We start from the raw sequence: 115,343 nt of genomic DNA on the forward strand, positions 1-115,343 counted from the left end.
ACTGGTACTACAGATAATCTGGGAAGTCTCAATAAATCAAACTCTGCAAACTTCCCGATTTGCTTAATCTGGGATAGAGTTACAGGCTGACTAACTCTTTGCAATGGTCGCACATCCACAACTACCCGCTTGAGATCATCTAACGTTGGGTCTGGATAAGGTTGACTAGTTATCTCAGCTACACCCATAATTTGCCGTTCTTTACCAGTGTGATAAATTAATGCCAAATCCCTAAGCTGCATTGTTCGTAGATGTTTGAGTGCTAGGGCATTGTTAACACCATCCCAAACTGTACTGCCATCTCGTTCTAAATCAAAGTATGAGTAATTGTCTGGTTCAGTTTTAAGCAGCCAATATGCCATATAAAATATGCCTGTAAACTTTATATCTCCCTCTCAGAAATTGGTTTGAAGCAGGAGATAACGAATTTTGATCCTGCCCTGTGCTATAGAAATACACGTAGGCTTTGCCTACCCTACATTACTTCAGTACCCGTTATAAAAATTTTTGGTGTAATTTTTAGTTTCCGAAAATGTAACCGTTCTAGAGTTTGACAATAAAACTGTCAAAGTAGAAACATCTGTACAAATTTTTAGAGGAGTGTAAATCTTATGTCTAGAGCTGCTTTATTTTCTTCTCAGTGGCGTGCTGGAAAATTTTGGCAACCTCTACCGTTAGTTTTGCTGGTATTTGTGACTTTTGGACAACCTGGAATGGCGCAAGAAAAAGAAAAATTATTGCGGACGCTGACTGTCACAGGTAGAGGCGAAGAATCAATCCCCACAACTATTTCCGAAGTGAGCTTGGGGGTAGAGATTCAGGGAAAAACTGCTCAAGAGGTACAACAAGAAGCGGCGCGGAGGTCATCGGCGGTAGTGGCTTTCCTCAAAAGTCGCAATGTGGATAAATTACAGACTACGGGGATTCGTCTAAATCCAGTTTATAGTTACACGAATAATGTGCAGCGAATTACTGGATATGCTGCTAATAACACCGTCAGCTTTCGTATTTCTACGGAAAAAGCTGGAACATTGTTAGATGAAGCTGTAAAAGCTGGGGCGACCCAAATTAATAGCATTAGGTTTGTGGCTACTGATGAAGCGATCGCAGTTGCTAGACAACAAGCTTTAAAGGAAGCTACCCAAGAAGCTCAAAAACAAGCTGAAGCTGTGTTTAACGCTCTCGGCTTCCAGTCGAAAGAGGTAGTAAGTATTCAAATTAATGGTGCAAGCGCACCTCCACCACCCATGTTATATCGTGCTGAGGCTGCTAAGTTAGCTAGTGCCGACGCTTCCACCCCTGTAATTGGTGGCGAACAACAAGTTGAAGCCTCTGTGACGTTGCAAATTAGTTATTAGTCAAGAGTTAAGAGTCAATAGTCTACAGTAATGACTATTGACTCTTAAATTCCAGTTAAAAATGTTCTGAGGGGAAGTCTCCGCCTCCATCTCTATCTTGCTTAGAACCTAGTAGTTCTAGTTGGTCTACTTGTATAACTGGCGTAGACCTTAGCATCCCTGTTTGAGCATCATTCCAAGTATTAAATTTTAAAGTACCTTTGACAGCAATTTGCTTACCTTTTTTGACATAATTACCTGCTATCTCTGCTGTTTTCCCCCATAGTTCTAAATTAAACCAGTCAGGTTCATCACTGTTACGTGATCTACGGTCAACAGCTAGTGTTAATCTACACTTAACGCTACCAGACTCGAAATATTTAATATCTGGATCACCACCTACCCGACCAACTAAAGTGACAATATTGATACTCATTTGCTTCACCTTTTAGTACAGAAGTACTTATATATTTTGACTCCTATAATAGCCAATTGTGAACCTATTGAAAATCTCTGAACAACTTCACTATAGGGTTCAGTATAAAAATGAGCAGAATTACCTGAAGAATCTGAAAAAATATACGGATATAGTGAACTAGTCCAAGAATATCAGATAGTTAGAGGTGAAAAACTAGGTAAGAATTACCGTCATTTACCACAAAATAATTTATTGGGCTAGACTCTAGAGCAAAAAAATAATAGAATCCAGCACGATTCTCTTTAACAGTTGTAGTCTAGAATTATCGCAAAGTAGGGGGCGTGAGACGAGTGGGTCTGTTCAGGAACTTTCGCACATCGTGGGATATGGGTATCGACCTCGGTACTGCCAATACCCTCGTTTATGTGTCTGGTAAAGGTATTGTACTCCAAGAACCTTCTGTAGTTGCTATCGATCAAAACGAAAAAGTAGCTCTAGCAGTAGGGGAAGAAGCTAAAAGAATGCTCGGCCGCACACCGGGAAATGTCATCGCCTTGCGACCTTTGCGCGATGGTGTCATTGCTGACTTTGACACGGCAGAGTTGATGCTGAAAAGCTTTATTCAGCGCGTTAATGAAGGTAGGTCTTTGATATTACCTCGGATTGTTATTGGTATACCAAGTGGTGTCACTGGCGTAGAAAGAAGAGCTGTCATGGATGCAGCAGCTCAAGCAGGAGCAAGAGAAGTTTATTTAATTGATGAACCAATAGCAGCCGCCATTGGTGCAGGACTCCCAGTAGCTGAACCAACTGGTAATATGATTATTGATATTGGTGGCGGTACAACAGAAGTTGCTGTGCTGAGTCTCCAAGGTACTGTGATTAGCGAATCAGTACGCATTGCTGGTGATGAATTAACGGAAGCCATCATCATGTACTTGAAAAAAGTGCATAACTTGGTGATTGGGGAACGGACTGCGGAAGATATCAAAATTCGGATTGGTTCTGCCTATCCTACCCATGATGATAATGAGGCAATGATGGAAGTGCGGGGTTTACACCTGCTTTCTGGTCTACCCAGAACTGTGACTATTAAAAGCCCAGAAATTCGTGAAAGTATGATAGAACCGCTATCTGTGATCATCGAAGCGGTGAAGCGCACCTTGGAACGTACACCCCCAGAACTAGCCTCAGACATTATTGACAGAGGCATTATGTTGGCTGGTGGAGGTGCTTTGCTCAAGGGGATAGATACCCTAATTAGCCATGAAACAGGTATTGTTACCCATATTGCGGCTGATCCTCTCAGCTGTGTTGTGTTAGGAACAGGGCGGGTGCTAGAAAACTTTAAACAGCTAGAACGGGTGTTTAGCGGGCGTTCTCGAAATATGTAATCAAAAATTTTTAGATATTGGGTTCTATTTGGTTGTAATTTGGGTTTTATATAAATAGAATCCAGTATTTTTTGAATTTATAGAAATAGGTTATCGATGGTTAGTCTACGTCGTTGGTGGGATCGCAAAGCCTTACAAGTGGGTTTAGTTGCTTTAGCTTTGGGTGGTGCTTGGGTATTACGCCAGACCCAAGGGGAATTTTTATTGGAAGTATACGAGCTAATCACCCGTCCTATGCAAATGTTGCAAACGGGGACAACTCCAGAAGAACGTCAAGAAGAACTGCTCAAGAATGCTCAGTTTTTGGAGTTACAAACACGAATTACTGAATTGGAAAGCCAGAATCAAAAACTCCAAAATTTACTAGGCTACGCTGAAAAAGAGCCACTTGCATCCCGACCAATTCCCGCTAGAGTGATAGGACGCAGTGCTGATCATTGGTGGCAACAAGTGACCATCAACCGTGGCTCAAATGTAGGTATTCAGGAAGGTTATGTTGTCAAGGCTGAAGGTGGATTAGTTGGTCTAGTAGAAAGTGTCACACCCAACACCAGCCGTATATTGTTAATCAGTGATCTCAAAAGTCAAGTTGGTGTCACCATTAGCCGCACTTCCGCCAAAGGTGTATTGCGGGGAGATTCTTCTGCGGAAGCTGTATTAGAGTTTTATGAAAAAGTCCCAAATGTGAAGGTGGGAGACTTCGTTTCTACATCTATGTACAGTCAAAGATTCCCCACTGGTTTGGCGGTGGGAAAGATCAAGTCGCTTGATTTGAAAAAACTCCCGGCTTCCATCGCTAAAGTTGAACTTTTTCCCCCTATTAGTACCCTAGATTGGGTCGCTGTTTATCCCAAACCCAAAAACCCAGAGTTGGAAAATCAGCAATCAGTAACCCCAAAAACAGAAAAATCTAATTAAAGTAAGTCTCTCAAAATGGTGAAGATACCTTCATTTAGTGGCAAGTCAAAACCGCCAGAGCGAAAAAAATTCCGAACCAGACAAAAATCTTTGGCAGATTGGCATCCAGGTTGGTTACGTGTAGCAGATTGGAGCATCATAGTTGGGTCTGTGTTCTTATGTTTGCTATTATTACCAACACGCTTTCCCGGCACGGAATTATTGCGAATTGGGCCAAATTGGTTATTAATTTGGGTGGTTGCTTGGAGTGTGAAGCGGTCTGTATGGTCGGGAACATTAGCCGGCATTATTTTAGGTCTACTTCAGGATGCTATGACTTCCCCTGAACCATCTCATGCCATCACTTTGGGTTTTGTGGGATTTTTGACTGCACTAATTCAGAAGCCGCGTTTTATCCAGGAAGATTTTATTTCCATTGCCTTAATTGTCTTTGTGATGGCAATTGTGGCAGAGACTGGATTTGGGTTGTTATTAAAATTATCAGGCGATCGCTCCACAGATTTCATCTGGGCATACTATCAGCGCGTCACCCTCGCTTCTGCCATTCTCAGCAGTCTCTGGGCCCCAGTTCTCTATTATCCCCTCAATGTTTGGTGGGAGAAGATGAAATTAGTCAATAGTCATTAGTCATTGGGTCAGAAAAATCTACCTTGTCTCTTTTGTCCTCATCCCCCAGAATTTATTTAATTTTGAATTTTGAATTTTGAATTGGATATTACTGTGTAAGTATCGCTATTAAAGCCGTTAGCGTGCAGAATATTTACAGTATTGCCCAAGATTATGGATAACTTGCCAGTGGTTGCTCAAGCGGGTGCATCCCAACCAAATAACAATCAGGATAAGGAATTTTTAGTGCGATCGCCAGTTGATTCTCATTCTCAAATGCCACAACCTGTAGGTAGTGAGTTTGATCGGGCGATGATGCAACGCTGTTTGGAACTTGCCCGCCGTGCTTTGGGACGCACTTCACCTAATCCGTTAGTGGGGGCAGTAATTGTTAAAAATGGGCAGATTGTCGGGGAAGGGTTTCATCCTCGTGCTGGTGAACCTCATGCAGAAGTTTTTGCCCTGAGAGCCGCCGGAGAACTAGCGCGTGGTGCTACAGCCTATGTGAGTCTTGAACCTTGTAATCACTACGGACGTACTCCACCCTGTTCAGAAGCTTTAGTGGCGGCTGGTGTGGCTAGGGTAGTGGTGGGGATGGTTGATCCAAACCCCTTGGTAGCAGGTGGTGGGATTAATACCTTACGTGCGGCGGGAATTGAGGTATTAGTGGGTGTAGAAACAGAAGCTTGTCAGCAACTCAATGAAGCTTTTGTTTATCGCATTCTTCACAAACGACCTTTAGGTATTTTGAAATATGCTATGACCTTAGATGGTAAAATCGCCACTAATTCCGGTCATAGTGCTTGGGTAACAAACCAAGCAGCGCGTAGCGAAGTTCATCAATTACGGGCTGGGTGCGATGCGGTGATTGTTGGTGGTAATACTGTTCGTCAAGATAATCCTTATCTGACTAGCCATCAATTAGAGGCACACAATCCCCTACGGGTAGTGATGAGTCGCTCTCTCAATTTACCTACAGATGCCCATCTGTGGCAAACAGCAGAAGCACCAACTTTGGTATTGACAGAAGTTGGTGCTAACCCAGATTTCCAAAAATTTTTACTGGAACAAGGAGTGGAGGTATTAGAGTTACCATCTCTCACACCACAAGCAGCAATAGATCATTTATATACGCGGGGTTTTTGTAGTGTGTTGTGGGAATGTGGCGGAACTTTAGCAGCCAAAGCAATATCTGAAGGTGCAGTGCAGAAAATCTTAGCCTTTATCGCCCCCAAAATCATCGGTGGTAATCATGCACCGACACCTGTAGGTGATTTAGGTTTAAATACTATGACAGAGGCCTTGATTTTAGAACGCGTTCGTTGGCGTGTTGTTGGTGGCGATTGTTTGCTAGAAGGTTATTTGCCACAAAAGAATTAATAGCCAGTAGTTCATAGTCAATAGCAGTAACTATTGGCTATGGGCTAGTAAGTTGTAGATAGGTTACTATGAACACTGTCTATCATAAGCAATATCACGTATTAAAGATAGCCGAGATTGGATATAGTCAGTCAGGAAGTCAGTTTCATTTGGCTCTAAAAATGCTTGCGTTGTTGTTTGGTGTGCTAACCATTGCACCAAGCTAGCATCATCCATCTGCAAGAGGGTTTTAGTTTGGGAGTTTTCCACCACAGCCCAGAGTTGACGCAGAATTTTAGGAGTCATCAGACCTCAATTTAATCATTTAGCTTAGTTGTTTTCACATTACACAATTACAGCAGCAGATCACGACGTTACCCTACAAGCTGAGACAAGTATTATTAAAAACTTAATATAGGGTTTTAAAACTTGATTAAGTTTAATAATGTAACCACTACATTAAATAATTAACAAAAGTTAAAATTCAGTCAATTTCTGAGGCTGAGAATTGGATTCTAAAGTGCTTATTTATGAGTAGATAAAATTTTTTAAATCCCTTAGAGATGAAGATTTAAAATCTCAAGTCAATATTTTAGAAAGTGTGTTTCGCCACCCCCTAACTCAAGCTATTCATCGAGAGCTAAACATTTTGCGCCGTAATGGTTTAACAGGGCAGAATTTATTTAATCAACTAGTGCAGATTTACCGACAACATAATATGCAGGAATGGAATAATAATAATCTGCCAGTATTATCTCAGCCAATTCCGATGATTGTTTGTAGTCAAGCACTTTTATAGCGGTTCTCGCTTTAGTGAGGTACAAGAACCCCACCCCGCACGCAAGGAGGGGGTTATGATGTACCTCATGTGATTAGGAAACGCTATATCTTAGCTCGACTTTAGCCAAAATTAATAACTCGGTTTTTTTTATCCGGCAAAAACCCTGACTGTTTGGCAAATACTTTTTCCAGATCACAGAGTATCGATAAAGTTAAAAAAATAACCCTACTGTTGCACAAAGGTTTTACCCGCATTTCTCACAAATAGTAGGGGCTGGTTCATAGATATGCTCGAATCATTCACGAATATTTCGCTCAAAGAGCCCCTACAGACTCTGGACTGAGGTTGCAATAATTGGTGAGAAATCCGGGTTTAGCGATCGCATTCACGGTGCGAAAAAATGGATAAAGTTGAGCTAAGGGTTTGAGCAAATCTCACGCAATGCCCATACTACAAAAATTGGTATTAAATCCTTCTGAGACGCTTTCTTGTTAGAAAACCAATGACTCCAAATGCGGCAACTCCAAAACCAGAGAGTGGTGTTGGCTCTGGAACTTGAGTCAAGGTTGCTAAAGTTGGTACAGCAAAAACGAAATCATCGGTGGCAACTAGATCGATACCATTTGCTAAATCTTCACTACCAAATGATTGGATAGTCGTGCCATCAAAGCTAAATAGTGCTTTACTCCCAACAGTTAATTCTACTTCGGTCACAACAGGGTTGTCGAAGAGAACTCCCAAAAACTGAGTCTCTCCTGATGCCCCAACGGGGACGAAAAACTTACCAAGACTGACCTTCTTGCCACTGCGCGTAGTGCCGAAGTATTCGATACTGCTGCTTCTGGGATCTTCTACATCAACGAAGATCGCACCAAAACCTCGTGTCCCAGCCGCAATATTTGTGCCAGGCAATACGAAGGTTTGGTCAATGGAACGATCATCGAACTCGCCGGAGTTGAAATCGAACATCACAAAGGTATTGTTCGGACTGAAGGCGGGAAACTGCCCGGCTGTATCTGGATTGACACTAGCAAATCCATCGCCACTTACTGCATAAGGCTCTGAAAACAGCGCACCCGCCCCTTGGAAGCGATCAACCGGAATTGCAACTGTTTTTCCCAAATCAATTATTTGAGTGTTAGGGTTAACATCAGTTCCATCAAGACGGACACCATCCCAATTAATGCGACTGCCACCGCCGATCGCTGTGCGAAAATCATTGAAGGCAGTATTTGTTGTAGCTCCTGATCCACTAAAGACAAGAGTAGATGCCTGTGCTGATTCGGCAGCAGTCGTTAGAAGGCTTAATATTATGCCGCCTGCAACTGAAGCTAAAACTCCATGTTTAAACATAGTCTGTGTTCCTAGCTGTGAGTGATTATTTGGGAAGAATTCAAAATCCGGCTTTTAGATTTATCTGAGGATAATGAGGAAAATATGCAATCTTAAAGTCACAAAATTATTTCAGTGGCTGAGAGTATGTTTGAAAAGTTTTAGCCATATACTGAGATGCTACCCTACGGGAAGGCTTTGCCTACGTTCCTCAGCATGACATATAAGGGGAATTTTCAAACATCCTTTTAGCCACATTCAGAAATGAAGACTGGTGAATTAAAAGTCCTTCCTGTCACCTGTCACCTGTCACCTGTCACCTGTTCCCTATCCCCTGTCCCTATTCCCAATTTCCCGTTACTGTTGTTTTATCATGGTGTCATTTAAACAATAGTTGCTTAATTATCAATGGCGAACACTAACCCCATTGCCACACTCTATGTCAACCCTGTCACGGGGAACGATGCTAACTCTGGTTCACGGACAAGCCCGTTTAAAACCCTGACTCGTGCTTTAAAAGTGACTTCCCCGGCGATTATTCAGTTGGCGGCGGGGACTTATAACACTGTGAATAAGGAAGTGTTTCCCCTAGTCATCCCGGAAAGGTTGACGGTGCTTGGTAATGAAGCTAACAAAGGTGCGGGGATTTTAATTTCTGGGAGTGGAGAATATCAAAGCCCTAGCTTTGGGGTGCAGAATGTCACCTTAGTTTTATTGAATAAAACTACTCTCAGGGGTGTGACTGTGACTAATCCCGCCGCTAAAGGAACTGGGGTTTGGCTGGAATCAACAGCACCTTATATAGTGAACAATACTTTTACTAACTGCGGTCGAGAGGGTGTATTTACTAGCGGTACGGCTAAACCATATATTCTCGATAATGTGTTTGTGCAGAATGCCGCCAGTGGTGTGTTTATGGCACGTAATAGTAAAGGCGAAGTCTTGCGGAATGTCTTACAAAAGAATCCCTTGGGTATTGTTATTAGTGACTTTGCTGCACCTTTAATTGCCAATAATAAATTATCTGATAATCGGACTGCGATCGCACTTTCTCGCAATGCTAGGCCTGTACTGCGTGACAACCTGATTATTAAAAATACCCAAGGTGGGCTACTCGTCAACGAAAACGCCGTCCCGGATTTGGGCAACACTCAAGATATAGCCGGGAATATTTTTAGTGACAATGGTGGATTTGATATTCAAAATTCCTCAGTCCAGCCATTGATTTCTGTGGGTAACAAGTTAAATCCTACCCAAGTGAAGGGTCAGGTGAATTTTCTCGCCGCTACCATAGATAATCCCATGCAGTCGGCTAACACCAGTTTAATTGACCTAGCCGGACATTGGGCTACTCCTTTTGTGGAAGCTTTGGTAGGTAAGGGCTTTATTAGTGGCTTTCCTGATGGCACTTTTGCCCCCGATGCGCCCATTACCCGCGCCCAGTATGCGGCGGTGATTGCCAAAACCTTTAATTTGCCTACTAACAATCCCCAAAGTCAATTTAAAGATGTCAAATCTGACTTTTGGGCAGCATCAGCAATTACCAAAGCAGCCCAAATGGGTTTTATTAGTGGCTTCCCTGATGGTACATTTCGACCAGGGCAGAATTTAACTAAGGTGCAGGCGATAGTTTCCGTCGTTAATGGCTTAAAGCTGAGTGGTGGTAGTCCCAATGTGTTAAGTGTATATGGCGATCGCGCCCAAATTCCCAGTTATGCCACCAATCCCATTGCTACCGCCACCGAAAAACAATTAGTGGTGAATTATCCCCAAACTGACCAACTCAACCCACTGCGAGATATCACCCGCGCCGAAGTTGCCACTTTAATTTATCAAGCTTTAGTGACAAATGGACAAGAACAGGCGATCGCTTCACCTTATATTGTCAGGGTCGATATTGCCCTTCCCACCTTCACCGACCTCGGCGGACACTGGGCGGAAGCATTTATTCGCGGCTTGGCAGATATGGGGATCACTCATGGTTTTGCTGATGGTAGCTACCAGCCCAATAAACCTATGACCCGCGCCCAATATGCGGCTTTAGTAGCGGGTGCGTTCAACCCTACACCCCGCAGACCAGCCACAGACTTTATTGATGTACCCAAAGATTTTTGGGCTTATCAGGCTTTACAAATCGCCGCTAGTGGTGGTTTTGTCAGTGGTTTTAGCGATCGCACTTTCCGCCCCCACCAAAATGTACAAAGGCTACAGGTAATTGTCTCCTTAGTTAACGGACTTGCCCTATCAACAACCAATAATAATAGTTTCACTTATACTGACAGTAATACAATTCCTGAATATGCCCGTAAAGCTGTAATTACTGCCACCCAAGAAAGAATCATTGTTAACCACCCCGACCCTAAACTACTAGCACCCACGAAGGAAGCAACCAGGGCAGAAGTCGCCGCAATGGTCTATCAAGCCTTAGTTGCAATTCAACGTGCGCCAAGTATTAATTCAGCCTATATAATTTCGACAGTTGACAATTGACCAAGTAGAATGAGAAACACTGCTTATCAGCTTGGAAACTCTTGGTAACAAATCCTACAGTTCCCTACAGATTAGCTTCCCAAATATACCGGGTAGATAATCTACACCTCTTGCCAGCGGCCAAAAGTCCCATGTCACAATCAGTACCAATCACTTGTGCCAACTTGGCGATCGCCCTCTTAATTCACTATAGTTTTGACCTCAGTGGTTACAGTGCTAGTGAGTTAATTCATCGTTGGCGGAAACAATACCCACCAGATTGGTTGCATTTGGCAGTCATTGAAGCCTTATATCAAGGTCGCTACAAAGGAATTTCCGTGCAGCAAATATTGGCATTTTGGCTGCGCCGGGGGCAGGTGATCTATCATTTCAATATGGAATTTGAACGCCTGATTTGTAGTCAATTTCCCGCGAGTTTAACGGCTACTACCACCACAGCGTTAAATTTTCACCAACAACCAACGGTGTCTGAGAGAGTCACCCATGATCCTGATCCAGTGTTAGTTGCATCCCCGCCAGTAGAAAATGGTCATGGTAGTCAGCAAACATCGTCCATTCAGTTGATGAATGTCAAACAGCTAGAAACTGTTAGTCAAGAAGCAACTCAACCAACACCAAAAGTTTTAGCCGCGTCGAGGGTGGGTGTGATGACAGCTGCTGTTCAACCAAGGTTAAAGCCAGCAGAAATCCCCAGTCAAGAGATAAATGATCCACCCATAACGCTGAATCATCCACCTATTGGGCAGTTTACCCCAGCCAAGAGCGATCGCTCGGAATCATTCACCTCTAAACTCAAAGCGATGTCCGAGGATCAAATATATAGTATGTAGAGTGGGTGATACCTGCGGTAAGCTGCCTGAATAAAACCTTGAGAAATAACTGGAGCGATCGCACTTATAAACTAACTTTTTTTTTGACACTCCCCTGGCTAAAGCCGTTCGCGCAAGCGTCTCGCTAGAGAGGGGATTCTACTTTCACCCTAGCCACTTGCTCAACCAGGGTTTCCCCAAGTAGAGTAGAGGTTGCTAGTCCAGTAGCGTTACTTTGGGATTGCCCATCCCTAGCTTTTGCATCGCGTAGCGTGCCGTAGGCAAGATTCAGAATATTTTTTGCAGCGTTGACATCTCTTTGTAGCTCACATCCACAATTACATTTATGAGTACGAGTTGAAAGAGATTTTTTAACAATTGCGCCACAATCACTACATTTTTGTGATGTCATTTTTGGGTTGACAGCAATAGTTTTTGTGTTGAATTTAGCCGAAAAATATTCTAACCAATGACGAAACAATCCCCAGCTAACATCATTAATTGATTTAGCAAGACAATGATTTTTCACCATGTTCTTAACCCTTAAATCTTCGTAGACTACTAAGGCGTTAGCCTTGCATACGTTACGCGCTATTCTCTTAGCGTGTTCACTCCGTTGTCTACTTACTTTTAAGTGTTTTCGAGCATATCTTTGTCTAGCTTTCCGTCGTTCGGTTTTACCTTTTTCTTTTTTGTAAATCTGACGCCCGGCGTGTTTAATTGATTTTTCTGCTTTTCTCAAGAACCTGGGATTAGGTTCATGATGTCCATTGGAATCAGAGTAGAAAAATTCTAAACCAACATCTAAACCCACTTCACCATTAGCAATTCTTGACTCACTTAATGGTTCGGTTTTAATTGAAAATTGGCAATAGTACCCATCAGCTTTTTTGACTAACCTTACCCGTTTAATTAACTTGACTGGGTAAGTGTGAATATCCCATTTACCAAGTAACTTTACTTCACCAATACCTTTTTTATCGGTAAAAGTAATACGTCGTTTAGTGGGATGTAGTGACCATCCAGAAGTCTTATATTCAACGGAACGATTGTCTTTCTGAAAACGTGGATATCCTTTTTTGCCTGGGGTCTTTGATTTGCAATTACTGTAGAACCTATCAATAGATGACCATGCTCTCTCTGTTGCAGATTGGCAAGCCATTGAATTTAGTTCTTCTACAAACTTAAATTCCTTCCGTAGTGCTGTTGAGTAATTATTGAGAGCAACCTTATTAATATTGTCTTCTCTTGGCGCATCCATCCAGTATTTAATGGCTTTATTTCTAATGAACTGTGTAGTTCTAATAGCTTCATTTATTGCTTGATACTGTAATTTTGTACCCTTGATTTTATACTCTAATACCAGCACTAATTAATCACCTCCTTACGTTGCTTTATTTTTAAAGATGATACCATGAATAGGTAGCCAATGGGAGACAAATGAAAACAAAAAGATTAAATGTAAGACTAACTGACCGCAGGTATCACAAGTTGACTCTATTAGCTGCTCAGTCAGACAAGACTATCAGTAGTCTTGTTGATGATTGGATTGATTCTTTACCAGAGCCTAAAAAACTAAATCTCGCTGAAGGCTAAAGCCTTACTCGTGGTTTTCATCCCCTGTCTAAAGCACGAAATACGCAACTGCGTTGCTGTTTCTCAGGGGTTTTCAACCTACCCCTTATAAACATCTTTTCGGTGTTTGCACTGTAAAATTTGTACAAGTTGACTTTCATCATCAATCTCATAACGAACTCTATAATCACCCACCCTGATACGATACTCGTTATCAAAACCTTTTAACTTGACAATTCCATCGGGACGCGGTTCTGAAGTAAGATTTTGGATTTTCTCAATCACACGCGCCATCGCATCATTTGGTAAGTTGTCAATCTGCTTTTGTACCGACTTTGAAATAACAACCGTATAACTCATTATCTGTGATCTGAGCGGTGAGCAAGATATTCATCTATAGTTATTGACTCACCATTTCTATACTCAGCGCGAACTGCTTGAATTTCTGCCTGTGTTTCTGCATCATCTTCATACAATGCTTCTTCGTCTGCAAAAATTTGTTGCTCAATTAGCTCTTGCAATTGGAGTTTTTCTTTTAAATCCAGAGAAGATATTGCTGCTGCTAAAGCTTCTAAGGAGAGTTGTACTTTAACAATGGCTGGCATTTTTCTCCTCTTAGGTGTATTTTTTCGCCCTTTGACAAGTTATTGTAGTTCTTGTAGGTTGCTTTGGGCATAACCCAACCATTATCATAACTCAAGTTTTAATGCGATCGCCTAACATACCCTTGGGAAATAACTGGAGCGATCGCAGCTAATTTTCTTTATGATAAGCTAGGCAATGACTGTTTTACCTTTTCAAATGAAGTCACCTCAAGGAAATTTGAGAACTAGAATCAGCTGACAGAATTAGCATAGATGTGTAGAGTAGTTGAGGAATGTTTACCATCTCTCAAATTTGACGCATCCATCTATGGATAGAAAAACTAAACGCCTGTTGTTGCTTGTGGCTTCTTGTAGTGTAGCTGGTGTAATTTTAGGGGGGACTGCTAGTTGGGCGGAAAGCAATATGTGCTTGCAAGCCGAAGAGGTTACAAGCGATTGCTTAACTCAAAACCCCATGCAAAAAACTATAGCAGGCATGAGTACAGGATTGTTAGCGGGAGCAGGAGCAGCTTTTGGTGTAGCCTGGAATGTGCGCCATGAAGATTAAAAAGTGTAATTGCGATCGCGCACCCAGAGACTAACCGGTACAGCATTACCTTGGGGGTCTACTTTAACTTTGACAGTGATTGGTCGTAGCCGTCTAGTTCTATTTTGACTAGCAGAACGGCGGATATCTTCATTGATTAACTGGCGTTGTTCATCAGCGATATTGAATGTTTCTACACCGTAGTTAACAAAACCATTCTCATACACACCTCTGAGGGCTACTTGATTGTTGGGGAGAGAATTGGGTAAGGTACTAGTTACACGCACAGGTCGCCAAGACCTAGGTACACCACGACTAAAGGATTGTTGTTCGCGCAAAATCACATATAAATTAGTACCTGAAAGTAACCGTCCGTTCCTCCCCCCATTACTCCTGACAACATTATTCCAGCCAGGTAATCTTCTCAAATTAGAGATCCGCGCTATGTTGTAATCAAGATTGAGAGTATTTCCTTGCAATACATTTTCGAGAGATGAAGCCACAGTTTGCAAAATCACCTCTTTACCTGTGAGGTTAGTATATGCAGCTTGGGTAGGGACTGCCAAAATTATCCCTGTTTGCAGCATTAAGGGAACTAATAACCGCCAAAAAGGTAAAGGCTGATTAGACTTTTGTTCCGTCGCAGTCAGGTAATCTTTAAAAGTCAGCTTTTTTGAGAACTCCGCTTCGGGAGACAAAGTTTTACTTTTGCTAGATTCAGAGGATTTATCTGACATGGTTGTAGTCCTAAAAGTAATGGGTTGTTGGGGAAATTAAATCAGGACTTACGCAGATTGGGGACTGGGGATTGGGGACTGGGGACACTTCTCTGCGAGACGCTCCGCGAACGACAAGTGATACAGTGAGCCTGTCGAACTGCTCAGTGCATCGCTGGGGACTGGGGATTAGATAAATTATCCACTCAGCACTCAGCACTCCTAACTCAGCACTAATCTTTACTCTTACTCCCTGATGAACTAGAACCACCAGTGACACGACGTTCAAACCACAATCCCGCGCTAATTAATGTCGAACCGCACATTACGAAAACCATCGATTTAAACAGTAAATCGGTGTCGTACTCTAGCATTCGACTAATAACTAATAGGGTTAACAATAGCATCCCGCCCCAAAATGAGCGTCTATTGTTGAGTTTTAACCCTTCTTGAATGAATCCCCAAGAAAGTACCACCAACAGCACACTGAAAATGAAACTACCTAGGTCGCCAATGCGATTAACAGCTTGATGCCAAAAAGGTACTACTACTATAAAACCTAGAAAAGTAGCAATCAGACCAGTCTTAAATACCACTTCCCGCCGGGATGGGTTATTTGTTTGACGTAAGAGAAACAGCCATTGCAATACGGCTAGACCACTGAGAATCCCCAAATCGATGATTGGGAGAGACATTAAACCGTTGTTTCTTGATGTAAAAGAATTAAAAGCAAGTCCTTGCCATGGCCATCGAAAAGAAAGAGCATAAAAGACTAAACCAAAAGCAATTAAAGATAAATTGCGCGCTAGGGGTTGAAATAACCTGTAATTGATGGAGGGAAACAGTAGGTCGTCATAACTCCAGAATAATGCCGGTGGCAGTGCTAAGGCAAAGGATGCCACCCAAGGGGCCATATTAGAGAAGTTCTGTAATGGTAGGGGGTTGAGGTTAAATTGTAGAGAACTGGCAAAAAAGAAGGCGGCGAAGAAGAAAATCCACCGGGAACGACAGGAGTAGGCTAAGGGTACAAACAATAGCCATGAGATTAAAGGCATATGTCGGACTGCTAGCCTAGCCCAATTCCAGTCAGCCGACCCTGAAGAATTCCATAAATCGCCTAATCCAAACCAATAACCAATCTGCACGAGGATAATAGCCAGAATCCCTAGAGAATTGAGGGAGAGACTATAGGCCATGAACGACACACCAAATCCCCAGGCGAGAAATAGTTGTGTAGTCGAACCACTGATATTAAAAATCTGCGCCATCAGCATGATATTCACGCCGAGGATCAAAGCCGCTAAGATTAAGAGTGCTTCTCCTAAAATGCGGTTGCTGCGTTGTTTCTTTTTCCCTTCACTTTTACCTGATTTCGGTTCTTGCCAGGTGTAAAAACCTACGATGCTAACGGAGATAAACAAACTCATCATCATGATAAATTTGACATCTCTCGCCCAGGAAAACCAGTTAGCAGCTACGAAGGTGGTTACACCCAAGATTAACAGGATACCACCGACAGCGATCGCAATCATCATAAAGCGATCGCGCGCAGCTGCTTCTAAATTCTTAAATTGATGGCGATCGGCAATTTGTTGATATTGGGAAGCACTAATGATTCCTTCATCACGCCATATTTGTGCTTCCCGCCGCAATCTCTTCTGAAAATTATCAAACATCGTGACCCTCTCTAGTGCGTTTGGGCAGCTTGGCAATCATTCGTCCAGGATTTACGCAAAGAGATAGTCTTATACCAATTCGCAATTCGCAATTAAGAAAGTCAGATACCATCTGGATTTCAAGCTTTGCATCTGTTGCTTAATTTTGGAGAATTGGTATTAAATGGGGCATGGGGCAGAAAAAAGTCAAAAGTTTTTCCCCTACTCCCCTGCTTCTTACCCAGTCCCCAGTCCCTCATTTAATAAATGGTGGTCATTATATTCTAAAGTATGAGGCTAAACCACTGATAAGCATTGTTCTTCTGTAACAGTTTTACTAATGGAAAAACCATCAAATTTATTGCTGAAACTTGCGCGGCGTTTGTCTGAAAACCTTGATAATCAAGAGAAATTTATTGAATCATTAATTTCTCCTCAGTCCTTTCATCCCTGTATCCTTTGGTGTCAAAATAAGCCAGATAGCTTACCTTTTTCAGTAGAATCTCCATTGAATTGGCAACCACAGTTTATAGATCGTTTAGAGTTAGGACAAAAACCAGGTAAACACCCCTTACATCATCAAGGATATTTTTATTGTTTAGATTTTTCTTCTGTATTTGCAGCTTCTATTTTATTAGCAATTCCTCAATCAGTGCAGTTAATTTTTGATATGTGTGCTGCACCAGGAGGTAAAAGCATATTTGCTTCGCAAGCTTTGCAACCAAATTTAATTATTTGTAATGAAGTAATTGGCAAACGTCTAGGAATGCTGATATCTAATTTAAAGCGTTGCCATATTAGCCCTAGTATTATAGTCAATAGAGATTCTAGTATCTTTGCAGAAAGTATCCCCCTGACCTGTGATTTAGTATTAGTTGATGCCCCTTGTACTGGACAATCTCTATTAGCCAAAGGCGAAAAAGCCCCAGGATGTTTTCACCCAACAGCTATTAATAAAAGTGCCAATCGTCAAAAAAGAATCATTGCTAACTCCGCGCAACTAGTTGCACCACAAGGTTATTTAGCTTATATGACTTGCACCTATTCCCCAGAAGAGAATGAGCAGGTTTGTGAGTGGTTTTTATCACGTTTTCCGCAGTTTCAACCAGTAAAAGTTACCCACTTAGAAAATTATCAATCACATCTCACAAGCATTCCCTGTTATCGTCTATTTCCTGAAGATAGATTAGGTGCTGGTGCTTTTACCGTGCTGTTTCAAAACACTGATGTAGGAGAACGACAAGAGTTAGATATGGAAGTTCTAAATGATTTAGGTATTATCCAAAAGCTTTGAAAAACCTCGCTCCCCTCTCGTAGAGACGCGATTTATCTTAGAGGTTGTTTGAAAAGTCGGAAGGGGTATCAAAATGTCATTCTGACTTGAGCGGAGCGTAAGGAAGAATCTAGGCTTTGTGGCACATACACCAGATGTTACCCTGCGGGAACGCTTTCAGCGAACATTCCGCTACGCTGCATACTCCTGCGGAGAAGCAAGCTACAACATGACAAAGAAACAGACTTTTAATTACGAATTACGAATTACGAATTACGAATTACGAATTAAAAAATGAATCATCCCTGAGACAGACAAGTAAATAAAGCATCACACGTCATTAGTCGGAGGAGAGTTAACTTATTACTTTCTTAGGATGGCTGTAGGAATTTAAAAGCTTTGTGATATTGAGCTTTATTTTCACTATTGCTGTTAGTACAAATAGTAAAACATAGGGGCTAAAAGTATGACAATGACAGGATTAGATATTTTTGATACCACCTTGCAGAATACTATCCCTTGGGTGAATGAATTATGTAATAAGCTGGGATGGGACAACAAACACAAAGTATTCCAGGGATTGCGGGCGACCTTGCACGCTTTGCGCGATCGCCTGACAATAGAAGAAGCTGCTCATTTAGGCGCACAATTGCCCATCTTACTAGGGGGATTTTACTACGAAAACTGGCGACCTGGGGCAACTCCCATTAAAGATAGAACCAAGGAAGCGTTTCTACAACATATCCGTGATTACTTCCGCACCTCTGACCCCGATATTGATGCGGAGATGGTGGTGCGTGCTGTATTCAAACTCCTGGCTGAGAGGGTGACTAGAGGTGAAATTGCAGATGTCATTAATATGATGCCATCTCAGTTGCGAGAACTTTGGCCAGAAGAAATTCGTGCTTAAGATATCATATGACCTATGTGATAGCCCCCTCCTCGCTGGCGGGGAGGGTTGGGGGTGGGGTTCTTGTTGGAAAAGCCGAAAGGGTATAATTTTGTCATTCTGACCGAAGGGAAGAATCCAGAGTTTCCTGGATTTAACGATGTTTTTGATACCGTCCAATTAATTCTGCTGTTGCTAAAACATGACCTGACATAGCCGCTTCTACTTGGTCTTTAGTAGCACCAAAATCTAGTCCTAAAGACCCATCAAGAGCATAAAGTTTGAAAAAATAACGATGGATTCCTTTTGGCGGACAGGGTGGAAAATAACCGAATTTGTCAGCATCATTTTTACCCTGAATTCCCCTACCATCTAGTATAGGTGTAGTAGGAATTGCATCTGGTAAGTGGTTAGTATGGGAAGGTAAATCATAGATAACCCAGTGAACAAAGGTTCTATTTGGTGCATCTGGGTCATCGACAATCAGGGCAAAACTTTGCGTTTCTATCGGTGCATCTTCCCACTTTAATGCAGGAGAAATTCCTTCACCTTCGCAAGAAAATTTGAGTGGAATCATGCCATTTGCAGAAAAACTATCACTTAGCAGTTTCATAGTGTATTTGTAATCAGTGATATTAAAAAATGATCATTGTCTGCAATCATCCTAATACTTCAAAATTTATTTATCCTCTTTCTCAAGTGGCAATTCCACATCGTAGTAATAATACTGAAGCGGTAGTATAAATACTTGAATAAAATATACTGAAAATATCATAGGTTCTTGTATGTCATACCTGCCTTTTCAGTGTCATAATTTAAAAGATCAAGTTGACTCTATATTGCAACTTTTGCAGCAAGAAAAATCTTTGCGATCGCAAGACATTATCCCTGTCCAAACTTCTTTAGGTAAAGCGATTTCTCCCAGATTTGAAATTGTGTTTGCTGGCGCATTTAGTGCAGGTAAATCGATGTTGATTAATGCACTGTTAGAACGGGAGTTACTATACAGTGCAGAAGGACACGCCACAGGTACAGAATGTAAAATTGAGTATGCAGAATTAGACCAAGAACGGGTAGTTTTAACCTTTTTAAGTGAAGCACAAATTAGGGAACAAGCTACTTCTTTATGTCAACAATTAGGCTTTAAAACAGCAGCTAATCTCAATCAATCTGAATTAGTTAGCTTATTGTATCAAGGATGCGAAGCAATTATTCAGCAAGAGGGTGGAGAGAGTAAATCAGAACGTGCTAAACAAGCCAAAGCATTAATATTATTGTTGCAAGGATATGAGGCGAACCGTCAACATATTCATACTATCAATAATGCGACATATTCGATGGAGCAATTTAACTTTTCTAATCTCAAAGAAGCGGCTGAATATGCGCGGCGTGGTAGTAATAGCTCGGTTTTAAAGCAGATTGAATATTATTGCAACCATCCCTTACTGCAAGATGGTAACGTAATTATTGATACACCTGGTATTGATGCACCAGTAGAGAAGGATGCACAGTTAACTTACACTAAAATTCAAGATTCCGAGACATCGGCGGTGGTGTGTGTGCTAAAACCGGCTTCGGCTGGTGACATGACGAAGGAAGAAACGGAACTGTTGGAGAAAATGCGGCAAAATGGAGGAATACGCGATCGCGTGTTTTATATTTTCAACCGCATCGATGAAACTTGGTATAATACCCAATTAAGGCAACGACTAGATAACTTAATTAATGGACAGTTCCGTGATACCAGCCGAGTTTATAAAACCAGTGGGTTACTCGGATTTTACGGCAGTCAAATTAAACAGACAGCAAAACAAGATAGATTCGGTTTAGACTCTATTTTTGCAGATAGTGTTAAAGGTGTAAATGGTGTAGAAGAAACGCCACAGTTTGTTTACGCCTTTAATAACTATTGTGTCAGTTCTGGAAAACTTGCGTCTACTAGTTTTCGGATTTCTCTTAATGGTTTTGAATCACCCAACACCAACTATGTACGCATTTTAGCTGAACAGGGAACACCTTTAATTAATCAGCTAATTCAAGATAGTGGTATTGAAGAATTTCGCACGGCTATCACTCGTTATCTAACTGAAGAAAAGCGTCCCCAGCTTTTTCAAACTCTCGCTGACGACTTAGAAGATATTTGTATTAAGCTGAAAAAACACTATCAATCTTTACATCGAGATTTAGATAGTCAGCCACAAGAAATTGAGACGATGAAAAAATATGAATTACAACGTCTCAATCAACAATTGCAACAAGTGGGTAGAGATTTTAGTCAGCAGATGACAGAAGAAGTTAACCAGGTAATTAATAATTCCTGTGATGTGTTTGAAACTGATTTCAAGCAATTACAATCTCGGATGATTCGCCGTTTAGATGAATTGTTAGATACCTTCTCTGTGGCTGATGCTTATCGCCGTGCAACTCTCAGTCATCCGCGCAATGCTACCGCACCATTATTAGCAATTTTAGTAGAGGCTTTTTATTATCTAGCCAATCAATTAGAAGATATTTTAGTTGAATCATGTCAACAAGTGGTTGCTAATCTCTTCCAAAGGTTAATGGAGACAGTGCGTAAATCAGAATATTATCGCCAATTGTATCGTTTATTGGGTAATGATGCGGGAATTGAACAACAGATAAAAGCACTAGAAAAGCGTGTGTCTCAATCTTTAGTAGATGCAGCCAGTATAGAGTGCGATCGCTTTGTGCGCGAAAGTCATTTATTCTATGATGAAGGCACTTTTTCTATCTATCAATTTCGGCAAACTTTACTACAAACTTCCCAAGGTTACGACTGTGAAAGCATGGTAGAAGCAGAACCAGCTATTAGACAATTATTAAAGTTAGATTTTGAGCCAAAGGTTTCTCAAACCATCCGTAAAACCTTCCGCCAAACGATTAACCAAATCCTCAAAACTCACTTATTACCAATGGCTGAAAGCCAAGCAGAAGAAATTTTGCAACAGTATCCCCAAGCACGGGTTTATTTAGAACAAACTCTGCAACAAGAAGTAGAGGAAAAGATTGCTAATAATAGGCGTTTGCTCAGTGCTTTAGAACAAAAAATGGAGGCTTATAATTTGGCAGTTACTAATATTAATGATTGCTTACAAGGAATGCAGTTATATGATCATCTCTTACCTGTGATTAATATGAGCGAATCAGAAATTGAAAAGATAGCTACTAGTAATGGAGTGATTATTTCCGATGGTTTATTAGATGGAATAGCACAGGTTTAGCATCTGTATTATAGCGGTTCTCGCTTTAGTGAGGTACAAGAACCCCACCCCCAACCCCCTCCCCGCACGCAAGGAGGGGGCTATGATATACCTCATGTGATTAGGAAACGCTATATTTTAAAATACAGTTCTCTTAAGCATAATTGTAGGTTGGGTTGAGCAATAGCGAAACCCAACAAAAAGGATAATATCAGGATTTTTATGAATAAAACTCCACGTATTCATATACCACAAACAGTTAGACAATACGTATTCCACCGCGATAAATACCAATGTCAAAGTTGTGGTAAAATAGCCGCAGAAATTGACCTCACTATCGACCATATTATCCCTTTGGCGCGTGGTGGTGAAAATGATATTAGCAACTTGCATACACTTTGTTTCACCTGCAATCAGCGTAAAACTGATAAAATTGATCATCGCTTCCGACGGCAGTTTAAAATTTAGCTAATAAGCAAGTTTGTAGTAAGGACTTTAGTCCTTAGAGGTTGTTTGAAAAGTTGCAAGGATTATAAAAATGTCATTCTGACTGGAGTCCTGAGCGAAGGGTTCGCGCCAGCGTTCCCGTAGGGTAGGAACTGTAAGGAAGAATCTAGTCCTTGTGGTATATACCAAGATGTTACCCTGCGGGAACGCTTTCAGCGTTGGCGAAGCCTGCACTTTGCGCTTACATTCCGCTACGCTGCATACTCCTGCGGAGAAGCAAGCTACAACATGACAAAGAAGTAGACTTTTAAAACATCCTCTTAGAAAAATCAGGACTAAAGTCCTTACTACGAACCGTCAAAACTAACTAAGAATTGCGTTAGCGGAGCGGGACGTTAGTCCATTGCGAATTGGTTTAACTTTTGGGTAGTGGTAGCCTAAACGTAAAAGTTGCACCCTGTCCTAAACCGGGACTTTCGGCTTGGACTGTACCCCCGTGTAGTTCAACAAAATGACGGACAATTGCCAGTCCCAGTCCCAGTCCACCCTCGGCTCTAGTGGTCTTAGAATCGGCTTGGCGGAAGTATTCAAAGACGTGGGGTAAAAATTCGGGTGTAATGCCTTTACCTGTATCCATCACCTGAATTTGTGCTTCAACTCCCACCTGTTCTAACCGCACCTCTACTTGTCCGCCTGGGGGTGTAAACTTGACGGCATTTGAGAGTAAATTCCAGACTACCTGCTGCAAGCGATCGCTATCACCCATCACTTGGCTGATATGATCATCTAGTAATGTGTGTATGTGAATTGATTTAGCATCTGCGGCTAAACGCACTGTCTCTAGTGCGGCTGTAATTGTGGCGCGTAAATCCACTCGGCGAATATTGAGATTGAGCTTACCCCGTAAAATTCGCGACACATCCAGCAAATCATCAATTAATTGTGTTTGTAATTTAGCGTTGCGTTCAATTGTTTCTAAGGCTTGGGTGATGGTAGCTTCATCATACTTGCGGGTGCGGAGTAACTTAGCCCATCCTAAAATCGGATTGAGGGGAGTCCTGAGTTCATGGGAAAGGACGGTGAGGAATTCATCCTTGATGCGGTTGGCTGATTCAGCAGATGCACGGGCATTTTTTTCGGCTTCGTAAAGTTGAGCGCGGGCGATCGCCTGGGCGCACTGTTGTGCTAACGTCAACATATATCTTTGGTCTTCTGCTGCAAATATTTGCTCTGTAGCAAAGCTCAAAGCTAACACCCCAATTGTATGCTGTTCCACTACCAGAGGAATACAAGCAAAGGCACAATTGCCGGTAAGGGATGGCACATCAGCAATGATAGGATATTGACTAACGAAGGCGGCGATGTTTTCTAAAAAAATCGGTTCTCCAGTTCTGGCTGCTACCGCTATGGGAACATGAGCTGTGATGGGGAAACTAGACCAATTTTCTCTGACAGATGCAGGATAGCCAATGGCTTCTACTATCTTCAGGGATTTACCACCCTCCCCTAATAAGACAACAGAACCACCTGAAGCCCCCAAGGCCGCAATTCCTTGATTAACTACCACATCAGCCACTTGTTGGGGTGTGAGGGCTTCTGAAAAAGCAGCCGTGATACTTTGTAACCTAGCTATGCGACTTGCAGCAATTTCTGCGGCTTGTTTTGCCTGTTGAGTTTCTTGGTAGAGTCTGGCATTATCAATGGCTATAGCCGCACGGTGGGCAATATCTTCTGCTAATGCTAAGTCTGGTGGTTGATAATATCGGATTGATTCGCCGATGACAAAAGAAATCACGCCAAATAATTGTCCGTGTGAGTAGAAGGGAATCACCATCAAAGAACGTATTCCCAAACTTTGCAGTAGTTGCAAATGTGCTTCATCTCTAGCCATCTCTACTAATAGAGAATCTGGGAATTCAGCATAAAAAACAGACTCTCCTTGTAGTAGCTTTTCGTAGAATGGATGTTTACCCTCACTACTAACTGGATAGCGGCGTTGAATTTCCTCCAGGATTTGACGTTTTTGGGGATTGTTAGAAGCGATCGCTACCCGTTTAATTGACCAGTCTGGTTGTAAAATATCTACTGTACACCAGTCAGCTAGGGTAGGCACTGCCAAGTTAGCTACGTTATTCAGTGTCACTTCATAATCTAAGGAAGCCGCTAATGTGGTGCTGGCTGCGACTAAAAAATTTTGTGCTGCTTGTGCTTGTTTGCGATCGGTAATATCTTCTACAATGCCTAAAGCATATTGTACTTCTCCTTCATCATTCCATACCGCCGATGAAGTCAGATTGACCCAAACAATAGAACCATTTTTGTGGATGTATCGCTTCTCTAGAGAATAACTATTAATCTCCTGTGCTAACACTCGTTGAACTTGATGACAATCAGTTTCCAAGTCATCAGGATGGGTAATGTCCTGAAAGTTCATCTGCATTAACTCGTCATGAGTATAACCAGTAAGTTGACATAGTGCCGGATTGACTTGTAGGAATTTACCATCTACAGTGATGAGGGCTATACCCAAAGCTGCCTGGCTGAATATAGCTCGAAATCTAGCTTCGCTTTCTCGTAATGCTTGCTCAGTTCGCTTCTTTTGCGTAATATCAAGGCTAGTTACACCTACTCCCAACAATTGCCCATCTGGTAAACAGACTGGATAGTAACTGACAAGCCCACAACGATAAACCCCGGATGGATAGGTTTCTCCCATCACTTCTTGATTCAGTAATGGTTCTTTAGTTTCCATGACTCCATACAGAATCGGTTCTATTTGATTCGCCCAATCTGGTAATACTTCCCTCACCGTGCGCCCAAGATGTTGGCTTTGCGATACACCATTAATCACCGCCAGTGCTTCATTAGCATAAACGTAGCGCAGTTCTTTATCTAAAAAAGCCAAGGCTAGAGGCGAACTGGCTAGCCAAGCATTCAGCAATGCTAAGGATTCTTCTTTCTCCTGAATAGCTTGTTGCAAGTTCTGACGCAATTTCGCTTTTTCTTGCTCTACTTGCTGACGTTGAGTAATATTGACTGCGGCACAAGTGATTCCCTGAATTTGATTATTCTCTTTGAGGGGTTCTACTAGCAAATCATAATACAGAACCTGTCCATGCAATATTACACAAACTTCCTCACGTGCGGAAATATCCCTTTCTAAAACTTTGCGCTTAATTCTCGTGAGTTGTTCTGCTATAGCAGGAGGAAATAATTCATCGTCAGACTTTCCTAATATTTCTTCAGCAGTTGCTTCACCTTGGGGGTTATGAATCCACTGATAACGCAAATTACTATCCTGCTGAAATACTACAATTTCTGAGCTACTTAATGCTAATCGAAACCGCTCTTCACTGACTTTGAGTTTATTTAAGTTCACCTCATCTCTGCGTTTAGCATTCTTTAATGCAACGCACAAAGTAGTGAAAAGCAATCCTTGCAAAACAAACAAACCAAGTTTTACAGAATTAGCAATATCTAAAGATAGTTCATATTGGGGATCAAGAAAAAAATAATTGCTGAGTAAAGCAGATAAGCCGATTGCCAACAGTCCCGAATTCCAACCCCCAAACCAAGCATTCAATATTACCGCACTAAAAAATAGTATAAAAGGAGTGCCACTCATTTCTACCCAAGGATCTAGAATTAGCATTAACATCAGTGTTAACAGAACTGTTAACACGGCAATGCCAAAGCGTATTAGAGATGAACTAGCAATGTAGGGCATGAAAATTTAGGACAACCAATACTGATTGTAGAAGCTTTACATAACCTAAGCTAGTTTGCACATTTTTGTAATTTACCTCTAGATAGATTCTCGTATCAGCTAAAAAGACCTCTTTAGTTAGATGAAATTTTCTCACTAACTTACTTTTTCATGATAAATATAAGTTTTCCCGCAAAACTTATTTGAAACTTAATATTTAAGACAAATTTTTGATATTGAAGATAGTAATATAGCTGTCCTCGTTTGAGTGAGGAACAAGAACCCCAACCCCCTAAGAGCCAGCAGGGAGGGGGCTATGATATACCTTATAGAGGAAACGCTATATCATCAACACACACTACAAAAAGTTGAGAGTATTCAGCACAGCTACTAATTTGTCTATATGTGCTGCATGATGGGTTGCCATTAAAGAGATTCTAATACGACTTGTGGGGACTGTCGGCGGACGGATAGCGGGGGCAAAAATGCCGGCTGCTTTGAGTTGCTGTCCAGCTTGCAGAGATGTTGTAGCACTAGGTAGCTGAAAACAGAGTATAGGTGAGTTGGATGGTAGTAATGTCAGGTGGGGTAATTGCTGCGTGAGTAATTGTTTTAAGTAATTTACGTTTTGCCATAATTGAGTGCGGCGTTGCGGTTCTGCTTGGACTATTTTCAGTGCGGCGATGGCGGCGGCTGTGTCTGCGGGTGATAATCCAGTAGTGTAAATCCAACTAGGGGCGCGATTTCGCAAATAATCAATTAAGGTAGCACTTCCGGCTACATAACCGCCTAAACTTCCCAGTGCTTTACTCAAAGTACCAATTTGAATTAATTGCCTACCACTACAGCCAAAATATTCTACGCAGCCAGCACCAGTTTCACCCATCACCCCAGTTGCATGAGCTTCATCAACTAGCAGCATACAACTAAACTCGTCAGCTAAATCTAAGAGTGTAGGTAAAGGGCATAAATCCCCATCCATGCTGAAGACAGTATCAGTCAAGATTAAGCAGCGACGGTAGTTTTGTCGTTGCTGAATTAACAGGGTTTTAAGTTGTGTGACATCACAGTGGGGGTATTCTATTACTGTTGCCCCACTGAGAACTGCACCATTTTTCAGGCTGGAATGATTGTACTGGTCAGAGAAGATTAAATCTCGCTTACCTACCAAAGCTGCGATCGCACCAATATTAGCTAGATACCCAGAACTAAATACTAAGGCATCTTCCGTTTGTTTTAAAGATGCGATCGCTATTTCTAATTCCCTATGTAATTCCCGATGTCCACTAAGTAGTCTAGAACCAGTGCTACCAGTCCCAAACTCTTGAATAGCTGCCACAGCCGCCCCTAGCAAGCGTTCATCCCCAGCCAACCCCAAATAGTCATTACTAGCAAAATTAATTACTTCCTGCCCATCTAAGACCACCGTCGCCCCTGGTAGACCAGAGATTGTACGGACTGAACGATACCAGTCAGCTCGATGAATGGTTTCTAGAGAATTTTGTAACCAAGCATAGGGATCGAGCATATTGATATAATCGCTTTTTGGGGCATGAATTATAGATGAATATCTTGCTAACCGATCAAATCTAGCATCATTGAGTTACGCTGTCGTTATTTTCAAGTCGGTACAAAAGCAAATTGATAACTTGCCATATCCACCAGATACAGGAAAAAATTATTTTAATCTTATTTTAACTGTTAAGGATTTCATCTATATCTTGCACCCGGGTTGCCGCAATATCGGCTTCAGCTTTCGCAATTAGTCGATCTAATTTTCCCGATGTCAAATCATTTTCGATTTGCTTATCCCACATTTGTTCCAAATATTCTTGCAGCCAAGCAGCTAGTTGACGAATATCATTTTCCGGTAGTTGTTTGATAACAGCTTCGATTTCTGGCAAAGTACCCATATCTGAGTCGATACTTAAATACATTTTCTTATTGCTGATTACCTTAACTAACTTGCTCACTACTGCTTAGATGAGCGATCGCTTGTCTGATCCAATCTTCTACATAGGCATCTTTTGGTAATCCAATATCTTCACTAACTACGTGTAAGGCGTGGCTGACTTCGTGGGCTGTGTATCCTAGGGCAAATAAAGTCATTTGCACTTCTTCTAGAATACCGGGGGCTGGCCCTTCGGTGGCGACGAAGAAGCCTGCTGATTTGCGCCACTCGATTAATTTAGCTTTCAGTTCCAAACAAATGCGTTCAGCGATTTTCTTACCCACACCAGGGGCTTGAATGAGTATTTGGGTGTTAGCAGCAATGATGGCTTGGACTAAATCTGGTAATTCCAGAGTATCTAATAACGCGATCGCTGAAGCTGCACCTACACCACTCACCGTTAATAAATGGCGAAATAAATCTCGTTCTGCTGGAGAAGCAAAACCGTACAGTAATGGTACTTCTTCCCGAACTTGGTAATGGGTGAAGATTTGCACCAAGTCCCCAGTTGTGGGTAGTTGTTTGGCTAACCGTTGGGGAATTTGCAAGTCATAACCCATCCCGTTGACTTCGAGGGTCAAAATCACGCGATTGCTGTTTTGGTTTTGGATACCGGCAACTATACCTTTGAGATAACTAATCATTATAGGAAACCAAAATACTTTAAACCTTCAAGAATTCCACCCGCACAAAAATCTTGTGCTAGGTAACGATGGTCTGCGGGATAATCGCTGTGCCATTCCAGCAACTCTGGCCGGGCGTTCCCGACTATGATTCCCCGTTCGTTGCCTACAGCGAATAAAGCAATATCATTACCTGAATCACCACAGACAACTGTTTGTTCTGCTGCAAATTTCCACTTCCGACGTAGAAACTGCATTGCCTGACCTTTATCGCTGCTACGCGGCACAATGTCAAGGTCAATACCGCTACTATAAATTAACTTTACATTTAATTCACATTTCTCTAACTCTGACTCAAGTTGTGGTATCACAATAGCAGCTACTTCTTGCTGAAGGAAAAAGCTGATTTTATAGGGACGCTGTTCTGAGTCTGGTTGTGGGACTAAATCAGGAAATTGCTGAGTAATTGATAATACCAATTCCTGATTCCAACCGAGGGAGAGAATTTCTGACCAAGCTGCATCAGGAGTACCATCACCATCAAGATAAATCTCTGTACCCACTGAAAGAACTAACCCATCTGGTTCTACAAGATTTTTTTCCTCTTGCAGTTCCTTGTACAAAACAGGCGATCGCCCAGTAGCATAGACTATCTTCGTACCATATTCTTGGCGATGCTCCGTCAGCATTTGAGTCAGTTGTACCAGGGCTGCGTCATTACCTACAAATGTGTGATCTAAGTCGGTGACAAACAGAAATGGTTTCATTGCTTTCATGATGATTTACTCCAAGTGATATGGTCGTCAAAATACTGAAAAATTTCGTATTCGTTAAGAATATTCGTAGGTTGGGAAGCCACGGACTTAGACGAGTCTTCGGGCTTGGGGCGAGTGAATTTTACCATAAGGAAACCCAACACCAATATCTATCTGTCGTCCACAAGAGGACTCCCACCAAAACGTTCGCGGTAGCGTTGCGTAGCACAGTTTGGTGGTGAGATGAATTGTGGACAGGGTTTTGTGGTAAAATAAGCCAATATTTTAGCCTTGCCCGCTTCTACTGGCCTGGCAAGGCTAAAATATTGCTTTAGATTGTTGAGAAAATACTATAGAGTTTCTATAGGTAAAGGATTCCACACTTCACCATACTTTTCTTTCAAACTTTGCCAAGCTTCCACTTGTCCTGGTTCGTATTCTCCTGGTTTACCCCATTGTAAAAATGCACTCAAAGCAGGTTCTTGCTTTTCATCTAAAAAACGAATGGTGTAAGTTGTAAAATTACCTCTTTTTGCTGTACCAGTTTCAAACTTTACTTGGGTAATCTTATCCATATTCAAATGAAATTCAAAGCCTTCGGTGTGAAGGTTAGCATATTTACCTTTGGGTAATTCTGCATAAAATAGCTTTTCTATTTTGCCTCGTGCTTCTAACACAGCCGCACTGCTAGTAACAATTAACCGCAGTGTTCCTAGATTTTCACAAGCTTCTAAAAATTCTCTCAAAGTAGTCATAAATGAATATTTATCCTTGATTTATTTGCAGTTTTACTAATGAACAATGACCAATATACCTCTTGCAAAAGTCCGAAAATTAGATTTGTCATTCTGAATGAAATGTAGAATCTTTGAGATGTTTCGCTTCATTCAACATGACAGGTTAAGCATTTATGCAAGAGGTCTAATGAATATTAACTATTTATCGTGTTGTTCGTAAGCCAAAACAATACGCTGTACTAAGGGATGACGCACGACATCTTTTTGAGTAAATTCAGAAAAGCCAATACCTTCAACGTGCTTTAAAATTTGCAAAGCCACTGTTAAACCAGATTGTTGATTCATCGGTAAATCAGTTTGTGTGGTGTCGCCTGTAATTACCATCCGCGAACGGAAACCCAAACGGGTTAAAACCATTTTCATTTGGGCGGGGGTGGTATTTTGGGCTTCATCTACAATCACAAAAGCATGGTTTAAAGTACGTCCCCGCATATAAGCTAGTGGAGCAACTTCAATGATTCCCCGTTCTATCAAATTAGCTACTTTTTCTTGATCGATGAATTCATGGATAGCATCATAAAGAGGACGGAGATAGGGGTTAATTTTCTGCTGCAAGTCTCCAGGTAAAAATCCCAGGCGTTCACCAGCTTCTACCGCCGGACGAGTTAAGATGAGTTTTTCTACTTGGTTAGAGAGGAGTGCTTGCACGGCAATAACGACAGCCAAGTATGTCTTACCAGTTCCAGCAGGCCCAGTGCAGAAGGTGAGGTCATGCTTTCGGATATGTTCGATGTACTGGCGTTGTTTAAAGGTTTTGGCGCGAACTTCGTCACCCCGACGAGTTTTTGCTAGGATATGTCGCTGTAATTCTTGCAATTCTCCTTGGCGGTGGGTATCTATGGCTTGGCGGGCTGTTAAAATATCGGCACTGGAAATATTATTACCCTGAACCCAGATATTTTCTAGCGATCGCACTAATTGAGCAGCTAGGTCTTTTTGTGTGTCTGTACCAGAAATATGTAGTTCTTGTCCACGCAATACAAAGTTAGCTCCTGTGTGTCGGGATAAGATTTTCAGATTTTCTTCTCTATCACCGGCTATAGCGATCGCACTGGGAATATTCGGCAGCTGAATTATTAAGGCATCTGCCATAGTTATTTTTTAATTGTGTGGGGGGCAATTTTTAACAACAGTTGATTACTTTTGGTGAGTTTTTATCTCATTCGTAAAGATTATTTTTATACTATTCTAGCTTGAAAACTCTATCTAATTAGTCTTAAGTTCTAGCAAGGTTGCAATTAATTTTTATCACCGCCCACGTATTGCCTGCTGGAAAGGTGCAAAAATTAACAAAGTGCAGGGGTTTAAGCAAAGAGCCTCATTAAAATCCTGACTTTTCACGTTATGTGGAAAAGCTAACGTGAAACCTAACCCCCTAATCCCCTTCCCTAGTAGGGAAGGGGGAAAATGTAGAGACGTTCTAACTATTTCTGTAAGTTAGCCGCGTGCAAACCACACTCCTTAGCAGTGGACTCTTCCCACCACCAACGGCCTTCGCGTTCGTGCTGGTTGGGTAACACTGGTCTGGTGCAGGGTTCGCAACCAATACTCACAAAACCGCGTTCGTGTAACTTGTTATAAGGCACATCTAAAGCCCGAATATATTCCCACACTTCAGCAGAAGACCAATTTGCTAAGGGGTTAAACTTAATCAATTGATGGTCTTCAGTGGAAAAGGCACTATCAACTTCAATTACAGGAATATGGTTGCGAGTGCTAGGACTTTGGTCTTTGCGCTGTCCTGTCACCCAAGCATCCAGAGTGTTAAGTTTGCGGTGCAGTGGTCTGACTTTGCGGACTCCACAGCATTCTTTGTGGCCATCTTGATAGAAACTATACAATCCCTTCTCTTCTACCAAAGCTTGAACTTCCGCAGCATCAGGGAACATTACTTCTAATTTGATCCCATAATGTTCTCTGACTTTATCTAAGAATTGATATGTTTCTGGGTGTAACCTGCCGGTATCAAGTGTAAACACGCGGAAGTTTTTGGTAATCTTGGACGCAATATCAATTAGCACAACATCCTCAGCACCACTGAAAGAAATTGCTAGGTTGTTAAAGGTTTCTAGGGCAAATTTGAGAATTTCCCTGGGTGATTTTTGACTATATTCTGCTTCTAAAGCAGCAATATTTAAATCCGTTTGGGCGGCTAGCATATCTAAATGTTCTCCTCTGTCGCACCCTGAATTTTACCAAGTTTAAGATGCTGTTATAACAATCCGGGCAAAATGACTTGATAGTGCTAACAAAATTTAGCGATGCTTAAAGAGCTTCCGGTGGTGCGATATCATTGCCAACACTGATACTACCATCAGCACTAGATTTGATTCCTGGTTTATTAGTAATCTCAGTTTGATGCTGTGGTGACGGGGAAACCGATGGAACTGGTGAATTTACTAAACTGTTAGTGGTTGATGGTTGAGATAGATGAGATAATCCTCCTACTGCTCCAGCAATAAGGGCTGTATAACCTAGATATAAATGTAGTGGACGGATTTCTAATCTCAAATCTAGAGCATCTTTCTGAGGCTGATACCAAGAGGGCAAAATTGATTTTACTATGCCAGGTGTGGGTAGAGAAGATGCCAAAATTGTGCCATTAATTCCTAAAGCATTGCCCATGACGCGGATAAAACCCCGCAAATATACATCTTCTGGCAAAAACTCAAAGTTGGCGTTTTCGACTGCTTCCATTTGTTGAATTGGAATGTGAGTATAGACTTGTAGTTGCTCTAAACTCAAATATTGAGAGTCACGGGCTTGCTTTAATTGCAACCCTATTTGTTGCATGACTTCTAGGCGGTGTTGTGCTGCGATTTGTTTGGCTAACTCAGCCTTGGAAGGCTTTTGGTTTGGGTGAAACCATTGGCTGAGTTTGGTTACTGGGTTGTTGTGGGTGCTTTTTGTACTTTCTTTATCTGTATCAATGCTTACATCTGTATTAATGCTGGTTGTCTCTGAAGTTAATGCTGTTGGTGTCTGGTAATTAGATAAAGCACTTGACTTTTCTGCTTCAATATTGTCTGCAATCTCAGTATTCTCTTCTTCTGGATTTTGTTGTGCAAATTGCTGGAATGCCAAACCAATCGCTTCTCTACCTATAGCTTTACAAAACACTTTGGCTTGATCACCAGTATCACCTAATAAGGTTTGTAACCTAGCTACAATTCGGCGATAAATTTTACTACTATGAAGTTCAGCCTCAATCTGACCTAAGAGCGATCGCAATTCATCTTGAGAAAGGGTAACTGCTGACTTTCCTGGCATATTTAATAAATACACAGATGCGGTAGACATAATTAAAGTAGATTTGACTAAACAAACCAGACCATTCTGTATAATTTATCGTGTTTGCCATAAATAAATCAGGACGGTTTGGTATGAATTTTACTGATTTTTTAAGTCATACCACTTTAATTAATGATGGCAATCTATCCTTTGCTAGATGCACAATGTCCCATACCCAATGCTCCTTAAATAATCACTATTGACTATTAACCATTGACCTCTGCACAAAAGCCTCTACCCATTGTAAATATTGCACCCCTGATAATTTTGCTAGGTCGTTATGATCTGCTCCTTCAACTAAAATTAGTTTTTTAGGTTCAGGTGCAACATCATACAATTTTTGGCTCATAAAGGCAGGTATTGTAGAATCAGCCGTACCATGAATGAATAAAATTGGCATTTTTAATTGAGGTATTTTATCAATAGATTCAAATCGCTGTGTCAAAAGTAAATTAACTGGAAATAACCGAAACATATTGCGATAATCTATAACATCCCGCACAGATGTAAAAGTGCCTTCGACAATTAATCCTGCTGCTTTTGGTTGTTTTAATGCTAAATCAATGGCTACAGCTCCCCCTAAAGAATGACCGTAGAGAAAAATCTGCTCAGGGGGAATTTGTTTTTGCTGTACTAAGTAATTCCAAGCAGTTTCAGCATCTTGATAAACGTTCATTTCGTTGGGAAACGAACCTTCGCTGCGTCCGTACCCTCGGTAATCAATCAGCAACACAGAAAATCCTAGTTGGTAAAATCTGTGAGCATGACTCAGATTTGCACTAATGTTCTTACCATTACCGTGTAAATACAATAACACCTTAGCATTGGGTTGTTTAGCTGGCATCCACCAAGCGTGTAGACGTTCCACCTGACCAGACTTTGCTTTTACAGGTAGCCAAACATCCTCATAGGGGATACTAAAATACTCCGGTGTAAATTCAATGGCAGTAGTGGGAAAAAATATCAAGCGAGTTTGTTGCCGTGAAACTAATATACACAGTGTCAGATACGCGATCGCTATAACTGTTGTGACTAAAGGTAGCAACTTGAAACATACTTGTAACACAAGGGGCAATTTTTTGATGATCATGGGCATAATCTGATGATTTAACAAATATTGATAAAGACAATAATTTTTTAATAACCAAAAAAGGTTAATATTTTGCCATTAGAATTTCTCATTAGAATTAAAATCTGACAAAAAATTTGATCATTCCATTAAATAGTAATAATATTTACTTTGCCTAAGTAGTCTCACTGGGGAATAGTAAACATTAGCTAAAACTAGGAGCAGACCGTGACGCTATTAAATGAGACACAAAAAGAACGATTGCTAGAAATAAGTAGATATTTACGACAAACCAGAGAAGAAAAATCTATCCGTATAGAAGAAGTAGCAGCTCAAACAAATATTCGATTATCGTTATTAAAAGCTTTAGATGCAGGAGACTTTGAAGAATTACCAGAACCGGTTTATGTTCAGGGATTCATCCGCCGTTATGCAGATATTGTTGGATTAGATGGTACGGCTGTCGCCAATTCTTTTACAGTTAATGCTTTACCTCCAAACCCTTATACAGATTCTAAGCAGAAAAAGGCAAATTCAGACAAAAAGCCTAAGATTCGCATACCTCTTGTTGTACCCTATATTTTGTTATTAGGTATTGCTGGCACTGGGCTAATTTATGTCCTCAATCCTAAACTCATAACCAAATCTTTAACCAACAAAAAAGCCTCTGTATCCAGTCAAGTCGAACAAACCACCCCCTCACAGGTAGTTTCTTCATCCACAGAAGAAGGTCTAGCTAATCAACAAAATTCTATTCCCCAAGAAACATCGCCAGTAGCTACTCCATCATCTGTAACGGCAGAATCATCAACTTTACCTAACAGCACAGATAATTCCAATTTGACAGTTACCTTAGAACTGCAAGGCGATTCATGGTTACAAGTCACAGCAGACGGTAAAACAGAGTTTGTAGGTAATTTAACCAAGGGAGAACGGAGAACTTGGGCAGCACAAAAAGAGTTGACTGTGCGTTCTGGTAACGCTGGTGCTGTGTTGGTGGGTGTCGATAATCAACCTGCACAACCTTTAGGGGGACAAGGAGAAGTTAAACAAGTAACTTATAAATCGGAGAATATTGGTCAATAGTCTATAGCGTGAGGTACAAGAACCCCACCCCCAACCCCCTCCCCGCAAGCAAGGAGGGGGCTAATAATTTACTCTTCCCCTTTTCTTCTTGTCTCCCCATTTCCCACTCAGCACCGGCTAAACGCCGCGCTACCGCTAACAGCACTCAGCACTCAGCACTCAGCACTCAGCACTCAGCACTCAGCACTCAGCACTCTAAATTGTTGGCTGACGTAGATGCCAAGTAGTTGATTGCTCATAGGCGTAGGCTACTTGTAGTAATTGGTCTTCTTTCAAAACTTTTCCGATTAGCTGTAAGCCGATGGGTAGTCCTTGGTCATCAAAACCACAGGGAATACTGATTCCTGGTAAACCAGCGAGGTTTACGGGAATAGTCATCAGGTCATTCAAATACATACTTAAGGGGTCAGTAGTTTTTTCCCCGGCTTTAAATGCTGTGGTAGGCGCAGTAGGAGTCACCAACACATCAACGGTTTCAAAGGCTCTTTCAAAGTCTTGTTTAATGAGGGTACGGACTTTTTGCGCTTTCAGATAATAAGCATCATAATAGCCAGCTGAAAGGGCATATGTCCCAATCATGATCCGACGCTTGACTTCTGTACCAAATCCAGTAGCACGGGTAGTCTTGTACATAGACAGCAGATTATCCGCATCTGGCGCACGCCAGCCATATTTCACGCCATCGTATCGGGCTAGGTTGGCTGATGCTTCTGAGGGGGCGATGATGTAATAACTAGGTAAGCCATAACGGAAGTTAGGACAGGAAATTACATGAATTTCTGCGCCTAAACGCTGTAGTTGCTCAATGGCTTTGGTAACGGCTTGTTCGACGACAGGATCTAAACCTTCGCCAAAGGTTTCTTTGATGATGCCAATTCGTAGTTTACCTCTAGCTTTGAGGTCTGGTTTTAAACTAGCTGCGTAATCAGGAATTTCAACTTTCAGGCTGGTGGAATCTTTCGGGTCATAACCTGCGATCGCATTTAATAATATCGCGGTATCTTCTACTGAGCGTCCAAAGGGGCCAATTTGATCCAAAGATGACGCGTAAGCTACTAAACCATAACGGGAAATTAACCCATAGGTTGGTTTTAGTCCTACCACACCACAAAAAGATGCAGGTTGGCGAATTGAACCTCCTGTATCAGAACCCAACGCAACAACGCATTCATCGGCGGCTACGGCTGCGGCTGAACCTCCAGAAGAACCACCAGGAACTCTAGACAAATCCCAAGGGTTTGCTGTGACTTGATAGGCAGAATTTTCGGTGGAACTACCCATCGCAAATTCATCTAAGTTGGTTTTACCAACAATTACCGCCCCAGCATCAATCAGCTTTTGTGACACTGTTGATTCATAAGGCGGGACAAAATTTTCTAAAATCCGTGAGGCGCAAGTAGTGGGAATGCCTTTAGTACACATATTGTCTTTTACACCCAGGGGAATTCCCGCCAGCAGCCCAATTTCTTCGCCGGCAGCAATTTTGGCATCCACAGCACTAGCTTGCTCTAACGCTTTTTCTGCCGTTATGTGTAAAAAACTGTGCAATTTTGGCTCTAACGCTTGAATACGGTCTAAAGCTTCTTGGGCTATTTCAACGGCAGAACGTTCTTTTTTAACTAGTTGTTCGTGCAGCTCGCGGATGGATGCCATGATTGCTCTCTTTGTGACTCGAATCATTGATTTTAGTACATATTGATGGGGACTGGGTACTGGGGATTGGGGATTGGGGAAATATCTTATATTAGTATTCTTCCTTGTCTGTCTGCCTAGCCTAAAATTCTTTGTATCACATAAACTTATAGATTCTCACATCAGGGTTAAAGTATATGATTAAAATTATTACTCGTAAGTATGTAGGTAAAGAAAATGTCTACGATATAGGAGTTGAGCGTGACCACAATTTTGTCATTAAAAATGGCTTAATCGCTTCTAATTGTTTCAATAAATCGCACTCAACAGCCTATGCCTATGTTACTTACCAAACAGCATATCTGAAAGCTAATTACCCACTGGAATATATGGCTGCACTGCTGACGGCTAACAGTGGTGATACCGACAAGGTGCAGAAATATATTTCCACCTGTATGAGTATGAATATTCAAATAGAACCACCAGATATTAATCGCTCTGGGGTGGATTTTACGCCAGTGGGGGGGAAGATTTTGTTTGGGTTTTCGGCTGTGCGGAACGTTGGACAAAATGCGATCGCGGCGACGCTAGAAGCACGGAATGAGGGAGGCGCGTTTAAATCTCTCGCTGATTTTTGCGATCGCGTCGATCTTCGCACTGTCAACCGTCGGACTTTAGAATCGCTAATTTACTGTGGAGCTTTTGACAAAATAGAATCGAATCGTCAGCAATTAATTCAAGATTTAGAACTAGTTTACGATTGGGCGCAATCCCGTGCTAGAGATAAAGCATCCGGTCAAGGAAATCTATTTGATTTATTAGGTGGCTTGTCTTCTAGCAATGATAACAAAACTAATAATGCCTTTGAAACTGCTCCTAAAGCTAAACCTGTAAATGACTATCCACCCCAGGAAAAATTGCGGCTAGAAAAGGAATTATTAGGTTTTTATGTCTCCGACCATCCACTAAAAGCCTTAAGGCAAGTTGCATCGCTTTTGACCCCAATTAATCTATCTCAACTTGGTGAACAAAGAGAAGACACAAAACTCTGTGTGGTTGTCATGCTTAACGGGGTGAAAAAAGTGATGACCAAAAAAGGCGATGCTATGGCGATTTTGCAAATAGAAGATTTAACATCTCAAACTGAAGCTGTAGTATTTCCCAAAACTTATGAACGAATCAGTTTTCTGTTACAAGTTGATGTCAGATTAATTATTTGGGGTAAACTAGACCGCCGCGACGAACAAATTCAATTAATAGTTGAAGATGCAGAACCTGTAGAAACAGTACAAATGGTAATGGTGGAACTAAATCCCCAACAAGCAGCCAATATTGAAGAACTGCATCGCTTGAAAACAATTTTACAAGAACAGTCAGGTGATAAAGAAAAGTCAAAAATGCCCGTGATAGGAATTATACAAACTGAACATTCTCGTAAATTAGTCCGCTTAGGGTGGCAATTTTGCGTACAAGATGCCCGTATCACCGTTCAAGCTTTACAAAATGCCAGATTCCCCGCACACCTTAGACCGTTGACTGGCGGTTAATTCAGAAGAAGCAGGGGAGTAGAGGAGGAAATACAATGCCCAATACCCAATTGCCAGTATATTGACGTAGCAATTATGAAAATTAATACTTTTTTTAGTTAGTTATGCGGATGATGATTTCCTGTAGTAAGTGGTATCTTTTTATGCCATGACAACTTCGGCAAGAGGTAGGGGAAGGAGCTAAAACTTAATGATTGCTAATGATTTAAGTAAGTTTGTATGTTACTGCAAAAAAATTCAACCCCAAACCCAGGAAGAAATTAAACAATTTTTTGAAGGGGTGATTGTATTTCCCTACGATAAGGAACTACTTTTGCAAGCTTATCTATTTTTGAATATTCGGACTTTGTTTCCTTCATGCTATGAGTTATTGTTGTTTGAAAAATCTCCGATTTCAGACTATACAGACCTAGGAAAATGTGATTTTGTCTATTTAACATTTCAAGGTAATTTGTTTTTAGTTGAGACAAAATTTATTGATACAGAAGCAACAGGAGCTACAGAAAGAAAACGTAGAAATAAGCATAGGAATAAAGTATTTGAACAAGTAATTACTTTAAAAGGTAGGTTTAGTCAATATTGGGATATTCATCCTGAACAGTTGGAATGTGGTGTTTTTACTACAGATTCTGATATTGATTGGCGAGGTGATTGTGTCAATGTTGTGACTAAATCTATATCTATAGATAATCTCGAAAAATGGCGGAGAAATTACAAGAAAATTAAGTAGTAGGGATGTAGGGGTGTAGGGGTGTAGGGGTTTAGGGGTGTAGGGGTTTAGGGGTTTAGGGAAGTAAATTCAATGCTCAATGTTAATTGACTATTAACTATTAACTATTAACAATTGGTTTAGGCGATCGCAAAACTGCATCTAGTAAACCAGGAAACAGCACTTCTAAATCTTCTCGCCGCAATCTGTTGATGTGTTGTGTTCCTTCCTTGCGACTCAATACTACCCCTGACTCCCGCAGAATCTTAAAGTGATTCGACATGGTAGACTTAGCGATCGCAAAATCAAAGTCTCCACAGCACTGCTCACCCTTGGTTGCTAGCAAGCGCACCATCTCTAGCCGTACAGGATCGCCTAGCGCATACAACACTCCGGGTAACGTAATATCTTTTCGGTCTGGATGATATAAAAATTTCATAACTTGCATTATCTCTTAAATTGGCTTATATTTTTATTATTCGATAATCCCGAACAAAAGAATTAAATCAGGGAGGCAACTATGTCATCCGTCACAAATGTTACAGAAGCCACATTTAAACAAGAGGTACTCGATAGTGAAGTTCCAGTGTTAGTGGATTTTTGGGCCCCTTGGTGTGGTCCTTGTCGGATGGTAGCCCCAGTTGTCGATGAAATTGCTAGCGAATACGTAGGGCAAGTAAAAGTGGTAAAGTTAAACACAGATCAAAATCCCACCGTTGCCAGCCATTACGGAATTCGCAGTATTCCTACTCTGATGGTATTTAAGGGAGGGCGACAAGTCGATACAGTTGTAGGGGCTGTTGCTAAAACTAGTTTGACTAAGACTTTAACTCAGCATATTCAGCAAGGGTGACAGGTGATAGGTGACAGGTGTTTTTTACTCAGCACCAGCTGAACGCCGCGCTACCGCTAACACCACTCAAAACTCACCGCTCAAAACTCACCACTCAGCACTCAAAACTCAGCACTCACCACTCAGCACTCTCTCAAAGCGTAATCCTAATTAAATCAAATCAGAGGAGAATCTCATGAGTATAATCACTAAAACTCAACCTCTAGAAGTACCCAAGGCTATTATTCAAAGACGCTCAATCAAAGCTTTTAAAACAGACCCCATAGCACCAGAACTGCTGAAGCAACTAGTAGAGTTGACTGTAGCTGCACCTAGTAGCTTTAATATGCAAGGCTGGCGGATTATTTTAGTTCAAGACGAAACCCAAAAGGCGGCTTTATCAGCTGCATCTTGGAATCAAAAGCAAATTATTCAAGCACCAGTAACCTTTGTGTTTGCAGCCGATCCTAATGCAGGAGAAGGTGATTTAAGCTTAGTGTATGAAAAAGCTTTGCAAACTGGGGCATGGAATGAAGGTACAGTAAATTATTTTAAAAATGCTATTCCCCAATTCCAGGCGGGTTTGGGAGACAAACGCCGGGAATATGCGATTAAAGATGCTATTATTGCCGCTACTCATTTAGTTTTAGCAGCAGAAAGTTTAGGACTATCTACCTGTTTCATGAATGGTTGGATTGAAGAGCAAGTCAAAGCAGTAATTGGTGCAACGGATGAGCCTGATTTAGCGATCGCAGTTTTAGTTCCTGTAGGTTATGCTGCCGAACCCCGTCTAGATCCTGGTCGCTTGCCATTATCCTACAACGTCTTTGTAGACAAAATTGATAACCCATATCAAGGTTGACTGCCAAATAACTTGTCAGCCTAGATTCATCTATCCTGCTAAGGATAATATGCTTTTCTTTGGTACTACTTCATTAGGAAAAAATTGCTGAATATTGCGTAAATCATCTGAATATACAGCCTATTTTACTGCTGAATTAGGCTGTATTTTTCTACTTTTTGATTAAAACACTTATATCTCTGGTATGGTTCAAAACCTTATCTATCCTTGTTACGGTTGCTAATGAAATTAATTACAACCGCAATCATTATGGCTTCTACGCAAACCAGCGATCCAACTATTCGCGAAAATGTCCAAGCGTGGCAGAAATTGGATACAGATGAACAGCTTGCTTTGTTTTGGTTTATCTACACAGAAATGGGAGATACAATTACACCAGCCGCCCCGAATGCTAGCACTGTTTCTCCAGAAATTGCCGAGGGCTTATTTAATCAAGTCAAAGACTTAAATCATGAACAACAATTACAGTTACAACGTGACTTGATTAACCGTGTAGATAACCAAATTAGTCGCCAATATGGTTCATTAAGTGATACGACAAAATTACTATTTTGGTATCGTTTAGCTCAAGGCATGGAAAATACTACTATTGTGCCTATGCCACCTGACTACGAACTTGGTTCTCAAGGTAAAAAACTCTTGGATAAAATCAAAACACTATCATTTGAAAAGCAGATTACTGTTTTCCGTGATTATGTTTCCCCGATGGGTGCTGAACCAAAACCTGGTGCTGAGATTTAAATAAGTGTAGAGATGAGTTAGCGTAATTTCACATTTCAATAAATCTAAGTAGTAAATAAACACAGAGTAGAAATCAAAATTCTGCCTCTGTGTTTACTAGGTTGCTCTTTGGGTTAGATGCACCCAAAACTCTTAACGCCCTTTGCTTCGTATTTCATAATTTAAGTTAATTTCTAAAATATTACCTCTGTCTTACGACTGGTTTAAATTTATTAATTGTTGTCAGAACTTCTATCTTTTTATAGTGTTTTAAAATAGGCTATTTTTTTAACTTAAACGAAGGTATAGTTAATGGCTATACTCTTTATACAGAGTAGATTTTATCACTTGATAGAAATAAAACTACTTGAGCATACACAGTCAGAAAATACATTTAGTTTTGAAAATAAAGAACAATAACTAGAGAGGTTTTTATGACTTCTAAAAACGTTAATCCTGTAGAACAAGCTGTCTCGGATTTTAAGAAGTTAGATATAGACGATCGCCTGGTAGTATTTGGTTCATTGTTTAGCAAGGTTGCTGATACAATCTCCACCAGTGATATAGACAAATTACCAACACAAAAAGCTGCGGACTTAGTAGCAGAAATTCAGCAGCTTTCACCAGAAGAACAACTTTATGCTTTGCGTGATTTGCTACCAGCTTCAAGAAATGATCAAGATGAAATCATGCTAGATCCCCATCCTAGTAAAGCAATGGTTGAATTGGCTCAAGGTGGTAGCAAAATTCCGACTGGAGAATATGGTCAACTCAATGCTGAGGGTAAAATAGCTTTTTGGTATTTCTTGGGACAAATATTAGGCCGCACGATTATCAACCTACCGCGCGACTATACCCCCTCAGCGCAAGCTACAGCAGTTTTGAACAATCTGCGCTCATTAAATACTAATGATGTAATGTCTTTCTTGAAACAAGTTCTGCAAACCAGAGTCACAGCATAAAGAATTCAGTGTTGCTGAAGACAGGGGAACGGGGTATTTTGCCTTGTGTCCTCTTTTTTTATAGGGGTGTAGTAGAAGCAACCCATTTGAGGGCGCGATCGCACGCTTTCTGTTTTAAGGTCATAATCGAGACACCGCAAAGCCAACATAGAATTAAGCCATGCCAGTTATAACAACCTAATAAAGTCAGGTGAAACTTAGTAAAAATGCGCGTTTTGCTGATGCCGCCCCGTTAGATAATAAAATATCGCGCCCGTATCATGTCTGGGTCAGTTGCAGGGACACCAAGCAACCGCAACGCCATGTAAGCCTCAACCGACGTGCTGAGTTCTCCGCCATCATCATAAAATTTCCAACCTCCATGCTGCCGTTGTTGGGAACGCAGATATGCTTCTCCTTTGTGCAGAGGTCTGGTTGTATCTGTTCCCCAAATTTTGTGGACTAAAACCACCTCATCTGTGATAGTGACATTAGACTCTAACTCAGCCCACCAGTAACCAGCAGGATTTTGCAGTGATAGCAAATATTTTTGACTAGCTGCGATCGCATTTCTCTACACCCTCATGACTATAGATTCTGCATTACGCCATTGGCAAGGACGCGGCGGCGCGTGGAAAGGTAGAGTGTATCCGGGTTAACTCTGTTTAACTATTTAAAAAACTGTAATTAGGAGTATTAAAAGTTATTTTAGCTATCTGTAAAGTAGTCTGAATCAACTTTTTTAATTTCATATACAGCAAAGGGCGCAACACCAACATTATTTTCAATCATCAAATTAGTCAATGTTTCACCATCAATTAAGATAATTTTGGTGTCAATTCGGGAAACGTAATCTTTAGCTTCACTGGTAAAAGTTGATGTTGTAATAAATACACCTTTTTTAGCCCGAAACCCTTGCAAAGCCCCAGCAAACTTTTGAATTTCAGGACGACAAACAGAATTTTCCCACCGTTTAGCTTGGATATAAATTACATCTAGCCCCAAACGGTCTTCATTGATAATACCGTCTATTCCGCCATCACCACTGCGCCCAACTGTTTTTCCTGCGTCTTTTCGAGTACCACCATAACCCATTTTAACTAATAAATCTACCACCAGTTTTTCAAAGAAAGCTGGAGAAGAAGTTTTAATTGTTTGTAGCAAATCTGATGCTAAGTCTTGTGTCAATTTTTCAATAGCAATCTCTAAATTTTCTTCTGGTGTACGAGTTGTATCTAGATTGGCTTCATTTTCATTAGATATAGGTTTATCTGATTGTTGAGGATAATTTTTAAATTCTAGAAATTCAGGAAACTGATTGAGAAATTTAGCATTAATTTCAACAGGATTGGATGTGATAATATCTAATCCTCTATTAGTTATCTGAAAATAACCTCGCTTTGTTGACTTTATTAACCCTGCTTTCTTCAAATAAGCACGCGCCCATCCTATACGATTATCAAAAGTTGGTTGGCGACCACTAGGTAGTAGCTCTTTTCGTTGTGCTTCGGTTAATTGGAAGTGATCAGCTAGAACCTCAATTGCTTCCCGTAATGAATGTTCCTTTTGGTCGGTAGTCAATTTCAGCAACGGCAGCATTATGGCTTGGTAGTCAGGAATGGGCATACAATCTTTCCAGCAAGGATAAAATCTTACTGGAAGATAGCAATTTATACTTAAATTGGCAAATTAAAAGTACGCCCAGTGCAAAAGGGTAAACAAGTTTGTAGTAAGGACTTTAGTCCTGATTTTTCTAAGGACTAAAGTCCTTACTACGAACAGGCAATTACAAATTAGAAATTGTAACCTACTCCTAATAACAAGCCAACATCAGTTTCATCAACGAAAGCTGCATTAACAGCACCCGTTAGTGTAAAGCGATTCCCCAAAGGAACATCAACACCACCAGTTACCAGCAAGCCAATACTAGTATCGCCACTAGCTTCAATTGCTACACCAGCACCAATATAAGGCGATACAGCAAATGGTTGTACAACGCCAGGTTCTACCTCACGGGGGGTAAAATCATAAGTTAAGGGAACGAGAAATACTGTATCGTTGCCAAATACTGCTGATGGACGCACTGATAAAGTCCGGGTAAGCCCAATTTTGCTGATTACTGCAAAGTTACTTTCACTCAGAGCAGTATCACCACCCAAGCCAATATTACCAGCCACTCCTACATAACTAGAGCCGCCACGGGTAGCTCTCCCTGGTGTCACACCGTTAGTAGGTGTTTGTGGTTGTTGACTGGTAAGTTTAGGTGGAATCAGAACTTGGTTAATGGGATATATAACCCCGTTGCTAGCTTGGATATTGGGTTGAATCACTCTAGCTTCGTTGACTGTAATCTGATTGTTGGCACTGTCAACTTTAATATTTACAGGTGAATTTTCAACGGTTTTTAATTCCCCAGATGAGAGTTGATTAGCTGTTAACTGACCAGGAACTACATGATATGTCAATATCTGAATCAATAATTCTCTGTTTTCAGGTTGCTGTAACTGTTGTAAAGTACCAGCCGGCAAACCAGCAAAGGCTTCGTTCGTGGGTGCGAAAACTGTATAAGGGCCTGGTTGTTGTAAGGTATCAGCTAACCCTGCTGTCTTGATTAAAGAAGTTATTATACTAAAAGAATTACTAGCCGCAGCTATAGAAACGATGTCATTGCCAGTTTGAGTATTGCCAGTTGCTTGACCTACTATGTAGTTAGTGGCTACAACATTGCTAGCGATAGGTTGCACCTGTCCTTGCTTGACTAAGGCTTGATATAACAGTGCGGCTGCTTCTGCACGAGTCAGAGACTGTTGGGGATTGAGTTCTTTGACATCGGGATAATTCACAACCATATTGGCTTGTGTCGCCGCCGCTACAGCATTCACAGCATAATTGGGGATGGCTGAGGCATCTGTATAGTTAGTATTGACTACATCTGATGCAGAAGAGTTACTAGATTGTAAGCCTAAACCATTAGCTAAAGCTGCGATCGCCTGAACTTTGGGAATTTGTTGATTGGGTAAAAACACATCCCCTGGATAACCTGCCATAAATCCAGTTTCGTAAGCTTCTCTAATAGCAGCATTTGCCCAGTAGTTCGCCGGCACATCTGTAAATCCATCTGCACCTAATTGTCTAACTGCTTGTTGGTTAAAAGCTTTCTGGATCATTGTGGCAAATTCCGCCCGACTTACTGATTGATTTGGCTTAAATGTGCCATCGGGAAAGCCAGCAATAATATTTCTTTGAGCCAGGGTTTGAATAAATGGACTCGCCCAATAATCTGCACCAACATCACCAAAGCTAGTGGCTGTAGTTGTCGCAGGAACTGTATTTTGAGCTAAAGCCTCATGAGAAATGATCACAGGAGAAATTGTAGCCGCAGCTACTCCTAAAGCTAGCAAATTTGCACTTGCTAATGACCAGCGAAAAAAATTACTCACGAACATATCCTCCAGGAAAATTATCTTTTTCTCTCAATCGGTATATTGGATTTTGGCAAATATCCAATGCGTAACTAAATCAAAAAAATATAGGTCAAATGATTAGGATGTTATTGAAATCATGTTTTTACATCAACAGACATCGCTCAAAAAATAGATTTTGGTGGTAAATAAATATTTGAGAAATTGAATTTATTAATCCTGACATGGGAGAACAACATTGTTTTAGATAACAGAACATTCTTTCTGATATCTCTAATTCTTCATCGATAACCTGGAATGCACAACTAGCTAAAGGCTAAAGTTTTATGAATTATTTTCATCCTTTAGATAGTTGTTCACATTTGTAAAACCTCAATTACTAATTAGCGATTCAGGTTTTTTTATGAGGCAATAGCTCATGGCTAGACTATATTTATTTTTTCTGCGTAGATTAAATATAGTTTTAAAGAATAGGTTAAATATTTTTAATTAAAAATCACGATTAAATATCTTTTTTCAGTAATTAGTATTGCAAATTAACCGCAATTTTTATTTATTTTAAGGTATCAGATAGCACAGTACCCTCTGTCTTGTGTGTGAAGATTAATTAAAGTTAAAAAAATAAACAAAATACTTGCATGATTAGCCATCTATAAATTTGATTGTTATATTGTATTAATTAATCACTATAATGGTGAAAATGGGTAAAACTGTGCGTAATGATTTACAGGGCTTAGAGATTAGTCAAAAGGAACTGCAAAGTTTGACTAATTTGCCTGTTAAGGATGAACTAGTCATCATCATTAACCCTTTAAAAGAGATAGGTAAGACAATTGTCCATAAACTTAAAGGTTCTGAAGGGGCTACGGTACTTTTCTTGAGCTTTTCTATATTTGTGTTTGGCTATCTGATTCTAGATATTCTGATTAAGATATTTGCTAACTGGATCACAATCCCGTCTTGGATGTTATTAATAATACTATGTTTTTGGGGTGGCGGAATTACCCAATGTGGTTTGTACTACTGGTGGCGAAAAAGACTGAAGATACTCAAGGAGAATATGAGCCATTCTCTACAAATCCTCTTGAATGATGTTGATAGATATAATGCTGTGATTAAAGCCATAGACATTAATGACCAAATAGAAGATGCTGGTAATCCAGAGGTGAATATTAAAGAAAGAGCAAAAGTGATTGCTGCATTAAGACTAACAAGAGATGATTTAGTCAGAGCTTTAAAGACAGAAAGAGTTTTGCGAGAAAATAAAAACTTTATTCTTGGTAATACAGAATTATTTGCTAATAATTTAGCAACTTTAACCGCCATGCAAGTTACAGAACAAGCTACTGAGCATGGCCGGTTACTTAATGAAGCATTGCAGATTGCTTTAGATGTACAACATGAAATGAAAAGCTTACAGAGTCAATCTCAGGACTGGGGATAGGGGATAGGGGACAGGTGACAGGGGATAGGGGATAGGTGACGGGTGAGATTTTATTACTATGCCTTATGCCCAATACCCGCACTACCGTCTAACATAAAGAAGTGTGAATAAAGCGATCGCCTGCATGGATTGGAAAGAGATTAGAGGTAACTGGGTACTGATACCCCCAAACCCCGTTGGTATCATTCATTTCTTGGGCGGTGCATTTGTGGCTACTGCACCTCACTTGACTTACCGATGGTTACTAGAACAACTAGCAGCTAAAGAATATGTAATTATTGCTACACCTTTTGTCAATACTTTAGATCATATTGCGATCGCTCAATCTGTATTACTGAATTTTGATCGCACGATAGAACGATTACACGACTCTGGTAAGCTACGCAAACTCTATCTCCCCACCTATGGACTTGGACATAGTATGGGTTGCAAACTCCACTTGCTCATCGGTAGTGTATTTCCCGTAGAACGCGCAGGCAATATTTTAATATCTTTCAATAACTACGCTGCCAAAGATGCTATTCCCCTAGTGGAACAGTTTAATTCGGCTTTCACGATTGAATTTACTCCCTCACCATTAGAAACTAACAAAATCGTTCAGGAAGGTTATAACATCCGCCGTAACTTACTGATCAAATTCAATAACGATAACCTCGATCAATCAGCTATTTTAACCAAAATCCTACAAGCACGCTTTCCTGAGATGGTGACAGCGCAAATCTTACCAGGAACGCACACCACACCTTTAGGCCAAGACATCAAATGGCAAACAGGAGCATCTTTCACTCCCTTAGATGCCTTGGGACAGTGGTTTAGACAAGAAGTATATCGTGACCTAAACCAGCTAAAACGTTCCCTACTCTTGTGGTTGAATCCTCTTTCACCTCCGTAGGGGACAGGGGACAGGGGACAGGTGATAGGGGACAGGTGATAGGTGAGAAAATCCAATACCCAATGCTCAATGTCCAATAACTATTGACTTAGTAAAAAAAAGGCAAATTCTCTCTAAGAGATGGATAATTAGAGATAGTGGAGCATTATAGCGTTTCCTAATCACATGAGGTACATCATAGCCCCCTCTCCTTGCGTGCGGGGAGGGGGTTGGGGGTGGGGTTCTTGTACCTCACGCTATATATTTTTAGTGATAATACTCAACTATTAATTTTGCAATATTTTTATTCTTATTGGTAATAGCTAACTATTAATTAACCTTGTCTAAAATCCCCGATGTTTAAAATACTTGTCATTGATGATGATCAATCCATCCAAATATTGCTCAAAAGAATTTTACAAAAACAAGGTTATGAGGTAGTTGCTGTTAATAATGGCCAAGAAGGAATTGCTCAAGCACTGGCTTACCGTCCAGCATTAATTATTTGTGATTGGATTATGCCAGGCTTAAATGGGTTAGAAGTGTGCAATCAGATTAAGACTGACCCTAACCTATCTACTACCTTTTTCATCTTATTAACATCATTAGATTCTGTCTCCGATCGCGTCAAAGGTTTGGATGCTGGTGCTGATGACTTTATTACCAAACCGATTGAACAAAATGAACTACAAGCCAGGGTAAGAGCGGGATTGAGACTACATCAGTTGAGTCGAGATTTGCGAACCCAAAAGTTACTGTTAGAAGAACAGCTAACGGAAGCCGCCGAATATGTGCGATCGCTTCTACCTGAACCGATGACTGAACCCTTTACCATCAATTCTCGATTCATCCCGTCTCGAGAACTAGGGGGTGATTGTTTTGATTATTACTGGTTAGATAACGATGCGATCGCTATTTATCTATTAGACACGGCTGGACATGGACTCAAAGCCACTCTCCCTTCCATTTCCGTGCTAAATATTTTGCGTTCCCGCGCTCTCAAAAGTCTCAATTACTACCAACCTAGTGATGTACTCCAAGGTTTGAATGAAACCTTTCAGATGAATTATCAAAATGACAAATATTTTACTATTTGGTATGGAGTTTATAACCGAGTCACACGACAGTTAACTTATGCCAGTGCTGGACATCCACCCGCAATTTTGATATCTGGAACATCTCCAACTAGCAATGAAGTTCAACTTTTGCGAACTCCTGGTATGCCAGTTGGGATGTTTCCAGAAGCGCAATATATTGATGCGTCCTGTAATGTAAAACAATTCAGTAGTCTTTATATTTTTAGTGATGGTGCTTACGAAATCACTAAACCAGATGGCACACTCTGGAATCTAGATGCTTTTGTTCAGATTCTTACTAACGTCCATCGCACTGCTGATTATCAACTCGATCACGTCTTGAACTACCTCACTGCTTTGAACTCCAAACAGGCATTTGAAGATGATTTATCAATTCTGCAAATCAAATTTGACTAGCTTCTCGATAGGATAGCTTGATGAAATTCTTCTTGACTCTGAAAAATTTCAAATACTTTATCCATACCCGTAAGTTCAAATAATATTCTTACTTGCTCATTAATCGAGCAAAGAAAGAGCTTTGTTCCTGCTGCTCTCAGGGTCTTAAAAGCTAATACTAAAGACCCTAAAGCTGAACTATCCATAAAAGTTACTTCTTCACAATCAACTAAAACCATTTTTGTTCCACTATCTACAAGATGAGTTATTTTTTCTCTCAACTCTAAGGAGTTGGTAGTATTGATAATTCCAGAGAGTTTAATAACTTTTACTTCCTGATTCATTGTATTTTTAACCAAATTGCTGTCAGCGAATGTCTAAATTTGCAAATATTATATAGCAATTAGCTACATTTATTGGAAATAAATTAGTACAACCAAATTAGTAAATTAATTCATAAGCAAGCTCTCATAATAGAAACTGATTAACAACCCAATTCATGATAAATAAAATGTATTTTAAGGAACATTTTTAGATACCAATCTCAAACTATCGCTGGAAGTGCAGATATTTTAGTTACTAATTGGTAATCAAGAAAGTTAAATTTATTATGTGTTTCCATACTTTGCATCTGTAGCCCCCTTTTGGCTAATTAGGATAAGTAAGAGATATGAACATAACTTAGTCTCAGCATCAAATTTTGTATATCTTGTGCCAAAATGATAATATCTCGATAAAACTTTGGAAAAGTCAGCCAAAAATTTATATTTTTTTTAATCCCTAGACATTATCAAAACTCAAAATTGATCTGAAGTCAAAAGACTACAGATAGATCCTCCTTATGGTGTACATTTAGACTCTCTCTAGTGATTTCCATTGGTTCAGTGAGGTACTTGTTCTTGTTGTATCCTTGTTTACAGCTAAATTCCTGGTAATCAGCATAGCAACTGCTGGTACTGGAAGTTAAATACACTACTATCTTTTAGTATTCCCAATATCTTAAATTTCTCATCGGTAACTGATGATGCCCAATTCCTCATATTCATCCAATAGGACTGACTTTGGCTCGATAAAGTAACTTGTCACCTTGGAGATAGCCAGTGTAGCGGATTTTGACTATTTCCCCTGGTTGTGCAGTTCCTTCTAATAATTGGTGCAGTTGGGGATTATAGGGTAATTCTGCCCCTACGGGTGCGATCGCTTCTATTCCCCAGGCTTGTAATAATTTTTCTAAAGGTTTTTGTACTAAGGGCAAGATTTTCACTGCGGCTAGTTGGGGGTTCTCTTGGGCTTTTTGGGCGGCTGTCGGCCATTGTAATAATAAAGATTCCAGCAGTTGTAAACTCGACTGCTGGAACTCTTGCAGCAATATTTCTCGCTGCTGTTCTAGTTGTAATTGCGATCGCTCGTATTCTTTTTTTAAGTCAGCAATTTCTTGGGGACTGGGGACTGGGGATAAGGGGCAATAGGGACTGAGACTCGGTACTAAAAAACTGGCTACTAATTCGCTCAAGGGTATTTTCAGCACTTGGCATAACTTCAACAGTACATCCAATGGCATCTGTTCTAGTGTGCCTCGTCGTAACCGCAATATTTGCCGTTCGGAAACACCAGCAGCACGACTTAAGGCTTTAAAACTAGAAATACCTGCCTGTTGCATTAAGCTTTTTAACTGAGGAGTGCGATCGCAATTAGACATAGGGGTTAGGAATCAGGGACTAGTACCGCTACGCGGAAGTCAAAAGTCAAAAGTCTTTAGTCCTTAGAAAAATCAGGACTAAAGTCCTTACTACGAACCGTCAAAACTAACTTGATAGAAAAATTTTACCTTGTCCCCAGTCCCCATTACCCCTTATCCCCAGAGGGGTCCCCGAGTTCCCCAGTCCCCAGTCCCTATTCTTCCAGCAAACTTCTCAACATCCAAGCAGTTTTTTCATGGACTTGCATCCGTTGAGTCAATAAATCGGCGGTGGGTTCGTCGTTCACTTCGTCAACCACGGGAAAAATTGATCGCGCAGTTCTCACTACAGCTTCTTGTCCTTCCACCAATAAAAGAATCATATCAGTGGCTTTAGGTACACCAGCAGTTTCAGGAATGGAACTGAGTTTGGCATATTCGCTGTAAGTTCCGGGTGCGGGATAACCCAACGCTCTGATTCTCTCAGCAATTAAATCGACTGCTAAAGCCAACTCTGTATACTGAGTCTCAAACATCAGGTGCAATGTTTGAAACATTGGCCCCTTCACATTCCAATGGAAGTTATGGGTTTTTAGATAAAGTGTGTAGGTGTCAGCTAACATCCGAGACAAGCCTTCGGCAATCTTGGCTCTGTTGGCATCATCAATGCCGATATTTATATTTTTAATTGTTGCTTCAGATGACATGAATTTTCTCCTAATTGAGTAATGATGTATTGGGGAATTAGGGATTGGGCAGAAAACAGTCAAAACTCAAACATTCTTTAATTTTGAATTTTGAATTTTGAATTTTGAATTGGTTTATCCCCAGCCTCTTCAGTCCCTACTTATGCCAAGTGCATCTTCAAAACACTACGTGGAGCTTTACGAACTCTAGCTAAAATGGTTTCTTTACCCAAACGTTGGCAGGCTTCATACCGATGGCAACCAGAAAAGCCATAATATTGTCCATCTACCTCTAGGACATCAATGGGTTCTTGCTGTCCGATCGCCGCAATCGATTCCATTAAGTCTTGCACTTTTTTGGCATCGTTGCTACGGGGCAATGGCCTCTGAATTTGATTTAATGGAATTTCTTGTATCCTAACCATGAGGAATTACCCCACTAAATTCTGTTTCGTATCCATAAATAAATCATACTCGTTATGACTTCGTTTTGCAACTTTTTCGGACAGCAAAACCGATAAAAGTATTATGGGAGCGCTCATGCGACAAAATCACCACGCCATAAAGCAAGTGCCAAAACTGCTGCCTAGCAGCCATACTAAGAATCGGAGAGCCAGGAAATACTCATTCTGGCGTTTTTCCTTGACTGTGCTGATGACTTTTAGTTTGTTGGGATTGACGGGTGCATCAGGTACTGAAGATAAAGTTAAGGATTTAAACTTGAGAATTGGGATTGTGCAGCGATTTGGTGCAGAATCTACAGTTAAACTGCAACTAGAACCCACAAAAGACGATCGCTTAAAACTCAGGTTTCAGGAAGGGGATAAACAACTTACCTTGACTACCTCAAACCCTGTTGAGCTAGAAGCAGTTATGCAACCTTTATCTAGCCCAGCAATTGGGGAGGTGGTAGTTTTAGGGACATATAGCACCTACGAAACGGCGGAATATAGTGCCAACAAATGGCGATCGCAGGGAATTGAGGTAGAAATAGCCCAGCCTGATCGTTGGCAAGTGTGGGCAAAGAGGGAAGTTTATAACACGCCTTTATTACGACGCTTGTTATTTAAGAGTGTACAGTCTACGGGCAATCAGTTGGCATTCATTAACACCCAGGTTTCCCCCACTGTACCGCGAGTCAATTGGATAGTGAACGGCAAACGCTACAGCCCTAAAAATGTAGAGATTAGTACAACTAAAAACTTGATTCGGGTGAAACAAGGCGAAAAACTAGATACAACTCGTGTTTATGCAGGCAAAATTAATTTTCAGCCCAACGCCTATGGTACATACACTCTAGTCAATCAAGTCCCCTTAGAAATTTATTTACGCGGTGTTGTTCCCCACGAAATTGGTACAACTGCACCAACAGCAGCCCTAGAAACCCAAGCAATTCTGGCTCGGACTTACGTTTTAAGAAATTTACGTAGATTTGCTGTAGATGATTATGAATTATGTGCTACTACGCACTGTCAAGTATATTATGGGCTGACAGGAACAAGCACCAAAACCGATCAGGCGATCGCAGCTACTAGAGGTAAAGTATTAACCTATAACAATCAGCTAGTAGATGCGCTGTACTCTTCTACTACTGGTGGTGTGACAGCTTACTTTAGTGATGTTTGGAATGGTAAAAATCGTCCTTATTTACGTCCAGTGGTGGATACACCTACACAGTTATGGGACTTGTCTAAGCAGAGTCTCGCCGACGAAAAGAACTTTCAGAAATTTATTAGTCTCAAACAAGGATTTAATGAAAGTCAATGGAATGTGTTTCGCTGGTCTAAAGAAACGCCATTAGATAAGATTATTGAAGATTTACAGAAATTCTTGCGGGCAAAAAACAATCCCTACGCCAAATTTAAAAACATCGAGGCGATGGCCATAACCAAACGCAGTCCAAGTGGACGTATTCTCGAACTAGCGGTGAAAACAGATATTGGCACTTTTACGCTACACAAAGATGAAGTGCGTAGTGCCTTTGCCGCGCCTAGAAGCACATTGTTTTATATAGTACCGCTTAATAAAGGTAAAGACGAATTGTGGGGATATGCCTTTATTGGTGGTGGCTTAGGACATGGAGTGGGCTTGAGTCAGACAGGAGCGCAAAATTTAGCCAAATTAGGGTGGTCAAGCCAGAAAATTTTGCAGTTTTACTATCCTGGAACGCAAATTAAACCACTCAACGAAGAAATCAAGTTCTAAGAGGGTATTTGAAAAGTTTCAGTAGGTATAAAAATGTCATTCTGACTGGAGCGGAGCGTAAGGAAGAATCTAGGCTTTGTGGCACATACCGAGATGTTTCATTCCGCTACGCTGCATTCAACATGACAAAGAAACAGACTTTTCAAACGTCCTCTAAAAACAAAGGAGTCAGAATTCAGATTGACACTCTCCGACCTAAAGGTACGGAGATTCTTAAGACCTCACAGCCTTAATATTCTGTTTGCACAGATTCCCAGGCTCACCACGTTTGCCCAGTAGGGCGTAGTGATATCTCCTCAAGGTTTTTCGGGCGTAGACTTTCCCCCAGTCCGGGGGTAGGTTTTTAAATCTTGTACTGATTAGAGTATTTTACCATGTTCATCAACAAAATTGACTTAAGCCTAAAGGCAATAAAGAAGCTTTCATCCCGTGCCTGTTCGCGCAGCGTCTCCCCTTGGGAGAAGTACGAAGTTCGGACACCTGCGTGTCCTGCTTCTCACGGGTTTTCAGCATTCCCCTTATAATTATCTTTTTGAATTCAAAATGCAAAATTCAAAATTCAAAATGAAGAATCAGAATAATTTAAAATTAATCAATTCTTGGGAAAAACCCCCACTGAATCATTCGCGCAGCGTCTCCTAGAGAAGATTCAGTGGTCTAAAATCAGTGGCGGGTAGCTTACAGCAAGCAAGCTACAAGTCCCCACTGATTATCTTGAATTTTGAATTTTTAATTTTGAATTGGAGCGTAAAGCCTGCGGCGGAGCTTCCGCTTAACACTTAGCGTCTCCTAGAGAAGCTACTGAACCCCTTTAATTTTTTGTCTTTTCTAATCTCTTAGTAGAGGTCTTCTTCTTTGTTGGTTTCGATGGTGAGATCAGAAGTAGGATATGCAACACAGGTGAGTACATATCCAGCTGTGATTTGATCGTCATCTAAGAAAGATTGATCGGACTGGTCTACTGTACCAGAAACCAATTTACCTGCACAGGTAGAACAAGCACCAGCACGGCAGGAGAAGGGTAAATCAAGACCTGCCTCTTCAGCTGCGTCTAGAATGTATTCATCATCGGGTACATCGATGGTGTTTGAACCGTCGGGGGTAACGAGTGTAACTTTGTAAGTTGCCATTTGAGTAATCCTCTCTTTTGCGGACGGCAGTATTTAATTTATCCCAAAGCAATCCTTACGGCTGCCCTGATGGAATTAGCCGTTATTTAAAATTTGCTTCAATTCTGATACTACGGGAAAAATTAAAGTATGTAACAAGAAATCCCCCACGATTAGAAATGAGATTTGGTTATTAGATAACAATAAGTTTTTTTTATACTTTTAGAGATTCTATATCGTTAACATCAGTAAAAACTATATGTTGTGGGCATTGGGCATATAAATTCAAAATTCAAAATTCAAAATCTTGCCCTCGAACGAAGTGAAGGGTCAAAATTGAAGAACTTCTGCCCCCCTGCTTCCCTGTCCCCTGTCACCTGTCCCCTATCACCTGTCCCCTGTCCCCTGTCACCTGTCCCCTGTCCCCTGTCCCCTATCACCTGTCCCCTGTCCCCTGTACTTAGGTATAATGCAAAGGCAGCATTGGGATAAGCAATAGTGCGCGTTGGCTTAGTTGGTACTGGATATGCAGCAAAACTACGGGCAGAGGCTCTACTGCAAGATGAACGTTCAGATTTAGTTGCAGTTGCGGGGAATACATTAGAAAGAACTCAAACCTTTGCCAAAGACTACCAGACTGAAGCGATAACTTCGTTAAGCTCCGCCAACCCTTCTTGGCAAAATTTGGTAGAACGAGATGATATAGATTTAGTAGTGATCTCCACAATTAATCGCGATCATGGTGCGATCGCTCGTGCGGCACTATTGGCCAATAAACACGTAGTGGTAGAATATCCCCTAGCTGTGGATTTGACGGTAGCTGAGGAATTGGTAGCTTTAGCCAAAGCTCAAAAAAAATTACTCCACGTCGAGCATATTGAACTTTTAGGCGGACTGCATCAAGCTTTAAGACAAAACTTAGAGAAAGTTGGTCATTTATTTTACGTGCGCTACAGTACGATTAATCCCCAAAACCCTGCACCCCGCAAATGGACATATCATCACGAAATGTTCGGGTTTCCCTTGATTGGCGCACTTTCTCGGTTGCATCGTCTCACGAATTTGTTTGGTGAGGTTTTCTCAATTAACTGTCATCAACGATATTGGGAAACAAAAGCAGACTCAGACTATTACCAAACCTGCTTCTGCATGACGCAAATTGCCTTTGAAAGTGGCTTGCTAGCGCAAGTTATTTACGGCAAAGGTGAAACTTTGTGGCAGCATGAACGAAAGTTTGAAGTTCATGGTGAAAGTGGGGGTTTAATTTTTGATGGGGAAACAGGATTTGTCATTCAAGCTGGGGAAACTACACCCATAGAGATGGGAACTCGTCGGGGTCTATTTGCCAAAGATACAACAATGGTGTTAGATCATTTATTTCATGGCACACCTTTGTACGTCACCCCAGAGGAAAGCTTGTATACTCTAAAAGTTGCCGATGCTGCAAAAAGAGCCGCAGAGACTGGTTTAACTATATTTCTTACAGATAAATAAATTAGATCCAAAATGAAAACTGAGATAATTGTTATTTTATCCCAACGCGAAATCGACAAAATGCGGCAGGCGGGACGCTTGGCGGCTAAACTTTTGCAGCATCTAGAACCATTGGTAAAACCAGGAGTCACCACCCTCGAACTTAATGATGAAGCTGAACGCTGGACACAAGCACACGGAGCAAAAAGCGCACCCCTAAATTACAAAGGCTTTCCTAAATCAATTTGTACCAGCGTCAATGAAGTCATTTGTCATGGGATTCCCAACGCTAAACAGGTTCTCAAAGAAGGTGACATTATTAACATTGATGTGACACCGATTGTTGATGGTTATCACGGTGACACATCCAAGACTTTTATTGTTGGCACTGCTGCGCCAAAAGTACAACATCTGGTAGAAGTAACCCAAAAGTGTCTCTACTTAGGCATTGCGGAAGTCAAACCAGGGGCGCGGATTGGTGATATTGGCGCAGCTATTCAAGAGTATGCTGAGGGAGAAGGCTTTTCTGTGGTGCGTGATTTTGTGGGACATGGTATCAGCCATATTTTCCACACTGCACCAGATGTTCCCCACTACGGTATACGGGACAAAGGTAAGCGTTTGCGTCCGGGGATGGTATTTACAATTGAGCCAATGATTAACGAAGGCACTTACGAAGTCGAGATGCTCAATGATGGTTGGACGGCTGTAACACGCGATCGCAAATTATCCGCCCAGTTTGAACATACCATAGTAGTTACAGAAGACGGCGTAGAAATCCTCACTCGCCCCGACGGTGATTAAATGAGTAATGAGTAATGAGTAATGAGTAATGAGTAATGAGTAATGAGTAATGAGTAAATACCCATTACTTCACTCAATAAATATTACCAAATTATCTTCCTAAGTGATTAGGGATACCTTCACAACCGCCAGGAATTGTATTTCTGGTTTTTTCTCCACCCCAAGCGCAGCAGTAATAACGAACGGACTCAGGCATTCTTTGAACATCGCTAAAATCAGCATTTTCGACCACCGCACCAGTGTATTCTCCTGTTTCATAGTCTGGTGGTTCAGTGCGACTGCGAGGTGATGCTTGTGCCAATGTACCGTAAAATAGGCGCACCCCATTTAAGTCAGCCCCTCTGAGATTGGCATCATATAAGATGGTACGAGCGAGGTTGGCTTTAACTAAATCACAACCACTCAGGTTAGCGCGAACAAGATTGGCTTCACTCAGGTCAGTCCAACGTAAATCTGTACCCGCAAGGTCGGCGGCGGCTAACATCACACCTAAATCAATGACGCGTACACCCTCTAAGCGGTCTTCTGCGTAGCCGCCAACGCCGTTGAGAATGGCTCTACCTAGACGGCGATCGCGTTTTAGGGGTGTGAGTAACTTAGAACGGGACAAAAAACGCAGAATTTTAGCTTTACCACTACCATCGACACTACTAAAAATTGCCGCCGTCCGACCTTCGGCGATCGCTCTTTCTTGCGGCCAATCTTCTAATAATCCTTCTTCATCTAACACCAAATCAGAAACACCTTGGAAGTAGGAATCAATGGTTTGTTGTTGGGTAATAATATTTTGCTGAACAGTTAACAAGTTTTGCTGAATTGTCAAGTCTTTGGAAATTACATATTGTCGCCACGCCACGTAAACAGCAACGATCGCAATCAGAATTTGACCCAAAGCCCCAAACCACTCCGCCAGAGTTCCCGACGCATCCCAATTGATTCGCCGTCCCCACAGCAGTAAGCGATCGCCTATTCCGGTAAACTTCAAACCACCGATGAGTGAGACTATTAGCCCTACCGAGCCGATAAATATGGTTTTATCTTGACCATAAAACCACGAGTTGACGACATATTGCAACCAAGGGAAGAGTATCACCAAAGATAACAGCAACGTCCCCAACGTCCCCACCATACCGATGAGCCAGTTATTGAGGACAAAGCCGAGAAAAGTAATAGCGATCGCTACTACAGTCATTAACAATGCTCTCGGCTTAACTTTTAATTGAGGTTTCGGGGTGGTTGAGAAACTAGAACGGGCTTGTTGCAAGGCGGCTGTATTTTGCGGTGATTGCAAAGACGAAATCGCCGCTAAAGCTTGTTGTGCAGCTAGTGTTCCCGGTGTGAGTTGATTTTTACCTGCTCTCGCACCATCAAAGTCATCTGGTTGCGATTCATTTTCAGGTATAGATTTTGGGGTTGGTGGTTTGGGGGAATTAGATTCAGTCGTCATGTTTTCTATTTTGCCCCAGTAGTCTCAATTACCCAACTGTCCATGAAAAATTCACCATATATACAACATGGGGGGATTTTGACAGAGGAAATTGGCATCACAATTGCGATCAGCTACGCTGGGCGGTTACGCCATCGCTACTAAAATTTGATTTTCTCAACAAAATATGTTAATATTATTGAACATTTTTTACAAATCCTTCAAAGCAAACTAAACTGTTAAAACATATACAAAACTATCTAAAAAGATTCGTGATAGTGAATACGATTAGGAAAGATGGGTAGTTTTAACATTGTTTTATGAGTTCTGTGGTTACAGCATGGTCTTTTGGCGCAGCTTGGTTGCCTCTGGTTTTATTACTGTTTTGATGTTTGGCTGTAGTAATGGGATAAACTCATCAACAGCAAAGACCAGGGAAGTAGTCAAAAAGATTAATGTTTCCCGGCTATTTACAGAAGCGAAGGATAGCCAAAAAGCAGAACAATTATTTATTGAAGGTAATAAATTATCAGATGCACAACGCTATCAAGATGCTATAGCGATGTATGAGCAAGCGATCGCCATTAAACCAGAAAGTGCAGATATTTGGATTAATCGGGGTAACGCCCTAGCATCGTTGCAAAAGTATAAAGATGCCCTCTCATCCTACGACAAAGCGATCGCCCTCCAGCCAGAAAAAGATGAAGCTTGGTATAACCGAGGTAACGTGTTAATGACCTTGCAAAATTATCAAGGTGCAGTAGCAGCATACGACAAAGCGATCGCCCTCGCACCAAAGAAAGCCGCAGCTTGGATTAATCGCGGAATTTCCCTGACAAAGCTGCAACGTTATCAAGAAGCGTTAAAGTCTTATGATCAAGCGATCGCCATCAAACCCGATAAACCAGAAGTCTATTACAATCAAGCTTGTACCTATGCCTTACAAAGCAATGTAGAATTAGCCACTGCAAATTTGCAAAAAGCTATACAACTTGATGCTGGTAAGTACCAATCGTTAGCAAAAATTGACCCAGATTTTGATAAAGTGCGTAGTAATAAGCAATTTCAGGAATTGATGCAGTAGGTAAGACGAGCAGGGGGAGCAGGGGGATCAGGGGGAGAAAAATACATTACTCATTACTCATTACTCATTACTCATTACTCACCTCTTTCCAATGAAAAAACTTTTAATAACGGGAGTAAGTGGTTTTTTGGGATGGCATCTTTGCCAAATAGCTAAACAAAATTGGCAAGTTTATGGAACTTATTATTACCATAATATAGAAATTTCTGGTATTAACTTAATTAAATTAAACTTAACAGATTTTGCTGAATTGCAGCAGGCATTTAGGGAAATTCAACCGGATGCAGTCATTCATACAGCAGCGCGATCGCAACCAAACTTTTGCCAAATCCATCCCGAAGAATCACACTTAATTAATGTGACAGCATCTAGTAATATTGCGGGACTTTGTGCAGATTATGCTATTCCCTGTGTTTTCACATCAACCGACTTAGTTTTTGATGGATTAAATGCTCCTTATAAAGAAACAGATGCGGTGTGTCCTGTTAATATTTATGGTGAGCAAAAAGTATTAGCAGAAATACAAATGTTAGAACGCTATCCCATGACAGCAGTCTGTCGGATGCCATTAATGTTTGGTAATGCTACCCCCACAGCTAAAAGTTTTATTCAGCCATTTATTGAAATTTTAAACCAGAGAAAAGAACTAAATTTATTCATCGACGAATTTCGCACACCAACCAGTGCTAAAACTGCGGTACAGGGATTGTTATTAGCATTAGCAAAAGTTAATGGTATTATTCATTTAGGCGGAAAAGAAAGAATTTCTCGCTATGATTTTGGGCGGCTTTTGGTAGATGTTTTTCAACTTCCGGCAATTGGACTTAAAGGTTGTCGTCAACAAGATGTGCAAATGGCAGCACCAAGACCCGCAGATGTATCTTTAGATAGTTCTAAAGCTTTTATTTTGGGGTATCAGCCTCGGTCTATCAAAGAAGAGTTAGAGGAATTAGCTTTGCTGATATCTTGATTTCGGATAAAATTAACTATCAAGTAATACCATTGCAAATACTATGATGATACCAGGGGAAATTATCACACCTGCCGGAGAAATTGAACTTAATGCTGGTCGTCAAGCTGTGAAATTGTGCGTAGGGAATACAGGCGATCGCCCGATTCAAGTGGGTTCACATTTTCATTTTTATGAGGTGAATAATGCGCTTAATTTTGATCGGGAACAAGCGTTGGGAATGCGGTTAGATATTCCAGCCGGAACAGCAGTGCGGTTTGAACCGGGGGATGAGAAGGAGGTGAGTTTAGTTCCTTTAGTTGGGAGTCGTCAGGTTTATGGGTTTAATGGGAAGGTGAATGGGAAATTATAACGCAAAGGGGCGCGGAGGTTTACGCAGAGGTGCGCGGAGTTAGAGTTTGTTGGCTACGCGTTTGATGCCTTCTTTGAGGTGGAGGACGTTAAAGTTAAGGAGGAGTCCGAGTTTACAGTGGGTAAGTTTCAGGTACGTGAGAAGTTGTACCGCGTGGATGGGTTTGAGAGATTCTACAGATTTGACTTCAATCACTACTTTATTTTCGACTATCAAATCCAAACGATAGGCGCAATCTAATTGCACCTCTTTATACACAAGGGGTAATGAAATTTGCCTACCAACTCTAAATCCTTGCTGCTGCAATTCATAACACAAACACTCCTCATAAGCCGACTCCAACAACCCAGGACCCAATGCCGTATGCACCCTCATTCCACACCCAATAATCATCCCACTCAAATCATTCTCATCCATACTCCGCGCCCCTCTGCGCTTCCCTCCGCGCTCCTTTGCGTTTAAACTCAATTCTAACCCCACTTCCAAAAAATGTAATATGCCTTACAAAATATCTCGCCGCGCCTACGCAGAAACCTACGGCCCCACAGTAGGCGATCGCATCCGTCTAGCTGACACAGAATTATTTATACAAGTAGAACAAGATTTTACTACCTACGGCGACGAAGTAAAATTTGGCGGCGGTAAAGTCATCCGCGATGGGATGGGACAATCCCCTATTTCCAATGCTGATGGTGCAGTAGATTTAGTCATTACCAATGCTTTGATTCTCGATTGGTGGGGAATAGTCAAAGCAGACATCGGCATTAAAGACGGTAAGATATTCAAAATTGGGAAAGCCGGTAATCCATATATTCAAGACAATATAGATATTATTATCGGCCCAGGTACAGAAGCCTTAGCCGGGGAAGGAATGATTCTCACGGCTGGCGGAATTGATAGCCATATTCATTTTATCTGTCCCCAGCAGATTGAAGTTGCGATCGCCTCCGGTATCACTACCATGATTGGCGGTGGTACAGGCCCCGCGACAGGAACAAACGCCACCACCTGCACCCCCGGCCCCTGGAATATTTACCGAATGCTACAAGCGGCTGATGCTTTCCCCATGAACTTAGGCTTTTTAGGTAAGGGAAACACCAGCCAACCCCAAGGCTTAGTTGAACAAGTTTTAGCCGGTGCAATGGGGTTAAAGCTACATGAAGACTGGGGAACTACCCCCGCTACCATTGATACTTGTCTCAGTGTCGCCGATGAATATGATGTGCAAGTGGCGATTCACACCGACACCCTCAACGAAGCCGGATTTGTCGAAGATACCATCGCCGCCTTTAAACATCGTGTCATTCACACTTACCACACAGAAGGCGCAGGCGGTGGACACGCACCAGATATCATCAAAGTCTGCGGTGAACTCAACGTCCTCCCATCTTCCACCAACCCCACCCGTCCCTATACCCTCAACACCTTAGATGAACACCTAGATATGTTGATGGTATGTCATCACCTCGACCCCAGCATCCCTGAAGATGTCGCCTTTGCAGAGTCCCGCATTCGTCGGGAAACCATCGCCGCCGAAGATATTCTGCACGACTTAGGCGCGTTTAGCATGATTGCATCCGATTCGCAAGCAATGGGAAGGGTAGGTGAAGTAATAATTCGCACTTGGCAAACAGCCCACAAAATGAAGGTACAACGGGGAAGCCTCGCGGGTGATGGAGAAGCAGATAATCTGCGGGCTAAAAGATATGTTGCAAAATACACTATTAATCCTGCAATTACACATGGTATTGCTGAGTATGTCGGTTCGGTAGAAGCAGGTAAACTTGCAGATTTATGCTTGTGGCGACCAGCATTTTTTGGTGTGAAACCAGAGATAGTCATTAAAGGCGGGATGATTGCATGGTCACAGATGGGAGATGCTAACGCCAGTATTCCCACACCCCAACCTGTCCATATGCGACCGATGTTTGGTAGTTTTGCAGGTGCGAAACACGCCACATCTTTAACCTTTGTTTCTCAAGCAGCTTTAGCCAGAGAAATTCCTAGCCAGTTGGGTTTAAAGAAATCAGCCGTAGCGGTTTCTGGAACACGTCAATTAACTAAACAGGATATGAAGTTAAATGATGCTTTACCTCATATAGAAGTAGATCCAGAAACCTATGAAGTCAAAGCTGATGGCGAATTGTTGACCTGTGAACCCGCCACCGTTTTACCAATGGCGCAAAGATACTTTTTGTTTTAGTCCATGACCTTTTTTAAATTTTGTTAGCGCAGCGTTAGCGAGTCCGCGAGCGTCATTTTGAATTTTGAATTGGAGCGCAGCGACTGACTGGGTGATGGTTTTGCCAAGGGAATTGGCATTAGATTTTAAAATGGAAGTCAGAAGTTACGAGGAGGTACAGAGAATGCGGTACGTAACCAGTATTGAACGGCTAGCAAAAGAAGAAGGGATTGTTCAAATGGGTAGAGAGAATTTGATTGCTATTTTAGAAACCAGATTTGGAGAAGTGCCAAACTCTATTGTTGAAGCTATCAATAGCATTAATGATCCATCGTTGCTGAAGACACTGCTGAAAAGCGCGATCGCAATTTCATCAACTACAGAATTTCAGCAAGTATTGGATCATCTTACTACTGGAGGATGAAATTATCACATTTTCATACTCAAATCTAACCACTTCGATTGGGTAATCGGCGCACTGCTGGAAATATAGTCAACACCTGTCTCAGCAACAGCGCGAATAGTTTCTAAGGTTACATTCCCAGAGGCTTCTATTTTTACCCGTTTATCCTGTTGACGAATTAACTCCACTGCTTCCCGCATCATATCTAAGGGCATATTATCTAACATAATAATGTCGGCTTGATGCTGCAAAGCTTCTTTCACCTGTGCTAAATTTTCCGTTTCTACCTCTATTGTCAAAGGATAGGGAATTTTGGCACGAATCCGGGTGATGGCTTCTGCAATTCCCCCAGCCGCCGCAATATGGTTATCTTTAATCATCACTGCATCATCTAACCCCATGCGGTGATTAATTGCACCACCCACAGCAGTCGCGTACTTTTCTAACAGTCTTAATCCTGGTGTGGTTTTGCGAGTATCTACTAACTGTGCAGGTAAATCGGCAATTTGTTTTACATATTGATTAGTTAAGGTAGCAATTCCACTCAAGCGCATCCCTAAGTTCAACGCCACCCGTTCCCCCATCAGCAACGCATCCAATGAACCGTGAATTTCCGCTACTAATTGTCCTGGTTCACAGAATGCACCTTCATCAGCAGCCACTACAAAATTAACTTTCTCATTCAATAGTTGAAATACCCTAGCTGCTACAGGTAAACCAGCGATTATTCCTGGTGCTTTTGCTATCCATTGTGCCTTACCTGGAGTGACATCTGCGGCTAATAGACTATTTGTAGTGCGATCGCCTCTACCAATATCTTCTAATAACCAGCTTTGCAATAGCTGATCTAAGACAATAAATGGGGGTAGGACGGCATTTAAATGGTTCATGTAGGGAATAGGGGACAGGGGACAGGTGACAGGGGACAGGGGACAGGGGACAGGGGACAGGTGACAGGTGACAGCGAAGAGAGAAGTAGTAAGTAGTGTTTCTTTTATATGTTGCTATAGCGTTTCTTACTTAATCACATGAGGTTATATCATAGCCCCCTCCTTGCTTGCGGGGAGGGGGTTGGGGGTGGGGTTCTCATACCTCACTAAAGCGAGAACCGCTATAGTACCTTAGCTGGGCTAGGTAGAGGCTTACAAAAAATTATTATTATCTTTACAAAAAAATCTTGTTACCAAAACTGTTACGAGCGTCTCGTCACTAGTCAGTTACTCTATCATGATATTTAGTTAAACTCCTCACACCACACTAAAAACCGTGAAACTATAACATCATAATAGTTTCGCGGTTTTTTTTGACAATTGAGTAGCCTAGGCGGAAAATCGTCGTAGTGGTCTATCAAGTTAGTTTTGAAGGTTCGTAGTAAGGACTTTAGTCCTTAACATTGCAAGGACTGAAGTCCTGACTACAAACTAAGTGTGCATCTAGTTTCAACTCGGAGAAACAATCGTGAAAGCAGTTTTAATGACAGCCGCAGGTAGTCCAGAAGTCCTGCAATTACAGGAAGTGCCAAAACCTACTGCATTAGGTAGTACAGACTTGTTAGTTCGCTTGGTAGCGGCTGGGGTTAACCCCATTGATACTAAACTACGACAACGAGGTACTTTTTACCCCGATCAAATGCCTGCCATTTTAGGGTGTGATGGCGCGGGTGTAGTGGAAGCAGTAGGCGACGGCGTAAAACGCTTTCATCCAGGTGATGCAGTTTATTTCTGCAATGGTGGCTTAGGCGGACATCCAGGTAATTATGCTGAGTACACTATTATAGATGAACGCTTTGCAGCCCATAAACCAGAGTCCTTAACCTTTGCTGAAGCCGCAGCCGCGCCTCTAGTCTTAATCACCGCTTGGGAAGCTTTATATGAACGGGGAAGATTAGAACCTGGGGATAAAGTTTTAATTCATGCAGGTGCTGGTGGGGTTGGCCATGTGGCGATTCAACTGGCAAAACTTAAAGGCGCGACTGTCTCTACTACCGTTAGTTCTGAAGAAAAGGCGCGTTTTGTCAGACAACTTGGTGCTGATCATGTGATTTTCTATAAACAAACAGATTTTGCCCAAGCTGCCTTAGATTGGAGTAACGGCGAAGGTGTAGACTTAGCTTTTGATACCGTCGGCGGTGAAACTTTTCATCAAACCTTCCCTGCGGTGCGAATATATGGCGATATCGTTACCATTCTCGAACCCAAAGCCGATACTGTTTGGAGAAGTGCCAGAAATCGCAACCTCCGCATCGGTTTTGAGTTAATGCTGACACCGATGTTACTAGGCTTGGTCGAAGCACAACAGCACCACGGAGAAATTTTAGCAGAGTGCGCCGACTGGATTGATCAAGGTAAATTAAAAATTCATGTCAGCCACAAGTTTCCCTTAGAAGCAGCCGCAAAAGCTCATCAGTTACTGGAAGAGGGTGGGATTGTGGGTAAAATTGTTTTGCTGATCAGTAATGATTAAAGCCTTGAATCTACGATAACTAATGACTAATAACTAATGCCTGATGCCTTATGGTGGAGACAAGCTAGTTTACTAATTATTTTGTGTGCGTTGTTAGTATTATTAATACCCCTACCAGTATGGGCAGTACCAACACAACTAGAACGTACACCATTAACTTTAGAATTGTTGCAAGAGCGACTACGTACACCAAGCCTCCGGGAAGGTAATTTAACTGTAGACTTGCGACAGATGGTAATTGATTTGCGTCCTGAAAATGCTGGTTTTCGTGATGCTTTTTATCAACTTCTACGAAAAGAACTGCAAAAAACAGGGGCAAAACCTTTAGGATTAGACTTGAGTTTTGCTCTAGTTCAAGGTGATTTTATTGGCAGTGATTTGGGTTTAAGAACGCCTTTATACGCCCAAGCTATTGCTCCTATTTTTACTGCCACTGAGCAAGCACAATTAGAACAGTTACGCTTGGTTTGTTTACAATCTTTAACGGTGACTTTGATCAACTCTAAAGATTGTCGATCGCTGTTAGATACTCAATCAACAGCATCTAGCGAAGTGACTGTTTTTCGTGGTGCTTTGACATTCACCCAAACTCGCTTTAATGGGGAAGTGAAATTTCCTAATACATTTTTTCTCCAATCTGTAGATGCTCAAAATGCTATTTTTCTCCAACCTACTAACTGGAGTGAAACTAGATTTAGCCGTCCTGTAAGTTTTTATAATTCCAGTTTCCGCAAAACGGATGATTTTCACAGTAGTATTTTTTTTGATAAAGCTAATTTTAAACAAACCCAGTTTCTCGAAAATGCTGATTTTCAAGGTAGCCTTTTTCAGAAAAACGCCAATTTCAATCAAGCTAATTTTAAACAATTAGCTAAGTTTAATAATATCCAATGGCAAGGAAATGCTGATTTTTCTGATGCGCGGTTTACAAATCAAGCACAGTTTACGAAAGATAGTTTTAATCAGTTCCTATTTTTAATAGAAGCAACCTTTGAACAAGCTGTCATCTTTCGAGAAGTGCTGTTTAATCAACCTGTAAATTTGCAGAATGCTAGTATTCTCAACCAAGCTGATTTTAGTGATGCGTTATTTGCCAAGGAAGCATTTTTAAATGTCCCTGGAATCACTTTTAATTCTAATCAAGCCAAAATCTTAGGGAATCCTGGGCAGATTGGCAAAATGTTTAGTGTCCCCACTTTACAAGGCAATCAAAATGTGTTGCGAAATTTGGGGCAGAATTTCCGTCAACAACAGCAAGTCACTGATGCTAACCAAATAGAGTACACCAAGCAACAATTAAGATTGCAAGAATTAAGCCGTAAGTTATTAGGGATTAATATTAATAATGCACCTGTAGTCAGTTTGATGAGACTGGGTTTTTCTAACATTCAAGCAGAAGCGATCGCCCAACGCCGAATCATCAAACCATTTCGCAACAGCAACGAACTATTAACCTTAGTAGACATTGATTTAGCCACCTATAACCAACTTAGCGATCGCCTGATCGTTTCCGAACCCCTGGCTATTGGTAGTTGGTTGCTAGAAGCTTGGGCTTGGTTAGCATTGAGTGTATTATTACTCTTAAGCGGCTATGGGACAAACTTTTGGCTAGTCTTTGGTGTGGGGGGAGTAGCGATCGCTTATTTTGGTGTATTATTTTGGCTAGTAGATCGCTATCGTCGTTTACATCCCGTCCCCATCATTCCCACCTACTACGAAACGGTTGCTATCTTCATTAGTTTTAGTGGTTTAACCTTCTTTAGTTTATTAGCCATCTTCCGCAATGCTGCCCAACCTTGGCTAACTCTAGGATGTCTGGGAATAATTATCGTCCCCATACCCTTGCTTTTACTTATCTGTCTTTACAAACAAGGACGCTATCACGACTTAATGAATGTTTCTTACTTAACCGAAGATGGAACATTTCGACAGTTGCGATTATTAATTGGTCGTTTACCCGTGATTCCCAGAAATCAAGTATTTCGGGAACGATATATGCACCTATTGTGCGATCGCCGTTGGAATTGGCTGAACTACTACGACTTTAGCCTGAACAACCTAGTCAGGTTAGGTTTTAACGATATTCGCCTCCGAGATGAACACCTACCGGGGATTATTTCTACCCTTGCTTGGTATCAGTGGAGTTTAGGGATACTTTACATCACCCTGGTTTTATGGACACTCTCCCGCACTATTCCTGGCTTGAACTTATTGATTTATCTCAAATAATAATTAAGATTAAATGACTATTAAACTAAAGAAAATTTTACGTTGGTTAATTTTAGGGGCGACACTAGTTTTTGTCGGTAATACCTTAAAGAATCATTGGTTAGAGGTGACAGCTATTCGCATTGATGAAGCGGGATGGTCAATTTTGGCGATCGCGACTGGGGTCACTTTACTAGCGCATATTTGGGCTGGTTGGATTTGGACTTGGGTTCTCCAAGAGTTAAAACAACCTGTACCATCTATCCAATTTATCCAAGTTTATCTTAAAACCAACCTTGCTAAGTATTTGCCGGGTAATGTGTGGCATCACTATGGGAGAATTGTAGCGGCGAAAAATGCCAATGTTGTACCTGGTGCAGCCACCCTCAGCGTTTTGCTAGAACCCTTACTGATGGCGGCGGCGGCTTTAATTTTTGTTGTTTTATTTGGCAATCAATTTGCAGCTAGTAACACTACCTTGACGCTAAAAGGGTTACAAATACTAAGTTTGGTAATCATACTTGGTGCAGTGCATCCCCGATTTTTAAACCCAGTCATTGGCTTGTTGTACAAATTAAAAGCTAAGAAATCTAGCACTCAGCCAACCCCTAATTTTCAGATTCGACGCTATCCCCTCAGACCAATGTTAGGAGAGATAGGATTTTTAGGACTGCGGGGTATGGGTTTTGTCTTAACTGTATTTGCGATCATACCCTTGAATCTGAGTCAAATTCCTTTATTGTTGGGTGCTTTTAGTTTTGCTTGGTTATTGGGGTTTATAGTTCCCGGTGCGCCTGGGGGATTGGGAGTCTTTGAAGCCACAGCGATCGCACTTTTACAACATCGTTTTCCCTCGGCGGCGGTCATTAGTGCGATCGCCCTATATCGTCTCATCAGTATCGTAGCTGAAACTATTGGTGCAGGCTTGTCCTATTTCGATGAACGCCTTGCTAAGTAGCCATTATTATGGGCATGGGGCATCATTAGTTATCAGTTATCAGTTATCAGTTATCACTTATAGCGTTTCCTAATCAAATGAGATATGTGATAGCCCCCTCTCCTCGCTAGCGGGGAGGGGGTTGGGGGTGGGGTTCTTGTACCTCACTCAATCGAGAAACGCCATATCAGTTACCAGTCACTTGATAACTGTTCACTGTTCACTGATGATACCCCATACCCCTCTTAGGTGCTAGGAGAATCGTCCCCAGACAATATTTGATTGATGCCAATGACCCAAGGCATACCTTGATTCACTGGAGAACTAATACTAATTTTGGCGTGGTTTGCAAACAGTTTTAATTTGCTAGCCAAATACGAAACATTCATCATAACATTTTGATAACTTTCAATATCATGGCATACCATGACTAACATCAGAATGCCACTATTAACTTTAAAATACCAGTGACAACTGGATAACAAAATACGTACCGAATGCCTACAAGTTAAATAGAACCTTGTTTTTGTTACTTCTTCTAGTTGACTGAGTAATATTTCACTTATGAGTGTAGTTTTATGTGTGGGCAAATCGTCGGGAGATAGATATGGTTGCTTCATAGATTTTCGCCCTAATTGCAAAGGATTAATAGACTGACGTAAACTCAAAAACTTTAATTAATTTGTCAGTTACATCAGGTAGAAACATAATCTCTATTGATATCCGTTCACTCCCTTACAACTGGTTATATAGTTGAGTTTCCCTGCTGTCTCATTTTCCTTATATTTCTTTAGCAATTACTCTACAAAAGTAAATATTCTTTAGTATTTCGTGATATTTAGCTTATTCTTACTAGTCATCATCCTATCCATCCACATCTCAAAGTCTTACCCTAGTTGATTTTGGGCGATTCCAAAAATAACATAGGCACAATTCAATTGTACCTAACAAGGATTTCATCCTGTCTAATTGTCAATTGTGATACTTATGCAGATAATTCAGATATTAAGTAAGAAATACTAAAAGCAAACATTGCCAAAATAACGGGAATTATAGTGCTAGGTTCTAGTTTACGGGTCTGAAAAACTTCTATCAAAGACAGAGGAACAATCACCGGCCAGAAAATAGTAGTGATTAAGAACATCACAAAAGATAAGAATTTATCTTCAGGGGAAGCATGAGATTGACGCAAAGAGAACTGTAGCCAGTTAGTGAAAAAGTAACAACTCATCAACAGATAACTAATCACTAATGTTAATTGTATTTGGTGCATTGCGATTACTCCTGAAGCTTTTTGATGTTTATCACGATAACCGGGATGAAGTTATTAAACAATGTATTTAATAGAAAAAAACAGAGTATTTAAAAGCAATATTTATATGCGTTTGTAGACAATTATACTGATAAAAATCTGCTATTTTTTGGTCAGATAAATACTATGCGAATTCCGAAAAAATCTGAAACTGTAATTATACTTGAATTCATCTCAACCCAAAAGTTAAATCAATACTGCTTCTAGGGTTAAGTTACTTAGATTTTTTAAAAACCAATGGGACAGATATAGCGTTTCCTATCACATGAGATATATCATAGCCCCCTCTCCTTGCCTGCGGGGAGGGGGTTGGGGGTGGGGTTCTTGTAACTTAAACGCTATATGTGCTGGGACGCTGATTTTGCTGTATTTACCTTTTCAAAGATATTAGTGATGACATGGACTTTGATCTGCTTTCCAGTGTTTGATGTTAAAATATTGTTTCTAGGCAGGGTTCATCAGCAAATTTTCTATCTGCAATATGGTTCAGTATACTCTCGCTCAAAGCCCAGAAATTATCCTCACTGTTGCAGGGAAAGATTCTGCCAAAGCCCGTGACAAAGCAATGGATCAGTTAATGGAACTGATGAATGCTGGTCAACTCCCTACAGAACTAGAAGAAGGATTTGGCCCGCAACAATTAATAGAAGTGAAAGAGCCTACAACTGATTCTACAGGTGGTGAAGATGCCATCACCCAAGCAGTCCAAGTTCTCAGCAACCTGGCTACACTGAAATTAAAAGTACAAGAATCACGCACTGAAGCATTAGAAATTCGTAAAGCTCTTGATGTTCTCTTTTCAGACGAATCAGTAGCAGAAGAAGAAATTGCTCGCCTCAAAGATGGTTTTAAGGTTCTCAAGAATTTTGCTCAAGCTAATTTACGTTACCAAGACGCACGCACCAAAGCAGAACACGCTAGGAAAGTATTAGATCAGGCTTTAGAGTCACCAGATAACCCTGATTTCTCACAAAAACTCAAAAAATAGGCTCTTGAGTCTAATCTATCGGGAACTATGCTGAGAACCTCCGGCTTTTAGCCGGGGGATGAAAGCTAGCCCCAGACTTTAGTCTGCGGCTAATGTTAAAATAAAGCATCCAGTCGTAGGGGTGACGACCCATGCAGGATATCCATCACTGGACTCCAAGGGCAAAAACGTAGCCGCAAGGTTCGCGATGAGGATGCTCGGCGGTGGGACGCATCGTGGAGGATAAATTAAATTGCCTGTGGAGACGGTCTGACGGGGGCATAAAACCAAGGTTGAGTGTCTAGTTAAGGGTCTAAGAAGCAGGAAAAAGGTGGAGAGCAAGGGCTTTAGCCTTTGCTTCCTTCGGAACGCTACGCGAACGGAACATCCTTTAAGAATCCCCTTGATTTTTAATCAGGGGAGTACGTCAACACCGTAAAATTAGCAAGTAGGGGCATAAGCCCCGCTATGCTAAGAAGACTTCTAATTCTTGCCTAGTAAAGATTCAAACTCAGCTTGCAAAGCCGTAATATCTGCTAGCCTAGCAACGAGAATATTGTCATTACCAGCATCAGTTAAACGTACTTTCCAATAATTTATAGTTTCTGAGTTATTTAACCAGAATTGCACGACAGTATCTATCACTTGCTCAGTATTCCAACCCCATTTTATGGGAACTGGTTCTACGCATTCTAGCAATGCGTCGAGGGTACATTTATGGGTAGATAAATATTCTATCGCTTGAGGTTGTGGTTTTTGCAGGCTTTGCTGTTGGTGATGGAAAAATTGCCAAACTGGAGACACGCCGACAAGATCAAAAGTAAATTTCATCCATTTCTCCCAATAGTTAATTAGTTGTATGGAAGACATAGCTTATGCAAACAAAACTACCTAACTATCACCTGGGAAATTTAGACTATTTACCTATTTATTAGGTATTAAGGTTTCTTGAGAAATTAGCACTTGTTAGGTTTGAGTGCTAATTTTTTATGTAATTATTTGATGTATTATTAAAGAGTTTCGGTCATAAATTTGGGGAGATATTGAATTTTTAATAATTCTTTAATTTTTATAATTACTAATGGTAAAGGGGAAGTAGCCGCTTTATTGGCTGCTTGCTTATGGGCTATAGCTTCAGTGGTATATGGGATTGTGGGGCAAAGAATTCCGCCGCTAAAGCTGAATTTGACCAAGGGGATAGTAGCGATCGCCTTTTTAGTGCTGACTATCCTATTCACTAGAGAATCCTTACCCCTTTCTGACCCAATGCCGATTTTTCTGCTGTGTTTGAGTGGGGTTGTCGGTATTAGCTGGGGTGATACAGCTTTTTTGGCAGCGATAAATTATTTAGGGGCGCGGCGTGTTTTACTTATAGGAACGCTTGCACCGCCCATGACAGCGATCGCCGCTAATATTATTCTCCAAGAACAGCTTAATATCAGGGCGTGGTGTGGGATTATACTAACTATCCTGGGAGTAGCTTGGGTAGTTACAGAAAGAGTTCCAGGTAATGGTGATGATTCCCCGGCGCACCTATGGACAGGTATTGGCTTTGGTTTATTGGCAGCCATGACAAATGCTATTGCTACAGTTATCTCTCGCGGTGCTTTTGCTGCGGGGAATGTGACACCTTTATGGGCAGCTTTGTTGCGGTTAAGTGCAGCCGAGTTAATTCTTTTGCTATGGGTGTGGTTCGGTAGGAAAAACCAAGAACTGTCCTATCCCTACTGGCAATCAGGAAGAGTGATTTTTGTTACTTGCTTTGCAGCTTTTTGCGGCACATACTTAGGAATTTGGCTACAACAGACAGCCATTAAATTAACGGCTGCGGGAATTGCTTCAACGCTGTTACAGACAAGTCCGTTATTTGTTATCCCCATAGGTATGTGTATGGGTGAAAAAGTGAGTTGGAGAGCGATCGCCGGCGTGATTATTGCGATCGTCGGTATTGGATTGTTATTCTACCTTAAATGAGTTGGGATTCCCAACGACATAATCAGTTTTTTGTGCTGATAACTGCTTGAATAGCAGAAGCACCGAAAAAACTTAAACCACCTGAAATATAAATTAGCTTATCGTAAATTCAAGGGTTTAAGACCCCTACGTCTACACGTAGTATCAGTTGAGTTGGGGTTTAAATCCCTAACTCCAACTGTCTTTAATTTTGTTAGCGCAGCGTAAAGCCTGCGGCATAGCTTCGCTTAGAGCGAGTCCGCGTATCGCTAAAGCGAAAGCTCCGCTAACGCGCAGCGTCTCGTAGAGAGCGTCATTTTGAATTTTGAATTTTGAATTGTTATCTATAGTGCCTTTTTCGCCCGTTTTAACTCTTTCCAAAGTACATGAATTTGTTGGTAAGCTTCTTCTGGAGAAATCTTCCCCCCAGTTTGTAGACTACAAATGTAGTTTACTCTTTGCGAAAATTCTTGAAGACTTGCATTGAAAACCAAATATTCTGGTTTAAATTGACCATAATAGGGACTACGAGGATAGAGGAAATCACATAAATCAGACAGGAAATCAGAGTTGGTATTCATAGGAATTCAAGAGAAATTAGATTGAAAATTTCAGTTTTCAAGCATCTGATAATTACGCAATTCCAAATATATTGATATATTTCAAAGGTTTTCAATCATACTGTAATCATCCTCTTTCAATTTTCCAGGTTCTCCCCTTCTGACAAGCATTACAAGCAGCCGTTTTAGGTTCAAAATCAATACAACCAATAGCCTGATCAGAACAAGCTCTAGTTGGATTAACAGTACATTTCAGACGGTAGTCATTAGTGAAATACTCACAATTATGACAAGGCACTTGATGTAACTTCCACAAAAAACTTATCCCTGTTTGGAGAGTTGTCCAAATACTCCAAAGCAATAAAATCATGATTGCCCAAGCGGATAAGGCACAAATAATTGTAGTCATTCCGATTGATACTCCACTGTAAATTTTAAGAAATTGCCTACAGTTAACTGCTTTTAACCGCAGGCAATAAGGAACTTGAGATGAGTGATATTAGAAGGAAATATTACGCGCCCTCCAGGCGTGCCAAACATAACCTAAGAATGCTAATATCCCTAGAAAAAATTGAATGTTTGCCATACCTAAACGTTCTGTACCGTAAAGTTCAGGTGGAAAAACAGTAGTGTTATATCCTACAAAACTCGCAGAAATCCAAGCCATCAAAGCTAAACCAAGCAAGCTGTAAGACAGAATTTCTTCACCATTTTCTATTGGTAAAATTCGTCTGACCCAAGCAAAGGGTTGTACGATAATATGCCATACACCCCCCACAATTAGAATGCAACCAATCCAAATATGACCACCGATGACATCTTCTAGATTGTCAACACTGGCTATTCCTAAAGGAGTCCAGTGGTTATCTTTAAACCCAACTAAGTAGCTAAAAATTGTCATTGGGTTGAGAGTGGGCGTAGTTATCAGGCGCACATCTCCTAAATGAGTGTCATAAATGCCGCCGAAAAACATAGCTTTTAGCACTAGTAAGAATGCACCTAAACCCAGAATAATTAGGTGATGTCCTAAAATTAAACTCAATTGTTTAGGGTCATTCCATTCATAGTGAAATTTAGCTACTCTACCACCGGCATTATATAAAATTGCCGGAGCGCGAAAAACATGAAATAACCCACCTGCACCCAACACAGCAGATGCAACTAAATGCAAAACACCAATAACAAAATAGGGATAAGTATCAACTACTTGACCACCTGCACCGACACCCCAACCTAAATTTGCTAAGTGCGGTAATAAAATCAAGCTCTGTTGATAAATTGGTACATCAGGAACAAAGCGAATAACTTCTGATATGGTAGTTGTCCCTACCCAAAACATAATCAAGCCTGCATGGGCAATATGTGCGCCTAATAATTGGCCTGACAAATCAGTTAAACGAGCATTACCAACCAACCAAGGTAATTCTGTATTGGCTGCAAAAGTTCTATCAGTAGAAATTGCCACAGTTATACAATTTGAGATTTTAGATTTTCAAGTCAGCCCCAAGGAAAGGCTATGTAATACGAAGTCTCTCTAGAAAAGTGCTGAGTTAGCGAATCAGATAGTGGGCAATACCAACTCAGCACTCATTACTCAGCACTCATTACTCAACACTCAGCACTCAACACTCAGCACTCAGCACTCATTACTCAGCACTGCTAATCGTATTTAATGACCTTTCGATTTGTCTAAAGTCAACACCAATGGCTCGTAGCGCGTGCCAGAGATGACCTTGGAGGAAGAAGAAAGCTAAGAAGAAGTGGGCATTAGCTAACCATGCTCTAGCACTGTAGCCGCCATTAGCTAACTTGACTGTATCGGCAAAATAGGGAGTTACACCTAATTTGAGTTCTAAGGGCGCACCATAGAATTCCACGGGATAAGCTAAGGTATTGACCGCACAGAAATAAGCTGCAACAAACCCAGCTAAGGCAATACCACCCAAAGAGTAGGAAAGAATCGCTTCACCTGAAAAGATTAAGAGCTTTTTCGCCCAAGGTAAAGGCTCTTTGACGATGTGCCAAATACCGCCACCAATCAGGATTAAACCCACATAGATATGACCACCAATCAAATCCTCTAGATTGTTAACAGTGGCAAAGTGAGTTTGATAGCCATAGATAACAAAGGGGTTGAGGGTAGGGTTTGTGACTAGTCTGACATCGTGAATTGTCGAGTCGTATAGTCCTCCCCAAAACATAGCTTTTCCTACTAGCAATAAGGCAGCTATGCCTAGAAAAAGGAGGTGATGCCCTAAAATTAAACCTAGCTGTTTGGAATCATCCCATTCAAAGTGAAATTTACGAGCAAAACCAGCACTGTTTTTTAAGTTGCGTGGCCCTTTAAAGGTATGAAAGAGCGCACCTGCTCCGAGGACGGCAGAAGAGATTAAATGTAAAGCTCCAATCACGAAGTAAGGGTAAGTATCTACTACTTGACCACCTGCACCGACACCAAAACCTAAAGTAGCTAAATGGGGTAACAAGATTAGTCCTTGGTCGCCCATCGGGATATCAGGGTTGTAGCGAGAGATTTCAAACCATGTAAATGCACCTGCCCAAAGAGTTGTCAGTGCGGCTTGTGCTACGTGTGCGCCGATAAATAAGCCAGAGAGGTCGGCGAAGCGGGCATTACCAACCCACCAATCAAATTTGACGTTGGGATTATCGTATGTCTGCATTGGTTAGCTCGTTTATATTTGTTGATAGAAATACTCAAGTAATGGCTCATTAACTTCAACGGGTAAAAGTTGTGAACAAAAGCCAATAGTTCAAATAATTGAAGTTAACTTGCCAACATTGGTGATTACAAATCTACTCTATTGAAAATAATTCTTAATTACACCTACTTTTAACAAAACTTAATAATTATAAATAAGGATGAATTTTGCAGCAAAAAATAGACGACGATAACTAATTTTGTCGCTGTTAAAAAGTTACATAAAAATTAACCACCTTTGGGGGTTTAAGTAAAGAGCCTCTATAGGCAGCGCGTTTTATGTGGGGGTCTAAATCCCTGGACGCTTGCGGACTCGCTACCGCTACGCTAATACAAAACGTAATTGCGAATTGCGAATTGGTTTAATAGGGGTGTAGATGCGCCCCTAAAAAATACTTGTTAATTTGTCGAATTTTGGTGAACTAATTGAGCTTTGGGTATTGATTTTAGATGATATGGTTGCCAAAAGCTCAACAGTTCCTCGCCGACTTGTTGAGGATAGAAGTAGTGAAAAAAATGATGCCCTTTGGGACACTCCCAGAGATTATCTTCAGCCTTAAACCCTTTCAACCAGTCTTTTAATACTTGTGAATTTACAATGGGATCATTCTTGCTACCACATACCATCATCGGCATAGAAACCCCACCTTTAGGTAACTTAGTCAACTTAAAAAGAGAATGTAATAGGGGAGATTGTTCTAAATCTCTATCTAAGACTGCCATTAACTTTTTAGTAGTATTATGTGGTTGCTCACCAAAGAGATGACGAACACTACTAGCTAACACCTGCTCACGACTCATACTAAATGCTTGTCTTTGCAGATAATAGTGGACGTGCCAAGTATTTGCAGGTTGAGAGGCCACAGCCAATAGAGATAGCGATCGCACTTTTTCAGGATACCACCGCGCCAAAGTTAAAGCGATCGCACCACCCGCACCATGACCAGCTAAATGCACCGGCTGAGAATACTGTGATAAATATTCCTCTAGCAAACCCACAGCCTCATCTATCGAGCCACCTTCATCCTTACCATGACGATATTCCCACTGAGCTACATTCACATATTGCGATATATATTGGAGCAATGGTTTATCAAAACGCTGTAATACAGAACTAGAACTGATCCAAAGAACATCAATATCATCAGACATAAAAACTCTAAAACCTCAGAAATTAAGCAGATTTAAAAACCACAAATACATACAGATTGCTTTCAAACTTAGCGTTCCTCCGCGTAAACCTCAGCGACACTTTGCGTTTAAAAACAAAATTATCTGTGTGTATCTGTGGTTAATCATCAGGTACAAAAAACGTTAATGGCTCAAACTACAAACCAAACTCTCTTTTCAACTGAGACACCCAAGCCTTTATCCGTTCATCGGTCAAATCAGATTGATTATCCTCATCAATAGCCAAGCCGACAAACTTGCCATTTCTTAAAGCCTTAGAATCGTTAAAATCATACCCCTCAGTAGGCCAATAGCCGACAGTTTTACCACCGCGTTGGGAAATCTTTTCTTCCAGAATGCCAATTGCATCTTGAAAATTATCTGCATAGCCCATCTGGTCGCCAGTACCAAAATAGGCAACCATCTTACCATTAAAATCTATGTCATCTAGTTCTGGAAAAAAGCCTTCCCAATCACTTTGGAGTTCACCAATATTCCAAGTAGGACAGCCAACAATCACATATTGATACTCCTCAAAATCAGCAGCTTCCGCTTGGGACATATCATGTAATGTCACACCATCACCAAACTCATCCCGAATAATTTCTGCTACAGATTCAGTTTTACCAGTTTGAGTACCGTAGAATAAACCAATTTTTTTCGACATTTTTACACCTTATATTGAGAAAAACAAACTGCTATTGGTTAATAGCAAATAAGCAAACAATGCTCCGCCACAACTTCCTACAGTCCAGCCAGCATTGAACTCGCTCCAAGACTTAGCTGTTTTCAGATTCTCTGGTAGCTCCCCTTGCGGAGATTGGCCTTTTTTGAACCATGCACCGCCATAAAGCCACAGACAAACCGATAAAATCAGCAACAGAGCAAAAGTTGCAAGTAGTCCGGCTGGGTTTGCCAACTCTGTATTCCGCAAGGGGCCTAATTTCACGAAGGGGCCGAGTAGGAAGTAACCATGAGCCATCCCAATTTCTAACCCTCGTGAAAAAGCGGACAAACCTGGACGGTAAATAGGAAGACCACCCAACAACTTCAGCGTCAAATCAGAAGTATTGATTGGGGTTTGGAGATTCCCTAGTTCTGGTGCATCCAGATAATTGACTACGCCCTCCTGAAAATTCAATCCAGCCGCTAGGACACGCACTCTTACAGCGTGCCATATATGTCCAGAGAGCAACACAATTGCCAAAGCAAAATGACTAGTTGCTAACCAAGTCCGAACTGAAATCACTCCTGAAGCAGTAACACTCAATCCCAAAGGGCCATAAAACTCTGTGGGATAAACGGTATCGTTGACTGTCACAAAATATGCTGCCAACAAACCCATGTATGCCAAAACAGCGAGACTGTAAGATAAGTAAGCCTCACCTGACCAAAACAGTACATTTTTCGCCCAAACAAAAGGTTGGGTGAAGATATGCCAAAATCCGCCGCCAATACAGAGGATACCTACCCAGATATGACCGCCTACAACATCTTCTAAGTTATTGACGGCGGCCATTCCCTGATTACCAAATGCACCAAAGAGATAGCCAAATATCCGCCCAGGATTCAGTGTTGGTTCTGTAATTACTCTGACAGATGCTACTGTCGGATCATAAAGACCACCCCAAAATAAGGCTTTTGCTACCAACAACCAAGCACCTAAACCTAACAACAATAGGTGAATGCCAATGATAGTGGTCATTTTGTCTTCATCTTCCCAGTCGTAGCCAAAGAAACCAGGAAAGTTTTTATTGTCCGCCAATACTTCCGGCCCTAGAAGGGCATGATAAATGCCACCAGCACCAAGTACGGCTGAACTGATCAAATGTAATACACCAATCACAAAATAGGGATAGGGATCAATAATTTGTCCACCATCACCAACACCAAATCCTAGAGTCGCTAAATGAGGTAGTAAGATTAACCCTTGTTCGTATATGGGTCGGGAAGAGTCGTATTTGGTGATTTCAAATAGGGTCATAGCCCCAGCCCAAAGCACAATTAACCCAGCATGGGCAATATGCGCTCCCAACAGCCGACCCGACAGATTAATAAACCTGGCGTTACCTGCCCACCATCCATATTGTTGGGGGGTGATTGTTGCCGTAGTCATAGTTAAATTACCTCCCCACGAGTTGGGCGTAAAACTTTCCCGGCGCGGAAATCAAAACCCGCAGCTCGTAAAGCGTGCCAGAGATGCCCTTGCAAGAAGAAAAAGCCTAGCCAAAAGTGAGCATTTGCTAGCCAAACACGAGAGGATAATAAGTCTCCATCTTGGAAGTAGGGGAAGCGGTCAAACCCAATACTCAAAGCTGGCCCAAAAAACTCTACAGGGTAAGCCAGAGTATTAATAGAAACAAAATAAGCCGCTATCAAACTCATGAAGCTTAATGCTCCCAAGCTGTAAGAAAGGTATGCTTCTCCTGACCAGACAAAGAGGCTTTTTACAAACGCTGAAGGCTCAGTTGTCATGTGCCAGATACCCCCTGCTATGCAAAGAATACTCACCCAAATATGGCCGCCTACTAAGTCTTCTAGATTATTGACTCCGGCAATCCAATACTTGTTACCACCAACTAAATAACTAAAAATAGCTGCAAAGTTCCAAGTAGGATGAGAAATAACTCGCACTTCCCCAATATTAGAATCGTATAAACCACCGAAGAAGACAGCTTTGGCAACCAGTAAGCCAGCACCTAGACCTAATAAAACTAGGTGAATACCTAAGATAGTCGTCATTTTATTGGCATCTTGCCAACGGTAGCTAAAGAAAGCAAATCGCTCTTCTAAGATGGCGGGGCCGCGTAGAGCATGAAATATCCCTCCCAAACCGAGGAAGGCAGAGCTAATCAAGTGCAGTACCCCAATGACAAAGTAGGGATAAGTATCTATCACTTGACCCCCACTACCCACACCCAAACCCAGGGTTGCTAAGTGGGGTAACAGAATTAAGCCTTGCTCATACATTGGTTGCGAGGTTTGAAAACGAGCGAGTTCAAACAAGGTGGTTGCACCTGCCCACAGTACAATTAAACCCGCATGAGCAACATGAGCGCCTAACAGTCGCCCTGAAAGATTCGTTAGCCGGGCGTTCCCTGACCACCAGGGAATCGACTCCGGGGTTTGCACAGCCATGCTCGTCATGTTGTCATTTCCTGGAATTGTTGGAAATATTTGTGATCTTTCTCCAGCTTATTGAGATAGTTATTCAATAAGTGTTGGAAACATCCTACCAGATTTATTGAGATAAATTTTCACTTATTTATAATTAATTTTTGTAAAAGCCAAAGTTAGATCATGGCTAATGCCGATATTAAGGGTTTTTTAGCGATATTATAGAGAATAAATTTTGTATCTATGGCTAGCTGACTATAAAATAGCTTATAATTATTGCTATTAAGATTAAGTTAAAGTAGCAGTTCTGATGGCATACTTGTACTACCAAGCGTAAATAAAGCTACCATTTCAAATCAACAGCATACTTACGATATATTTATTTTGACTTTTGCCGTTATCTGGGAAAGCTAACGCGAAACCTAAACACCTAACCCCCTTCCCGACATATCCGCCAACGGCGACTTTATAAATTATGACCGTAGTCAAATGTCTAGCCACTAACAAGCGTACCCATGAACAAAACAACGGAGAACGGATTCAGTTCTGGTATGAGTTATGAAGATTGGTTTAACTTAGGAAAATCTGATGCTTGGGCTGGAAAACCCAAAGTCCCACCAGAACAAAATTCTCAAGCTGCTAGTATGTACGACCTAGGTTACAGCGAGGGAGAAATTACACATCCGCCAACTCAAACAAGAAAAATAAACCAGTAAGCAGAAATCATTAATCGCTAAACCACAAGGTTAGCAAGAGAAAATCTCAAACCTCTTCCTTCTTTGCTGTCCCCTGCTTAGGAATTTGCTTTACTTTTCAAAACTTAAAAATCAGTGAGCGATGACTCAAAAGATATCAGAAAAATCTCATATGTTTCGTTAGCCCTTGAATCCAGATAGATGAAAGCTTTAATCGGAATTATCAGGAGCAAAATAAGTAAAGTTTAGTTGCATTAACTACCACACTAATCTATAAGTGCTAATTTATTAATAGAAGCTACAAAGCTTCCCTGGCAGATTTAACAGCTAGATTCTAATTAGTATAAGAGGTAAAAAACGCTGTTTAATCTCATATCTGTCTCGTTAAAAACCGACAACACCCAACGCGAACGTTAATATTTCCTCAAATTCCGAAAATGAGGGCAATGTAACTGCTTTTTATTACTTAGTTTGAAGTGATAAATCTGATTACATCCCTAGCTAAAATGACCCAGGAGAGGAAATAGTTATAACTAGTAGAAGGTTGGGTGTTGTTGTTATAATTCGTAATTCGTAATTCGTAATTCGTAATTCGTAATTCGTAATTCGTAATTCGTAATGGGCTAACGCCCCGCTCCGCTAACGTAATTCGTAATTAAGAGGCTGTTTGAAAAGTTTTGTCAGGTATCATTTGTCATTCTGAGTGGAGCTTTGCGGAAGGAAGAATCCGCGTTTTCACCGTTATACTGGGATGCTTCCTTCGTCAGCATGACATAAAAGGGGACTTTTCAAACAACCTCTAAGAAATTAACAATAAGTAAGTGGGTAAGGAATATTTAATATATATATGAAGAAATATAAACTGTCCGTAGTAGGCTAACGCACCTAAGATTGTTGGCGGTGCGTTGCGCTGTGCTACAACACACCCTACACTTAATTTTTCCTTATTTTTAGAGTTAGCTTTTCTTGAGGGAAGTGAGAAGAATAGAGAGAATTTTTTTGACAGATGCTCGACACCGTGTAAAATTATACGCAATGAAATAAACATAGACATTTAAGATAGCGTTTTATGTCCATTATTGCGCTCAGAGCATGGTATATCCAGGATTATGAGCCGATTTCAGAACTGGAAAAACGTCCACCAGACATTCGCCTCAGTAAAAAAAGCCTACTGAGATCGGCGTTGCGTGCAGATTTTTTAGAAGATAGTGACGAAGTTAAACAATCTACTTGGTTTAACCGCTATCTAGAGGGAGAAAACATAGAATTTTATGTTGAAGGTAGTGGTGGCTATTGTGTCGCTAACATTGACTTGATTAGCCATGAAATTTATTTCACCAAACAGACGCTATTAGCGCAGTTAGAACCAACGATTTTTTTCTCCTATCAAATTGAGTATGCCGCAGCTAGTGATGCGCTCAAAGAGGGATTGCGGAAAAGTTTAGAAACTTTAAATTTGCGATCGCGCCTCCCCCTGACACTAGTAGAATCATATCGCCCTAGGAATGCACCAATCCGGCTCAACCGCACAGTAATGCGAAAAATCCGCAGAAGTTTGTTATTTATTGCCGACACTACACCAATTGCTAGCATGGATGGTGAAGAAACTCAGCAATTAATTCCTAGTTCTAATGTGTGTGTAGAAGTTGGCTATGCGATTCAAAGCAAGCGTTCTGAACAAATCTTGCTAGCACAGATGCAACGATCAGATATGGAAGGACAATTTCCTTTTGATTTACCTACCCAGCAAATTGTACAATTTCAAGATATTGACGAACTGAATACAATCCTTACCAAGTCAATTGAAACTCAACTGGCAAGATTTAAGTTGTTTTTTTGAATAATTGCACAGGCTTGTTTTGCAGTTCCGTCGCAATTAGTTTCACCCGTTCGACTACATCAATCATGTATTTATAATCGGGTAGCTGTCCATTCGGGACATAACCGACTTCTTGCGCTAAAACACCAGGAAACTCACTCATCACTTTGCGGATGTATTCCTGGCGATTGCGTTCTACAGTAGGACTAATTAAAACTACCCCAGGAGGGACGTAATGAGGATCTGTGTAAAGGACACGCAAGTCTGTTTGGCTTAATTGGGAACTGTAGAGATTCAATTCTGCCATTGAAATCGCACCAGCCGCAGCTTTCCCTTGCACTACCCATTCTAGAAGCGTTTTAGGCGTAGGCGCAAACAAGATTTCTGCTAGTGTTAATCCGTAAAGATTGTAAAGTGGTAAATAATATCCTGTAGCTGAACCCGGTTGACCTAAAGCCACGGTTTTACCCTGTAACTGCGTTAAATCGCTGATGGGATTATCTTTACGAACCACGAAAATTGAGCGTAAATTACTCAACCCCAGCAAAGGAAAAATCGGGACGTATTGAGAACGAGCGATCGCCCTTGCGGCTAACCCTGGAGGTGCAAATATCAAAGACCAAGCTTGAGCCTCCAAACGCTCAATAGCCTTATTTTCATTAAAAGTAGGCTCTAGTTGAATGCTGGATTTAGTTTTCTCTGCTAAGTAACGATTGAACTTTGCATATTGGTTAATTATTTCCGCTCCTCCATCATAATCAATCACACCAATGGTTAACTGACCTTGAGAAGTTGGTGCTGATGAGCATCTAGCAACTGTAAACCCTAGTAAATTTAAAAGAAATAAACGCCGTGAAAATCGCCACACCATCACTATTTATGTTTAAATAATTTGTTGTTAGAACTGCTTAGAGATTAAGCCTGGTTAAAATCATACCTAAGTTATGAACCAGAAAAATTTTAACATTTGTTTACTTGAATTAGTTAAATTATCATCGGCAACCTGATAAAATATGTTATCATTCTAAAGCTTTTATATTAAAATTGACATGATAAAAAGAGACTCTATAAAGCAGACAAAATAGGATAGAAATCTCTATCCACATAGCTCCTGATTGATTCAAAATATCACGATTTAAGATAATTAATTATAAATCATGTTAAATAACTTAAAAATAGGTACTAAATTCAACTTACTTTTAATATTAGTTTTCATCGCCAGCATTTGCGTCAGTGGTGCGATCTTATCCAGCGTGTTACAACGAAGAGCGCAAAACGAAGTCAGTTCTCAAGCACTGCTTTTAATGAAGACGATGAATTCCGTGAGAACTTATACACAAAATAGAATAAATCCTTTATTAGCTCCTCAACTAGAAACAGCAACAGCATTTATCCCAGAAACAGTACCAGCTTTTTCTGCCACAGAAGTCTTTGAAAATTTTCGCCAAACTGAAGGAAATGAAAATTTTCTTTATAAAGAAGCCACACTCAATCCTACTAATTTGAGAGATAAAGCCGATAGTTTTGAAACTCAACTTGTAGAGCGTTTTCGTAGAGAATCCAAGATTAAAGAAATTGTCGGCTTTCGTTCATTACCTCAAGGCGACGTATTTTATATTGCGCGTCCCCTAGGAATTACACAACAGACTTGTCTACGATGTCATTCCACACCAGAATTAGCTCCTAAAAGCCAATTGATAACCTATGGTACAAAAAATGGTTTTGGCTGGAAACTAAATGAAATTGTTGCGGCTCAAATCATTTCTGTCCCCTCCAAAGAGATTTTTAATCATGCCCAAGGTAGCTGGTCGTTGATTATGGGATTGTTAATTGCTATCTTTACTATAGTTCTGCTTATAATTAACTTTTTAATCAAAAAAACTGTTATTCAGCGAATTAAAAATATAGAAAGAATTGCTCAAAGAGTTAGCACTGGCGATATGACTGCTGATTTTGATGAAGCGTCAAAAGATGAAATTGGTGGTTTAGCAGCAGCATTCAATCGGATGAAATCTAGCTTGAAAATAGCGATGGATATGCTTAATAGTCATTAGCATTATCCCCAATCCCCAGTCCCCAGTCCCCAAGAGTTATTTAATTAATTTTGACTTTTGACTTCCGCGTAGCGGTACGTCCCTATTTTCCAGAAAGTAACCGTTGCTGGAATTGGGAAGCTTTTTGAGGGTCTGGAATGCTAGCGGCTAAAATTTTCACGAATTCTGTCCGCGAGATTGAGACACCGGCAGATTTGATCGCTTTTTGAACTAGAAACACACCCATTGGGCCGATTAAATCAACCAATTCTCGCTCACATTCACGGAGAAAATTTTCGCTAATTGTTGAGTTGATTGTGGGGGGAGTGATATTTGGGATGCTTGGAGATGTCTGAGATGAATTGTTTGGTTGAGGACTAGTAGATTCTTCTAGTAACAGCGACATTGCTTTTTGTCGAAACTTAGCGCGTTGATTTTCTGTTAGGTGTAGAGACAAATTATCTATGAGGTCTTGGTAACTGGGTGCTGATGCGGCCAGTCGTAATAATGTCTTAGCTACAGGGCCAACTAATTCTAGCAGCATCTTCTCCAGGCGATCGCTCTTTTCTGGCGACAAAATAGAACCAGTTTGATTACTAACAGCCTGTTGTTGAGATGATGTACTTGGAATCTGTAATGTCAAAATTGATGGTGTCTGAGTTAATTGAGTTTCAGCTTCAGGATGAAAATTCTGCTGAAGTGCTTCTAAAACCTCGGTTGCAGACTGATAACGCTGTTTAAAGTGGTTTACCACCATTTTTGATATCACAGATGCTAACACAGGAGTTACTGTTGCCCGATATTGCCAGAGAATTTCTCCTGTGTGGGGGTCTTCCTCAAATTCCCTGGGGTGCAGTCCTGTGAGTGCTTGAATACAAAGAACACCCAAAGAATAAATATCACTGTTGGCGTGGGGTTTCCCTCGTCCTTGTTCTATAGACATATATCCTGGCGTACCAATAGCCACAGTCATCTCTGTTTGACCAGGAGCTGTAATCATCCGTGTGTGGACTTGTTTAACCGCGCCAAAATCAATCAGCACTAATTTACCATCATGTAAACGTCTGATGATATTTTCCGGCTTAATATCTCGATGGATGACGTTATAACTATGAATAAATTTCAGGATATTTAATATCTGCTGCAACAGGAAGATAACTTTGTCTTCCGTCCATCTTTGACCAGATACAATTTCAGCTTTGAGACAATTTCCCTCAATATACTCCTGCACCAAAAAGAACTCTTGCTTTTCTTCAAAATATGCCAAAAGCCGAGGAATTTGCTCATGATGACCGAGTTGTTCTAGAGTTTCTGCTTCACTAGTGAATAACCTTCTGGCAGTTTCCAGAAATTCAGGGTTATGAGTGACAGGCCGAAAGTGCTTGACAACACATCTAGGATTACCTGGACGTTGGGTGTCTAGCGCAATATAAGTTTGACCGAATCCTCCTCCCCCTAAGATTTGGAGGACTTGATAACGACTAGCTAGTAAGTTTCCTAACATTTTATGACTTGTCTAAGTCCTCACCTTCATATTGACATAATCACCAATGTACGGAGAAATTATTCAGAAAACCTATACGACTGCAATTCTTTGCTGTCAAAAATTCCTGGGAACTGGTGAAAGTATTGACCGTCTAGAGGGAAAGGGAAAGTGAAGAGTGAGTTATCAATAGATGACTCTCCCGAAAAGCTGCTGTTGCTCCCGTATGCTTACCCTTTTCATTCTGGGGTATCGTGGTTAACAATAGGTTGAACATTTTTCATAAAGATTCAATCTTATGGCTAGAACCCCAAATGAATACTCAGTCTACCTCTTACTAGAAAGTGGTCATCGAGAAGAAGTCAGGTTTCCTACTATTCAAGAATTTCAAAAATGGTATAGTGGCGAACTTGTACCTAAGTCTGCTTCTAATGATTTTATCAGCGTACCAATCAAAAATATTCAAGGGGAGTATATGGTCTTGCGTCCATCCCGGATTGTGGCAATTCGGGTAGAACCAGTGTTTAGTTCTAGTGTTGAAAGATTTAACTAATGATGAGAAAAACCCTTGCTTTGCTTTCCTTGAGTCTGGGAATTGCCTTTATAAATCCAATTGCTGTGGCGCAGGTAATCATTAATGTACCACCACCCAACTTTCCTAATCCTGAGTTACAACCACCAGTCAAGCCAAGCACTCCTGAGATTGAGCAACCCCTTAAACTAGTACAGGTCGGTAATTGTACTGCCCAAAATACTTGCTTGGGTTGGGATGAGCAAATTTTTGGTAGCAGGGGTAAACCAGGCGATCGCCAAGCACTGTTAACATCAATTGATCACAGCCTGCGTTATCTAAACACGAATACGGCACAACGTATATATCAACATTATCCCGTCCAGGGTATTACCCTAGATCGTGTGCGTCGAAGTTTGCTGCGGTTTCGTCAACTAGTTGTCAATTCTAAATCTACAGCCCAACTACAAGCGGCAGTCAAAAGAGAGTTTGCTTTTTACCAGTCTGTAGGTAATGATGGCCGGGGTACTGTTAAGTTTACCTCCTATTACCAGCCTGTTTATAATGCCAGTCGTGTCAGGACTTCAGCATATAAGTATCCTCTTTACCGACTACCGCCTGATTTTAACAAATGGAATAAACCCCACCCCACACGCCTGCAATTGGAAGGTAAAAATGGGTTACTGGGGAATAAAAGCAAGCTGCGCGGTTTAGAATTGCTATGGTTTCGCGATCGCTTCGAGGCCTACATGATACATATTCAAGGTTCTGCCCAAATTCAGTTAACTGATGGTACAAGAACTTCTATCGGCTATGCAGGCGCAACCGATTATCCTTGGACGAGTATCGGGGGAGAATTAGCCAAAGATGGTAAATTGCCATTATCAGGCTTGACAATGCCCAAAATGATCAGTTTTTTCAAAGCACAACCCCAGGAATTAAATAACTATCTACCACGCTGGGAACGATTTATTTTCTTCCAGGAAGCGAAGGGTAGACCAGCTACAGGCAGTATAAATGTACCAGTAACTGCCGAACGTTCCATTGCTACAGACAAATCTTTAATGCCTCCAGGCGCACTAGCATTAGTTCAGACTTCACTACCTTATCCGGTTGCTGGTGGGAAGCTAGAGTATCGTCGAGTTAGCCGTTTTGTGCTGGATCAAGATACAGGTAGTGCCATCAGAGGCCCAGGCAGAGTAGATTATTTTATGGGAACTGGTAAACTAGCAGGCGATCGCGCCGGTGTTACAGGCGGCAATGGATCATTATATTATTTACTGCTGAAATAATTGGGCAATTCAATTTTAGATTTTAGATTTTGGATTGGGTTTCCATCTAAAATCCAAAATCTAAAACCCCCAATCCCCAATCCCTAGTACGGCGGATAACCGAAATCATCCTCATCAGGATAAACATAAGAACTAGAAACAGCAGCCACTGCCATTTTTGGCGTTTCTGTTCTCACTGGTTCTTTAGCAAAATCTTTGTGATCTTCAAAGGCTTTACAAATAATTGCTGATTCTGGTGAATCTGAAGCAATCAAATAATTAGTTAAAGTTCCCACTGTAGGATGTTCATAATCCACAGTGGAAGCTACCAAAACAGTATTTGGTTCAATCCCTCTTTCTTCGCACTCAATAATCGGACAAAAGATTCCGTGAGCATGGAATAAAGAACCTTTCGGCGTAATTGGCTGCTTACGGAATAAAGCATAAGCCCTTTCTAATTCCGCCACAAAACCGCTCACAACTTTACCCTGTTGAAAATCACAATAAGTTTTACTAAAACTCGCTCCTGCTGCACCATTGAGAGTTAATTGCAGTGGAGATTCATGTAAAAAGTTTTTATCTTCACCTACTAAGAAAATCAGGTAACGAGTGAAGGTTTTAAACTTTAATTTATCTGCTAAAAAGGCATCATAATTATCTTTTAGTGTCCCTAGTTTTATGCCAGTTTCTCTATCTTTAACAGACAAAGGCCCTCGACGCACTATTACTATGCGGGGAGTAGCCGTCATAAAAACGGTTTCCACCCCAGAACTAAATTCGTGTTCTACTTGCTGCCAATTATCATCAGGCTGAAAACCCACAGCCTGGGCGTTATCTACTTTAATAGCTAAACCGTGGGATTGCACTCCATCAGCACCATACCGAGGATTGATCATCTGACACCAGGGGATGACTTGAGAAGGCGGTGCATTAAATTTTTCATCCTCAAAGTCGAACTTAGCAGATGCTTTCATCGTTTTAGGCACGGTGGTACTTTACTATACAAGTTTATCAGTAATTTGCTGATGAGCAAACAGGCGTACTGTTTTTCCAGATTAAAGCAGAATCAATCTTTGTTGCAATCCCTGTTTCCTTTTTTAACAACAGCAATGCCCACCCTACAAAAAAATGGATAGGTGCAAGATGTCTTAACAATTCAAAATTCAAAATTAAAGACAGTTGGAGTCGGGGATTTAAACCCCAACTCAACTGATACTACGTGTAGACGTAGGGGTCTTAAACCCTTGAATTTACGATTAAAGGCGATCGCAAAATCGCAAAATCATCAAAGTTTGACGGGGTGTCTTTTGACAAAGTAGCAAATATCGCTTAAATTCCCCCATAAAATTAAGCCCAATGCCCATTCACTAATGACTATTAACTCAGCACTCTCCTTCAGTACCCATTACCACATATGCTAGATTTATCACTCATCACTATTCTGGGGTTTCTGGGTAGCTTTGGGCATTGCTTCGGGATGTGCGGGCCGCTAACGGTGGCGTTTTCCCTGTCTAGCCACCAGTCAAATTCACAGCAAAACTCTTCAACAGGGGTATTAACTTTAGAAAAACCCTCTAATACTTGGCAGCAGCAATTAACATTCCATGTTTTATTAAATCTAGGGCGAATGTTAAGTTATGGCTTAGTTGGTGCTGGGATTGGGGCTTTAGGTTCGGTACTTTTACAAGGTGGACAGTTCGCTGGCGTGGGTAGCGACTTCCGCCGTGTGATGGCAATCATTACTGGCGTGATGCTGATTTGGTTTGGTTTAGGGCAAATTACACCCAACTTACTCCCCCATATTCCCCTCCTGCATCCTTTCTTAAAAGGTGGCTTACATAATCGGCTGAGTTCCGCAATGATGCAGCTATCTTTACAACGGCGATGGTGGACACCGATAACTTTGGGCATGACTTGGGGTTTAATGCCTTGTGGTTTTTTGTATGCAGCCCAAATTAAAGCGGCGGAGACTGGTAGTTTATGGCTGGGTATGGCAACTATGTTGGCCTTTGGCTTAGGCACAATGCCTACCATGCTGGGTGTCGGTGTATCTACTGCCTTGATAAGTCAAGATAGGCGAAGTCAGTTATTTCGTTTAGGTGGTTGGGTAACACTGACTATTGGTGCAATTACTTTGCTGCGGACTGGTGACACAATGTCAGATTATACCGGACACGCGGCGTTATTCTGTCTGATACTGGCGTTAATTGCTCGCCCCATTAGTAAATTGTGGGCATCTCCTTTACGCTATCGTCGCGCTTTGGGAGTGGGGGCTTTTGTTTTAGCTGTGGTGCATACCAGCCACATGATTGAACATTCCTTACAATGGAATTTGGCTGCCTTTTGGTTTTTACCCCCAGAGTTTCAACTAGGGATGGGGGCAGGTGCTGTAGGATTAGTATTAATGACCCCCGCCGCACTCACAAGTTGGGAATCATGGCAGAAATCTTGGGGTAAAAACTGGCGACGAATTCATTTATTGAGTGTACCGGCTTTGCTTCTGAGTGTTATTCATGCGGTGTTGATTGGTTCTCATTACTTGGGTTCTTTACAATTGACTTGGGGGAATAAACTAGCAACGCTGCTATTGGGACTGATTAGTCTGGGCGTATTGCTAGTTAGAACGAGATTTTTTTGGTCAAAGTTAACTGTAGAAAAGTTTTATGTCCCTCCAAGCAAATCACGGTAAAGCTATCACCTATGTTTCTGTTTTGAGTTGCTTAATGTTGGGGTTCACTAACGTTCATCCGGCTTTAGCCCACAAGGTAGAAGTCGCAGGAGATGTTGGTGCGACACTCCACATTGAACCGAATGATACACCTCGTGCTGGAGAAACTGCACAAGCTTGGTTTGCCTTGACGCGCAAAGGTGGTAAAGCCATTCCTCTAGCACAATGTAATTGTCAATTAGCGGTTTACGCCGAACCCCACCCCCCCGGAGAACCGGCACTGCTAGAGCCATCTTTAGAACCAGTCAACGCCGAACGCTTTCAAGGCATCCCAGGCGCAGATATTACCTTCCCCAAACCGGGAATTTATCAGCTACAGCTAACAGGAAAGCCCAAATCTGGGGCAACTTTCCAACCATTTGAGTTTAACTTTAATGTGACTGTGGCGGTGGGTGCTGGTGATACAAGGAAACAGGTACAAAGCCAGCAAGCAATCAATGATCCTGTCGTCGAGAATAAATTATCATCATTTCCAGTATGGGCGATCGCTATCCCAGCTTTAACAGTCGGCGGTATATTATTTATTTTTCTGCAAAAGAAGAAAGGGAGTAGGGAGTAGTAAACCAATTCGCAATTCGCAATTCGCAATTCGCAATTCGCAATGGGCTAACGCCCCGCTCCGCTAACGCAACGATGCTCCCGTCCCGCTCCAACAGCACCGGCTAAACGCCGCGCTACCGCTAACAGCACTCAGCACTCAGCACTCATTTATGTCTTTTCAAGTGCCATTGCCAGGCGTGGGTGACAATATCTTGAATATCTGGATATTGAGGATGCCAGCCGAGAATTTTTCGGGCTTTTTCGCCGCTACCAATTAAACTGGGGGGATCTCCGGGGCGGCGATCGCATTCTGTAACTGGTATATTCGATCCTGTCACCTGGGCGGCGGCTGCAATGACTTCTCTGACTGAAAAACCTTGACCATTACCTAAATTAAAAAATTCGCTATCGCCACCTTTTAATAAATATTCCAATCCTAAAATGTGGGCATCTGCCAAGTCACTGACATGAATATAGTCCCGAATACAAGTCCCATCGGGGGTGGGGTAATCTGTGCCAAAAATTGAGATAGATTCGCGTTTACCTAAAGCTGTCATCAGTACCAAAGGAATGAGATGGGTTTCAGGGTTGTGATCTTCACCTAATAAGCCTTCAGGATGTGCGCCAGCTGCATTAAAATAACGAAAACGGACTGATTTTAAACCATAAGCTACATCAAAATCAGATAAAATCCTCTCTACCATTAATTTAGTAGCACCGTAGGGATTGATGGGATTTTGGGGGTGGTTTTCGGGAATCGGCACAACATCTGGGACACCATAGGTGGCACAAGTGGAAGAAAAGACAAAATTCTTAATAGATGCCGCCAGCATTGCTTCTAAGAGAACCAGCGTACCCAAAACGTTGTTACGGTAGTATTTAGCGGGGTCTGTCACTGATTCGCCGACATAAGCATAGGCAGAAAAGTGCATGACGGCGGCAAAATTATGGGTTTTAAATAAATCATCTAACAGAGCGCGATCGCTAGTATCCCCGACAATCAACTCAACCTGCAAAACCTTCTCCACCAAGTCACGATGCCCATAAACCAGGTTATCGAGTATCACCACGTCATAACCTGCTTGCTTGAGAGCTAAGACGGTATGTGAACCGATGTACCCTGCTCCCCCTGTTACTAAAATGCTGGGCTTTCCAGGTGACATAGTTTTTCCTTTTGAGTTACAACTACTCAATTAATTTAACTAATTCACTGGTGTATCACATTCCTAATCAGGAAAATTATAAATATTAGACGCAGTGTCAAAAAATTGCACTAAAATCACTACGACGGTAGTCTTTGGTGTGAGGGTTGGGATATTTTAAGTCAAATTACAGATGACGATAAAATGAATCCACTTTATGAAACCTCTAGGCTCACCGCAAAAGGAGATTTGAGTGTAAATCTATGTTTGAACTTTTAAGCCGGGTACTGCTGTGGTTATTGATTGGTACTATCGCTTACACTGTGTTTCAGAAATTTTATCCTTCAGGAACTTTTGTTGGGCGATTAGTTTTTGTGATCTTGATGATTGTGATCGCCTTGTCATTTGTCAATCCCAATGAACCAGCTGTAGCATCTTTGTGGAGGCTAGTATCATTTCCCCTGAAACCCTTGGGAGCTTCAGTTTTGATGCTAATTGTGGCAGCGCAGAAAATCAAGGGGGGTGGAATTGAGAAACCTGGAGGGTATTTAATTGGTTGGTCACTGACAATTTTACTTTTATCCAGTACACCAGCGATCGCCTACTTTTTGATCAGAGCGCCCTTAGCCGCCGAAGGGGCAATGATTCCCACCTATCCATCATCTCAATCTGAAACACTCGTAGCCTTGGGGACACCAACCAACCCCACACAAGTTACAGATATACTGGGGGATGCTATCTTGCCCAATATGGCAATCAATCAGACAACCTTAGCTTTCAACTACTGGGAAACCAAAATCCCCCCTTACCTGTTGCAGAATCCTCAACAGATTAGAGAACGAGGCTTGCGACTAGAAGACTTTGTACCCAGTGCAGAAACACTGCAACTCACAACCCAAGTTTGGGAAAGTTATCTTACTCAGGTTTACACTTTCTTACGTGGTCGTCGGGCTTAAAGTTAGAAATCAAAAGGCAAAAGGCAAAAGATACTATATATACTTAGGCCTGTCCCCCGTCACCTGTCACCTGTCACCTATCACCTGTCCCCCTTCCCCCTTCCATGCAACAATCTCGACGAATTGCTAAACTTGGTGCTTACCTACGTCCCCATTGGCGAGATGCCACGTTGGGTATTTTGGCTTTGTTGTCTGTCAATGGATTAGGTGTTTATATTCCTTGGTTGATTCGTGGTTGTGTTGACCAACTTGCCAACAATGTGATCTGGCAAGAAATACTACGTTATGTAGTTGTGATTATTTTACTCAGTGCTGCCATGTGGCTGATCCGCATGGCTTCGCGGTTGTGGATATTTGGTGTGGGACGGCAAGTAGAATTTGATCTCAAACAAAGGATTTTTGAGCATTTACTCAATCTAGAGCCTGCTTATTTTGCCACTAATACGATTGGTGACTTAATTAGCAGGGCTACCAGTGATGTAGATAATGTCAGAAGGTTGTTAGGATTTGCGGTGTTAAGTTTAGCTAATACGGTGTTTGCTTATACCTTAACACTGCCAGTCATGCTAGCAATTAACGTCAATCTCACCTTGGCGGCGATCGCAGTTTATCCTTTGATGTTTGTGTTAGTGCATTTATTTAGCAATCGCTTACGCCAGCAACAAGCCCAAGTCCAAGAAAATATTTCTGACATCAGTGAGCTAATCCAAGAAGACATGAGTGGTATAGCTTTAATTAAAATCTATGCCCAAGAAGAAAACGAGCGTCGAGCTTTTGCCCAAAAAAACCAACAGTTATTGGGGGCTAACTTGGGACTAGCGAAAATCCGCAATACCTTGTTTCCCCTGATTGGTGGTTTAGCTGGTTTGAGTTCACTGGTAATTATTTGGTTGGGGACAAGGCAGATTACGGCGGGAAACTTGGCTGTTGGTGACTTTTTGGCATTGCTAATCTATGTTGAGCGGTTAGTGTTCCCGACGGCACTTTTGGGCTTCACCATTACCGCCTACCAACGGGGGGAAGTCAGTATAGACCGTCTGGAAGCTATACTCAGCGTGAAACCAAAAATTAAAGATATTGATGACGCTGTGCAGATGGCTTTAGCAGAAGTCAAAGGGGAACTAACAGCTAAAAATCTCAGTTTTACTTATGCTGGTGCTGCTAAACCAGCGTTAGATCATGTCAATTTTACCATTGCCCCTGGAGAGACAGTAGCAATTGTTGGTGCGATCGGTTCGGGTAAGTCAACTTTAGCCAATGCCTTGCCTAGATTGTTAGATATTGCACCAGGACAGTTATTTTTAGATGGGGTGGATATCACCCAGATAGCATTGGCAGATTTGCGTCATGCGATCGCCTACGTTCCTCAAGATAGCTTTTTATTTAGCACTACCATCAGAAATAATATCCGCTACGGCGACCCCAGCAGCGATCAACAATATGTTGAGTCTGTGGCTAAGTCATCACAAATTCACCCAGAAATCATCAATTTTCCCCAGCAGTACGAAACTATAGTTGGGGAACGGGGTATTACTCTTTCTGGTGGTCAAAGACAACGCACAGCTTTAGCTAGAGCCATGCTAGTCAATGCGCCCATTTTAATCTTAGATGATGCCCTCTCCAGTGTGGATAATCAAACGGCTACCCAAATTCTCAATAATCTTGCTAGTGGGAAGACACGCAAAACAGTAGTCTTTATCACACACCAACTATCGGCGGCGGCGGCGGCTGACCGTATTTTGGTCATGGATAAAGGCCAAATTGTGCAAGAGGGCAATCACTTAAAGCTATTGCAGGAAAATGGTTTGTACAGAAAGCTGTGGAGTCAGCATCAAGTAGAAGAATTGTTACGTTAATAAGTGTTGTGGCGGGGTCTAAATACCCGTTACAAAACGTAATTACGTAAAGCCTACGGCATAGCTGCGCTTAGAGCGTAGCGGGACGGGAGCATCGTTACGTTAGCGGAGCGGGGCGTTAGCCCATTACGAATTACGAATTACGAATTACGAATTATGAATCATCACTCCCCCCTAACTATCCTGGTAATTGATGATTGTGCCGCAGATCGGGAAATATATCGTCACTTTTTGCAGCATGACAGGCTGTACACCTATCACATTGTAGAGTTTGAGACAGTAACAGAGGCAATGGGATGGTGTCAGCAACAGACAGCAGATGTCATTTTGCTGGATTATTTATTGCCTGATGGGGATGGTTTGGAGTTTCTTCAGCAATTAAACCAATCTCTGAGCATGAGAAAATCGGCGGTGATCATGCTCACAGAACAAGGGGATGAAAGCATCGCTGTCCGTGCCATGAAAAGTGGTGTCCAAGATTATTTATCCAAAAATTATCTCACCCCGGAAGTCTTACAAGGTGCAATTCATCATGCAGTCGAACGGGTGCATCTGACTCGACAGCTAGAACAAAGTCGGCAACAGCAACAGCTGATGGCTGCGATCGCATTACGGATTCATCAGTCACTCCAGCTAGAAGAAATTTTGGCTGTGACAACCGCAGAAGTCCGTCAGTTTCTTCAGGTAGATAGAGTAGTAATCTATCAATTTCAGCCGGATATGAGCGGGACTATCGTAGCAGAGTCTATAGTTCCAGGTTGGACAGTGGCTATGGGGGTAAAAGTTGAGGATAATTGCTTTCAACAAAGAGTTAAAGGCGACTATCATCAATGGAAAAGACGAGCGATCGCGGATATTTATCAAGCAGGCTTAACAGACTGTTATTTAAAGCTACTAGAGCGATTTGAAGTCAAAGCTGTTCTCTGTGTGCCGATTCTCGTCACCAATGAATTATGGGGATTATTAATTGCCCACCAATGTACTACACCCCGTCACTGGCAATCATTTGAACTAGATTTATTGGATCAACTGGGGGTGCAAATAGCGATCGCCATTCAGCAAGGGAGTGCCTACGAGCAAGCACAGGCAGAACTGCAAGAACGCAAACGAACAGAAGCAACTTTCAGAGAGAGCGAACAAAGGTTTCGCCAAATGGCAGATACTGCTCCGGTGCTGATTTGGATGGCTGGACTGGATAAACTTTGCTACTACTTCAATAAAACCTGGTTAGACTTTACTGGCAAAACCCTAGAACAAGAGGCGGGCGATGGTTGGGTGCAAGGAGTGCATCCCAATGACTTGCTAGCGTGTTTAGATATTTATTTCACAGCTTTTGATGCTCGCCAAAAGTTCCAAATGGAATATCGCCTCAAACGCTTTGATGGAGAATATCGCTGGATTTTGGATACAGGCACACCCCGCTTTACCAGTGAAGGAGAATTTCTGGGCTATATCGGTTCGTGTATAGATATTAGCGAACGCAAGCAGGTAGAGCAAGCCCTGCGGCGGAACGAAGAGCGGTTAAATTTAGCTCTAGATGCGGCAGGTATGGGTAATTGGGAATGGAATATTCCCACAGGAGCAATTCACTGGTCGCCTAGCCTAGAACGACTGTTTGGCATTAATCCCGGCAGCTTTAATGGAAAGTATGAAACAGTTGTGGCGATGATGCACCCAGATGATCGCCAGAGAGTTTTACAAGCAATTAATCGTGCTGTTCATGAGAGAGAAGAGTACAACATCGAATTTCGCTTTATTAAACCTGATGGCACGCCACGCTGGGCGTTGGGGAAAGGGCGTGTCTTTTATGACCAACAGGGTAATCCTGTGCGTATGAGTGGCGTTGATGTAGACATCACGGAACGCAAACAGGTACAAGTTGCCCTACAGGAGAGTGAAGCTCGCTTTCAAACGTTCATGAATCATAGTCCCGCCGTTGCCTGGATTACCAATGAACATGGTCAGATAGTCTATTTGAGCCAAACTTATTTCCGCACCCTGCAACTTCCCGGTGAAACACCAGAGGATGTGATTGGCAAGACAGCTTTTGATATCTATCCGGCGGAAATTGCCCAGCAGATTGTGAATAATATTCGCCATGTGGTACAGACTCAGCAAATCCAGGAAACTATCGAACAAGCCCCCAAGCGAGACGGCACACTGGGCGATTTCTTAGTCTATAAATTCCCTCTACCGCGAACGACTGGAGAATCACTAGTTGGTGGCGTTGCCGTTGATATTACCGATAAAATTCGTGCAGAACAGGCATTACAACAACTCAATCAAGAACTCGAAACCAGAGTTGCAGAACGCACAGCCGCTTTACAAGAAAGTGAAGAACGCTGGCATTTGGCAGTGCGAGGCAGTAATGATGGGATTTGGGACAATAACATCAAAACGAATGAAATTTTCTTCTCGACTCGTTGGGAAGAAATGCTGGGCTTCACTAGTTATGAACTTAGTCGCAGTCGAGAAGGATGGTCAAGCCGCATTCATCCTGAAGATCATGATCGCATCATCAAGGTGATCGCTGACCATTTAGCCCACAAGACACCATTTTTCCAAGAAGAATACCGGGTACAATGCAAAGATGGCTCTTATATATGGGTATTAGATCGGGGTCAGGCATTGTGGGACGAAGCAGGCAATGCCATTCGCATGAGTGGCTCGTCTACAGATATTACCAGACGCAAACAGGCTGAAGCCGAGTTGTTGGAAGTTTCTCGATTGCAACAAGCAATTTTGGAATGTACTGATTATGCGATTATTTCCCTCAATTCCCAGGGTATTATCCAAAGCTTTAATATTGCTGCTCAACGAATGCTGGGTTATACCGCAGATGAAGTGATTGGTCGGGTAACGCCTGAAATATTTCACGACCCAAAAGAACTGAAGCAAGAAGCAGAGAGACTCTCACAAAAATTGGGCAGGGAAATTCCACCGGGGGTAGAATTTTTTCAAATCGTCGCCCAAATAGAAAGCAGTTATGAGCAGGAATGGACTTACATCCGTCAAGACGGTTCGCGTTTTCCCGTATTGCTCTCGATAAAAGTCCTGTACAACTTAGAAGGAGAGACAATTGGATGTTTGGGGACTGCCAAAGATATCACCCAGCAAAAACATCTAGAAAGTCAATTACGCAAGAATACAGCCAACCTCGCCACCGCTCAACGAATTGCTGATATGGGTAGTTGGGAATTTGACTTGCAAACCCAAAAGATTATTTGGTCAGAAGAGGTCTTTCGTATCTTTGGATATGATCCAGCATCTGGTACACCCAGCTATGAAGAATTACTCCAGTCCACCCATCCAGACGATCGCGACAATTTTAATTTTACTGTCCAGCAAACGATTATCAATGGACAGCCTTACCAAATAGAGTCCCGATTTACTCGCGCCGATGGAAGTTTACTCCATGTACTAGCACGAGGCGAAGCGATCTTGAATGCAAATGGCGAACCCATGCGGTTGTTCGGCATTGTCCAGGATATTACTGCAAGCAAACAAGTAGAAGAAGCCCTGCGCCAGAGTGAACACCGCTATGCCACCTTAGCAGAAGCATCTCCAGTAGCTATTCTTCGGTTTGATACGGCTGGTAATTGCATCTATGTCAACGAGCGTTGGTCAGAAATGACAGGTAGACCCACACACACAGCATTAGAAAAGGGCTGGATGGAGGTTTTACACCCAGAAGATCGTGATCATTTGGTATTCTTATTTTGTTGTTTGCAATTTACCCAGTGGATAGAGAGCTTGCAGCTAAAAGATGACTCTCGTCTGCTTGTGGAATGGTCTAGATTATTTAAGCAAGGCGGATTTTTTCGCAGCGAAGGCAGATTGGTAAATTCAGATGGAAGCATTATCTGGGTTTACTGTCAAGCACTACCTGAAACCAACCCCAGTGGTAATATTATCGGTCATGTCGGAACTCTGACAGATATTAGCGATCGCAAACAATTTGAGTTAGAAGTTATTCAAAATCGAGATTTGCGAGAAGCCATCTTTAACGAATCCGCCGATGCGATTTTCTTAGTAGACACCGATACCCAATTAATTTTTGACTGTAATCGTCGCGCAGTTGAGTTATTTGAAGCCTCAAGCAAAGAGGAATTAATCAATATTGATGGTCATACGCTGCAACGTCACCAATTTACCCCCCAGGAATTAGGAGAAATTACAGAGCAATTGGAGCAAAAATCTTTTTGGAGTCAGGAAATTGAATATGTGACCAGTAAAGGTAATCTCTTTTGGGGTAATTTAGCCGCTAAACAAATTACCGTAGCTGGGAAGGTCATTAACTTGGTGCGAGTGAGCGATATCAGCGATCGCAAGAAAACGATAGAACAGATTCAGCGATCGCTAGAAGAGAAAGACACATTACTCAAAGAAATTCACCATCGAGTTAAAAACAACCTGCAAATTATCTCCAGCTTACTGAGAATGCAAACTAGACGAACTGGGGATGAAACAACCTTGATGCTATTTCAAGAGTCCCAAAATCGTGTCCAATCGATGGCTTTGATTCATGAACAACTGTATCAATCGGCAGATATTTGTCAAATTGACTTTGGTGACTACATCCGCAGTCTGACAGATAATTTGTTTCGTAGCTACGGAGTCAGTCAAAGAAAGATTACCCTCAATGTAGAAACAAATGGCATCAAATTGACTCTTGATAATGCTATTCCCTGCGGATTGATGATTAACGAATTAGTTTCTAATTGCCTGAAATATGCTTTTCCCGAACAACAGCAGGGAAATATTACGATTTGTTTGGAAGCAGTCCCAGAAAATCAAATAATTTTGATTGTTAAAGATAATGGCGTTGGTATTCCCGAAACATTCGATTGGCAAAATAGCAACACTTTAGGCTTGAGGATTGTGAGAAATCTGACGAGACAGTTAAAAGGTAATATGATTTTAAAGCGCGATCGCGGTACGAGTTTTTATATTTACTTTGCCCAGTAATGGGGATACCAGAATTAACTGCACAAAAAACCCCACCCCGCCAAAACTACGTTTTGTCTCCCCTCCCCGCTTGCGGGGAGGGGATTAAGGGGTGGGGTAAAAAGTAGCTGGGATAAGCGTTATAAATCCTAAAACAACTAACCTGCACGCTGCTCTGTTAGCACTTGATAAGCATAATTGAAATCATCGGTACTAATCTTGATTTCCGTGGGGTCTGTCAGACCTTCCGAGCGAAAACGGCGGATAGCTTCTACAGCAGCTTGATTGCTGAGTAAAGTTAAATCTGCACCATTCCAGTCCTTGGTCATCTCTGCCCAATATGGCAAATCCACATCTTGCAGTGGTCGTCCTTGACAATGGACTTCCAGAATCGCCAACCGACTAGCTAAATCAGGTAAATCTACCTTCATCTGTAAATCTAAGCGTCCAGCGCGTAATAAAGCTGGGTCAAGGGCATCAGGTCGATTGGTCGCCCCAATCACTAAAATAGTGCTACCTACCTCTATCCCGTCTAACTCCGTGAGTAATTGTCCGACGACGCGATCGTTTACTCCCGAATCACCACTGAAACTGCCTCGTGCTGGGGCTAAGGTATCAATTTCATCAATAAATACTACGCAAGGTTCGGCTTGACGCGCCTTCGCAAATAATTCGCGCACCGCCTGTTCACTCGCACCTACCCAACGGCTGAGTAATTCCGGGCCGTTCACACCAATAAAATTAGCTCTAGCTTGGGACGCAACGGCTTTGGCTAGTAAAGTTTTGCCTGTTCCTGGAGGCCCCCACAACAAGATACCCTTGGGTGCAAGGGCTTTAGTTTGCAGGTAAAGTTCTGGATACAGTAACGCCCCTTCGACTGATTCCCGTAGGGTTTGCTTAATGTTATCCAAACCGCCAATGTCTTCCCAGGCGATGTGGGGAACTTCTACTTCCACACTCCGCAAGACGGCTGGTTTGATTTCCTTGAGTGCTTGTAAAAAGTCAGCTTGGCTAACGGTCATATTCTCTGGAATGTCTCCTTCAATCGAAGGAATTTGACGGCGGAGGGCAGTGTAGGCAGCCTTTTGACAGACAGCTTTCAAGTCAGCCCCTACAAATCCTACCGCCCGTTCTGCGATCGCATCCAGATCAACAGTCTCTTCCAAAGGCATAGCACGACTGAGAATTTGCAGAATTTCTCTGCGTCCTTTCACATCTGGGACACGAAACTGCACTTCCCGGTCAAACCTTCCCGGACGACGCAAAGCTGGGTCAAGATGTTCGGGACGGTTCGTAGCAGCCAGCACAATCACACCTTGACTGTGAGAGAAACCGTCCATCAAGCTCAATAGTTGGGCTACCAGGCGTTTTTCTACTTCGCCTTCCACCGCACTCCGGTCTGGGGCTAAACTATCAATTTCATCAATAAAGATAATACAGGGAGCATTCTTAGCGGCTTTCTCAAAAATACCCCGCAGTCTTTGTTCCGCTTCCCCGTAATATTTGCTGATGACTTCTGGCCCTACCAAGGCAATGTAATTAACGCCGAGTTCTTCAGCTAAAGCCCGCGCTGTTAGGGTTTTACCAGTTCCAGGAGGGCCAACTAACAGTACACCCCTTGTAGCTTCCAGTCCCAATTTCGCCAGCAAATCAGGACGTTTTAAGGGGATAGCAATCAGTTCTTTCAGTTCTTTAAGAATTTCACCCAGTCCCCCGACATCTTTTAAAGCATCACCAGAGGGGGAATCAGGTGGTGGCACAACCTCAGCATCTCCCCCACCACCACCACCATTAGGATTAGGAGCAGGTTGAGTGCGGATACGGCTTGTACCAATATCGTTACCCATATTATTAGGACGTGGTATTCCCCTACTACGAGGAATACCACTCATTGGACGCGAGTTAATCTGCACATCCGTCTTAATTTCGCCTTTCTCAATCTTATCCTCTAAAGTTTTCACTAATTCTAATAATTGCTCAAATCCCTTGAATAATTCACTCATACAATTACTCCAAAAATATTACTTTTCTTTTGTGGTATGGCGTTTCCTAATCAAATGAGGTATATCATAGCCCCCTCCTTGCCTGCGGGGAGGGGGTTGGGGGTGGGGTTCTTGTACCTCACTAAAGCGAGAACCGCTATATTCATCGTTTATTTGCAGTTAATTCCTCAACTTCAAATAAAAGATTCGCTGCCCCTTGAATCCGCGCGATCGGTTCAACAGATCGCGGTAATCCGGGTAAGCGAATAATTGTTTGTTCTGGAAATAAACTGCCATCAATTTCTACCTCTTGACTGTAGCGATTCTGCACCACATAACGCTGACTAACACCCATTTTCTTCAGGGATTCTGTTAAACGTATGTGTTCAGATATAATTGCCGCTTCCGACTGAATGACACCAATAAATTGAGTATGTTGGGGATTTTTTAGTTTCTTTTGTGCTTGTACAACTTGTTGGCGTAAGTGGCGCAATCGCCCAATAAAATCAACTCTACCCAAAACATCTTGATATTTGATCCACAGCTTAAATATCCAAGATAACCAATCCCCTAAAGCCGATGGCATCTCTAAAAAACTCAGCAGATGACCCGTTGGGGCTGTATCTAAAATAATTAAATCTTGCTGGTTACTATCTAACAAATCCATCACAGTCACCAGGGATAACATCTCATCAATTCCCGGTAAAGCCTGAGACATAATTTGCCGCCACGCCTCTGGAACGTAGGCAACATTTACTGTTGTCTCTGTTTGCGAACCTTCACCGCTAATCATATCTGCTAATTCCCAGAGATAATCTGAGCGGAATTGTTCTAAAACTCTATTAGCATCAATTTCTTGTCCACTCAAATTAGATGCTAGAGACGTAGGTTCATGACCAAACTCTTTACCAAAAGCATCGCCTAGAGAGTGGGCTGGATCTATTGAAATTACTCGGATTCTTTTCTGGGGATGTTGTTGAGCAGAAGCCCAAGCGATCGCAGCTGCTACTGTTGTTTTTCCTACCCCTCCTTTACCCCCAACAATGATTAATTGACATCCTTCATTTAAAAAATCATTGAAGCTAGGTAAAACTTTATTCGGCCATTGAATCGTCGGTGGTGGAGCAAGTTCTACACTCTCAATTTTTTGAATTTGGGATGCTAAAGCATCTAAAGATACCCCACCCAAGGGTTCTACTCTCTGTTGAGGAACGATGAAAACAGGTTGGTTAGGTACAAGTTCTAAATATTTTTTGATGAGATTTTGCTGTTCAGCATAACGGTCTAGTTCTATATCTGCATTTGTCAACACTCGATTGATAAATAAACCAGCATAAGGAACTTCTAGGGTTTCTAAACTATTAATAAACCGTTCAGTTTCTAAGAAACACATAGGTTCAGAAATACCGACCACTAAGCAACCGGTAAAGGTTTCATCTTGCAGTAAACGCCTACCTTCTGCTAGTTGGGTTTTCATTTCTACCAAAAAGTTATCGACTTCATCAGCCGTATAACTACCTCTAAAAGTTTTGGTGATGACCCGGTGCTTTTCTTGGAACAATTCTAAGGAATTTAAAATAACATCTAAGAAATCTTTTAAGCGCAATAAATTTAATGTATGCCCAGAAGGGGCCATGTCTACAACTACACGATCTACCTCTTTTTCAGCTAGCAGGCGTTGAATTTCTAGCAACCCCATTAATTCATTTAAGCCAGGCCAGTCTAAATCCCAAACTGGTGCTAAATCGTCTCCATCTGCTAAACTACCTCGCTCAACCAGTAATTCTAAAAAGTAGCTATATTTAGCTTTAAATTCCAACAACAGCTTTTGAGCATCCAATGCTTGAATGCTCAAATTAGGTAAATCAGCTAATGGTGAGGGAATATCATTAACTTCTGAGAGCAATACATCTCCTAAAGAATGAGCCGGGTCTGTAGAAATTAACCGAATCTTTTCTTGAGGAAATCTTCTAGCCCAATCACGAGCGAAACTGCAAGAGATGGTAGTTTTTCCAACCCCACCTTTGCCGCTAAACATAACTAGATTTAGTGAATCGTAGTGGTTCATAATAAACTTAATAATTAAATAAAGTGATAAGGGGGAAGAGATTCACCCAAAATTAAATTCCAATGTGGGCAATATTGTTGCCAAGATAAAACCTGTTCTAAAAGTAAGGCTTTATCATAACGACTGACTAAAAGATAAATCCTTAATTCTTCTGCCTGTTGTTGAAATATCACAGATGATTGATAAATTTCTGTGATGAGATTAATTAGGCTATCTTTTTCCTCATTTTGGGCAATACTAAAGCTTTTTTGAGTTTCATAGTGTTGTTTTTTCGCTAAAAAATAATCTCTACCGCTTCCTACAGATACCTTTGCTGGCTCTGCGAAAACTTGGGGAATGAGTTTTAAAGTATATTCATTTTTATCTTGAATATCTTCTAGTTTTTCTAGATATTCTTGAGCATGAGCCTCTAGATGATTGAGCAAGGTTTCATGGGAAGTAAAATTAGTGCCGAAACGCAAAGGTAAAATTGTAGTTTGGCGAAATAGTTCACAAACAACGCGATCGTGATTTAACACCATTTTGATGACTTGATCATCATTATTTTGGTATGACTCTAAAGATATTTCCGGTTCAACAACGGCTGAGATATTCGTACCATTAATCAACATGACCTGACTAATATTACCCTGGGGCAAGTTTAAAGGAAAGTCAGGATTTTTGATAAAAGCGTAAGTGTAAAAATTCTGCGATCGCATCATGTTAACCTAACAAAAATATTTAAAATTTTAACCTCTAATAATCAGAATATATATCTTGACATAAAACTCAAAAATGGTCTGATTTTAGTTAAGGTATTTACATTACAAAAAACTTAGTTATAATGCTATCAATTATCCAGGTATTTCTAATGAAGAAAGTACGTAATCGCGGAGCAATCAGACCTAAAATTACTACAATGCCTCGGAGTAAATCTGAGTCTTCCCATCAATTAGAGCTTTATAAATTAGTTACAGAACAGCAACGAATTAAGCAAGAGTTGGAGTTTATTGAGCAACGTTCCGTGCTACTAAAACAACGCTTAATTACACTCAAAACCCAGATAGAAGATACGGAAAAAAATATTCGTTTTTTACGTACTTCCGAGTCAGGAGTGCCTATTGTAGCTCAGACCAAAAAAGTATTTGAACCCAACACTTACCAAGCTTTTGATATTGAATACTAAGCTTTTAAGATTAGCTTAATCAACCAATATAACAACAACTATTAAACTATTAACCCGCAAATGCGGGTTTTAAATTGTTTAATTTCACTGTCAACTAGAAGTAAGTTTGTAGTAAGGACTTTAGTCCTGATTATCTCGTCTATAAGCAATAAACCTCTTGCATAAATGCTGAAGCTGTCATGTTGAGCAAAGCAAAACATCTCAAAGATTATACATTTCATTCAGAATGACACATCTCATTTTCGGACTTTTGCAAGAGGTCTAAGAAATCACCTTAAGGTGATAAGACCAGATTTTCATTATCCTCATATTCTGCTCTAAACTGGGGTTGCTCTTGGTAAATGTCATTCACTTCAGATTCTGCTATAAACAGAGGTTGCATAACAAAATCATCATCATCTTCTTCTTGTTCTGCTTCCAATTCCGCCTCCAGACGCAATTCCTCTTCCAAAGCTTGAATTTTCAAAAGAAGTTCTTCTTCTTGCTCATCAAATTCATCTTCAGAAATTTCGCCCATATCAAATGATAATTGCAGGCTTAATAACTGTTTATTGAGATTTTCTTGAGCATCAAATTCAGTATTAGTCCTCTCTTGAATTTGTTCTCCAATCCACATCAGTCCATTAATTGGCCCCATCACTGGAAGTAGTAATATTTTTCCAAGCATAATTATCAACTCCTATTCAGAAATTTGAGCAAATGTATAAGGTGCAGTAAAGTTGTTGTAGCGAATGCGTAAGCGTTCAGCAAAGTTTTGGTCAATTGCTTCGACTCGTTCACTAAATAGAGATTCGTTTTCCCAAGGAATCAGAAAAGCAGCATTGTAAATCATGTCTTCTGTCATCGGGTCACTTTCTATCACCTCACTTGCTAGAGGTTTTAGCTCATTAAAGAAGGCTTGAATTACAGAGTCCTTGCGAGCCGCTAAATTACTTTCAATTAATTGACCAATGTGAATTATCTCCTCCATGCTTAATGTCTTACCTTCCATTTGGTCACGCTGCTGCTTCAAGCCTGGATTAGACTCCATCATTGCTTGTAATTCAGCCTTGGTATCCCAAAAAATCTTGACGCTCACTTCTCGCGTTCCGTTCAATTTTTGAAATAACTCTTGCAATTTATCCTTATATGGTTGGATAAGTTGTGTAATTACTGCGTCCCAATTTTTTACAACCAATCCAAACCGCAAAGGGAGAAGAGTTCTGAAACCTTCTTGCATTGCTTCTTCTAGGACTTTTTCATGACTGATTAAATTCCGACGAGATGCTAAGTATTTTTCTTTTTTTGCCTCTGAATATAAAAAAGTAAATCCATCAATGACCTGACTATAAACAGGTTGAGCATCCAATCCTTGAATAGCAAGTTCTTCAGGGATTGAATCAGGAAAAATGCCGTATAGATAAAAACCGCAATCCATGATTATCAAAAATACTTACGTTAATTACATTGGTTGTGAAGTTAAAACTAGTCGCAACTTCGCATGAATAAGATTGATTTGAGCTAGACCTAAATCTATTTCACCGTCTACAACAATTCCCGTATTTAAAAGACGGTCTAGTAGTTCTAGGACTGAAGGTTGAGTTCCCGGCTGACCAGGATAATAAGAGCCAGGTGAGGGTAAAAGAGTCCCAACATCTCCTAAATTTATATTCAAGTCTGCTGGGTCAATCTCAAAAATCTGACACAAATTTAAAACTTGTTCCTCTAACTTTTGCAAGCTTTCTGCTGCTCGCTCTAATTCAGATTCACTCAGGCATTCCTTTTCCATGCGCCGAATTACTTGCGCTTCCATCAGCTGACGTACAAGTTCCACTACAGTCAAAAGTAGAGGAACTAAACCCGCCTGGCTGTTAGCTTTAGAAGTGGTAGGTGGCAAGTTGGAAGAGTTTTCAACTGGAGTACAAACCATTGTCATGATGCCATCTACCTTTTCTAGTTATGAGTGCTGAGTGATGTTAGCGGTAGCGCGGCGTTTAGCCGGTGATGAGTGATGAGTTATGAGTCTAGATGTCAAACTGGGAATCATTTACCAATTTGACATTTGCCTCGTGTATTGGCTGGCAATCATTTTCAGTATTACTATCACTATTAACTGCTAATGTAACTGCCTCCTTTACATTGGCAGAGGTGAGTAAACGCAACTGTGTTTCTAAACTTTCCAGCCGTTGATGAAGTTGCTGGTTTTCCTCAATTAAATGTTGAGACTTACTACTGAGATAGGGGTCATTTTCCCACCAATTGATACCCATCTCACGCGCTTTATCAACGGAAGAAATTAACAGGCGAATGCGAATATGTATCAGTTCAGTTGAGGCGATAGATATAGAAATATCACCAGCAATCACAATTCCTTTATCTAAAACTCGTTCGAGAATATCTGCCAAGGTTGAACCTTGTGTAGATGTGGGCATAACTCGACTGGAGTTAGTTTGAGGACGTGTTGGCTGTAATGGGGTAGTAGTCACGATTAATTTGACTCTTCAATGGGATTTATACGGTTGTTAATCACTAAGCCTTGTTGCTGGATAGGCGCAGGATGTTCTTCAGTTGGCTGTTGCACAACTTCAGAATGGCCATTACTTAACGGAGAATCAGCCGCCACTGTTTCATCGGAAGCGACACGATGATGTGATTCCTCTATTCCTTGTATATGTAGGTGGTTGAGTAATTCTAAGAAAATTGTTGTAGCTTCGCTAGCAGACCAATTGGTGCGATTGAATAGCACATCTGCACAAATTTCTCGAAAATCTGTATTTTCTGGTAATACCAAAATATTGTGTTCCGCACATACTTTAGCAATCATTAAACAAGAGCGCAAACCGGAAGTCTTCTCTGCACCTGTACCCTGGCGGAATGCTCTAACTAACCGCACAATTAACTGTGCATCATCTCTAGAAATGCTAGTTTTATGAACTAATATCTCGGTTTGAGTTAGTTCATCTGGTTCTGGCATATTAATCGTTACCAACCTATCCATTAAAGCGTCCTGAGTGGAGTGGACTCCGCAGTATTCTTCTGGATTGGAGGTGAAAATAGCTCTAAAATGGGGATTAACGTGGAGGTATTCTGGCTGATTGCTACTAGGAGGAAGGGTGAGAATTTTTTCTTCTAAAGCTGATAGTAAGACGTTATTAACTTCAGGTCTGGAACGATTAAATTCGTCATAGACTAAGGTAAAACCTTCTCGACAAGCTAAAGTCAATCTAGAATCAACCCAAGTTTGTTTAAATTCGTCCTCAACTTTGAGAACGCTGTGAATGTAATTGTCCGTTAACTTTTTATGGGTGTAACCAGATTCACTGCCAATCAAATCAGAACTTTTAAATTCGTCATCACCGAAAAGTAACATGATTGGTCTATCTAAACAGTTAGCCAAGTGCATGGCTAAGGTTGTTTTACCTGCACCGGCTGGGCCACGTAAGTGAATAGCAAACCCTGATGTGAGATAACGCAACGCCCGCATTGCTACCTGCTCAATTGATGGTGTGACGACAAATTGCCCAGGACGAACACGAAGAACAGCTCTTTTCTTATGATTTGCGGTGATAGTCATAAATTACGGTGAAGAGAAATAGTATTTCCAGAAAAAATTTAGATGCTTAGATACAATTTGTAACCTGATGTGTTAGTCTAGATAAACAACTCGTAAATAAACATCTATTACTAATCAACTCCTCTAAAATATAGGAGTTAATTGTTGTTAACTACGAAAAACAAGTTGAGGGATAAACTTTCAGGTTTAATCAACTCCTTGCATTCAATTTCGTAATAGCGTAAGATATGTAAAGTTTTACATTAAAACTCATTGTTGAATTTGCCCCCTGGTCTGAACAGTTTTTCAACTGTAAGATTAGGGGGTTTTACTATTTAGCCCAGCCAACAAATTAACTCCATTGTTTGGGATTGTTGACTAACTACTAAAATGAGCCAAAAACACTAGTAAACAAATCTTGCCGGAATTGGCGCAGATTCTGCCTTTGTGCGGTAGCTTGTTCGGTTCTGTCCTTTGCCGTTTCAGCTAAAAAGTCGTGGGTTGTTTGCTCCAGATTTTTGTGAAACTGATGCAAAAACTTCGATTGAGCTTGAGCTTGAGCAAACCTTGTTTTAGCTGTTTCAGCTAAAAAATCTTGAGTTGTGTACTCAAGTTCTTCGTGGAAAGTACGCAGTTCTTGAGCTTGCTTTTTAGCTTGCTCTTGTCTATTTGCTGTTGTAGCGGACAAGAATTCATGAGTCTCTCTACATAGTTGAGCTACTTCCTCAGCTATTGACTGATGCTCTTGCCGGATTCTTTGCATTAAAGCCGTCATGAGGTTCTCCGCAATATTATTAAAAGCGTAAATTAACTACATTTACTAGATAATTAATATCTAGCAAATGCAGTTCAAAGAATATCTGCTTTTTTCGTTTTTGCCTTTGATAACTCAGGTTGAACGAATAAAAGCAGAATATACATCAGAATTACAAACTCAGTAATACTGATTTTCTGGAAGCTACTTAATAATTAAGCAGGCATTGCGGCGGATTGAGTTAGACCTACAGCTTCTGCATATTTCAGGTAGGTTTCAACAGATGCGATAACGATGCGGGCTTCAATTGCCAACAATTCAATACCAACTAGTGAAACACGTACCCAAGCATCTACAACGATACCTTTGTCTAAAATACGGTCAATAACTTCAGCCAAGCTTGAGGAAGAATTAGTTTTTTCAACTGCCATGATTTTGTACCTTAACTAGTTGTTGTTTTGAACTTTATCTGAACGAGAGTAGAATATCAGAATTAATAATAGTTAATTTTGATATTCTGGAAGCTACTTAATAATTAAGCAGGCATTGCGGCGGATTGAGTTAGACCTACAGCTTCTGCATATTTCAGGTAGGTTTCAACAGACGCAATGACGATGCGAGCTTCAATCGCCAGCAATTCAATACCAACTAAAGAAACACGTACCCAAGCATCTACAACGATACCTTTGTCTAAGATACGGTCAATAACTTCAGCCAAGCTTGAGGAAGAATTGGTTTTTTCGACTGCCATGTTTTTACACCTTAACTCATTGTTGATTCGTAGTATTGGCTAGGCATTTGCCTTTGCTCTTTACTGCATTCATATTAGACACTGCTGTTCGGGAATGTAAAGAGTTTGACAGGAGAAAAAGTGTAAAGAAATGCAAAAATACTAATGATGTAACAAAAAAATTGCAGTTAATTGTTTGTGTTGTATATGTTGGAAATGTTTTTATATTAAGAATGTAAGTTTTAATGTTGTACTTTGTTTGTTTTGTTATTTTTAATGTAATTCTTTCTGTTGGAGAATATATTATATTTTCCTCAAAAATAAATTAACAAACTTAAGTAATATTACGGTTACTAAAACTTTGGGAAGATAACATAGGATATTTTTAACAATTATCTTTAGTAAAAAAATCATGTCTATAGAAGCTACTTCTGATCCAGTACGGAAGGGTGCATTAGCCGGACTAATTGCTGCTTTTGTGGATCAAGGACATCCACCTCAATATGCTCAAGTGATGGCAACTTCCATTATTTTTCAGACAGACCTAGATTTAAGGAATGCCCAAATCGCTAGTCTGTTAAATTGGCTAAAACAGGAAAATGAGAATATCTATACATCTGCCCTAAGTGTGGTGGAAACAACTCGTGAGGAATTTGAGCGTCGGGTTCAACAGGGTTGAGTTGATTTACTCTCTTGAGGAATGGGATGGTATTTTGAAGAAGAATTCAGCAGTCATTAAACCCCACCCCCAACCCCTCCCCGTTGACGGGGAGGGAGACAAAGCGTAGCTGTGGGGAGGTGGGGTTTTTTGGGCTTCATCAGCAATCAGGCGAACATGATATGACTGCTGAATTTTTTCTTGACGACTGAAAACAATGTACAAAATCCTCCCCAAAGAAATTGCCTCTATATACACACGCGACGGTGTACGCCTCGATGCAGATATCTATCGCCCTGATGAGGAAGGCGAGTTTCCTGTATTATTAATGCGACAACCCTATGGTAGAGCGATCGCGTCTACGGTGGTTTATGCTCATCCTAGTTGGTACGCTGCCCAAGGTTACATTGTAGTGATTCAAGATGTGCGGGGACGCGGTACTTCGGAGGGTGAGTTTAAGTTATTCGCCAACGAAATCACTGACGGTGCAGATAGCGTTAATTGGGCTGCAAGTCTACCGGGGAGTAATGGCCAGGTGGGAATGTATGGCTTTTCTTATCAGGGGATGACTCAATTGTACGCTGCGATCGCCAAACCACCAGCCCTAAAAACTATTTGCCCAGCGATGATTGGCTATGATTTATATACAGATTGGGCTTATGAAGGTGGTGCATTCTGTTTGCAAACAAATTTAGCTTGGGCGATACAATTAGCAACAGAAACTGCACGGTTACGAGGTGATCAAGAAACATATCAAGCTTTACTTACAGCCTCGCGCAATCTCCCGCTAAATCATCCCGAAATTCTGCAAAAACTTACACCAGAATCTTTCTATCACGATTGGGTAGCTCATTCGCAACCTGATACTTATTGGCAAGAACTCTCACCCAAAAGCCACTTCCAAAGTGTTGACTTGCCGATGTTTCATATCGGTGGATGGTTTGATACTTATCTGCGCGGTACATTGCATCTATACCAAGATATGGTAGCCCGCGCTAATACTCCCCAAAATTTAATCATTGGCCCTTGGGCGCATTTACCCTGGGGACGCAAAGTTGGTGCAGCTGATTTTGGTAAGCTAGCCACTAGCCCAATAGATCAAATGCAGATTCGTTGGTTTAATCAATTTCTCAAAGGTGTAGATACAGGTTTATTAAATGAGTCTCCTGTGTGCCTGTTTGAAATGGGTAGTAACATTTGGCAAGATTTACCCAGTTTACCTAAACCAAATCAGAAATCTTACTTTTTGTCAACCACCGGACTAGCCAGCATCAGAGAAGATGCAGGAATCCTTATACCCAATCCCCAGTTCCCAATCCCCAGTCCCCAAGACGTATTAGTCCACGACCCTTGGCGACCAGTGCCAGCGATGGGTGGTCATGCAGCAATGCCGGCGGGTGTGTTTGAGCGATCGCAAATTGATTGCCGTTCTGATGTGTTAACTTACACTAGTGAACCTTTAACCGCAGATTTATCTCTAGTTGGGGAAGTATTAGTAAAAATCTGCTGTCAATCTGACCAAGATAGTTATGATTTGTGTGCTGTAATGTCCCAGGTATATCCTGATGGCAGCGTGTACAACGTGACGCAAGGTTATTTACATTGCCAAGACGGTAAAAACAACGTTACTAGAAATATACAATTGCAAACGATATGTATAAGAATAGGAAAAGGTAATTGTTTGCGTTTGAGTTTGAGTTTAGCTTGTTACCCAGCCTATGCAATGAACTCTGGGAATGGGGTTGTTTTAAGTAGTACCCGTTTAATGAATGCTCAGATCATAACACTGAGTGTTAGTTGTGATGGTTCTCAGGTTGTGTTACCGATGATTGCTTAGATTTATCACCCAACTTCTCTGGGTAGATATTCAACCATCAACCTGCAAGCAAGTTTAGAATTTAAAGTAAAGAAATATTTCTTAGCTTACAGGCATGAAACGCATCGTCTTGATTGCTGGTTTTGAATCGTTTAACGCTGACTTGTACAGGAAAGCCGCTTTATTGGCTAAATCTCGCTGTGCTGATTTGGATATTCGAGTATTTAGCGATCGCGATATTACAAGCATTCGCCCAGAAGTAGAAGCCGCACTCCAAGGCGCGGATGTGTTTTTTGGTAGCCTGATATTTGATTATGACCAAGTTTTGTGGTTGCGCGATCGCATCGCCCAAATCCCCATCCGCCTAGTATTTGAGTCAGCTTTAGAACTGATGAGTTTAACTCAAATCGGTGGATTTGCGATCGGTGACAAACCCAAAGGAATGCCCAAACCAGTTAAATTCATCCTCGATAAATTCAGTAATGGACGCGAAGAAGACAAACTCGCTGGTTATATTAGCTTCTTAAAAATCGGCCCCAAACTGCTGAAATTTGTCCCAGTGCAGAAAGTCCAAGACTTACGCAACTGGTTAATTATCTATGGTTACTGGAACGCCGGCGGGACAGAAAACGTTGCGTCATTATTTTGGACACTAGCAGAAAAATATTTAGATTTAAAAGTCGGCGACATCCCCCCACCCATCGAAACCCCCAACATAGGTTTACTACATCCCGACTATCCAGGCTTTTTTGAATCCCCCAAAGCATACCTAGAATGGTATCAAAAGAGGAACATAGG

General features: G+C 41.3%; 111 protein-coding genes and 1 pseudogene (2 of these 112 only partly in view). 53 read left to right on the forward strand and 59 right to left on the reverse strand.

All coding sequences use genetic code 11. The features are described 5' to 3' along the window. Positions 1–362, reverse strand: the 5' portion of a protein-coding gene (locus L6494_RS10625) for an EVE domain-containing protein (RefSeq protein WP_237994590.1). 58 nt of this gene lie to the left of the window's left edge; only the first 362 of its 420 coding nucleotides appear in the window; it begins with the start codon at positions 360–362; its stop codon lies off the left edge, out of view. A gap of 249 nt (positions 363–611) precedes the next feature. On the opposite strand from L6494_RS10625, the gene L6494_RS10630 reads away from it, so the two are divergent. Beyond that, complete coding sequence (locus L6494_RS10630) at positions 612–1,358, forward strand: SIMPL domain-containing protein (protein WP_237994592.1); 747 nt, start codon at positions 612–614, stop codon at positions 1,356–1,358. Positions 1,359–1,413: 55 nt separating this feature from the next. Here the strand turns inward: L6494_RS10630 and L6494_RS10635 are convergent, their stop codons facing one another. Continuing rightward, positions 1,414–1,773, reverse strand: coding sequence for a single-stranded DNA-binding protein (locus tag L6494_RS10635; protein ID WP_237994594.1), 360 nt, complete (start codon positions 1,771–1,773; stop codon positions 1,414–1,416). Positions 1,774–2,141: 368 nt separating this feature from the next. On the opposite strand from L6494_RS10635, the gene L6494_RS10640 reads away from it, so the two are divergent. The 4 genes from L6494_RS10640 to ribD all read left to right on the forward strand — a co-directional run bounded on the left by L6494_RS10640 (position 2,142) and on the right by ribD (position 6,053). Beyond that, positions 2,142–3,149 carry a rod shape-determining protein gene (locus L6494_RS10640; RefSeq protein WP_237994596.1) on the forward strand — a complete coding sequence of 336 codons (1,008 nt, stop codon included), beginning with the start codon at positions 2,142–2,144 and terminating at the stop codon, positions 3,147–3,149. Positions 3,150–3,245: 96 nt separating this feature from the next. Next, the gene (gene mreC / locus L6494_RS10645) at positions 3,246–4,067 is read left to right on the forward strand and encodes a rod shape-determining protein MreC (RefSeq protein WP_237994599.1); all 822 of its coding nucleotides are present in this window, start codon (positions 3,246–3,248) and stop codon (positions 4,065–4,067) included. Between the two features lie 18 nt (positions 4,068–4,085). Next, entirely contained in the window at positions 4,086–4,694 is a 609-nt protein-coding gene (gene mreD / locus L6494_RS10650) for a rod shape-determining protein MreD (protein ID WP_237995946.1), read from the forward strand. Between the two features lie 153 nt (positions 4,695–4,847). Continuing rightward, entirely contained in the window at positions 4,848–6,053 is a 1,206-nt protein-coding gene (gene ribD / locus L6494_RS10655) for a bifunctional diaminohydroxyphosphoribosylaminopyrimidine deaminase/5-amino-6-(5-phosphoribosylamino)uracil reductase RibD (protein WP_237994601.1), read from the forward strand. A gap of 66 nt (positions 6,054–6,119) precedes the next feature. Here the strand turns inward: ribD and L6494_RS10660 are convergent, their stop codons facing one another. Beyond that, positions 6,120–6,338 (reverse strand): hypothetical protein, encoded by a 219-nt coding sequence (locus L6494_RS10660; protein WP_237994603.1) that lies wholly within the window; start codon positions 6,336–6,338, stop codon positions 6,120–6,122. A gap of 295 nt (positions 6,339–6,633) precedes the next feature. Here L6494_RS10660 and L6494_RS10665 point away from each other — a divergent pair, with 295 nt between their 5' ends. After that, a complete protein-coding gene (locus L6494_RS10665; RefSeq protein WP_237994605.1) occupies positions 6,634–6,831 on the forward strand; it encodes a hypothetical protein in 198 nt (65 codons plus the stop codon). 447 nt (positions 6,832–7,278) lie between these two features. Here L6494_RS10665 and L6494_RS10670 read toward each other — a convergent pair whose 3' ends face one another. Beyond that, positions 7,279–8,166 (reverse strand): PEP-CTERM sorting domain-containing protein, encoded by an 888-nt coding sequence (locus L6494_RS10670; RefSeq protein ID WP_237994607.1) that lies wholly within the window; start codon positions 8,164–8,166, stop codon positions 7,279–7,281. Between the two features lie 387 nt (positions 8,167–8,553). On the opposite strand from L6494_RS10670, the gene L6494_RS10675 reads away from it, so the two are divergent. Together L6494_RS10675 and L6494_RS10680 are read left to right on the forward strand one after the other, a co-directional pair. Then, positions 8,554–10,635 (forward strand): S-layer homology domain-containing protein, encoded by a 2,082-nt coding sequence (locus tag L6494_RS10675; RefSeq protein ID WP_237994610.1) that lies wholly within the window; start codon positions 8,554–8,556, stop codon positions 10,633–10,635. Positions 10,636–10,766: 131 nt separating this feature from the next. Next, positions 10,767–11,465 (forward strand): hypothetical protein, encoded by a 699-nt coding sequence (locus tag L6494_RS10680; protein ID WP_237994612.1) that lies wholly within the window; start codon positions 10,767–10,769, stop codon positions 11,463–11,465. A gap of 124 nt (positions 11,466–11,589) precedes the next feature. Here L6494_RS10680 and L6494_RS10685 read toward each other — a convergent pair whose 3' ends face one another. Beyond that, entirely contained in the window at positions 11,590–12,813 is a 1,224-nt protein-coding gene (locus tag L6494_RS10685; protein ID WP_237994614.1) for an RNA-guided endonuclease InsQ/TnpB family protein, read from the reverse strand. Positions 12,814–12,884: 71 nt separating this feature from the next. Here L6494_RS10685 and L6494_RS10690 point away from each other — a divergent pair, with 71 nt between their 5' ends. Then, complete coding sequence (locus L6494_RS10690) at positions 12,885–13,040, forward strand: hypothetical protein (protein ID WP_237989624.1); 156 nt, start codon at positions 12,885–12,887, stop codon at positions 13,038–13,040. 78 nt (positions 13,041–13,118) lie between these two features. On the opposite strand, the gene L6494_RS10695 is transcribed toward L6494_RS10690, so the two are convergent. Continuing rightward, entirely contained in the window at positions 13,119–13,379 is a 261-nt protein-coding gene (locus L6494_RS10695) for a type II toxin-antitoxin system RelE family toxin (protein WP_237994616.1), read from the reverse strand. Beyond that, the gene (locus L6494_RS10700) at positions 13,379–13,624 is read right to left on the reverse strand and encodes a hypothetical protein (protein ID WP_237994618.1); all 246 of its coding nucleotides are present in this window, start codon (positions 13,622–13,624) and stop codon (positions 13,379–13,381) included. Before L6494_RS10700 ends, L6494_RS10695 begins: the two co-directional genes overlap by 1 nt. Positions 13,625–13,931: 307 nt before the next feature. On the opposite strand from L6494_RS10700, the gene L6494_RS10705 reads away from it, so the two are divergent. After that, a complete protein-coding gene (locus tag L6494_RS10705; RefSeq protein WP_237994620.1) occupies positions 13,932–14,171 on the forward strand; it encodes a hypothetical protein in 240 nt (79 codons plus the stop codon). Here the strand turns inward: L6494_RS10705 and L6494_RS10710 are convergent. Beyond that, a complete protein-coding gene (locus tag L6494_RS10710) occupies positions 14,168–14,887 on the reverse strand; it encodes a GDYXXLXY domain-containing protein (RefSeq protein ID WP_237994622.1) in 720 nt (239 codons plus the stop codon). The two genes, L6494_RS10705 and L6494_RS10710, sit on opposite strands and share 4 nt — an antisense overlap. 212 nt (positions 14,888–15,099) lie before the next feature. After that, on the reverse strand, positions 15,100–16,542 hold the full coding sequence (locus L6494_RS10715; RefSeq protein ID WP_237994625.1) for a DUF2157 domain-containing protein: 1,443 nt from the start codon (positions 16,540–16,542) through the stop codon (positions 15,100–15,102). A 319-nt stretch (positions 16,543–16,861) separates the two neighbouring features. Between L6494_RS10715 and L6494_RS10720 the strand changes: the two genes are divergently transcribed. The 3 genes from L6494_RS10720 (at position 16,862) to L6494_RS10730 (ending at position 18,704) form a co-directional block, all read left to right on the forward strand. Next, positions 16,862–17,815 carry an RsmB/NOP family class I SAM-dependent RNA methyltransferase gene (locus L6494_RS10720; RefSeq protein ID WP_237994626.1) on the forward strand — a complete coding sequence of 318 codons (954 nt, stop codon included), beginning with the start codon at positions 16,862–16,864 and terminating at the stop codon, positions 17,813–17,815. Between the two features lie 118 nt (positions 17,816–17,933). Next, on the forward strand, positions 17,934–18,092 hold the full coding sequence (locus L6494_RS10725; RefSeq protein WP_237994628.1) for a hypothetical protein: 159 nt from the start codon (positions 17,934–17,936) through the stop codon (positions 18,090–18,092). A gap of 168 nt (positions 18,093–18,260) precedes the next feature. Further along, complete coding sequence (locus L6494_RS10730; RefSeq protein ID WP_237994630.1) at positions 18,261–18,704, forward strand: DUF2267 domain-containing protein; 444 nt, start codon at positions 18,261–18,263, stop codon at positions 18,702–18,704. A 133-nt stretch (positions 18,705–18,837) separates the two neighbouring features. On the opposite strand, the gene L6494_RS10735 is transcribed toward L6494_RS10730, so the two are convergent. Further along, entirely contained in the window at positions 18,838–19,296 is a 459-nt protein-coding gene (locus L6494_RS10735) for a YbhB/YbcL family Raf kinase inhibitor-like protein (RefSeq protein WP_237994631.1), read from the reverse strand. A gap of 172 nt (positions 19,297–19,468) precedes the next feature. On the opposite strand from L6494_RS10735, the gene L6494_RS10740 reads away from it, so the two are divergent. Together L6494_RS10740 and L6494_RS10745 are read left to right on the forward strand one after the other, a co-directional pair. Beyond that, positions 19,469–21,925 carry a dynamin-like GTPase family protein gene (locus L6494_RS10740; RefSeq protein ID WP_237994632.1) on the forward strand — a complete coding sequence of 819 codons (2,457 nt, stop codon included), beginning with the start codon at positions 19,469–19,471 and terminating at the stop codon, positions 21,923–21,925. A 201-nt stretch (positions 21,926–22,126) separates the two neighbouring features. Further along, positions 22,127–22,372 carry an HNH endonuclease gene (locus L6494_RS10745; RefSeq protein WP_237994633.1) on the forward strand — a complete coding sequence of 82 codons (246 nt, stop codon included), beginning with the start codon at positions 22,127–22,129 and terminating at the stop codon, positions 22,370–22,372. A gap of 394 nt (positions 22,373–22,766) precedes the next feature. Here L6494_RS10745 and L6494_RS10750 read toward each other — a convergent pair whose 3' ends face one another. The 10 genes from L6494_RS10750 to L6494_RS10795 all read right to left on the reverse strand — a co-directional run bounded on the left by L6494_RS10750 (position 22,767) and on the right by L6494_RS10795 (position 34,564). Further along, positions 22,767–26,078 carry a PAS domain S-box protein gene (locus L6494_RS10750; RefSeq protein WP_237994634.1) on the reverse strand — a complete coding sequence of 1,104 codons (3,312 nt, stop codon included), beginning with the start codon at positions 26,076–26,078 and terminating at the stop codon, positions 22,767–22,769. A 337-nt stretch (positions 26,079–26,415) separates the two neighbouring features. Then, complete coding sequence (gene bioF / locus L6494_RS10755) at positions 26,416–27,585, reverse strand: 8-amino-7-oxononanoate synthase (RefSeq protein ID WP_237994636.1); 1,170 nt, start codon at positions 27,583–27,585, stop codon at positions 26,416–26,418. Positions 27,586–27,751: 166 nt separating this feature from the next. Then, positions 27,752–27,994 carry a hypothetical protein gene (locus tag L6494_RS10760; protein ID WP_442946993.1) on the reverse strand — a complete coding sequence of 81 codons (243 nt, stop codon included), beginning with the start codon at positions 27,992–27,994 and terminating at the stop codon, positions 27,752–27,754. 19 nt (positions 27,995–28,013) lie between these two features. Continuing rightward, positions 28,014–28,652, reverse strand: a complete 639-nt coding sequence (ruvA, locus tag L6494_RS10765) for a Holliday junction branch migration protein RuvA (RefSeq protein ID WP_237994638.1) — start codon at positions 28,650–28,652, stop codon at positions 28,014–28,016. Continuing rightward, positions 28,652–29,398 carry a sucrose-phosphate phosphatase gene (locus L6494_RS10770; protein WP_237995950.1) on the reverse strand — a complete coding sequence of 249 codons (747 nt, stop codon included), beginning with the start codon at positions 29,396–29,398 and terminating at the stop codon, positions 28,652–28,654. The genes ruvA and L6494_RS10770 overlap by 1 nt, the downstream gene beginning before the upstream one ends. Before the next feature lie 338 nt (positions 29,399–29,736). Then, a complete protein-coding gene (locus L6494_RS10775) occupies positions 29,737–30,141 on the reverse strand; it encodes a ChuX/HutX family heme-like substrate-binding protein (protein WP_237994640.1) in 405 nt (134 codons plus the stop codon). A gap of 180 nt (positions 30,142–30,321) precedes the next feature. Beyond that, positions 30,322–31,275, reverse strand: a complete 954-nt coding sequence (locus L6494_RS10780) for a PhoH family protein (RefSeq protein WP_237994642.1) — start codon at positions 31,273–31,275, stop codon at positions 30,322–30,324. A 332-nt stretch (positions 31,276–31,607) separates the two neighbouring features. Further along, the gene (locus L6494_RS10785; protein ID WP_237994644.1) at positions 31,608–32,342 is read right to left on the reverse strand and encodes a phosphoadenylyl-sulfate reductase; all 735 of its coding nucleotides are present in this window, start codon (positions 32,340–32,342) and stop codon (positions 31,608–31,610) included. Between the two features lie 106 nt (positions 32,343–32,448). After that, positions 32,449–33,483, reverse strand: coding sequence for a helix-turn-helix domain-containing protein (locus tag L6494_RS10790; RefSeq protein WP_237994646.1), 1,035 nt, complete (start codon positions 33,481–33,483; stop codon positions 32,449–32,451). A 187-nt stretch (positions 33,484–33,670) separates the two neighbouring features. Continuing rightward, the gene (locus L6494_RS10795; RefSeq protein ID WP_237994648.1) at positions 33,671–34,564 is read right to left on the reverse strand and encodes an alpha/beta hydrolase; all 894 of its coding nucleotides are present in this window, start codon (positions 34,562–34,564) and stop codon (positions 33,671–33,673) included. Positions 34,565–34,771: 207 nt separating this feature from the next. On the opposite strand from L6494_RS10795, the gene L6494_RS10800 reads away from it, so the two are divergent. Next, on the forward strand, positions 34,772–35,629 hold the full coding sequence (locus L6494_RS10800; protein WP_237994650.1) for a helix-turn-helix domain-containing protein: 858 nt from the start codon (positions 34,772–34,774) through the stop codon (positions 35,627–35,629). An 8-nt stretch (positions 35,630–35,637) separates the two neighbouring features. Continuing rightward, positions 35,638–35,856, forward strand: coding sequence for a hypothetical protein (locus L6494_RS10805; protein ID WP_237994652.1), 219 nt, complete (start codon positions 35,638–35,640; stop codon positions 35,854–35,856). On the opposite strand, the gene gatA is transcribed toward L6494_RS10805, so the two are convergent. Next, positions 35,825–37,282, reverse strand: a complete 1,458-nt coding sequence (gatA, locus tag L6494_RS10810; protein WP_237994654.1) for an Asp-tRNA(Asn)/Glu-tRNA(Gln) amidotransferase subunit GatA — start codon at positions 37,280–37,282, stop codon at positions 35,825–35,827. The genes L6494_RS10805 and gatA overlap by 32 nt on opposite strands. A gap of 176 nt (positions 37,283–37,458) precedes the next feature. Between gatA and L6494_RS10815 the strand changes: the two genes are divergently transcribed. Next, complete coding sequence (locus L6494_RS10815) at positions 37,459–38,808, forward strand: helix-hairpin-helix domain-containing protein (protein ID WP_237994656.1); 1,350 nt, start codon at positions 37,459–37,461, stop codon at positions 38,806–38,808. 190 nt (positions 38,809–38,998) lie between these two features. After that, positions 38,999–39,538 carry a hypothetical protein gene (locus L6494_RS10820; RefSeq protein WP_237994659.1) on the forward strand — a complete coding sequence of 180 codons (540 nt, stop codon included), beginning with the start codon at positions 38,999–39,001 and terminating at the stop codon, positions 39,536–39,538. Positions 39,539–39,638: 100 nt separating this feature from the next. Here L6494_RS10820 and L6494_RS10825 read toward each other — a convergent pair whose 3' ends face one another. Beyond that, on the reverse strand, positions 39,639–39,956 hold the full coding sequence (locus tag L6494_RS10825) for an ArsR/SmtB family transcription factor (protein ID WP_237994661.1): 318 nt from the start codon (positions 39,954–39,956) through the stop codon (positions 39,639–39,641). An 81-nt stretch (positions 39,957–40,037) separates the two neighbouring features. On the opposite strand from L6494_RS10825, the gene trxA reads away from it, so the two are divergent. The 4 genes from trxA (at position 40,038) to L6494_RS10845 (ending at position 42,893) form a co-directional block, all read left to right on the forward strand. Next, on the forward strand, positions 40,038–40,370 hold the full coding sequence (trxA, locus tag L6494_RS10830; RefSeq protein WP_237994663.1) for a thioredoxin: 333 nt from the start codon (positions 40,038–40,040) through the stop codon (positions 40,368–40,370). A gap of 175 nt (positions 40,371–40,545) precedes the next feature. Beyond that, on the forward strand, positions 40,546–41,211 hold the full coding sequence (locus L6494_RS10835; protein ID WP_237994666.1) for a nitroreductase family protein: 666 nt from the start codon (positions 40,546–40,548) through the stop codon (positions 41,209–41,211). 249 nt (positions 41,212–41,460) lie between these two features. Next, on the forward strand, positions 41,461–41,952 hold the full coding sequence (locus tag L6494_RS10840; protein ID WP_237994668.1) for an orange carotenoid protein N-terminal domain-containing protein: 492 nt from the start codon (positions 41,461–41,463) through the stop codon (positions 41,950–41,952). Positions 41,953–42,365: 413 nt separating this feature from the next. After that, positions 42,366–42,893 carry an orange carotenoid protein N-terminal domain-containing protein gene (locus tag L6494_RS10845; RefSeq protein WP_237994670.1) on the forward strand — a complete coding sequence of 176 codons (528 nt, stop codon included), beginning with the start codon at positions 42,366–42,368 and terminating at the stop codon, positions 42,891–42,893. 154 nt (positions 42,894–43,047) lie between these two features. Here the strand turns inward: L6494_RS10845 and L6494_RS10850 are convergent. The 3 genes and pseudogenes from L6494_RS10850 to L6494_RS10860 all read right to left on the reverse strand — a co-directional run. Then, positions 43,048–43,437 (reverse strand): annotated as a pseudogene (locus L6494_RS10850) (squalene--hopene cyclase); the annotation flags it as partial. Between the two features lie 143 nt (positions 43,438–43,580). Continuing rightward, on the reverse strand, positions 43,581–44,498 hold the full coding sequence (locus tag L6494_RS10855) for a restriction endonuclease (protein ID WP_237994672.1): 918 nt from the start codon (positions 44,496–44,498) through the stop codon (positions 43,581–43,583). 167 nt (positions 44,499–44,665) lie between these two features. Beyond that, complete coding sequence (locus L6494_RS10860; RefSeq protein ID WP_237994674.1) at positions 44,666–46,318, reverse strand: fasciclin domain-containing protein; 1,653 nt, start codon at positions 46,316–46,318, stop codon at positions 44,666–44,668. Positions 46,319–46,994: 676 nt separating this feature from the next. Between L6494_RS10860 and L6494_RS10865 the strand changes: the two genes are divergently transcribed. The 3 genes from L6494_RS10865 to L6494_RS10875 all read left to right on the forward strand — a co-directional run bounded on the left by L6494_RS10865 (position 46,995) and on the right by L6494_RS10875 (position 50,102). Next, positions 46,995–47,738, forward strand: a complete 744-nt coding sequence (locus L6494_RS10865) for a hypothetical protein (protein ID WP_237994676.1) — start codon at positions 46,995–46,997, stop codon at positions 47,736–47,738. Between the two features lie 124 nt (positions 47,739–47,862). Then, the gene (locus tag L6494_RS10870; RefSeq protein WP_237994678.1) at positions 47,863–48,630 is read left to right on the forward strand and encodes a DUF1350 family protein; all 768 of its coding nucleotides are present in this window, start codon (positions 47,863–47,865) and stop codon (positions 48,628–48,630) included. A 335-nt stretch (positions 48,631–48,965) separates the two neighbouring features. Next, positions 48,966–50,102 (forward strand): PP2C family protein-serine/threonine phosphatase, encoded by a 1,137-nt coding sequence (locus tag L6494_RS10875; RefSeq protein WP_237994680.1) that lies wholly within the window; start codon positions 48,966–48,968, stop codon positions 50,100–50,102. On the opposite strand, the gene L6494_RS10880 is transcribed toward L6494_RS10875, so the two are convergent. The 4 genes from L6494_RS10880 to L6494_RS10895 form a co-directional block, all read right to left on the reverse strand. Continuing rightward, positions 50,099–50,425 (reverse strand): STAS domain-containing protein, encoded by a 327-nt coding sequence (locus L6494_RS10880; protein WP_237994682.1) that lies wholly within the window; start codon positions 50,423–50,425, stop codon positions 50,099–50,101. The two genes, L6494_RS10875 and L6494_RS10880, sit on opposite strands and share 4 nt — an antisense overlap. A 698-nt stretch (positions 50,426–51,123) precedes the next feature. Further along, positions 51,124–51,780 carry a nucleotide exchange factor GrpE gene (gene grpE / locus L6494_RS10885; RefSeq protein ID WP_237994684.1) on the reverse strand — a complete coding sequence of 219 codons (657 nt, stop codon included), beginning with the start codon at positions 51,778–51,780 and terminating at the stop codon, positions 51,124–51,126. A 194-nt stretch (positions 51,781–51,974) separates the two neighbouring features. Further along, complete coding sequence (locus tag L6494_RS10890; protein WP_237994686.1) at positions 51,975–52,466, reverse strand: Dps family protein; 492 nt, start codon at positions 52,464–52,466, stop codon at positions 51,975–51,977. Positions 52,467–52,606: 140 nt separating this feature from the next. Next, positions 52,607–52,870 carry a ParB N-terminal domain-containing protein gene (locus L6494_RS10895; protein WP_237994688.1) on the reverse strand — a complete coding sequence of 88 codons (264 nt, stop codon included), beginning with the start codon at positions 52,868–52,870 and terminating at the stop codon, positions 52,607–52,609. Positions 52,871–52,985: 115 nt separating this feature from the next. Here L6494_RS10895 and L6494_RS10900 point away from each other — a divergent pair, with 115 nt between their 5' ends. Next, positions 52,986–54,650, forward strand: a complete 1,665-nt coding sequence (locus tag L6494_RS10900; RefSeq protein WP_237994690.1) for a SpoIID/LytB domain-containing protein — start codon at positions 52,986–52,988, stop codon at positions 54,648–54,650. 836 nt (positions 54,651–55,486) lie between these two features. On the opposite strand, the gene L6494_RS10905 is transcribed toward L6494_RS10900, so the two are convergent. Beyond that, on the reverse strand, positions 55,487–55,780 hold the full coding sequence (locus L6494_RS10905; RefSeq protein WP_237994692.1) for a ferredoxin: 294 nt from the start codon (positions 55,778–55,780) through the stop codon (positions 55,487–55,489). Positions 55,781–56,257: 477 nt separating this feature from the next. Here L6494_RS10905 and L6494_RS10910 point away from each other — a divergent pair, with 477 nt between their 5' ends. Further along, complete coding sequence (locus L6494_RS10910; RefSeq protein WP_442946994.1) at positions 56,258–57,253, forward strand: Gfo/Idh/MocA family protein; 996 nt, start codon at positions 56,258–56,260, stop codon at positions 57,251–57,253. Positions 57,254–57,265: 12 nt separating this feature from the next. Beyond that, entirely contained in the window at positions 57,266–58,036 is a 771-nt protein-coding gene (gene map / locus L6494_RS10915; protein ID WP_237994694.1) for a type I methionyl aminopeptidase, read from the forward strand. Between the two features lie 91 nt (positions 58,037–58,127). Here the strand turns inward: map and L6494_RS10920 are convergent, their stop codons facing one another. After that, entirely contained in the window at positions 58,128–59,483 is a 1,356-nt protein-coding gene (locus L6494_RS10920; protein ID WP_237994696.1) for a pentapeptide repeat-containing protein, read from the reverse strand. 319 nt (positions 59,484–59,802) lie between these two features. Between L6494_RS10920 and L6494_RS10925 the strand changes: the two genes are divergently transcribed. From L6494_RS10925 to L6494_RS10935, 3 genes are all read left to right on the forward strand, one after another. Continuing rightward, on the forward strand, positions 59,803–60,546 hold the full coding sequence (locus L6494_RS10925; RefSeq protein WP_237994698.1) for a tetratricopeptide repeat protein: 744 nt from the start codon (positions 59,803–59,805) through the stop codon (positions 60,544–60,546). Between the two features lie 91 nt (positions 60,547–60,637). After that, positions 60,638–61,516: an SDR family oxidoreductase gene (locus L6494_RS10930; RefSeq protein WP_237994701.1), complete on the forward strand. Its 879-nt coding sequence runs from the start codon at positions 60,638–60,640 to the stop codon at positions 61,514–61,516. Between the two features lie 46 nt (positions 61,517–61,562). Next, positions 61,563–61,868 (forward strand): urease subunit beta, encoded by a 306-nt coding sequence (locus L6494_RS10935; protein WP_237995962.1) that lies wholly within the window; start codon positions 61,563–61,565, stop codon positions 61,866–61,868. Positions 61,869–61,907: 39 nt separating this feature from the next. Here L6494_RS10935 and L6494_RS10940 read toward each other — a convergent pair whose 3' ends face one another. Beyond that, a complete protein-coding gene (locus L6494_RS10940; protein ID WP_237994703.1) occupies positions 61,908–62,285 on the reverse strand; it encodes a GxxExxY protein in 378 nt (125 codons plus the stop codon). Between the two features lie 79 nt (positions 62,286–62,364). Between L6494_RS10940 and ureC the strand changes: the two genes are divergently transcribed. Further along, a complete protein-coding gene (gene ureC / locus L6494_RS10945) occupies positions 62,365–64,071 on the forward strand; it encodes an urease subunit alpha (RefSeq protein WP_237994705.1) in 1,707 nt (568 codons plus the stop codon). Positions 64,072–64,234: 163 nt separating this feature from the next. Further along, on the forward strand, positions 64,235–64,474 hold the full coding sequence (locus L6494_RS10950) for a hypothetical protein (protein WP_237994707.1): 240 nt from the start codon (positions 64,235–64,237) through the stop codon (positions 64,472–64,474). A 5-nt stretch (positions 64,475–64,479) separates the two neighbouring features. Here the strand turns inward: L6494_RS10950 and nadC are convergent, their stop codons facing one another. Continuing rightward, positions 64,480–65,343, reverse strand: a complete 864-nt coding sequence (gene nadC, locus L6494_RS10955; protein ID WP_237994709.1) for a carboxylating nicotinate-nucleotide diphosphorylase — start codon at positions 65,341–65,343, stop codon at positions 64,480–64,482. 568 nt (positions 65,344–65,911) lie between these two features. On the opposite strand from nadC, the gene L6494_RS10960 reads away from it, so the two are divergent. From L6494_RS10960 to L6494_RS10970, 3 genes are read left to right on the forward strand one after another with little or no spacing between them, the layout of a single operon-like run. Then, positions 65,912–66,916, forward strand: coding sequence for a zinc-dependent alcohol dehydrogenase family protein (locus L6494_RS10960; protein WP_237994711.1), 1,005 nt, complete (start codon positions 65,912–65,914; stop codon positions 66,914–66,916). Positions 66,917–66,952: 36 nt separating this feature from the next. Further along, complete coding sequence (locus tag L6494_RS10965; RefSeq protein WP_237994713.1) at positions 66,953–69,145, forward strand: pentapeptide repeat-containing protein; 2,193 nt, start codon at positions 66,953–66,955, stop codon at positions 69,143–69,145. A 13-nt stretch (positions 69,146–69,158) separates the two neighbouring features. Then, complete coding sequence (locus L6494_RS10970) at positions 69,159–70,082, forward strand: lysylphosphatidylglycerol synthase transmembrane domain-containing protein (protein ID WP_237994715.1); 924 nt, start codon at positions 69,159–69,161, stop codon at positions 70,080–70,082. Between the two features lie 224 nt (positions 70,083–70,306). Here the strand turns inward: L6494_RS10970 and L6494_RS10975 are convergent, their stop codons facing one another. Together L6494_RS10975 and L6494_RS10980 are read right to left on the reverse strand one after the other, a co-directional pair. After that, a complete protein-coding gene (locus L6494_RS10975; protein ID WP_237994717.1) occupies positions 70,307–70,681 on the reverse strand; it encodes a hypothetical protein in 375 nt (124 codons plus the stop codon). A gap of 365 nt (positions 70,682–71,046) precedes the next feature. Next, positions 71,047–71,334: a hypothetical protein gene (locus tag L6494_RS10980; protein ID WP_237994720.1), complete on the reverse strand. Its 288-nt coding sequence runs from the start codon at positions 71,332–71,334 to the stop codon at positions 71,047–71,049. 520 nt (positions 71,335–71,854) lie between these two features. Between L6494_RS10980 and L6494_RS10985 the strand changes: the two genes are divergently transcribed. Continuing rightward, positions 71,855–72,361, forward strand: coding sequence for a hypothetical protein (locus L6494_RS10985; protein ID WP_237994722.1), 507 nt, complete (start codon positions 71,855–71,857; stop codon positions 72,359–72,361). Between the two features lie 462 nt (positions 72,362–72,823). Here L6494_RS10985 and L6494_RS10990 read toward each other — a convergent pair whose 3' ends face one another. Further along, the gene (locus L6494_RS10990; protein ID WP_237995964.1) at positions 72,824–73,171 is read right to left on the reverse strand and encodes a hypothetical protein; all 348 of its coding nucleotides are present in this window, start codon (positions 73,169–73,171) and stop codon (positions 72,824–72,826) included. Positions 73,172–73,447: 276 nt separating this feature from the next. Between L6494_RS10990 and L6494_RS10995 the strand changes: the two genes are divergently transcribed. Next, on the forward strand, positions 73,448–74,314 hold the full coding sequence (locus L6494_RS10995) for a DMT family transporter (RefSeq protein WP_237994724.1): 867 nt from the start codon (positions 73,448–73,450) through the stop codon (positions 74,312–74,314). A gap of 323 nt (positions 74,315–74,637) precedes the next feature. On the opposite strand, the gene L6494_RS11000 is transcribed toward L6494_RS10995, so the two are convergent. The 8 genes from L6494_RS11000 to L6494_RS11035 all read right to left on the reverse strand — a co-directional run bounded on the left by L6494_RS11000 (position 74,638) and on the right by L6494_RS11035 (position 81,880). Next, positions 74,638–74,874: a DUF7219 family protein gene (locus L6494_RS11000; RefSeq protein WP_190709779.1), complete on the reverse strand. Its 237-nt coding sequence runs from the start codon at positions 74,872–74,874 to the stop codon at positions 74,638–74,640. Between the two features lie 106 nt (positions 74,875–74,980). Beyond that, positions 74,981–75,262 carry a hypothetical protein gene (locus L6494_RS11005; RefSeq protein WP_237994726.1) on the reverse strand — a complete coding sequence of 94 codons (282 nt, stop codon included), beginning with the start codon at positions 75,260–75,262 and terminating at the stop codon, positions 74,981–74,983. Between the two features lie 90 nt (positions 75,263–75,352). Further along, positions 75,353–76,318, reverse strand: coding sequence for a chlorophyll a/b binding light-harvesting protein (locus L6494_RS11010; protein ID WP_237994728.1), 966 nt, complete (start codon positions 76,316–76,318; stop codon positions 75,353–75,355). Positions 76,319–76,499: 181 nt separating this feature from the next. Then, complete coding sequence (locus L6494_RS11015; RefSeq protein WP_237994730.1) at positions 76,500–77,534, reverse strand: chlorophyll a/b binding light-harvesting protein; 1,035 nt, start codon at positions 77,532–77,534, stop codon at positions 76,500–76,502. Between the two features lie 437 nt (positions 77,535–77,971). Further along, positions 77,972–78,724, reverse strand: a complete 753-nt coding sequence (locus L6494_RS11020) for an alpha/beta fold hydrolase (RefSeq protein ID WP_237994732.1) — start codon at positions 78,722–78,724, stop codon at positions 77,972–77,974. A gap of 175 nt (positions 78,725–78,899) precedes the next feature. Then, the gene (gene fldA, locus L6494_RS11025) at positions 78,900–79,409 is read right to left on the reverse strand and encodes a flavodoxin FldA (protein WP_237994734.1); all 510 of its coding nucleotides are present in this window, start codon (positions 79,407–79,409) and stop codon (positions 78,900–78,902) included. A gap of 9 nt (positions 79,410–79,418) precedes the next feature. Further along, on the reverse strand, positions 79,419–80,858 hold the full coding sequence (locus L6494_RS11030; protein WP_237994736.1) for a chlorophyll a/b binding light-harvesting protein: 1,440 nt from the start codon (positions 80,856–80,858) through the stop codon (positions 79,419–79,421). Between the two features lie 2 nt (positions 80,859–80,860). After that, positions 80,861–81,880: a chlorophyll a/b binding light-harvesting protein gene (locus tag L6494_RS11035; protein WP_237995966.1), complete on the reverse strand. Its 1,020-nt coding sequence runs from the start codon at positions 81,878–81,880 to the stop codon at positions 80,861–80,863. A gap of 494 nt (positions 81,881–82,374) precedes the next feature. Here L6494_RS11035 and L6494_RS11040 point away from each other — a divergent pair, with 494 nt between their 5' ends. Both L6494_RS11040 and L6494_RS11045 read left to right on the forward strand, forming a co-directional pair. Continuing rightward, complete coding sequence (locus L6494_RS11040; protein WP_237994739.1) at positions 82,375–82,575, forward strand: hypothetical protein; 201 nt, start codon at positions 82,375–82,377, stop codon at positions 82,573–82,575. 1,048 nt (positions 82,576–83,623) lie between these two features. Then, positions 83,624–84,394 carry a hypothetical protein gene (locus tag L6494_RS11045; protein ID WP_237994741.1) on the forward strand — a complete coding sequence of 257 codons (771 nt, stop codon included), beginning with the start codon at positions 83,624–83,626 and terminating at the stop codon, positions 84,392–84,394. Here L6494_RS11045 and L6494_RS11050 read toward each other — a convergent pair. Continuing rightward, positions 84,378–85,244 (reverse strand): phosphate/phosphite/phosphonate ABC transporter substrate-binding protein, encoded by an 867-nt coding sequence (locus L6494_RS11050; RefSeq protein ID WP_237994743.1) that lies wholly within the window; start codon positions 85,242–85,244, stop codon positions 84,378–84,380. The genes L6494_RS11045 and L6494_RS11050 overlap by 17 nt on opposite strands. Before the next feature lie 286 nt (positions 85,245–85,530). Between L6494_RS11050 and L6494_RS11055 the strand changes: the two genes are divergently transcribed. Continuing rightward, on the forward strand, positions 85,531–86,427 hold the full coding sequence (locus tag L6494_RS11055; protein WP_237994745.1) for a c-type heme family protein: 897 nt from the start codon (positions 85,531–85,533) through the stop codon (positions 86,425–86,427). Between the two features lie 82 nt (positions 86,428–86,509). Here L6494_RS11055 and L6494_RS11060 read toward each other — a convergent pair whose 3' ends face one another. Continuing rightward, positions 86,510–87,910, reverse strand: a complete 1,401-nt coding sequence (locus L6494_RS11060; protein WP_237994748.1) for a serine/threonine-protein kinase — start codon at positions 87,908–87,910, stop codon at positions 86,510–86,512. A 277-nt stretch (positions 87,911–88,187) separates the two neighbouring features. On the opposite strand from L6494_RS11060, the gene L6494_RS11065 reads away from it, so the two are divergent. Together L6494_RS11065 and mltA are read left to right on the forward strand one after the other, a co-directional pair. Beyond that, positions 88,188–88,442 carry a hypothetical protein gene (locus L6494_RS11065; RefSeq protein WP_237994750.1) on the forward strand — a complete coding sequence of 85 codons (255 nt, stop codon included), beginning with the start codon at positions 88,188–88,190 and terminating at the stop codon, positions 88,440–88,442. Continuing rightward, the gene (gene mltA, locus L6494_RS11070) at positions 88,442–89,692 is read left to right on the forward strand and encodes a murein transglycosylase A (protein WP_237994752.1); all 1,251 of its coding nucleotides are present in this window, start codon (positions 88,442–88,444) and stop codon (positions 89,690–89,692) included. The genes L6494_RS11065 and mltA overlap by 1 nt, the downstream gene beginning before the upstream one ends. Positions 89,693–89,775: 83 nt before the next feature. Here the strand turns inward: mltA and L6494_RS11075 are convergent, their stop codons facing one another. Next, a complete protein-coding gene (locus tag L6494_RS11075; protein WP_237995968.1) occupies positions 89,776–90,645 on the reverse strand; it encodes a DUF5895 domain-containing protein in 870 nt (289 codons plus the stop codon). Between the two features lie 440 nt (positions 90,646–91,085). Here L6494_RS11075 and L6494_RS11080 point away from each other — a divergent pair, with 440 nt between their 5' ends. Both L6494_RS11080 and L6494_RS11085 read left to right on the forward strand, forming a co-directional pair. Continuing rightward, positions 91,086–92,360, forward strand: a complete 1,275-nt coding sequence (locus L6494_RS11080; RefSeq protein WP_237994754.1) for an urease accessory protein UreH domain-containing protein — start codon at positions 91,086–91,088, stop codon at positions 92,358–92,360. After that, the gene (locus tag L6494_RS11085; protein ID WP_237994756.1) at positions 92,335–92,958 is read left to right on the forward strand and encodes a hypothetical protein; all 624 of its coding nucleotides are present in this window, start codon (positions 92,335–92,337) and stop codon (positions 92,956–92,958) included. Before L6494_RS11080 ends, L6494_RS11085 begins: the two co-directional genes overlap by 26 nt. 145 nt (positions 92,959–93,103) lie before the next feature. Here the strand turns inward: L6494_RS11085 and galE are convergent, their stop codons facing one another. Then, positions 93,104–94,102 carry a UDP-glucose 4-epimerase GalE gene (galE, locus tag L6494_RS11090; protein WP_237994758.1) on the reverse strand — a complete coding sequence of 333 codons (999 nt, stop codon included), beginning with the start codon at positions 94,100–94,102 and terminating at the stop codon, positions 93,104–93,106. 242 nt (positions 94,103–94,344) lie between these two features. On the opposite strand from galE, the gene L6494_RS11095 reads away from it, so the two are divergent. The 3 genes from L6494_RS11095 to L6494_RS11105 all read left to right on the forward strand — a co-directional run bounded on the left by L6494_RS11095 (position 94,345) and on the right by L6494_RS11105 (position 101,861). Continuing rightward, entirely contained in the window at positions 94,345–95,037 is a 693-nt protein-coding gene (locus L6494_RS11095; RefSeq protein ID WP_237994760.1) for a hypothetical protein, read from the forward strand. A gap of 104 nt (positions 95,038–95,141) precedes the next feature. Next, positions 95,142–96,893 (forward strand): ABC transporter ATP-binding protein, encoded by a 1,752-nt coding sequence (locus tag L6494_RS11100; RefSeq protein WP_237994762.1) that lies wholly within the window; start codon positions 95,142–95,144, stop codon positions 96,891–96,893. Between the two features lie 156 nt (positions 96,894–97,049). Next, complete coding sequence (locus tag L6494_RS11105) at positions 97,050–101,861, forward strand: PAS domain S-box protein (protein WP_237994764.1); 4,812 nt, start codon at positions 97,050–97,052, stop codon at positions 101,859–101,861. 137 nt (positions 101,862–101,998) lie between these two features. On the opposite strand, the gene L6494_RS11110 is transcribed toward L6494_RS11105, so the two are convergent. The 3 genes from L6494_RS11110 to L6494_RS11120 form a co-directional block, all read right to left on the reverse strand. Continuing rightward, positions 101,999–103,843 carry an AAA family ATPase gene (locus tag L6494_RS11110; RefSeq protein WP_237994766.1) on the reverse strand — a complete coding sequence of 615 codons (1,845 nt, stop codon included), beginning with the start codon at positions 103,841–103,843 and terminating at the stop codon, positions 101,999–102,001. Positions 103,844–103,985: 142 nt separating this feature from the next. Then, a complete protein-coding gene (locus L6494_RS11115; protein ID WP_237994768.1) occupies positions 103,986–105,890 on the reverse strand; it encodes an ArsA family ATPase in 1,905 nt (634 codons plus the stop codon). Between the two features lie 14 nt (positions 105,891–105,904). After that, positions 105,905–106,591 carry a GvpL/GvpF family gas vesicle protein gene (locus L6494_RS11120; protein ID WP_237994770.1) on the reverse strand — a complete coding sequence of 229 codons (687 nt, stop codon included), beginning with the start codon at positions 106,589–106,591 and terminating at the stop codon, positions 105,905–105,907. A gap of 149 nt (positions 106,592–106,740) precedes the next feature. Here L6494_RS11120 and L6494_RS11125 point away from each other — a divergent pair, with 149 nt between their 5' ends. Further along, on the forward strand, positions 106,741–107,055 hold the full coding sequence (locus tag L6494_RS11125) for a gas vesicle protein (RefSeq protein ID WP_237994772.1): 315 nt from the start codon (positions 106,741–106,743) through the stop codon (positions 107,053–107,055). A 274-nt stretch (positions 107,056–107,329) separates the two neighbouring features. Here L6494_RS11125 and L6494_RS11130 read toward each other — a convergent pair whose 3' ends face one another. The 8 genes from L6494_RS11130 to gvpA (L6494_RS11165) all read right to left on the reverse strand — a co-directional run bounded on the left by L6494_RS11130 (position 107,330) and on the right by gvpA (L6494_RS11165) (position 112,092). Beyond that, positions 107,330–107,722, reverse strand: coding sequence for a gas vesicle protein GvpG (locus L6494_RS11130; protein ID WP_237994774.1), 393 nt, complete (start codon positions 107,720–107,722; stop codon positions 107,330–107,332). A 12-nt stretch (positions 107,723–107,734) separates the two neighbouring features. Beyond that, complete coding sequence (locus tag L6494_RS11135; RefSeq protein ID WP_237994776.1) at positions 107,735–108,472, reverse strand: GvpL/GvpF family gas vesicle protein; 738 nt, start codon at positions 108,470–108,472, stop codon at positions 107,735–107,737. A gap of 24 nt (positions 108,473–108,496) precedes the next feature. Continuing rightward, entirely contained in the window at positions 108,497–108,964 is a 468-nt protein-coding gene (locus L6494_RS11140; protein ID WP_237995970.1) for a gas vesicle protein K, read from the reverse strand. Positions 108,965–109,058: 94 nt separating this feature from the next. After that, a complete protein-coding gene (locus L6494_RS11145) occupies positions 109,059–109,520 on the reverse strand; it encodes a gas vesicle protein (RefSeq protein ID WP_237994778.1) in 462 nt (153 codons plus the stop codon). A 2-nt stretch (positions 109,521–109,522) separates the two neighbouring features. Beyond that, positions 109,523–110,608, reverse strand: coding sequence for a gas vesicle protein GvpN (gene gvpN, locus L6494_RS11150; protein WP_237994780.1), 1,086 nt, complete (start codon positions 110,606–110,608; stop codon positions 109,523–109,525). A gap of 364 nt (positions 110,609–110,972) precedes the next feature. Further along, complete coding sequence (gene gvpC, locus L6494_RS11155; protein ID WP_237994782.1) at positions 110,973–111,362, reverse strand: gas vesicle protein GvpC; 390 nt, start codon at positions 111,360–111,362, stop codon at positions 110,973–110,975. A 194-nt stretch (positions 111,363–111,556) separates the two neighbouring features. Then, complete coding sequence (gene gvpA, locus L6494_RS11160; RefSeq protein WP_010996411.1) at positions 111,557–111,772, reverse strand: gas vesicle structural protein GvpA; 216 nt, start codon at positions 111,770–111,772, stop codon at positions 111,557–111,559. A gap of 104 nt (positions 111,773–111,876) precedes the next feature. After that, positions 111,877–112,092 (reverse strand): gas vesicle structural protein GvpA, encoded by a 216-nt coding sequence (gene gvpA, locus L6494_RS11165; protein WP_010996411.1) that lies wholly within the window; start codon positions 112,090–112,092, stop codon positions 111,877–111,879. A 391-nt stretch (positions 112,093–112,483) separates the two neighbouring features. On the opposite strand from gvpA (L6494_RS11165), the gene L6494_RS11170 reads away from it, so the two are divergent. The 3 genes from L6494_RS11170 to bchH form a co-directional block, all read left to right on the forward strand. Then, positions 112,484–112,750, forward strand: a complete 267-nt coding sequence (locus L6494_RS11170) for a hypothetical protein (RefSeq protein ID WP_237994784.1) — start codon at positions 112,484–112,486, stop codon at positions 112,748–112,750. Between the two features lie 196 nt (positions 112,751–112,946). Beyond that, complete coding sequence (locus L6494_RS11175; protein WP_237994786.1) at positions 112,947–114,566, forward strand: CocE/NonD family hydrolase; 1,620 nt, start codon at positions 112,947–112,949, stop codon at positions 114,564–114,566. A 94-nt stretch (positions 114,567–114,660) separates the two neighbouring features. Next, on the forward strand, positions 114,661–115,343 hold the 5' end (the start) of the coding sequence (gene bchH / locus L6494_RS11180; protein WP_237994788.1) for a magnesium chelatase subunit H. The gene runs 3,052 nt beyond the window's last position; the window shows 683 of its 3,735 coding nt (coding positions 1–683); it begins with the start codon at positions 114,661–114,663; the stop codon falls past the right edge of the window.

The sequence above is a fragment of the Nostoc sp. UHCC 0870 genome, assembly GCF_022063185.1.
Lineage (GTDB): Bacteria > Cyanobacteriota > Cyanobacteriia > Cyanobacteriales > Nostocaceae > Trichormus.

Coding starts and splice junctions, on each gene's coding strand:
- L6494_RS11080 (WP_237994754.1), top strand. CDS start 91,086: ATGCTAGATTTATCACTCATCACTATTCTGGGGTTTCTGGGTAGCTTT.
- L6494_RS11015 (WP_237994730.1), bottom strand. CDS start 77,534: ATGCAGACATACGATAATCCCAACGTCAAATTTGATTGGTGGGTTGGT.
- L6494_RS11060 (WP_237994748.1), bottom strand. CDS start 87,910: ATGTTAGGAAACTTACTAGCTAGTCGTTATCAAGTCCTCCAAATCTTA.
- L6494_RS10740 (WP_237994632.1), top strand. CDS start 19,469: ATGTCATACCTGCCTTTTCAGTGTCATAATTTAAAAGATCAAGTTGAC.
- L6494_RS10635 (WP_237994594.1), bottom strand. CDS start 1,773: ATGAGTATCAATATTGTCACTTTAGTTGGTCGGGTAGGTGGTGATCCA.
- L6494_RS11040 (WP_237994739.1), top strand. CDS start 82,375: ATGAACAAAACAACGGAGAACGGATTCAGTTCTGGTATGAGTTATGAA.
- ureC (WP_237994705.1), top strand. CDS start 62,365: ATGCCTTACAAAATATCTCGCCGCGCCTACGCAGAAACCTACGGCCCC.
- L6494_RS11120 (WP_237994770.1), bottom strand. CDS start 106,591: ATGATGCGATCGCAGAATTTTTACACTTACGCTTTTATCAAAAATCCT.
- L6494_RS11035 (WP_237995966.1), bottom strand. CDS start 81,880: ATGGCTGTGCAAACCCCGGAGTCGATTCCCTGGTGGTCAGGGAACGCC.
- L6494_RS10750 (WP_237994634.1), bottom strand. CDS start 26,078: ATGCCCTACATTGCTAGTTCATCTCTAATACGCTTTGGCATTGCCGTG.
- L6494_RS10990 (WP_237995964.1), bottom strand. CDS start 73,171: ATGAAATTTACTTTTGATCTTGTCGGCGTGTCTCCAGTTTGGCAATTT.
- L6494_RS10795 (WP_237994648.1), bottom strand. CDS start 34,564: ATGATCATCAAAAAATTGCCCCTTGTGTTACAAGTATGTTTCAAGTTG.
- L6494_RS10815 (WP_237994656.1), top strand. CDS start 37,459: ATGATTAAAATTATTACTCGTAAGTATGTAGGTAAAGAAAATGTCTAC.
- L6494_RS11170 (WP_237994784.1), top strand. CDS start 112,484: ATGTCTATAGAAGCTACTTCTGATCCAGTACGGAAGGGTGCATTAGCC.
- L6494_RS10735 (WP_237994631.1), bottom strand. CDS start 19,296: ATGAAACTGCTAAGTGATAGTTTTTCTGCAAATGGCATGATTCCACTC.
- L6494_RS10930 (WP_237994701.1), top strand. CDS start 60,638: ATGAAAAAACTTTTAATAACGGGAGTAAGTGGTTTTTTGGGATGGCAT.
- L6494_RS10775 (WP_237994640.1), bottom strand. CDS start 30,141: ATGACTACTTTGAGAGAATTTTTAGAAGCTTGTGAAAATCTAGGAACA.
- L6494_RS10970 (WP_237994715.1), top strand. CDS start 69,159: ATGACTATTAAACTAAAGAAAATTTTACGTTGGTTAATTTTAGGGGCG.
- L6494_RS10860 (WP_237994674.1), bottom strand. CDS start 46,318: ATGTTCGTGAGTAATTTTTTTCGCTGGTCATTAGCAAGTGCAAATTTG.
- mreC (WP_237994599.1), top strand. CDS start 3,246: ATGGTTAGTCTACGTCGTTGGTGGGATCGCAAAGCCTTACAAGTGGGT.
- L6494_RS10920 (WP_237994696.1), bottom strand. CDS start 59,483: ATGACGACTGAATCTAATTCCCCCAAACCACCAACCCCAAAATCTATA.
- L6494_RS11130 (WP_237994774.1), bottom strand. CDS start 107,722: ATGCTTGGAAAAATATTACTACTTCCAGTGATGGGGCCAATTAATGGA.
- L6494_RS10670 (WP_237994607.1), bottom strand. CDS start 8,166: ATGTTTAAACATGGAGTTTTAGCTTCAGTTGCAGGCGGCATAATATTA.
- L6494_RS11020 (WP_237994732.1), bottom strand. CDS start 78,724: ATGTCTGATGATATTGATGTTCTTTGGATCAGTTCTAGTTCTGTATTA.
- L6494_RS11095 (WP_237994760.1), top strand. CDS start 94,345: ATGTTTGAACTTTTAAGCCGGGTACTGCTGTGGTTATTGATTGGTACT.
- L6494_RS11055 (WP_237994745.1), top strand. CDS start 85,531: ATGTTAAATAACTTAAAAATAGGTACTAAATTCAACTTACTTTTAATA.
- L6494_RS10770 (WP_237995950.1), bottom strand. CDS start 29,398: ATGAAACCATTTCTGTTTGTCACCGACTTAGATCACACATTTGTAGGT.
- L6494_RS11030 (WP_237994736.1), bottom strand. CDS start 80,858: ATGACTACGGCAACAATCACCCCCCAACAATATGGATGGTGGGCAGGT.
- L6494_RS10690 (WP_237989624.1), top strand. CDS start 12,885: ATGAAAACAAAAAGATTAAATGTAAGACTAACTGACCGCAGGTATCAC.
- L6494_RS10905 (WP_237994692.1), bottom strand. CDS start 55,780: ATGGCAACTTACAAAGTTACACTCGTTACCCCCGACGGTTCAAACACC.
- L6494_RS10790 (WP_237994646.1), bottom strand. CDS start 33,483: ATGTCTACCGCATCTGTGTATTTATTAAATATGCCAGGAAAGTCAGCA.
- L6494_RS10895 (WP_237994688.1), bottom strand. CDS start 52,870: ATGGTTAGGATACAAGAAATTCCATTAAATCAAATTCAGAGGCCATTG.
- L6494_RS10825 (WP_237994661.1), bottom strand. CDS start 39,956: ATGAAATTTTTATATCATCCAGACCGAAAAGATATTACGTTACCCGGA.
- trxA (WP_237994663.1), top strand. CDS start 40,038: ATGTCATCCGTCACAAATGTTACAGAAGCCACATTTAAACAAGAGGTA.
- L6494_RS11085 (WP_237994756.1), top strand. CDS start 92,335: ATGTCCCTCCAAGCAAATCACGGTAAAGCTATCACCTATGTTTCTGTT.
- L6494_RS10940 (WP_237994703.1), bottom strand. CDS start 62,285: ATGGATGAGAATGATTTGAGTGGGATGATTATTGGGTGTGGAATGAGG.
- L6494_RS10935 (WP_237995962.1), top strand. CDS start 61,563: ATGATACCAGGGGAAATTATCACACCTGCCGGAGAAATTGAACTTAAT.
- L6494_RS10660 (WP_237994603.1), bottom strand. CDS start 6,338: ATGACTCCTAAAATTCTGCGTCAACTCTGGGCTGTGGTGGAAAACTCC.
- L6494_RS11135 (WP_237994776.1), bottom strand. CDS start 108,472: ATGGATTGCGGTTTTTATCTATACGGCATTTTTCCTGATTCAATCCCT.
- L6494_RS10760 (WP_442946993.1), bottom strand. CDS start 27,994: ATGTATTTAAGTATCGACTCAGATATGGGTACTTTGCCAGAAATCGAA.
- grpE (WP_237994684.1), bottom strand. CDS start 51,780: ATGTCTAATTGCGATCGCACTCCTCAGTTAAAAAGCTTAATGCAACAG.
- L6494_RS10965 (WP_237994713.1), top strand. CDS start 66,953: ATGCCTGATGCCTTATGGTGGAGACAAGCTAGTTTACTAATTATTTTG.
- L6494_RS10675 (WP_237994610.1), top strand. CDS start 8,554: ATGGCGAACACTAACCCCATTGCCACACTCTATGTCAACCCTGTCACG.
- L6494_RS10785 (WP_237994644.1), bottom strand. CDS start 32,342: ATGCTAGCCGCCCAAACGGATTTAAATATTGCTGCTTTAGAAGCAGAA.
- L6494_RS10870 (WP_237994678.1), top strand. CDS start 47,863: ATGGATTGGAAAGAGATTAGAGGTAACTGGGTACTGATACCCCCAAAC.
- gatA (WP_237994654.1), bottom strand. CDS start 37,282: ATGGCATCCATCCGCGAGCTGCACGAACAACTAGTTAAAAAAGAACGT.
- L6494_RS10820 (WP_237994659.1), top strand. CDS start 38,999: ATGATTGCTAATGATTTAAGTAAGTTTGTATGTTACTGCAAAAAAATT.
- bioF (WP_237994636.1), bottom strand. CDS start 27,585: ATGCTCGATCCCTATGCTTGGTTACAAAATTCTCTAGAAACCATTCAT.
- L6494_RS11050 (WP_237994743.1), bottom strand. CDS start 85,244: ATGGTGTGGCGATTTTCACGGCGTTTATTTCTTTTAAATTTACTAGGG.
- nadC (WP_237994709.1), bottom strand. CDS start 65,343: ATGAACCATTTAAATGCCGTCCTACCCCCATTTATTGTCTTAGATCAG.
- L6494_RS11005 (WP_237994726.1), bottom strand. CDS start 75,262: ATGACTACAATTATTTGTGCCTTATCCGCTTGGGCAATCATGATTTTA.
- L6494_RS11110 (WP_237994766.1), bottom strand. CDS start 103,843: ATGAGTGAATTATTCAAGGGATTTGAGCAATTATTAGAATTAGTGAAA.
- L6494_RS10640 (WP_237994596.1), top strand. CDS start 2,142: ATGGGTATCGACCTCGGTACTGCCAATACCCTCGTTTATGTGTCTGGT.
- L6494_RS10890 (WP_237994686.1), bottom strand. CDS start 52,466: ATGTCATCTGAAGCAACAATTAAAAATATAAATATCGGCATTGATGAT.
- L6494_RS10705 (WP_237994620.1), top strand. CDS start 13,932: ATGGATAGAAAAACTAAACGCCTGTTGTTGCTTGTGGCTTCTTGTAGT.
- L6494_RS10835 (WP_237994666.1), top strand. CDS start 40,546: ATGAGTATAATCACTAAAACTCAACCTCTAGAAGTACCCAAGGCTATT.
- L6494_RS11175 (WP_237994786.1), top strand. CDS start 112,947: ATGTACAAAATCCTCCCCAAAGAAATTGCCTCTATATACACACGCGAC.
- gvpC (WP_237994782.1), bottom strand. CDS start 111,362: ATGACGGCTTTAATGCAAAGAATCCGGCAAGAGCATCAGTCAATAGCT.
- L6494_RS10715 (WP_237994625.1), bottom strand. CDS start 16,542: ATGTTTGATAATTTTCAGAAGAGATTGCGGCGGGAAGCACAAATATGG.
- L6494_RS10720 (WP_237994626.1), top strand. CDS start 16,862: ATGGAAAAACCATCAAATTTATTGCTGAAACTTGCGCGGCGTTTGTCT.
- fldA (WP_237994734.1), bottom strand. CDS start 79,409: ATGTCGAAAAAAATTGGTTTATTCTACGGTACTCAAACTGGTAAAACT.
- L6494_RS11075 (WP_237995968.1), bottom strand. CDS start 90,645: ATGAAAGCATCTGCTAAGTTCGACTTTGAGGATGAAAAATTTAATGCA.
- L6494_RS10695 (WP_237994616.1), bottom strand. CDS start 13,379: ATGAGTTATACGGTTGTTATTTCAAAGTCGGTACAAAAGCAGATTGAC.
- L6494_RS10950 (WP_237994707.1), top strand. CDS start 64,235: ATGCGGTACGTAACCAGTATTGAACGGCTAGCAAAAGAAGAAGGGATT.
- L6494_RS10985 (WP_237994722.1), top strand. CDS start 71,855: ATGGTTCAGTATACTCTCGCTCAAAGCCCAGAAATTATCCTCACTGTT.
- L6494_RS11105 (WP_237994764.1), top strand. CDS start 97,050: ATGAATCATCACTCCCCCCTAACTATCCTGGTAATTGATGATTGTGCC.
- L6494_RS10975 (WP_237994717.1), bottom strand. CDS start 70,681: ATGAAGCAACCATATCTATCTCCCGACGATTTGCCCACACATAAAACT.
- L6494_RS10875 (WP_237994680.1), top strand. CDS start 48,966: ATGTTTAAAATACTTGTCATTGATGATGATCAATCCATCCAAATATTG.
- L6494_RS10865 (WP_237994676.1), top strand. CDS start 46,995: ATGGGTAAAACTGTGCGTAATGATTTACAGGGCTTAGAGATTAGTCAA.
- L6494_RS11100 (WP_237994762.1), top strand. CDS start 95,142: ATGCAACAATCTCGACGAATTGCTAAACTTGGTGCTTACCTACGTCCC.
- L6494_RS11000 (WP_190709779.1), bottom strand. CDS start 74,874: ATGAATACCAACTCTGATTTCCTGTCTGATTTATGTGATTTCCTCTAT.
- L6494_RS10925 (WP_237994698.1), top strand. CDS start 59,803: ATGGTCTTTTGGCGCAGCTTGGTTGCCTCTGGTTTTATTACTGTTTTG.
- L6494_RS10880 (WP_237994682.1), bottom strand. CDS start 50,425: ATGAATCAGGAAGTAAAAGTTATTAAACTCTCTGGAATTATCAATACT.
- ruvA (WP_237994638.1), bottom strand. CDS start 28,652: ATGATTAGTTATCTCAAAGGTATAGTTGCCGGTATCCAAAACCAAAAC.
- L6494_RS10730 (WP_237994630.1), top strand. CDS start 18,261: ATGACAATGACAGGATTAGATATTTTTGATACCACCTTGCAGAATACT.
- L6494_RS10745 (WP_237994633.1), top strand. CDS start 22,127: ATGAATAAAACTCCACGTATTCATATACCACAAACAGTTAGACAATAC.
- gvpA (WP_010996411.1), bottom strand. CDS start 111,772: ATGGCAGTTGAAAAAACTAATTCTTCCTCAAGCTTGGCTGAAGTTATT.
- L6494_RS10680 (WP_237994612.1), top strand. CDS start 10,767: ATGTCACAATCAGTACCAATCACTTGTGCCAACTTGGCGATCGCCCTC.
- L6494_RS11045 (WP_237994741.1), top strand. CDS start 83,624: ATGTCCATTATTGCGCTCAGAGCATGGTATATCCAGGATTATGAGCCG.
- L6494_RS10780 (WP_237994642.1), bottom strand. CDS start 31,275: ATGGCAGATGCCTTAATAATTCAGCTGCCGAATATTCCCAGTGCGATC.
- L6494_RS10900 (WP_237994690.1), top strand. CDS start 52,986: ATGCGACAAAATCACCACGCCATAAAGCAAGTGCCAAAACTGCTGCCT.
- L6494_RS10980 (WP_237994720.1), bottom strand. CDS start 71,334: ATGCACCAAATACAATTAACATTAGTGATTAGTTATCTGTTGATGAGT.
- galE (WP_237994758.1), bottom strand. CDS start 94,102: ATGTCACCTGGAAAGCCCAGCATTTTAGTAACAGGGGGAGCAGGGTAC.
- map (WP_237994694.1), top strand. CDS start 57,266: ATGAAAACTGAGATAATTGTTATTTTATCCCAACGCGAAATCGACAAA.
- mltA (WP_237994752.1), top strand. CDS start 88,442: ATGATGAGAAAAACCCTTGCTTTGCTTTCCTTGAGTCTGGGAATTGCC.
- L6494_RS10845 (WP_237994670.1), top strand. CDS start 42,366: ATGACTTCTAAAAACGTTAATCCTGTAGAACAAGCTGTCTCGGATTTT.
- L6494_RS10700 (WP_237994618.1), bottom strand. CDS start 13,624: ATGCCAGCCATTGTTAAAGTACAACTCTCCTTAGAAGCTTTAGCAGCA.
- L6494_RS11125 (WP_237994772.1), top strand. CDS start 106,741: ATGAAGAAAGTACGTAATCGCGGAGCAATCAGACCTAAAATTACTACA.
- L6494_RS11140 (WP_237995970.1), bottom strand. CDS start 108,964: ATGGTTTGTACTCCAGTTGAAAACTCTTCCAACTTGCCACCTACCACT.
- L6494_RS11065 (WP_237994750.1), top strand. CDS start 88,188: ATGGCTAGAACCCCAAATGAATACTCAGTCTACCTCTTACTAGAAAGT.
- L6494_RS10710 (WP_237994622.1), bottom strand. CDS start 14,887: ATGTCAGATAAATCCTCTGAATCTAGCAAAAGTAAAACTTTGTCTCCC.
- ribD (WP_237994601.1), top strand. CDS start 4,848: ATGGATAACTTGCCAGTGGTTGCTCAAGCGGGTGCATCCCAACCAAAT.
- L6494_RS10630 (WP_237994592.1), top strand. CDS start 612: ATGTCTAGAGCTGCTTTATTTTCTTCTCAGTGGCGTGCTGGAAAATTT.
- gvpN (WP_237994780.1), bottom strand. CDS start 110,608: ATGACTATCACCGCAAATCATAAGAAAAGAGCTGTTCTTCGTGTTCGT.
- L6494_RS10840 (WP_237994668.1), top strand. CDS start 41,461: ATGGCTTCTACGCAAACCAGCGATCCAACTATTCGCGAAAATGTCCAA.
- gvpA (WP_010996411.1), bottom strand. CDS start 112,092: ATGGCAGTCGAAAAAACCAATTCTTCCTCAAGCTTGGCTGAAGTTATT.
- L6494_RS10855 (WP_237994672.1), bottom strand. CDS start 44,498: ATGCCCATTCCTGACTACCAAGCCATAATGCTGCCGTTGCTGAAATTG.
- L6494_RS11115 (WP_237994768.1), bottom strand. CDS start 105,890: ATGAACCACTACGATTCACTAAATCTAGTTATGTTTAGCGGCAAAGGT.